General features: G+C 50.7%; 91 protein-coding genes (2 of these 91 cut by a window edge). 39 read left to right on the top strand and 52 right to left on the bottom strand.

Features of this window, described 5'->3' with window-relative positions; translation table 11 throughout:
* The 4 genes from epsF to R2083_RS03610 form a co-directional block, all read right to left on the bottom strand.
* Nucleotides 1-665, bottom strand: the start of a protein-coding gene (epsF, locus tag R2083_RS03625; RefSeq protein WP_317537550.1) for a chain length determinant protein EpsF. 700 nt of this gene lie to the left of the window's left edge; only the first 665 of its 1365 coding nucleotides appear in the window; its start codon is at nt 663-665; its stop codon lies off the left edge, out of view.
* Between the two features lie 79 nt (nt 666-744).
* Nucleotides 745-1548 carry a polysaccharide export protein EpsE gene (epsE, locus tag R2083_RS03620; RefSeq protein ID WP_317530117.1) on the bottom strand — a complete coding sequence of 268 codons (804 nt, stop codon included), beginning with the start codon at nt 1546-1548 and terminating at the stop codon, nt 745-747.
* A gap of 87 nt (nt 1549-1635) precedes the next feature.
* Entirely contained in the window at nt 1636-2565 is a 930-nt protein-coding gene (locus R2083_RS03615; RefSeq protein ID WP_317537549.1) for an EpsD family peptidyl-prolyl cis-trans isomerase, read from the bottom strand.
* 785 nt (nt 2566-3350) lie between these two features.
* On the bottom strand, nt 3351-7151 hold the full coding sequence (locus tag R2083_RS03610) for an EAL domain-containing protein (protein WP_317537548.1): 3801 nt from the start codon (nt 7149-7151) through the stop codon (nt 3351-3353).
* A gap of 399 nt (nt 7152-7550) precedes the next feature.
* Between R2083_RS03610 and R2083_RS03605 the strand changes: the two genes are divergently transcribed.
* Entirely contained in the window at nt 7551-7868 is a 318-nt protein-coding gene (locus R2083_RS03605) for a cupin domain-containing protein (RefSeq protein WP_317530114.1), read from the top strand.
* A gap of 109 nt (nt 7869-7977) precedes the next feature.
* Here the strand turns inward: R2083_RS03605 and rpmE are convergent, their stop codons facing one another.
* The 9 genes from rpmE to R2083_RS03560 form a co-directional block, all read right to left on the bottom strand.
* Entirely contained in the window at nt 7978-8190 is a 213-nt protein-coding gene (rpmE, locus tag R2083_RS03600; RefSeq protein ID WP_317530113.1) for a 50S ribosomal protein L31, read from the bottom strand.
* A gap of 97 nt (nt 8191-8287) precedes the next feature.
* On the bottom strand, nt 8288-9547 hold the full coding sequence (gene rho, locus R2083_RS03595; protein ID WP_090317194.1) for a transcription termination factor Rho: 1260 nt from the start codon (nt 9545-9547) through the stop codon (nt 8288-8290).
* Between the two features lie 148 nt (nt 9548-9695).
* Complete coding sequence (gene trxA / locus R2083_RS03590) at nt 9696-10022, bottom strand: thioredoxin TrxA (protein ID WP_108697359.1); 327 nt, start codon at nt 10020-10022, stop codon at nt 9696-9698.
* Between the two features lie 217 nt (nt 10023-10239).
* Nucleotides 10240-11295, bottom strand: a complete 1056-nt coding sequence (locus tag R2083_RS03585; RefSeq protein ID WP_317537547.1) for an ABC transporter ATP-binding protein — start codon at nt 11293-11295, stop codon at nt 10240-10242.
* 4 nt (nt 11296-11299) lie between these two features.
* Nucleotides 11300-12901 carry an iron ABC transporter permease gene (locus R2083_RS03580; protein ID WP_317537546.1) on the bottom strand — a complete coding sequence of 534 codons (1602 nt, stop codon included), beginning with the start codon at nt 12899-12901 and terminating at the stop codon, nt 11300-11302.
* Between the two features lie 99 nt (nt 12902-13000).
* Complete coding sequence (locus R2083_RS03575) at nt 13001-14014, bottom strand: Fe(3+) ABC transporter substrate-binding protein (RefSeq protein WP_317537545.1); 1014 nt, start codon at nt 14012-14014, stop codon at nt 13001-13003.
* A gap of 115 nt (nt 14015-14129) precedes the next feature.
* Nucleotides 14130-14891: a DUF3750 domain-containing protein gene (locus R2083_RS03570; protein ID WP_317530109.1), complete on the bottom strand. Its 762-nt coding sequence runs from the start codon at nt 14889-14891 to the stop codon at nt 14130-14132.
* Between the two features lie 109 nt (nt 14892-15000).
* Nucleotides 15001-16554: a GTPase family protein gene (locus R2083_RS03565; RefSeq protein ID WP_317530108.1), complete on the bottom strand. Its 1554-nt coding sequence runs from the start codon at nt 16552-16554 to the stop codon at nt 15001-15003.
* A complete protein-coding gene (locus R2083_RS03560) occupies nt 16551-17783 on the bottom strand; it encodes a YcjF family protein (RefSeq protein ID WP_317530107.1) in 1233 nt (410 codons plus the stop codon). Before R2083_RS03560 ends, R2083_RS03565 begins: the two co-directional genes overlap by 4 nt.
* 632 nt (nt 17784-18415) lie before the next feature.
* On the opposite strand from R2083_RS03560, the gene R2083_RS03555 reads away from it, so the two are divergent.
* On the top strand, nt 18416-24679 hold the full coding sequence (locus R2083_RS03555; RefSeq protein WP_317537544.1) for a DUF4214 domain-containing protein: 6264 nt from the start codon (nt 18416-18418) through the stop codon (nt 24677-24679).
* Nucleotides 24680-24692: 13 nt separating this feature from the next.
* Here R2083_RS03555 and R2083_RS03550 read toward each other — a convergent pair whose 3' ends face one another.
* From R2083_RS03550 to R2083_RS03510, 9 genes are all read right to left on the bottom strand, one after another.
* Entirely contained in the window at nt 24693-26171 is a 1479-nt protein-coding gene (locus R2083_RS03550) for a hypothetical protein (RefSeq protein ID WP_317537543.1), read from the bottom strand.
* Nucleotides 26172-26173: 2 nt separating this feature from the next.
* The gene (locus tag R2083_RS03545; RefSeq protein ID WP_317537542.1) at nt 26174-29005 is read right to left on the bottom strand and encodes a hypothetical protein; all 2832 of its coding nucleotides are present in this window, start codon (nt 29003-29005) and stop codon (nt 26174-26176) included.
* 290 nt (nt 29006-29295) lie between these two features.
* Nucleotides 29296-30525: an IS256 family transposase gene (locus R2083_RS03540; protein ID WP_317537414.1), complete on the bottom strand. Its 1230-nt coding sequence runs from the start codon at nt 30523-30525 to the stop codon at nt 29296-29298.
* Between the two features lie 58 nt (nt 30526-30583).
* Nucleotides 30584-31276 carry an abortive infection system antitoxin AbiGi family protein gene (locus R2083_RS03535; protein WP_317537541.1) on the bottom strand — a complete coding sequence of 231 codons (693 nt, stop codon included), beginning with the start codon at nt 31274-31276 and terminating at the stop codon, nt 30584-30586.
* A 106-nt stretch (nt 31277-31382) separates the two neighbouring features.
* Complete coding sequence (locus R2083_RS03530) at nt 31383-31559, bottom strand: type II toxin-antitoxin system HicB family antitoxin (RefSeq protein WP_317537540.1); 177 nt, start codon at nt 31557-31559, stop codon at nt 31383-31385.
* Between the two features lie 35 nt (nt 31560-31594).
* Entirely contained in the window at nt 31595-32878 is a 1284-nt protein-coding gene (locus R2083_RS03525; RefSeq protein ID WP_317537539.1) for a HAMP domain-containing sensor histidine kinase, read from the bottom strand.
* Nucleotides 32865-33548, bottom strand: coding sequence for a response regulator transcription factor (locus tag R2083_RS03520; protein ID WP_317537538.1), 684 nt, complete (start codon nt 33546-33548; stop codon nt 32865-32867). The genes R2083_RS03525 and R2083_RS03520 overlap by 14 nt, the downstream gene beginning before the upstream one ends.
* 137 nt (nt 33549-33685) lie before the next feature.
* The gene (locus R2083_RS03515; protein ID WP_317537537.1) at nt 33686-35026 is read right to left on the bottom strand and encodes a SulP family inorganic anion transporter; all 1341 of its coding nucleotides are present in this window, start codon (nt 35024-35026) and stop codon (nt 33686-33688) included.
* Between the two features lie 422 nt (nt 35027-35448).
* Complete coding sequence (locus tag R2083_RS03510; RefSeq protein WP_317537536.1) at nt 35449-36753, bottom strand: M18 family aminopeptidase; 1305 nt, start codon at nt 36751-36753, stop codon at nt 35449-35451.
* A gap of 247 nt (nt 36754-37000) precedes the next feature.
* Between R2083_RS03510 and R2083_RS03505 the strand changes: the two genes are divergently transcribed.
* Both R2083_RS03505 and R2083_RS03500 read left to right on the top strand, forming a co-directional pair.
* Nucleotides 37001-38638 carry a murein L,D-transpeptidase gene (locus R2083_RS03505; protein ID WP_317537535.1) on the top strand — a complete coding sequence of 546 codons (1638 nt, stop codon included), beginning with the start codon at nt 37001-37003 and terminating at the stop codon, nt 38636-38638.
* A gap of 50 nt (nt 38639-38688) precedes the next feature.
* Nucleotides 38689-39294: a DUF882 domain-containing protein gene (locus R2083_RS03500; protein WP_317530097.1), complete on the top strand. Its 606-nt coding sequence runs from the start codon at nt 38689-38691 to the stop codon at nt 39292-39294.
* 17 nt (nt 39295-39311) lie between these two features.
* On the opposite strand, the gene R2083_RS03495 is transcribed toward R2083_RS03500, so the two are convergent.
* The 3 genes from R2083_RS03495 to R2083_RS03485 all read right to left on the bottom strand — a co-directional run bounded on the left by R2083_RS03495 (nt 39312) and on the right by R2083_RS03485 (nt 43840).
* Nucleotides 39312-42125 (bottom strand): CHASE domain-containing protein, encoded by a 2814-nt coding sequence (locus tag R2083_RS03495; RefSeq protein ID WP_317537534.1) that lies wholly within the window; start codon nt 42123-42125, stop codon nt 39312-39314.
* Between the two features lie 325 nt (nt 42126-42450).
* On the bottom strand, nt 42451-42918 hold the full coding sequence (gene bfr, locus R2083_RS03490) for a bacterioferritin (RefSeq protein WP_317530095.1): 468 nt from the start codon (nt 42916-42918) through the stop codon (nt 42451-42453).
* 187 nt (nt 42919-43105) lie between these two features.
* Nucleotides 43106-43840, bottom strand: a complete 735-nt coding sequence (locus R2083_RS03485) for a hypothetical protein (protein WP_317537533.1) — start codon at nt 43838-43840, stop codon at nt 43106-43108.
* A 261-nt stretch (nt 43841-44101) separates the two neighbouring features.
* Between R2083_RS03485 and R2083_RS03480 the strand changes: the two genes are divergently transcribed.
* On the top strand, nt 44102-44380 hold the full coding sequence (locus R2083_RS03480) for a type II toxin-antitoxin system RelE/ParE family toxin (RefSeq protein ID WP_317537532.1): 279 nt from the start codon (nt 44102-44104) through the stop codon (nt 44378-44380).
* Nucleotides 44380-44682, top strand: a complete 303-nt coding sequence (locus R2083_RS03475) for a HigA family addiction module antitoxin (RefSeq protein ID WP_317537531.1) — start codon at nt 44380-44382, stop codon at nt 44680-44682. The genes R2083_RS03480 and R2083_RS03475 overlap by 1 nt, the downstream gene beginning before the upstream one ends.
* A 191-nt stretch (nt 44683-44873) precedes the next feature.
* On the opposite strand, the gene R2083_RS03470 is transcribed toward R2083_RS03475, so the two are convergent.
* Together R2083_RS03470 and pyrE are read right to left on the bottom strand one after the other, a co-directional pair.
* Nucleotides 44874-45488 (bottom strand): PEP-CTERM sorting domain-containing protein, encoded by a 615-nt coding sequence (locus R2083_RS03470; RefSeq protein ID WP_317537530.1) that lies wholly within the window; start codon nt 45486-45488, stop codon nt 44874-44876.
* A gap of 105 nt (nt 45489-45593) precedes the next feature.
* Entirely contained in the window at nt 45594-46238 is a 645-nt protein-coding gene (gene pyrE / locus R2083_RS03465) for an orotate phosphoribosyltransferase (protein ID WP_317537529.1), read from the bottom strand.
* A gap of 27 nt (nt 46239-46265) precedes the next feature.
* Between pyrE and R2083_RS03460 the strand changes: the two genes are divergently transcribed.
* The 3 genes from R2083_RS03460 to zapE are packed head-to-tail and all read left to right on the top strand — an operon-like array spanning nt 46266 to nt 49641.
* Nucleotides 46266-47039, top strand: coding sequence for an exodeoxyribonuclease III (locus R2083_RS03460; RefSeq protein ID WP_317537528.1), 774 nt, complete (start codon nt 46266-46268; stop codon nt 47037-47039).
* Entirely contained in the window at nt 47036-48412 is a 1377-nt protein-coding gene (locus R2083_RS03455; protein WP_317537527.1) for an AmpG family muropeptide MFS transporter, read from the top strand. Before R2083_RS03460 ends, R2083_RS03455 begins: the two co-directional genes overlap by 4 nt.
* A gap of 17 nt (nt 48413-48429) precedes the next feature.
* On the top strand, nt 48430-49641 hold the full coding sequence (gene zapE, locus R2083_RS03450) for a cell division protein ZapE (RefSeq protein ID WP_317537526.1): 1212 nt from the start codon (nt 48430-48432) through the stop codon (nt 49639-49641).
* On the opposite strand, the gene R2083_RS03445 is transcribed toward zapE, so the two are convergent.
* Both R2083_RS03445 and R2083_RS03440 read right to left on the bottom strand, forming a co-directional pair.
* The gene (locus tag R2083_RS03445) at nt 49638-50429 is read right to left on the bottom strand and encodes an adenosylcobinamide-GDP ribazoletransferase (protein WP_317530087.1); all 792 of its coding nucleotides are present in this window, start codon (nt 50427-50429) and stop codon (nt 49638-49640) included. The genes zapE and R2083_RS03445 overlap by 4 nt on opposite strands.
* A gap of 269 nt (nt 50430-50698) precedes the next feature.
* Nucleotides 50699-52465 (bottom strand): DUF262 domain-containing protein, encoded by a 1767-nt coding sequence (locus R2083_RS03440; RefSeq protein ID WP_317537525.1) that lies wholly within the window; start codon nt 52463-52465, stop codon nt 50699-50701.
* A gap of 404 nt (nt 52466-52869) precedes the next feature.
* Here R2083_RS03440 and R2083_RS03435 point away from each other — a divergent pair, with 404 nt between their 5' ends.
* The 4 genes from R2083_RS03435 to R2083_RS03420 all read left to right on the top strand — a co-directional run bounded on the left by R2083_RS03435 (nt 52870) and on the right by R2083_RS03420 (nt 58335).
* Nucleotides 52870-53778, top strand: a complete 909-nt coding sequence (locus R2083_RS03435) for a TIGR01777 family oxidoreductase (RefSeq protein ID WP_317537524.1) — start codon at nt 52870-52872, stop codon at nt 53776-53778.
* A gap of 26 nt (nt 53779-53804) precedes the next feature.
* Nucleotides 53805-55106: a deoxyribodipyrimidine photo-lyase gene (locus tag R2083_RS03430; RefSeq protein ID WP_317537523.1), complete on the top strand. Its 1302-nt coding sequence runs from the start codon at nt 53805-53807 to the stop codon at nt 55104-55106.
* 364 nt (nt 55107-55470) lie between these two features.
* Nucleotides 55471-55626, top strand: a complete 156-nt coding sequence (locus R2083_RS03425) for a hypothetical protein (protein WP_317530083.1) — start codon at nt 55471-55473, stop codon at nt 55624-55626.
* A gap of 201 nt (nt 55627-55827) precedes the next feature.
* Nucleotides 55828-58335 carry a cation-transporting P-type ATPase gene (locus R2083_RS03420; protein WP_317537522.1) on the top strand — a complete coding sequence of 836 codons (2508 nt, stop codon included), beginning with the start codon at nt 55828-55830 and terminating at the stop codon, nt 58333-58335.
* A gap of 44 nt (nt 58336-58379) precedes the next feature.
* Here R2083_RS03420 and R2083_RS03415 read toward each other — a convergent pair whose 3' ends face one another.
* From R2083_RS03415 to R2083_RS03405, 3 genes are read right to left on the bottom strand one after another with little or no spacing between them, the layout of a single operon-like run.
* On the bottom strand, nt 58380-58799 hold the full coding sequence (locus R2083_RS03415; RefSeq protein WP_132425422.1) for an ExbD/TolR family protein: 420 nt from the start codon (nt 58797-58799) through the stop codon (nt 58380-58382).
* 2 nt (nt 58800-58801) lie between these two features.
* Entirely contained in the window at nt 58802-59563 is a 762-nt protein-coding gene (locus R2083_RS03410) for a MotA/TolQ/ExbB proton channel family protein (protein WP_317530081.1), read from the bottom strand.
* A 3-nt stretch (nt 59564-59566) separates the two neighbouring features.
* The gene (locus R2083_RS03405; RefSeq protein WP_317537521.1) at nt 59567-60274 is read right to left on the bottom strand and encodes an energy transducer TonB; all 708 of its coding nucleotides are present in this window, start codon (nt 60272-60274) and stop codon (nt 59567-59569) included.
* 299 nt (nt 60275-60573) lie between these two features.
* On the opposite strand from R2083_RS03405, the gene R2083_RS03400 reads away from it, so the two are divergent.
* The 7 genes from R2083_RS03400 to R2083_RS03370 all read left to right on the top strand — a co-directional run bounded on the left by R2083_RS03400 (nt 60574) and on the right by R2083_RS03370 (nt 68778).
* The gene (locus tag R2083_RS03400) at nt 60574-61065 is read left to right on the top strand and encodes an RDD family protein (protein ID WP_317537520.1); all 492 of its coding nucleotides are present in this window, start codon (nt 60574-60576) and stop codon (nt 61063-61065) included.
* A gap of 281 nt (nt 61066-61346) precedes the next feature.
* A complete protein-coding gene (locus R2083_RS03395; RefSeq protein WP_317537519.1) occupies nt 61347-62216 on the top strand; it encodes a GGDEF domain-containing protein in 870 nt (289 codons plus the stop codon).
* Nucleotides 62217-62394: 178 nt separating this feature from the next.
* Entirely contained in the window at nt 62395-64692 is a 2298-nt protein-coding gene (locus R2083_RS03390; RefSeq protein WP_317537518.1) for a DNA translocase FtsK, read from the top strand.
* Nucleotides 64693-64745: 53 nt separating this feature from the next.
* Nucleotides 64746-65372, top strand: coding sequence for an outer membrane lipoprotein chaperone LolA (gene lolA, locus R2083_RS03385; RefSeq protein WP_317537517.1), 627 nt, complete (start codon nt 64746-64748; stop codon nt 65370-65372).
* Complete coding sequence (locus R2083_RS03380; protein WP_317537516.1) at nt 65350-66684, top strand: replication-associated recombination protein A; 1335 nt, start codon at nt 65350-65352, stop codon at nt 66682-66684. Before lolA ends, R2083_RS03380 begins: the two co-directional genes overlap by 23 nt.
* Before the next feature lie 36 nt (nt 66685-66720).
* Nucleotides 66721-68037, top strand: a complete 1317-nt coding sequence (serS, locus tag R2083_RS03375) for a serine--tRNA ligase (protein WP_317537515.1) — start codon at nt 66721-66723, stop codon at nt 68035-68037.
* Between the two features lie 42 nt (nt 68038-68079).
* Entirely contained in the window at nt 68080-68778 is a 699-nt protein-coding gene (locus R2083_RS03370) for a DUF6781 family protein (RefSeq protein ID WP_317537514.1), read from the top strand.
* 21 nt (nt 68779-68799) lie between these two features.
* Here R2083_RS03370 and R2083_RS03365 read toward each other — a convergent pair whose 3' ends face one another.
* Complete coding sequence (locus R2083_RS03365) at nt 68800-69690, bottom strand: recombination-associated protein RdgC (RefSeq protein ID WP_317530072.1); 891 nt, start codon at nt 69688-69690, stop codon at nt 68800-68802.
* A 46-nt stretch (nt 69691-69736) separates the two neighbouring features.
* On the opposite strand from R2083_RS03365, the gene R2083_RS03360 reads away from it, so the two are divergent.
* Nucleotides 69737-70069, top strand: coding sequence for a DUF2007 domain-containing protein (locus tag R2083_RS03360; RefSeq protein ID WP_317537513.1), 333 nt, complete (start codon nt 69737-69739; stop codon nt 70067-70069).
* 14 nt (nt 70070-70083) lie between these two features.
* Here R2083_RS03360 and R2083_RS03355 read toward each other — a convergent pair whose 3' ends face one another.
* From R2083_RS03355 to R2083_RS03330, 6 genes are all read right to left on the bottom strand, one after another.
* Nucleotides 70084-71100, bottom strand: coding sequence for a Fic family protein (locus tag R2083_RS03355; RefSeq protein WP_317537512.1), 1017 nt, complete (start codon nt 71098-71100; stop codon nt 70084-70086).
* A 163-nt stretch (nt 71101-71263) separates the two neighbouring features.
* A complete protein-coding gene (locus tag R2083_RS03350) occupies nt 71264-72328 on the bottom strand; it encodes a hypothetical protein (RefSeq protein ID WP_317537511.1) in 1065 nt (354 codons plus the stop codon).
* A 41-nt stretch (nt 72329-72369) separates the two neighbouring features.
* A complete protein-coding gene (locus R2083_RS03345; RefSeq protein ID WP_317537510.1) occupies nt 72370-74160 on the bottom strand; it encodes a restriction system-associated AAA family ATPase in 1791 nt (596 codons plus the stop codon).
* A complete protein-coding gene (locus tag R2083_RS03340; RefSeq protein ID WP_317537509.1) occupies nt 74157-75719 on the bottom strand; it encodes a restriction endonuclease subunit S in 1563 nt (520 codons plus the stop codon). The genes R2083_RS03345 and R2083_RS03340 overlap by 4 nt, the downstream gene beginning before the upstream one ends.
* Nucleotides 75716-77416 carry a class I SAM-dependent DNA methyltransferase gene (locus tag R2083_RS03335; RefSeq protein WP_317537508.1) on the bottom strand — a complete coding sequence of 567 codons (1701 nt, stop codon included), beginning with the start codon at nt 77414-77416 and terminating at the stop codon, nt 75716-75718. Before R2083_RS03335 ends, R2083_RS03340 begins: the two co-directional genes overlap by 4 nt.
* 15 nt (nt 77417-77431) lie before the next feature.
* Nucleotides 77432-80230, bottom strand: a complete 2799-nt coding sequence (locus tag R2083_RS03330; RefSeq protein ID WP_317537507.1) for a DEAD/DEAH box helicase family protein — start codon at nt 80228-80230, stop codon at nt 77432-77434.
* A gap of 172 nt (nt 80231-80402) precedes the next feature.
* Between R2083_RS03330 and R2083_RS03325 the strand changes: the two genes are divergently transcribed.
* Entirely contained in the window at nt 80403-82628 is a 2226-nt protein-coding gene (locus tag R2083_RS03325; RefSeq protein ID WP_317538966.1) for a Tex family protein, read from the top strand.
* Between the two features lie 111 nt (nt 82629-82739).
* Here the strand turns inward: R2083_RS03325 and R2083_RS03320 are convergent, their stop codons facing one another.
* The gene (locus R2083_RS03320; protein WP_317537506.1) at nt 82740-83417 is read right to left on the bottom strand and encodes an FxDxF family PEP-CTERM protein; all 678 of its coding nucleotides are present in this window, start codon (nt 83415-83417) and stop codon (nt 82740-82742) included.
* Nucleotides 83418-83821: 404 nt separating this feature from the next.
* On the opposite strand from R2083_RS03320, the gene R2083_RS03315 reads away from it, so the two are divergent.
* Genes R2083_RS03315 through R2083_RS03305 form a run of 3 tightly spaced genes read left to right on the top strand, consistent with a single transcriptional unit; the run spans nt 83822 to nt 85071 of the window.
* On the top strand, nt 83822-84532 hold the full coding sequence (locus tag R2083_RS03315; protein ID WP_317537505.1) for a TetR/AcrR family transcriptional regulator: 711 nt from the start codon (nt 83822-83824) through the stop codon (nt 84530-84532).
* 3 nt (nt 84533-84535) lie between these two features.
* Complete coding sequence (locus tag R2083_RS03310; protein WP_317537504.1) at nt 84536-84838, top strand: hypothetical protein; 303 nt, start codon at nt 84536-84538, stop codon at nt 84836-84838.
* Entirely contained in the window at nt 84742-85071 is a 330-nt protein-coding gene (locus tag R2083_RS03305) for a hypothetical protein (RefSeq protein WP_317537503.1), read from the top strand. Before R2083_RS03310 ends, R2083_RS03305 begins: the two co-directional genes overlap by 97 nt.
* Before the next feature lie 292 nt (nt 85072-85363).
* On the opposite strand, the gene R2083_RS03300 is transcribed toward R2083_RS03305, so the two are convergent.
* Both R2083_RS03300 and R2083_RS03295 read right to left on the bottom strand, forming a co-directional pair.
* A complete protein-coding gene (locus R2083_RS03300; RefSeq protein ID WP_108697314.1) occupies nt 85364-85624 on the bottom strand; it encodes a DUF5062 family protein in 261 nt (86 codons plus the stop codon).
* Between the two features lie 45 nt (nt 85625-85669).
* Nucleotides 85670-87382 carry a glutamine--tRNA ligase/YqeY domain fusion protein gene (locus R2083_RS03295; RefSeq protein WP_317537502.1) on the bottom strand — a complete coding sequence of 571 codons (1713 nt, stop codon included), beginning with the start codon at nt 87380-87382 and terminating at the stop codon, nt 85670-85672.
* 236 nt (nt 87383-87618) lie between these two features.
* On the opposite strand from R2083_RS03295, the gene rplM reads away from it, so the two are divergent.
* From rplM to erpA, 6 genes are all read left to right on the top strand, one after another.
* A complete protein-coding gene (gene rplM / locus R2083_RS03290) occupies nt 87619-88053 on the top strand; it encodes a 50S ribosomal protein L13 (protein ID WP_292985927.1) in 435 nt (144 codons plus the stop codon).
* A 5-nt stretch (nt 88054-88058) separates the two neighbouring features.
* Nucleotides 88059-88451, top strand: coding sequence for a 30S ribosomal protein S9 (rpsI, locus tag R2083_RS03285; protein ID WP_292983454.1), 393 nt, complete (start codon nt 88059-88061; stop codon nt 88449-88451).
* Nucleotides 88452-88556: 105 nt separating this feature from the next.
* Nucleotides 88557-89585, top strand: coding sequence for an N-acetyl-gamma-glutamyl-phosphate reductase (argC, locus tag R2083_RS03280; protein WP_317537501.1), 1029 nt, complete (start codon nt 88557-88559; stop codon nt 89583-89585).
* Nucleotides 89586-89646: 61 nt separating this feature from the next.
* Entirely contained in the window at nt 89647-90381 is a 735-nt protein-coding gene (locus R2083_RS03275; protein WP_317537500.1) for a DUF6776 family protein, read from the top strand.
* Nucleotides 90382-90393: 12 nt separating this feature from the next.
* Nucleotides 90394-90855: a polymer-forming cytoskeletal protein gene (locus R2083_RS03270; protein WP_317537499.1), complete on the top strand. Its 462-nt coding sequence runs from the start codon at nt 90394-90396 to the stop codon at nt 90853-90855.
* A gap of 54 nt (nt 90856-90909) precedes the next feature.
* On the top strand, nt 90910-91254 hold the full coding sequence (erpA, locus tag R2083_RS03265; RefSeq protein ID WP_090317411.1) for an iron-sulfur cluster insertion protein ErpA: 345 nt from the start codon (nt 90910-90912) through the stop codon (nt 91252-91254).
* Nucleotides 91255-91286: 32 nt separating this feature from the next.
* Here erpA and R2083_RS03260 read toward each other — a convergent pair whose 3' ends face one another.
* Entirely contained in the window at nt 91287-92390 is a 1104-nt protein-coding gene (locus R2083_RS03260; RefSeq protein ID WP_317537498.1) for an anhydro-N-acetylmuramic acid kinase, read from the bottom strand.
* Between the two features lie 77 nt (nt 92391-92467).
* Nucleotides 92468-93697, bottom strand: a complete 1230-nt coding sequence (locus tag R2083_RS03255; protein WP_317537497.1) for a M23 family metallopeptidase — start codon at nt 93695-93697, stop codon at nt 92468-92470.
* Nucleotides 93698-93957: 260 nt separating this feature from the next.
* Between R2083_RS03255 and tyrS the strand changes: the two genes are divergently transcribed.
* The 7 genes from tyrS (at nt 93958) to avs3b (ending at nt 104685) form a co-directional block, all read left to right on the top strand.
* On the top strand, nt 93958-95160 hold the full coding sequence (gene tyrS / locus R2083_RS03250; protein ID WP_121165659.1) for a tyrosine--tRNA ligase: 1203 nt from the start codon (nt 93958-93960) through the stop codon (nt 95158-95160).
* 264 nt (nt 95161-95424) lie between these two features.
* Nucleotides 95425-96798, top strand: coding sequence for a DEAD/DEAH box helicase (locus R2083_RS03245; protein ID WP_317537496.1), 1374 nt, complete (start codon nt 95425-95427; stop codon nt 96796-96798).
* A 122-nt stretch (nt 96799-96920) separates the two neighbouring features.
* On the top strand, nt 96921-97103 hold the full coding sequence (locus R2083_RS03240) for a type II toxin-antitoxin system HicA family toxin (protein ID WP_317537495.1): 183 nt from the start codon (nt 96921-96923) through the stop codon (nt 97101-97103).
* Between the two features lie 10 nt (nt 97104-97113).
* Complete coding sequence (locus R2083_RS03235) at nt 97114-97518, top strand: type II toxin-antitoxin system HicB family antitoxin (protein WP_317537494.1); 405 nt, start codon at nt 97114-97116, stop codon at nt 97516-97518.
* A 218-nt stretch (nt 97519-97736) separates the two neighbouring features.
* Nucleotides 97737-100211, top strand: a complete 2475-nt coding sequence (locus tag R2083_RS03230; protein WP_317537493.1) for an NACHT domain-containing protein — start codon at nt 97737-97739, stop codon at nt 100209-100211.
* A gap of 30 nt (nt 100212-100241) precedes the next feature.
* A complete protein-coding gene (locus R2083_RS03225) occupies nt 100242-104012 on the top strand; it encodes a hypothetical protein (RefSeq protein ID WP_317537492.1) in 3771 nt (1256 codons plus the stop codon).
* Nucleotides 103990-104685, top strand: coding sequence for an AVAST type 3 anti-phage proein Avs3b (avs3b, locus tag R2083_RS03220; RefSeq protein ID WP_317537491.1), 696 nt, complete (start codon nt 103990-103992; stop codon nt 104683-104685). Before R2083_RS03225 ends, avs3b begins: the two co-directional genes overlap by 23 nt.
* Nucleotides 104686-104710: 25 nt before the next feature.
* Here avs3b and R2083_RS03215 read toward each other — a convergent pair whose 3' ends face one another.
* From R2083_RS03215 to rfbA, 4 genes are read right to left on the bottom strand one after another with little or no spacing between them, the layout of a single operon-like run.
* Nucleotides 104711-105490, bottom strand: coding sequence for a ceramidase domain-containing protein (locus R2083_RS03215; protein ID WP_317537490.1), 780 nt, complete (start codon nt 105488-105490; stop codon nt 104711-104713).
* Between the two features lie 32 nt (nt 105491-105522).
* Nucleotides 105523-106872 (bottom strand): DNA repair protein RadA, encoded by a 1350-nt coding sequence (radA, locus tag R2083_RS03210; protein WP_317537489.1) that lies wholly within the window; start codon nt 106870-106872, stop codon nt 105523-105525.
* An 11-nt stretch (nt 106873-106883) separates the two neighbouring features.
* Nucleotides 106884-107429 carry a dTDP-4-dehydrorhamnose 3,5-epimerase gene (rfbC, locus tag R2083_RS03205; protein WP_317537488.1) on the bottom strand — a complete coding sequence of 182 codons (546 nt, stop codon included), beginning with the start codon at nt 107427-107429 and terminating at the stop codon, nt 106884-106886.
* Complete coding sequence (gene rfbA / locus R2083_RS03200) at nt 107429-108346, bottom strand: glucose-1-phosphate thymidylyltransferase RfbA (RefSeq protein WP_317537487.1); 918 nt, start codon at nt 108344-108346, stop codon at nt 107429-107431. Before rfbA ends, rfbC begins: the two co-directional genes overlap by 1 nt.
* A gap of 106 nt (nt 108347-108452) precedes the next feature.
* Between rfbA and R2083_RS03195 the strand changes: the two genes are divergently transcribed.
* Nucleotides 108453-110213 carry an ABC transporter transmembrane domain-containing protein gene (locus R2083_RS03195; RefSeq protein WP_317537486.1) on the top strand — a complete coding sequence of 587 codons (1761 nt, stop codon included), beginning with the start codon at nt 108453-108455 and terminating at the stop codon, nt 110211-110213.
* 69 nt (nt 110214-110282) lie between these two features.
* Here R2083_RS03195 and R2083_RS03190 read toward each other — a convergent pair whose 3' ends face one another.
* The 4 genes from R2083_RS03190 to R2083_RS03175 all read right to left on the bottom strand — a co-directional run.
* Complete coding sequence (locus R2083_RS03190; RefSeq protein ID WP_317537485.1) at nt 110283-112178, bottom strand: nucleoside-diphosphate sugar epimerase/dehydratase; 1896 nt, start codon at nt 112176-112178, stop codon at nt 110283-110285.
* 1 nt (nt 112179) lies between these two features.
* Complete coding sequence (locus R2083_RS03185; RefSeq protein WP_317537484.1) at nt 112180-113154, bottom strand: glycosyltransferase family 4 protein; 975 nt, start codon at nt 113152-113154, stop codon at nt 112180-112182.
* Between the two features lie 130 nt (nt 113155-113284).
* The gene (locus tag R2083_RS03180) at nt 113285-114502 is read right to left on the bottom strand and encodes an alanine--glyoxylate aminotransferase family protein (RefSeq protein ID WP_317537483.1); all 1218 of its coding nucleotides are present in this window, start codon (nt 114500-114502) and stop codon (nt 113285-113287) included.
* A gap of 342 nt (nt 114503-114844) precedes the next feature.
* Nucleotides 114845-115343, bottom strand: the 3' portion of a protein-coding gene (locus tag R2083_RS03175) for a hypothetical protein (RefSeq protein ID WP_317537482.1). 62 nt of this gene lie beyond the right edge of the window; 499 of the gene's 561 nt are visible here — the last part of the coding sequence; its start codon lies off the right edge, out of view — the gene reads right to left on this strand; it ends in the stop codon at nt 114845-114847.

The following is a 115343-nucleotide window of genomic DNA, read 5'->3' as shown; positions in this document are numbered from 1 at the left end:
TGACTAGAGAGATCATTTAAACGTTTTGTCTCAATATCAAGCCGAACGTCGGCATCAATGATTCCTGCTTCTTGTTGATATTCAGTTAGCTTTTTCTGAGCTGTCTCAAGTCTTTCGCGTAATAAATTAAGTTGATCGGTAAAATAAGCTGCCGCTTTCTGCGAAGGCTCCACCGTAAGGCGAATACTTATTTCCTGGTAAGCATTCGCGAATGCATTTGCAATAATTGAAGTAAATGTAGGATCTGCACCTTTATAACTAATACCAATCACGCTGCTATCACGAGAGGTTTCTATATCCAAGTTCTTTAGCAGTAAAGCAGCCAACCACTCACGTAAACCTAAATTACTCCCACTTTCTTCAAATTGCCTCTTTACCACATCGTTCTGATCAAGTCTAAGTTGATCCACCACCATCAGTGCAATTCTAGTGCTCTTAATAACATCTAATTGCGTCGCCAAATAACTAGGATTCAACTGCGCTGCTGAAACCATTCCTGTTACAGGATCAGCCCCTTTGTAAGTAAGGACAAGCGTAGCTGTAGATTTATAGCTTTTGGGCAGAAGGAGGCTCACAACTAAAGTTGTTAATATCGTAACAATCAATGTGAATAAAATCAGTTTTCGCCGAGCCAATATGATAAGAAAAAAACGAGAAAAATCCATGTGTAAGCCCCAGTCTCAACCTAATAGTTACAATATTTGTTTTAAATAAATTTAGTAATAAGAAATTCAAGAGTTAAAGTCAGAACAGACTTTCCTTGATATAGATCACATCATCAGGCTGTACCAAGTCACTGGATCTCGGAGTAAACATCTGTAAATTACCTTCTGTGTCACGACGTTGAATTTTTAATCCTCGTTCCGTCCCACGCTGCGTCAATCCCCCCCCTACTGACAGAGCTTGTATCACCGTCATATTACGTTCAAGCCTATATGCCCCAGCACGTTGTACTTCACCGTAGATATAAAATCTAGGAGCTCGTTCAACATAAATAAAATCATTACTCTGTATAATTAGATCCTGCGATAGATCGCCAGTACGAACCATCTCCTGTATATCTATCACTTCCTTAATAAATTTATTTCCATCGGCACGAATCAGAACAACAAGTTCTCCTCCTTCAGGAACAACACCTCCTGCCATCGCAAGAATCTCTGTTAGACTGCGTTTCCCTTCGATAGGGTAGCGCCCCTGATTTCGAACATTGCCAAGTACAGATACCATCTGACTCTGTAACGAAGCAGTAACGATCATAACCTGCGGTTTACGCAGAATATCCCGACTTTCCAGAAGATTTGCTATCTTTCTTTCTGCAGCTGATGGAGTTAGTCCATCTACTACGACTTCTCCCAGAAGGGGAAATGTTATTTTCCCAGTCTCACTCACTTTCGTTTCGGTAGTCATATCCGGATGGCCGTAAACAAACACTCTTAGCGCATCACCAGGTCCTAATGCACTTTCCCCTGTCTCTGCAGCCACCGTATTCCCAACACAACCGATCCATAACAAAGTAATGACTATTGCTAAAATCTTCATTGTCTTCATAACACTTATCATTTGCCCATAATCCTTAATTCATACCGCACTGAACATTATATTAGGAAAGATAAACTATTTAATATAAACATCAACTTATTTGAGTCCCATAATACCACGCTCGATAGAGCTGCCAGAGGCTGGCTCAGTCAGATTTAAATTATTTGTTGCATTATCAGCATTTGGAGCAGCTTGTGGAACAACCGACTTATCAGCAGTACTGGATTCTGGTGCTTTAGCATTCAAATATTCGATTTTTGCAGCTGTGCGTAAACGCGCGACTTCCGCATCAGTTGCTTCCTTATATTTTTGGTTCAACAAAAATCGTTCAATTTGAGGCGCCGCAGCTGTCAGTGTAATAGGACTGTCCTTTATTGCATTAACCGAAATCAGCAAACTATTCTCTTGCTCATTAACGATAAAAATAGTGTCCTTACTTTTTTCTTGTAGCATTTTAGCCATCTGAGGAGGCAGATCGGTGCTACTACGTGATGCCAAGCTTCTGAGATACTCAACTTTATTTTTCTCAAGCCAAACCACAACCTGATCTACAGACTTTGCTGCATCGATAGTTTTCTTTAATTCACTACTGATATCCTTTGTTGCAACACGAACTGTTATCAAATCAAATTGCTTACGCTGCGAGAAAAACTCAGGATGTTTCTGGAAATATTCATCAATCTCAGGCTGAGTAGGCTTAGCAATTTTACTCACAATACCTTGCATATAAGCTTGCGCTATTACTTGCGCATTTGCACGATCGCGCGCTTGCATTACATCAGGCGTACGATCCAACTTGTTGCGAACAGCTTCATCAAGAATTAATTGACGAACAATCAGAGATTCCAAAAGCTGCTTACTCGCTGCTTCATACTGTTCAGGGCGGACATTGGCACGCTTGATTTCTTCATTTAGCTGAAGCATGGTAACTTCTTTACCATTGACACTAACCAGTGCCTGCCCAGTTTTTTTTTCTTTTGGCTCATTGCTGTCACAAGCTGCGAGAACTAATGCGAAACCAATCATGAATCCTATTAGTGCCGTCCGAGTATTTGCCAATACCATAATATTTCCCTTAATAATTACAAATATAATGAAACAAACTCAAAAAAATCTAACACACATCTTTACATAATGCCTAAACACAGAATGAGAACAATACGTTCCATTGATCATCTCTGAAGCTGGATACGACAATTAAACTATAAACTTTAATACTTAAAGTAATTCTTTATAAAGCACATTAATATACATTGATAATCAACAATATACAAAATATATTCCGATTCAATACTTGAAGCTCACCTTCGATCATGGAATATTCTGGATAACCGATTAATTTATCTAAAAAATATGACAAAGAACTTTGCTAACTTGTTCCTTCAAAATCATCTCTATCATAAGATTATTAGTCAATGATATACCTTGAATCTTGAATATCTCTCTATTTTTGTTACTAAAATTAACAAAAACACGATTAAGTCTTGTGAGCCACTATCTGGCAAAGCTCCAAGAAGATTCAAGCAATACAATTTTCGCGCACTTTTATTGTCATCATGTGACAATCGAAAGCATGTGATAGCCTAAGCTTACCAAATACCACCATAATAATACTTTGAATTGGTACCTTTTACCCGGTATCGCCGTCTGCAATGCCAGTCGCATCCTAACTGGTCATGATAACCATGCTACTGGGCAGTTTGTCTAACCAATCCCAATATTGCATACTAACGATTTATCCTGTGATGTAGGATAAATCTGTATACATATCTACCAGGATTCTTCATTCTTAACAAACACAGATCACAGATTTACGGGTATTGATTGATACCAGAGTTGTTAAATCGCTGCAATTCTCGAAGCGTTTCTAACGTAGAAAGTGGTTTACTAAAATAAAATCCTTGACATTGGCTGCATCCACGCTGTTTGAGAAAATCAATTTGTTCCTTTGATTCAACACCTTCTGCAATTACCTGAATATTCAGGCTGCCAGCCATTGCAATAATCGCCGTAACTATCGCCGCATCATTCTCATCGATCGCGATATCACGCACAAAAGAACGATCAATTTTAAGTGCGTCAATCGTATAGTGCTTCAAATAACTCAAATTAGAATAACCGGTTCCAAAATCATCGATCGATATCTTGAATCCCATTGCACTTAATTGTTGCAGCGTTTCATTCACCTCAACGATATTTTCAGCCAGCATGCTTTCTGTAATCTCCAAAGCCAAGCAACTCGCAGAAACTTTTGCTTGCGTTAGAATATTCGCCACATCTTGCACAAACAGCTTTTTCTGAAATTGTTTGACGGAAAGATTGATAGCAATTCTGGGCACATTCAACTCTTGGTCTTGCCACGCTTTTAGCTGCTCGCACACCGATCCGATAACCCAATCCCCGATCGGCAAAATCAGGCCTGTTTCTTCCGCCAGCTTAATGAACTGAACGGGCGGTATCAATCCCTTTTCAGGATGTTGCCAGCGCAACAACACTTCCAGACTAACCAAATGATTGGTGTCCATATCAATAATCGGCTGATAGTACAATACCAACTCATTATTTCTGATGGCTCTATGCAAATCGTTACCCAGCTCGTGTTTCTCTTGAATCAAACGATCCATCTCAGCCGAATAAAACTGATAATTACTACGCCCCGTAGCTTTAGCATGATACATCGCCAGATCGCTATGCTTTAACAATGCGTCAACATCCTTACCATCCTTGGGATACAGCGCAATTCCGATACTGCTGTCAATATGGAGTATTCGTTCATTAATATGATACGGCAGCGCCAGCAAGTGCAAGATTTTCTTCGCTATCGATTCAACATCCTCCAAATCGGTGATTTCCGTCAATATCACGATAAACTCATCCCCGCCTTGACGCGACGCCGTATCCTCGCTGCGTATGCTGGATAAAAGCCTCACAGCCACTTCTTTTAGCAGCAAATCGCCAAAACCATGACCCAGCGTGTCATTCACAACTTTGAAGTGATCCAGATCTATAAACAACACCGCTGAAAAATCATGATGGCGCTGATTATGCGCCAATGCCTGCGACAAGCGATCCTGCAACAACAATCGATTCGGCAATCCTGTCAGCACGTCATGATTTGCCATAAAACTGATGTGCTGTTCCAATTGCCTGCGCTCCAACCATAGCCTGAAATCGTCTGCGATATAATTAATCAGGTTTTGCTCGTCCGGCAGCATGAATGACTTTTCTTCCCGGTAGAAAACCTGCAATTGACCGCAAAAATGTCCACCCACTTTGATTCTTGCGAAAATCCCATGCGTCAGGTCTTCGTTATAGTGATTTGAAGTATGGCGCTGCTCATAAATACTGATCATGCAGGCCGCATGGTCGGGAAACTGCATTGCTGGAATCAGATGATCGAATATCCGTTCACAAAGCTCACCGACAGAAAGATCTTGTTCCATCTCCCGCCGGATCGCATATAAACACGTTCTTTCCTTTAGCCGTTCATGCAAAATTAATTCTTTCTGTTTGCGCGCGGTGATATCCACGCGAACGGATATATAGCGAACTATCCGGCCGCTACCGTCTTTGAACGGAACGATAGTGGAATCGACCCAGTACAAGCTGCCACTTTTTCTCCGATTACAAATCTCTTTATGCCAAATTTTGCCATTGGTGATGGTTTCCCACATGTCTATAAAAAAATCACTCGAATGCACACCTGAGTTGAGAATCCGATGATCCTGCCCGATAAGTTCGGAGCGACCATACCCGCTAATCTCACAAAAACGGTCATTGGCTTCAATGATCCGGCCAGAGCGGTCACTCACGGAAACCAGTGCAAGCTGCCCAATGGCTTCTAGGTAAGTTGTCAGCTCCGCATTGGTGGTTTGCAATTCCTTGTAAAGTAATTTTAATTTAGACTTGGACGCGACTAATGCTGCATTGGCTGCTTGCAATTCTTTATTTGTCGACAGCAATTCTTCATTGGTCGATTGCAGCTCTTCGTTGCTCGATCTAAGCTCTTCTTGCGAAGTCTGCATTTCCTCATGAGTCGCTTGCATTTCCTCACGCATGAGCTGCAGTTCGGTCATCATCGCTAATACAATATCATCACCTTTTTCGGATGAGTCCGCTGCTTGCTCGATGTGTGAAAGCCGTAGTACCTCTTCCAGACTGATCATTGGATTTTTCTTGGTCATCGCTTGAAGAGAGAAATCCTGAATCAAGTTGCGCCTTTCTTGCGGCAATCCATTATCAAGACGTTTATACACCGCCAAACTGCGCTCCAGAGGGGTAAACATCTCCGGGAAATAATCGATCGATTCCGCAGTTCCCAATAGCAAAATGCCGCCAGGATTCAGTGCATAATAAAACAGCGGGAATAATCTTTTTTGTAATTCACGATCCAGATAAATCAGTAAATTCCGGCACGATAAGATATCCAGTTTGGAAAATGGCACATCGGCAATAAGATTTTGTGGCGCGAATATCACCATCTGGCGTATTTCAGTACAGACCCGGTAGCCATTTTCGTGCTTGATGAAAAACCGGTTTAAGCGTTCCAATGAAATATATTGACTGATCGCCAGGGGATAAAAACCCTGCCGTGCCTTCGTGATGACATCCTGATCCAGATCAGTCGCAAATATTTTCACCAAGTACCGGTCTTGCACGCCCCTTTGCTCCAAAGCTTCCCGGAAAAGAATGGCGAATCCATAAGCCTCTTCCCCTGTCGAGCAAGCAGGTACCCAGATTCGCACTGTTTTTCCTTCAGGATGGGCTGCCAAAATGGGTGGAATAATCTCCGCTTTAACATACTGCCACATGACCGGATCGCGAAAAAAATGCGTCACATTGATTAATAGCTCCTTAAACAACAAATCCAGTTCAACAGGATTCTCGTTTAAGAAGCGCGCATAATCTTCAACCTTACTGATTTGATTCTGTTGCATCCGCCGCTCCACACGACGATATAGCGTGCTTCTCTTATACTGAGAGAAATCATTACCCGTCCGCTTGGACAAGAGTTGCACCACTTCACTCATGGCACCATCAAGGTGAAATCCTTGCGATTTGGATTTCAAATAACTGGTAACAATGCCCGGCAACACATCGAGTGCTACGCGCGTGTCCACTGTGCTTGCCTCAATCGCGCGATCCGGCATATCCCCCGGTTCACTGGACATAGAATCCTGCGTAAGCCCCAATCCTCCTTTTTTCCTTATGGCGCGTAAACCCTGAGTACCATTTGCACCCGAACCGGAAAAAATAACACCAACCGCCGACTCCCTATACTCTTCCGCCAAGCTGTGGAAGAAAAAATCGATTAAGGAATTCGATACATGCCCCGGCTCGGCGTCCAATACACACAAAAAACCATTGGAAATAAAGACATTCTTGCTTGACTGCTCAACAATATAGACACAATCGGACTGCACTTCGATCAGATTTTCCACGCGCACTATCTTCATGCTGGTAACATCTTGCAGTTGCTGAGGAGATAGATTTCCTTGTATCGCATCTGATTGCTGAATAACGACAAAAGCCGCACCACTATCCGCTGGTATCTGGGAAAGAAACTGCCGTAGTGACTTGAGTTCGGTAGCTGAAGCACCAATACCCACCACTGGGAATAATGTCCTTTCAGGATCGACTGGTTGATGAGATGGGATAGATGGGTTTATACGCGATTTTTGTTTTATTGCGGTCAACTTCTTCGGACTTGAATTCGTTTTTCTGATCATCAAAAGAAGCCTCTGATTCTTTGAAGTTAACAGGAAAATTTTGATTGGTGTTTTATAGCATAGTTTTATGAAAATTTTTAGCCTTATGAATACGGAATGGAAATGAATTTGAAGATTTGAAATACACCTACTCCAATTCGACCTTGCGCCACAACATAATAAATACGCAGAAACCATTTTAGGCCGAGAATCACTACTGCATTTACCATACAAATGGTCACTCAAAGGCTTTTACATACCAAATAAGCTAAAGAATTCACATAATCTTGTTTATTTTTTCAGATGAAATCACAAAATATTTTCACCGGAATCCCCAAAAACCTGGATCAGGAATTATTTGAGTTTCTGGCCGGAAACGACACAGTGACGATAGAAAAGATCATCTCGAAAGGACAAAAATCGCCAGAATCCGGCTGGTATGATCAGGAAAAAAACGAGTGGATTATCGTATTGAAGGGCAAGGCGGCACTGTCTTTTGAGGATGAAGCATCAGTACATCTTAATGAGGGAGACTTTATTAATATCCCCGCTCATAAAAAGCACAAAGTCTCATGGTCAGATCCAGACAATGAGACTATCTGGCTCGCTGTACATTATTAAAGAGATTATTTAACTTAGAATCAAGTAGCAGAATCCGGAATAAATTCTGTTACCCGGGTTCACCATCAGAAATCTTGGTAAAAACCTGATATTACTTGATTTCCAGCAATTAATTGCGCACTTGCTTGCTATATTTCTGACGGAATTTCTCAACCCTTCCGGCAGTATCCACAATTTTCTGCTTACCCGTGTAGAACGGATGACACAGTGAACATACCTCAATATTCAATGGCTTGTTCATGGTAGAGCGTGTTTTAAACACATTACCGCAACTGCAAGTTACGGTAATTTCCTGATAGTCTGGATGAATGTCTGCTTTCATTACCTATATCCTTAATTATTCAATCCCCAATGGGAAGATTAAAAAGCCGTGTATTATCCTTTAATGTACGTATTGGCGCAACTGTGAAAATTAAATCCTAAACCCGCCGCATCGAATCAAAAAAGTCGGAATTATTCTTAGTTGCCTTGATTTTATCCAGTAGAAACGCCATCGCATCCATATCGTCCATCGGATGCAGTAACTTGCGTAGTACCCAGATTTTCTGCAGTACATCAGGAGAAATCAGCAATTCTTCCCGGCGAGTTCCTGACCGGTTCACATTAATCGCAGGATATATCCGTTTCTCCGCCATTTTCCGGTCAAGATGAATTTCCATATTACCGGTACCCTTAAATTCTTCATAGATCACATCGTCCATACGCGACCCAGTATCAATCAATGCTGTTGCGATGATCGTCAACGATCCACCCTCTTCAATATTACGCGCCGCGCCGAAGAAACGTTTGGGCCGCTGTAACGCACTGGCGTCCACACCGCCTGTCAGCACTTTACCGGAAGCCGGCACCACCGCATTATAAGCGCGCGCCAGCCTTGTGATCGAATCGAGCAATATCACGACATCTTTCTTGTGTTCGACCAAGCGCTTGGCTTTCTCAATCACCATTTCGGCAACTTGCACGTGCCGCGTAGCTGCTTCATCGAAAGTGGATGAGATGACTTCCCCTCTCACCGAACGGATCATTTCCGTCACTTCTTCCGGACGTTCATCAATCAGCAACACCATTAAAATCACATCCGGATAATTAGCCGCAATGGCGTGCGCGATGTGTTGCAGCATCACGGTTTTACCCGACTTAGGGCTAGCCACTAACAAACCGCGCTGTCCCTTTCCAATCGGAGCAATCAAGTCAATGATACGGCTGGTGATATTTTCTTCGGCTTTGATATCGCGTTCGAGCACGAGCCGCTCATCCGGAAATAATGGTGTCAAATTTTCAAACAGGATTTTCTGTTTGGAATTTTCCGGCGGTTCGTTATTGACCTTATCAACTTTCACCAGCGCAAAATAACGCTCTCCTTCCTTTGGCGGGCGAATCTCGCCATCAATCGAATCTCCGGTATGCAGATTAAAGCGCCGGATCTGACTGGGTGAAATATAAATATCATCGGGCCCCGCCAGATAGGATGTATCCGGAGAACGTAAAAATCCAAAACCATCCTGCAATACTTCCAGCGTCCCATGACCGTAGATATTTTCACCCTTGCGCGCCTGATTTTTAAGCAATGCGAAAATCAGATCCTGTTTCCGCATTCGGTTGGCTCCATCAATTTCGTTCTCGACGGCCATTTTTACTAGTTCAGTGACGTGTAGGTTCTTTAAATCGGATAAGCGCATGAAAAAGCTCGTGAAAAAATAATACTCAGGTAAAAGATAATGATGCTGGAAGGAAAGTTGTTACGGATGGGATTATTTAATATAAGGTGGTGTGGGCTTTACCAATCACCTAGTCCACAAATCTATTATGTTCAGTAGACTAGCGGGTTTAAATATGGCTGTCAATAAAGGCAGTTAATTGTGATTTTGATAAAGCTCCGACTTTGGTAGCCTCGATATTGCCGTTTTTAAACAGCATCAGAGTCGGGATACCGCGAATACCGTATTTCGGCGGTGTTAGCTGATTTTCGTCGATATTCAATTTAGCTACTTTAAGGCGTTCACCATATTCGCTCGCAATTTCGTCGAGTATCGGCGCTATCATTTTACAAGGGCCGCACCATTCCGCCCAGTAATCCACCAGCACGGGAGTTGTCGACTGCAAAACTTCCGCATCAAAATTAGCATCAGTAACGTAATGAATATGCTGACTCATATGATCCTCATTCAATTATTCAGTATTAAGAAGAGTAAACCTAATTATCTCAAAGATTGGTTTACGGGATTGATTGGAATAACGCTGCAAAATAGTGGTATAAAACTAAATTGTTATGCTATAGAAAAAACTGTTAAAAGGGAAGTAGCTTTTTAAAATAGCGCCCGGAAGAAACCCGGGATATTGTCTCACATTCGCAGGAACCGGAACCGGACAATCATCCTTCCAATTGTTGAAATGCCACAATATGGTCGGCTTCGAGTCTGATCCCTATTTTCCCGCCGATCGCATGATCATGGTGGCTGGGGACGAGCGCAAGCACTTTAGCTCCGCCCGCCAGACGCAACGTATACAAAATCTCCGCGCCGCGAAATGCCTTATGAACCACTGTCGCCTGCATCGCGCTGCTATCGTCATGCACAATATCATCCGGACGCAGCAATACATCGACGCTACACCCGGCCTCGCAGTGCTGCGGAATTACTCCGTTTAATACGCCCAATTCAATTTCAACCTGTTGTGCATTGATCACTTTGCCGGGAAGAAATACTCCCTGACCGATAAAGTTAGCCACAAAACGATTAGCCGGACGGTGATACAGATTGAATGCCGTATCCCACTGTTGAATCTCACCGTGATTCATCACGCCGATCTCATCGGCAATCGCAAACGCCTCCGCCTGGTCATGCGTCACCAGAATCGCGGTGGTTCCTTGCTGTTTGATGATCTCGCGGACCTCCATGCTCAGCCGTTCGCGCAAACTCACATCCAGATTGGAAAACGGTTCATCCAGCAACAACAGATCCGGTCCCGGCGCCAGTGCGCGCGCCAGCGCAACGCGCTGCTGCTGCCCGCCCGATAATTCATGCGGATATTTCTTCGCAACGCTGGCCAGATGCACGACATGCAGCAATTCTTCAACCCGCCGCTCACGTTCCACCCGCGTTAACCGGTGCAGACCGAAACCGATATTGGCAGTCACATCCAGGTGCGGAAACAACGCATAATCCTGAAACACCATGCCGATCCGCCGCTGTTCCGGCGGCACGAAGGAATCCGCACTGCTTACACAGGCACCATTGAGCACGATTTCTCCGCCCGCAATCCGCTCAAAACCGGCGATACAGCGCAAGGCAGTGGTCTTGCCGCAGCCACTCGGACCGAGTAAACAGCCGATCTGCCCCTTCTGCAATTGCAAAGATAAGTTACGGATAACGACCTGCTCGCCATACGCTTGCACAACGTGATTCAGTTGCAGCAACCCTGTACTCATCGGTTTACTTCTCAGTTTGTCGCATAAACAAGAAAATCGGAATCAGCCCGGCCAGCACCAGCGTAACCGCCGGCAACGCAGCCTGCTCCCATTGCCCTTCGGAAGTCATTTCATAAATTCGCACCGCCAGTGTATCCCAGCCAAAAGGCCTCGTCATCAGCGTAATCGGCATCTCTTTCATGACATCGACAAACACCAAAGTCGCCGCTGTGAAAATTCCCGGTTTCAATATCGGAATGTGCACCTTCCGGATCATCGCCCAGCCATGCAACCCGAAACTCATCGCCGCTTCGTCGATATTAGGCGTAATCCGTTGCATCGCGCCATCGATCGGGTAATGGCTGACCGCCATAAAGCGGATCAAATAGGCAATCAACATAATCATCAGCGTGCCCTGGATCAATTGCCCTGTCTCGATTTGCAACCAATTCATCATCCATTCGCTGAGCCGCCCATCGAGCCAAACCAGCGGCACATACACGCCAATCGCCAGCACCGTACCGGGCAATGCATAGCCGATCGTGGCAATGCGAATCGCATAGCGCGTCGCTGGACTGGGATAACGCCGTGCCGCATAAACCATGGCGATGACAACCAAGCAGATCAATAAAGCCGCCAGACCGGACAACGATAGCGAGTGCCAGAGAAATTCCAGATAGCGGGCCACGTCATAATCTTGCGTAAACGATCGCATCGCCCACTGGCACAATTGCAACACCGGCAGCAGAAATGCCAGAAACAAGACACTCAGGACAAAACCGGTCACCAGCCAGTTATGCCATCCCATCAACCGGATACGCTGCGCACGTTCGGTTCTTTTGCTTTCCGCATAGCGCATACGCAACCGGAACTGCTGTTCCAGCACGATCACAACAAAAATGATTAGAATCAATAAAGAAGCGAGCTGCGAAGCCGCGGGCAGTGAAAACATGCTGAACCACGCTTTGTAAATTGCGGTCGTGAAGGTGTTGTAATTAAACACCGCCACGGTGCCGAAATCCGCCAACGTTTCCATAAGCACTAGCATCACGCCTCCGGCTATCCAGGGCCGTGCCATCGGCAATACCACTTTGAAAAATCCTTGCTTACGGTTGAGGCCCAGCGATTGCGCCACCTCCAACGAGCGTTTGCCTTGACTCAGAAAAGCATTGCGCGCCAGTAAATAAACATAGGGATAAAAAGCCAGCGTCATCACCACAATCACACCCGCCCTGCCGCGAATATCCGGAAACCAGGACAAATCCGAATCCAGCCAGGCGCGCAATACAGTTTGTACCGGACCGGTAAAATCAAACAGTCCCAAAGCAACAAATGCCGTGACATACGCAGGCATCGCCATCGGCAACAGCAACGCCCAGGAAAAGAACCGCCGCCCGGTGAAGTCATAAACTGCGGTGAGCCACGCCAGACTGATGCCCAATAGCGCAGTCCCACTGACGACACCCAAGGCAAGCCAGAACGTGTTGATCAGCAGTTGAGGAAGGGTCGTTTCAAGCAGATGCTGCCAAACATCACTGGCCGGTGCAAAAAAAGCGGACACGATCACGCCCACGGGCGCCAGTACCAATGCAGCGGCTATGAAAGGAACTGAGCGCCAAATGGCCATGACATGTTTGTGAAGAAACGGAACGAAAAAACTGGCGTAAGAAGCTATTGTTTCCTAGCGCTTCTACGCCGCATTGATCTTTGTAGCGGCCGTACCTTTTTACTGATATCCCGCCCGGTCCATCAGTTTCACGGCGGTGGTCTGCAATTCGCCGGCTTTAACCAGATTCATCGGATTTTGCTTGAAACTGCCCCACGCCGCGACAAACGGATCCGCTGCAATCTTTGGATTGACCGGATATTCCATATTCACATCGGCGAAGAGATTTTGCGCTTTGTCGGATGACAGGAATTCCAGCAATTTAATCGCAGCTTGTGCGTTACGGCCATGGCGCGTGACACCGGCGCCGGAAATATTGACATGCACGCCGCCATCATTCTGATTCGGCCAGAAAATCGCCAAAGGCAAATTCGGGTCTTTTTTCATCAACCGGCCATAGTAATAAGTATTGACCACCGTCACATCGCATTTACCAGCAGCGACGAATTCCAAAGCCCGGGTGTCATCGGATAGCGGATCGGTCGCCAGATTGGCCACCCAGCCTTTGACCATTTTCTCGGTCTCGGCTTCGCCATGTCCGGCAATCATCATCGCCACCAGGGATTGGTTATACACCTTCTTCGATGTGCGAAGACACAGCCGTTTGTTCCATTTCGGATCGGCCAGATCTTCATAAGTTGAAAGCTCTGATGGCTTCACTTTCTTAGTGTTATAAATCAGTGTACGTGCCCGGATCGACAAACCGAACCATTCCTGTTGAGGGTCACGCAAATGCGCCGGGATATTGGCTTCCAGCACGTTCGATTGCACCGGCTTCAGCAAGCCTGCCCGTGCCGCCGCCCAAAGATTACCCACATCGGAAGTAATCAGCAGATCCGCTGGCGTGTTTTTTCCCTCCGCTTCCAGCCGGGCAAGCAATGCGCCTTCATTATCCGTGGTGTATTTGACCTTGATCCCGGTTTCCTTGGTAAACGCGTCAAACATCGGTTTGATAAGTTGCTCAATGCGCGCGGAATACACAACCACTTCCTCGGCATGCGCCAGCGGTGCGATCAGAGAAGAGAAAAGAAAAAAAACGGCAAAATAAAAACGGCTTACATTCGATTTCAACATGAAAAAATTCCAGGCAAAAAGATTCATCAAACGAATTAATTATTGAGGGTTACTATAGTATGAATAAGAATAATTATCAATTAAATACCATGAACTCAAGGTTTAAAGAACGCAATTAATTTTCAACCGCAGGCTCGAACCATGAATTCAGTTCTTTGCGCCCGACCAGTGGCAATTTGAGCGCGAGTGGATCGAGATCGACACCGAACGACAATCCTAGCAGGTTCAACTCGACACCTTCCACCGCGCTGACCAGTACGCCCAGCAAGCCAAAGATGGAAACCTGGAAGCCGCTGCCGCTCGGTGCTTGCGAAACCAGCCGGTACCCCAGGTAATCCTTACCGATCGCGGTGGGCGGCAGATCCAATTGCAATTCCGGGACAGCCCGGGAAATCCAGGCGGTAAAGGTATTGGAATTGGGGCCGGGCCAAATCGTGTAATCCTTTGCATACGGGTAACTGCGTGCCGCCTGGTCAATTTTTCCGATCAGCGCGTCCACGCCGTCACCCCGTTTTTCCAGCAGAAGCTCCGGCATATTGCCATACCAGCGCCGGTCCGGCACATTCTCATGAATCACTACCACCGGGAGCTTACGGCGCTGCAACCAGCCGATCACTTCATAAATGGTGTACGACTGTGCCGCCGAGGGTTTCACCGCAATCCAGGTATGAATCCCGAAGTAGCCGCGCCAGCTGAATGCGCGCGCGCCGTAAACCTGCACAATCGCTTCCGGCGTCGATGTAGGATCGGGCGCCAAACCCACCGGTTCACGGCTCGCGTTCCACCAGTATTGCGCCCGTGCGCGATCCGGAACAACCGTCAGCACGATCAGACCCACAGCAAATAAGAGGAAAACTACGGTTAAAGTGCGCTTCACTGAGTGATTCAACTGATTAGGGATTAAAAATGATGCAATCTTGGAGCATTGAGATGGATCGCAGTATATGCGAAATCCGCTTTACCGATGTATTTCCATGGCCAACTCATTACCGCCCGCTGCGTTTTCCCAATATGTCCGGCAAATCCCGCACAAACCGGCCCGCACCCGCCATCTGCCGCCGCAGCATGACCCAGTCTTCGGCGCGCTTTCTGGCACCCAGGCAGCGCATTAGCCGCACCCGCAACGCTTCGTCCTGATGATTCAGAATCGCGGCCCAAAGGGTATCGTCGACATTATAAACTTTACCCGTCAGCAAACAGACAGGAATCACCTGCTCAACCGCTACCGCCAGATCAGCCGCGATAACCCGCACCGCTGCGGCGATATGGGTTGCCTTGCTGCTCGCCGGATGCGTCAGGTCGTACGGCGGCTGCCATTCGTTGACCGGCCGCAGGCGATCGATAAAACTCGCCACCACCAGTAGCGGCGGCGCACGGCGGTCCGTGCGCGCGGCTTGGGTGGCGCGCAATACGTCCAAACAATCGCGCTCAATCTGCCGGTCGGGCCGGTTGGCCGGACTCAGCCACAAAATCAGATCGGCATTTTCTGCCGCAACCAGCATCCGCTGATGATCAAACAATGCACTGTCACACCCCGGACTATCGAAAATCAGCGCTTGCGTCAAACCTTCGCGCGATAAAGCAAACGGTTTAAGGGCTTGCGTGGTGTCCGGCAGCACATCGGCAGCTGTCGTCAATGTGCCAAATAATGCATTGATCAGGCTCGATTTACCCGAGTTGGACCGCCCCAAAACGAGAATGCGCAACGGCTCAACAGCAGGTTTTGCGGTTTCTTCGACCTGCCCCAGATCGGCTTTGGATTCCGGGGTTGGCGCAGTCATGAATTCTTCATCGCCTAACGGCAAACGGCCGCTATACAGATCAATCGCGTAGTACCCCACTTTGCACACATAGGTACGCAAAAACCAGCGGTGCAATTCATCCTTGGCCTGATCGAAACTGCGCTCGCGCAAATGCCGCCACGCTTCGCTCAGCAAAGCATTGACCGGATTGATGAGCAGGCTGCCGGCGCGATAGATACTAAACAGCCGTTCCACCTTAGCCTTCCAGCGCTGTATCCGGAACAAATCGCCAATGGTCAGGCGATTGCTGAACGGTATTTTTTCCGCCACATCCTGGCGCAGATCGCGGCTCGCCCGCTCGATAATCATCAAGGTATGCGGTATGGTCAGTTCCAGCAACGGTTTTTCGACATCCGGGTGATAACAATGCGCGACCGTTTCCATCGTTTTCTGCCCCAGCACCAGCACCCAGGTACCCTCCTCGATCGGCCAATCCTGCGGATTACAGGTCTCGGCCAACGCTTCAACTTGCTGCCAGACCGCATCCGCGCTCGGCGGCCAATCCGGATTAGGTTCGGTGGCCGAATCCGTTAACAATTGCCGCTCCTGCCGCACCAGCCAATACTGCAAGCCGTACCCCAGGCCGCCGCACACCACCATGGCAATCAGCCAATACTGCAAATAACCGCCCTGCCACAGCCAGAAGAAGCCGAATCCCAACAGCGCCAGCAGCGGCAACAGCATCAGGATGAAAACCAGTAACCGCAGCGGATTAACAGCGGGCAGTGGTGCTTTCATCCGGATTTTCCCCGCAGACGGTCTTTGAGTATCGACGCGCTGCGTTCCAATTCTTCCGCATAAATCTGCCGCAAGGTATCCGCATCCACGTTCAGGCCGTCCTTGCGCCGCGTAAAGAAATAGATCGCCGCCTTGCCCAGCGCGTACGTGGTCGCACCGCTGGAACTGGCGCCCCATAACGCCCCCACGGTCTGTCCCCACACCGGTATGAATTTGGTCGCAGCACGGGTCAATAGCCGTGCCAGGTAACCGGAGGCAATTCCCGCGCCCGCCAAACCGATAAATTCCGTGACGGTGCTTTTATCCCAGCGCTGCCCGTACAGCAACGCCAGACTATGCAACAATTTTGCCTGCACCGCCGACACCGCGACCAAATCCACCACCGGCAAAGCACCCAATCCCGCCGCGGTCAGCGCATAACCTGCGATATGCTGATGCGCGGTGCGCGCGTAGAGATCCTGCACTTCCTGGTCACCGCTCAGCTGATGCTGCAAACCCAAGGATGTCAGCGCTTCGATTGCCTGCCACAACGCTTCCAAGCCATAATCCGGCGGCGCAAATCCATCTTCCGGCAATGTCAAATCGACCGCCACCCAGCGCACCGGGGCAAAACCGGGCAGTGGCTTCAAGGCAGCGCGCTGCGCCAGCAGAGCGCGGCGCAAATCGAGCGGAATGGAATCAGGCAAAGGATCGTTGGCATACGGCCACGGCTGAATGTGCGCAAATTGGCCGGGATACAGTTCATGCAAACCGGTCTGCACGATCAGCAACGGCCATTCCGGATGACGCCGGCGGATCGCTTGCAATACATCGAACACCGCAGCCTGATGCACATCCGCCACTTTCATCACCGCCACCAGCAAATGCGCCTGCGCTTCACAATAATGCATATCGTCGCCGGGATCGTACGCCACTTCACCCAGACCACGCGTATCGAGAAACCGCACCACCGAGGCTTCAGCCGGAAAATCGTAAAACTGCGCACTACGCGTGCACGGTTGAAAACCGTTGCCGATTTCCGCCGCCGGACTGCCCGTCAGTGCGCGGATAATCGATGTCTTGCCGGATTGCGTTTTACCCAGTAGCCACAATACCGGCACCGGCATCTTCGCGCGCGCCTCGCGCAACGATGCCTCCAGCAGGGACTTGTCGACACTGGGCTCCAGCAGCGCGGTACGAAGCTGCTCCCAGTAATTGCGCCAGTCTGTCAAACCGTTCGGTCTCATCATGCCAGCATTTTATCACTACCGCTTAAACAATGATTTCTATCGATTCATTCCAAACACGACTCAACCGGCAACAATGCCATCCATTTAACCGGTGGTGACAATTTCACTCGTAAAGTAAGAAAACTCTGAATCCGTTCGCTTGGTTCTATTAAGCATTATGAATTTCTTGCAGAAATTGCTCTTGAGTACCTAGTTGCCACACATATCCTGCCGTCAGGGCATTTAAGATCGACTAACTTGATGATCCGACTATGTTTAATCCGAGTTCATTATTTCATGTAGGAAAATTACTATATAAAACTATTTTTTTCTTCATTTTTACTTACATCAACCGCTAATAAGAGTGTGCTGGCATATAGGAACCGGTCCCAGTCATTCGGCATGATTCCCTTCAGAATATAAAAAAATCATTATAGTTAATTGATTTTATTTATTAATACTATAAGACTATTAAAAATGATTAAAGCTTCATGGATAGACCTCTGTACCGCAACTCTCCCGACCAACGCCTTTACATACGTTACAGCTGCTGCAAATGTTCCATTGAATGACGGTCAGGTCTTAAAAACAATCAGCGGTAAAACTGCACGCCATGCGCAACCGGGCAGTTTCAACAACGGCGGTTCAATCCAATGACGACGACCATCACTTCGGCCACGTACAACGCCAACAATAACAAGCTGATTGTCACCGGAACCAATATGGCGGCCACCGCCGGGCCGCTCAATGACATTGATGTATCGAAACTGACTCTGACCGGACAAAGTGGCGCAACCTATACCCTCACTTCAGCGAATGTCGAGCTCGATTCCGCCACGCAATTCACCATTACGTTGAATGCGGCCGATCAAATCAACATCGAAGGTTTGCTGAACAAGAACGGCACGTCCTCGGTCGGCGGCACTACCTACAATATCGCCGCGGCGGCTGACTGGAATCCGGCGCAAAGCGGCAACGCCGACACCACGGGTAACGGCGTTACCGTCAGCAATGTGCAAATCCCAACAATTAGCTCCACGACATACGATGCCAGCACCGGCACGTTGACCGTCTCCGGATCGAACTTTGTCAAAGCCAGTGGTGCGGCCAACGACATCGATGCTTCGCTGTTCACTTTTACCGGCGATGGCAGCGCCACGTACACGCTGATCGATACCAGTGATGTCGAAATTACCTCCGCCAGCTCATTCACCATAACACTCAGCAGCACGGATAAAGCCGCGATAAGCCTGATTCTCAACGAAGATGGCGGCTCTTCAAACGATGGTACTTCGTACAACCTGGCCGCAGCGGACGACTGGAATACGGTGATCGGCAATACTAATATTGCCGATACGTCCAACAGCATTACAGTCTCGAATGTTCCTCCACCGGCGATCACCTCGGCTACCTATGATATAAGCAGCCATATCTTAACCGTCACCGGAACCGGCTTAATACGAAAAGGCGGGCCGAACAATGATATCGATGTATCGAAACTCACTCTGACCGGAAAAGGCGGCGCAACCTATACCCTCACCTCCGCGCAAGTCGAGATCGATTCCGCCACGCAATTCAACGTCACGCTCAATGCTACCGATCAAGTCAATGTGGCAGGGTTACTGAACAAGAACGGCACTGCTTCGACGGATGGGGTCACTTACAATATTGCAGCAGCGGATAACTGGAGCCGGGAATTAAGCGGTCACGCCGACACCACGGGTAACGGCATTACCGTCAGCAACGTGCAAATACCTGCGATTACCTCAGCAACGTATAATGCCAGCACCGGCGCACTGACCGTCACCGGCTCGAACCTGGTCAATGCCAACGGCGCGGCCAACGACATCGTCGCATCGAAGTTCACGTTCAGCGGCGAAGGCGGCAGCACTTACACGCTCACGGATTCAGCTAATGTCGAGATCACTTCCGCCACGGCATTCACGATCACGTTGAGCGCCACCGATAAAGCCGCCGTCAACCAGATCGTCAATAAGAATAGCACCAGCTCTACCGGCGGCACGACATACAACCTAGCGGCTGCGGAAGATTGGGCTGCCGGTGCGGATGCTGCCGTTGTCATCGCCGATACCACCGGCAACGGCATCACCGTGTCGAATGTTGCCGCACCGGCGATCACGTCGGCGACGTACGATGCCAGCACAGGCATTTTGGCCGTCACTGGCTCCGGCTTCCTGAAAGCCAGCGGCGCTGCCAACGATATCATCGCATCCAAGTTCACGTTCACCGGCGAAGGCGGAAGCACTTACACCCTGACCGATTCCGCCAATGTAGAGATCACTTCCGGCACGGCATTCACGATCACATTGAGCGCCACCGACAAAGCTGCTGTCAATCAGATCGTCAACAAAAACAGCACCAGCTCAACCGGCGGCACCACGTACAACCTAGCCGCAGCAGAAGATTGGGCGGCGGGTGCCGACAGCGCCATCGTCACCGCCGATACCAGCGGCAACAGCATCACCGTGTCGAACGTTGCAGTACCGGCGATCACATCGGTCACCTACGACGCCAGCAGCGGCGCATTGATCGTTAGCGGTAGCGGATTCCTGAAAGCCAGCGGCGCGGCTAACGACATCATCGCATCCAAGTTCACGTTCAGCGGCGAAGGCGGCAGCACTTACACTCTGACCGACTCCGCCAATGTAGAGATCACTTCGGGCACGGCATTCACGATCACGTTGAGCAGCACCGACAAGGCCACCGTCAACCAAACCATCAACAAAAACGGCACTTCCTCGACAGACGGCACCACGTACAACCTGGCAGCGGCAGAAGATTGGACCGCCGGTGCAGATGCCGCCGCCGTCACCGCCGACACCACCGGCAACGGCATCACTGTCTCAAATGTTGCAGCACCGGCGATCACATCGGCCGCCTATGATTACAGCAGCAATGTGCTGACTATTACCGGCAGCGGTTTTCTTCAGAAAAGCGGCGCCAGCAACGACATCGATTTATCCAAGCTGACCATCACCGGCGCGAGCGGCGCAACTTACACGATCACCAGTGCGGCGAATATAGAGATTACATCCGGGACTTCGTTTTCAGTGACGCTGACGGATGCGGATTTGACCAATGTCGAGGCATTACTCAATAAAAACGGCGCATCCGCAATCGGCAGCACGATCTATAACCTGGCCGCCGCCGAGGATTGGGCGGCCGGTGCGGATAGCGCCGTTGCGGTCGCCGATCTGACGGGTAATGGCATCACGGTCAGCCACTATGCCGTACCGATGATTACTTCCGCAACGTTTGACGCCAGCACCAACGTGCTGACAGTCAGCGGATCCAATTTCGTTTCCAACAGCGGCGCCAGCAACGATGTGACGGTTTCATTGTTCACGTTAACGGGCGAAGGCGGCAGTTACACGCTGACTTCGTCCGCTGTCGACGTGACTTCAGCCACTGCCTTCAGCATCACACTCAATGCCGCCGACCAATTGGCGGTTCACGGATTGTTGAATAAGAATGGCACAGTTTCTTCCAGTGCAACGGCCTACAATATCGCCGCAGCTGAAGACTGGATGGCTGGCAGCGCAGCTTCGCTGACAGTCGCCGATCTGACGGGTAATAGCATCATCGTCAGCAATGTGCAGACACCGGCAATTACATCGGCCGCTTACGATTCCGACACCGGTATTTTGACTGTGACTGGCAGCAATTTCTTCAAAAAGATCGGCACCGATAACGACATTGATATTTCCACGCTCACCTTGACCGGCGGAACTGCGAACACTACCTACACGATCACCAGTTCCTCGGACGTTGAAATCACATCCAGCACATCGTTCAGTGTGACGCTGTCCGGCACGGACAAAATCGCTGTCGATGCCCTGCTGGATCAAACCGGGACTGCATCTTCCGGCGGTTCGACCTATAATCTCGCAGCTGCCGACCACTGGCTGAGCGCCGCCGATAGCGCGACTGTCATCAGTGACACCACCAATGCGATTACAGCAACGGTTTCGCTCAATCCGCGCATCATTTCGGCCACGTACGATGCCGCGTCCGGAACCTTAGCGGTAACCGGCATCAATCTGCAAGCCAACGGCGGGGGAGCCGACATCGATGCTTCCCGGTTCACGTTCAGCGGTGAAGGCGGCAGCACTTATACGCTGACCGATTCCGCCGATGTCGAAATCACCTCGGGTACGGCATTCACACTCACACTGAGCGCCACCGACAAAGCCGCCGTCAACCAGATTATCAACCAGAACGGCACTGCCTCCACCGGCGGCGCTGTCTATAACTTGGCAGCTGCGGACGATTGGGATACCAACGTCACCAGCGGGAACACCGCCGACACCACTGATAACGGGATCACCGTATCGAACGTCGCCGCACCGTCGATCATCTCGGCCAGTTATGACGCCAGCACCGGCACATTGGCAGTCACCGGCAGCGGTTTCTTGCAGTTGAACGGCACAAACAACGATATCGATGCCTCCCAGTTCACTTTCACCGGTGAAAGCGGCGATAGCTATACGTTAACCGGCTCCGCCGATGTCGATATCACGTCCGGCACGGCATTCACCATCACATTGAGCAGCAACGACAGAGCCGCCGTCAATCAGATCGTCAACAAAAATGGCGCTACTTCGACCAACGGCGCGTCGTATAACCTGACCGCCGGAGAAGATTGGGCCGCAGGCGCAAGTGCTGCGGCCACTGTCGCCGATGCGGCCGGTAACACTGTCATGACTTCCAACGTAGCGGCGCCGGTAATTACATCGGCCACTTACAATACCGGCACTGGCGTGCTGATCGTCACGGGATCGGGATTTTTAAAAGCCGGTGGCACAGCCAACGATATTGATGCCTCGAAATTCACATTTACCGGTGAAGGCGGCGCAACCTATGCTCTGAGCGATACCGCCGATGTGGACATTACTTCCGGTTCCACATTTACCTTAACGTTAAGCAGTACCGACAAGACCGCGGTCAATCTGCTGTTGAACAAGGCCGGTACGGCTTCCAATGATGCGACAAGTTACAATCTGGCCGCCGCCGAAGACTGGGCGGCGGGCGCGGATGCCGCCATCACAATCGCCGACACCGGCGGCAACGGCATTACCGTATCGATTCCACTCTCTCCAGGAGGAGGAAGTGGTGGAGGTGGAAGCGGCAATGACGGCACCACGACCACAATCGTCGATGGCACCATCATCACGACAACCACACAATCGGATGACACCGTCGTCATCAACGTCCCGGTTATTCAGCCTTCGCGGCAAGACGATCCCGCTTCGCTATTTTTTACGCACGCGGATATTCCGGTCGCAGCGGATACACAGGGTGACCACCTGCTGATGGTCAGCTTGCCTGCGGGTTCCGGATTAACCACCACTGACTGGACACAAACACTGGATCCGGTGCAAGCCGAAGCAGACATAGCCACCGCACTGGCACATATGAACGGCTTGAGCAGTGACACTGTCAACGACCTGACCGCCAAAGCCAGTGCGTTTTTAGCACAACTGCCGGATGGCAATCCTCTCAATATTCATAGCGTGACACTGCGTGTTGCAGGCGATCAGCCGCCAGCGCTTCCAATTATCATTAGCCACCCTGCTGCAAACACCGCTAGCAGCATGCTGGTAATCGACGCTCGTCAGCTGCCCCTGGGCACCATTATTCAACTGGATAATGTGCGTTTCGCATCGATTGTCGGCGCTGCCAGAGTTACCGGCGGTAATGGTAAAAGTTTTGCCGCGGGTGACAATCGGGATCAATTCATCGTGTCCGGCGGCGAAGACGATATTTTGTCCGGTGGCAGCGGTGATGACACCATCGGCAGTCTGGACGGCAACGATCAAACTTCCGGCGACGCCGGTAACGACACGGTGTACGGCGGCACTGGCAACGATGTCTTAAACGGCGGTAGTGGAAGTGACCGGCTCAATGGCGGCTTTGGTTTCGACAGCGCTATTCAGGCCGGGCAGTTATCCGGTTACTGGGTTGCGGTAGCCGGTAATACGGTCACGCTGACGCAGACGAATGGCGAAGCCGATACGCTGACCGATGTCGAATCAGTCCGGTTTGTCAGCGGCCCGAGTCTGGCGATTGCCTACTCTGAAACTGAAGCGGTTGCGCACCATCTGGCCAGAACCTGGCTGGGGCGTGATTTGACGGTTGCGGAAGGCAGCGCGGTGCAAAACTGGTCCGGTGCGACTGCTGCGGATATTTTAGCGGCCTTCCACAGCTTGCCGGAAGCTGTGCCATTTCTCAACAAAACCGGCAGTGAACTGCTGACCGGCTGGGATACCGATCCGGCGATTATCCGGGTCGATGCAGTGCGTGACGTCACCTTCGGCGGTGAAAACAATCAGGGCTATTTGCCGTCCGGGCTGGCCATCAATGCGGATGGTGGCGCAGGCTATGATGTCTTGCGCATGCCGGGCGGCCGTGACGGCGTGCACCTGGAATTTTCCGGTGATCGCCTGGAACTGACGCAACTCAGCGACGGCGCTATGTTCAGCTTGAGAAACACCGAAATGATCGCATTCGACAACCATGAAACCGTCGTGATCGCGCATAACCAAACCGAAGGTATTCTGGCGCGCCTGGTACACAGCTTCTTTAACCGCGATGCCACCATAGCGGAATGGCAACTCGGATTCGAAACGCTGCAACAGCCTTACGATGCCGATGCGATTCTGGATTGGTTCCAGCAGAACGCCGGTTTGCAGGAGCTATCCGATACCGATTACATCCGGACGGTCTACAACCACACGCTGAACCGTCCGGCGACGGATTCCGAACTCAGTGCGCAACTGGCCCGGCTCGAAAGTAACGCAATCGATCGCAACTGGCTCACCGTTGAAATCGCACAAAGCGATGAAGCTGCAGCGCATTTGGTTGGCAGTGTGATGCTGCACGAAGGCTGGATATAAACGTACCGGCTTCTCAATGCGGCGCCTGAAACGGCACGCCGAGAAAATGCCGCCGGTTGAATTCCGATTCATTCAGCGCTTTATCATAGCGGGCGAATGCCGCCACTTCATCGGACGGAGACGAGGTACTGCCCGAAAACGTAATCAGCCCGGTGCGAAAGCGGCGCAAATCGGCGCAGCGCTCCACCGCCTGGGCAACGGTCATATGCCCGCTTTTCATGCCCAATTCCTTCAGGCTTTCCATTTTGATCCCGAGCTGCACAGTGGACGGATGAATACCGGCGCTGGTGATCGATTTCAGAATTTGCACATGGCGTTTCGTCAAAGAATCCTGCACAGGAGCAGATTTTTCTGTTTTCTTTCCGCCACCGGCCTGAAACCCTTCGTCGTAAGCCATGATCCGCGCAATCACATTGGCGCGCCCCGTGGCCAGACCAAGCGGCTGCACCCGGGTGTGGCCGAAAATATAAACACCATCATCAAACTTGCCGGACTTGGCATCCACAAACGCAGCCGTGGCGTACGACACAAACCGTTTCTTGGTAATCAACAGTTGCGCCAGCGTGTGATACAGAATGCGTATATTATCCGCCGCGGCTTGTTCTTTTTTGGCGGCCGGATCGGTCGATGTGGGTCTCGCAACCACCCAGTCCTTGATCGTTTTACCCTGCTTGAACCAGGCTTTCATGGTATCGCTCTGTTCACTCGGACCGATACCGTTCACCTCAATATCGAAACCGACGCCATCGAAATCCCAGGTATCGAGCACATCGCGGATGCGGTTGGCGTGATCGGTCATATCGGAACTCCGTGACGTAATGAACGACACAAAATTGCCCTGCGTCTGATTGCCGAAATCGTCACGCACTTCATAACCGGCAGTGACTTGAATGCCGAGCGAATGACAAGCACCGATCAAGTTCTTGAGCGCCAGCTCAACAAAATTCCGTTCCTTGCCGGGTTTATTGCCGACCGCGTGGCCGAACACGGCCAGCTCCGGTGAGAGATCGACCGACCCGTCCGGTCTTCTGCTGATCGTGGCGATCAGCGAAATATCATCCAGGCCTGCGCAAAATTTACTCATGAACGATTCATACTGCTGCGCCGATGGAATCTGCCCTTCGATTTTGTGCGCGACCGCCACACGCTTGGTGAAATTGGCCAATCCCGTCCACAGCGACAACCGGGATCGCGCCGAAACGACAACGCGCAATGGCGTACCGGCTTCGACCTTGGGAATCAATGCCGCCTGACCCGCCATGCGCCACGCATACGGCACATTCAACACACGCCGGCGGATATCGGCTACGCTCCACGGATCGGTAGTGCCGCTCGACCACTTGCAGGAACCATTAGCATCGGGCTGCAAAACCTGAGACTCATTAGCGCCGCGAAATACCACCACTTCGTTGTTCTTCCAGCCGAACGCCGCCTCCTGTGCCGACGGCTCAACAAACGATGCATCGGCAAACTGCACTTCAAAATCGGCCATGCCTACAACTGCCGTCCGGTTTTCGGATCGTAAGCCACCGGTACCGGCACCACTTGATCGGTCGGTAGCACTTCCACCCATTGATCGAAGACCTCAAAATCTTCACCGCCCTGCAACGCACGGAAGCCGCCTTGCAGCGGATAAAAACCATGCTCGTAGACCTTGTCGACCGGCGTAGCGGAAACGCGGTTATCGTCGTTGATTTCATCGCCGGGATATCGCCCCACTTTCATCGACTTGGCGTGCTTGTCCGCGACCACATCGCACAAATGATTGATGGCATCGCGGATCGTCACGTTCGGGCCGCTGTGCGGGATTTTGGCCAGCTCATCCGCAGGTGCGACGTAGTTATCGTCCAGCCCTTCGGTGCCCTCCACATGCAAGCGCTGCAACCAGTTCATCGCCGCGCGCTCCTTGCCGGGACGGATCGGAATCACGGCTTTGACCCACGGCGCATTCAGGAACGCATTGCGCATGTTGTCGCCATCGAGTTGCAACAGCCAGCCCAATGATGACCCCAGCTTGGCGGGATCGGATTCTTCGGTAATGTAGTAGTTATCCACCCGGTTATCGTGCACCCCGCCCCAGGTCACGGTATCCATCGACGCAATTCGCGTGTTTTCCGCTACCGCAGCCGCAACGGTGATCAGGTTCTTGGCCGCTTTGCTCTTGATTTGCGTATGAACAGAGCCCCCCGCAGCGGCGGTGCTCACCGGCGCGGGCGTAACGGAAGACGGTTTGCGGATACCGCCCAAGCCTTGATGACTGTGGTGCAAGCGCGGCCGCCACCATTCCGGTGCAACGAAGTACAGCATCTTGTCGATATCGAAAATTGTATTCAGCAGTTCCGACACCACATGCCGCGTGCGGTCGTCCGGCATCGGCAGCCCCTTGGTCAGCATATCCTGGATCAGGCTGCGGTACACCACGATGCGTTCTTCCTCGCGCAAATCCTCGAACTTGCGCGTTTCGATGCGCGACATCTTGTTGATGCGGTCGCGCGCCGCTTCAACAAACGCTTGTTCGTACTCAAACTTGGTTTTCTCGTTGAATTCCTTGATTTTCAGTTCATTCTGCGCGGTGACCTCGTCGTTCAGCTTTTTGCCCGGTTGCCAGGTAATCTTGGCAATCACGCGCAACGGCGACACATTGTGGAAGTTCACATGCTTGACCCTGACGGAAAAACGGATCGCGCCGGGCGTGTCTTCCTGCACTTCGTCCAACTGTAAGCGGATATCGCTGCCGCCATAGTCAAAGCTGATGAAACCGGCTTCACCGTATTCGTAACCCGGCTGATCGCATTGCGCCTTGAAACCGCCAAACTTCCATTGAATCTGCTCCGGTTCGCCTTCATTGTCATCCAGATTCACTTCCTTGCCTTCGCGGTACACTTCGTCCATATCGTCTTCCGGCAGCGTATCCTCGGTTTTCGGCACAAACGGAATATCGATGCTCAAGTCGGTCGTGACCGGCTGCGGCATTGGAATCGCTTCCGGCGGCGGTATCTCGCCCACCTCGGGCCCTTTGGCCAGATGCACCAGCTTGGCGATACCGAGCTGGCGGCTCGGATCGTCGACATACGTCTGCCAGCACAAATACGTGCCGATATCCTGCACCTGCACGCCGACCTGGCGCATTTTGCGGCGCATTTCATAATTGAGCAGATCTTGGGTGGTGTTGTTCAACACGTAGCGCTTGCTCGAGGTATCGGTGGTTTCGGTCACGGTGCGGAAAGTGGATTTATAATTCTTGCGGATCTCAGTGGAAATTTTTTCGGTCTGCTGGCGCATGTGCTTGTGCGAGACTTCGCGTGCCTTCGATTGCGTATTAGCCATATCGATGCTGGCGGACGCGCTGGCGCTGCCGCCGATCCAGCTTTGATTGGCGGTGGCGTTCATGCCGAATTTGGTATCGGATTTGTTATCTTCTTTCACCGCCTGCGACAACTCGTCTTCCTCGGTCAGCGACTTTTCGGTTCTCAGCACCGTTTCCAGCGATGTTTCCAGCGTGCGCTCGACCAACGTCCGACGCGTGCTGACTTCGACCAGTTCCACGCTGCTGCCCGGACTGAGCCACACATGCCCGACCGCCGGACCGAGGAACGTGTCGAATTCAAAGAAATACTGGCGGAACAAATGCACGATACCGATGGGCGACAACCCAGCCCGGTCGAGATCCTTGAACGGATCCATGTAATCGAGCGGGTCCTTGAAACTGAGCAGCTTTTGCAGATTCGCCAGTTGATTGTCCTGCTTGTAGAACAACTGTTTGAGGGTGTCGTACTGCTTGGTTTGCTTCAAGTGCAGCACATAACCCGCCACCGTCGATTCGCGCTGCAACTGCTCCGCCGCCAGTTCGTTGGCAGCCTCCACGCTACGAGGATTCGCCTGCGCATCCTGCGCGGTCTTGTACCATTCCGTCACCTTGGGAATCACTTCCTGGTTCAGCGTCGTCTTGATGCGATCCGCATCGATCAGCTTGTCCCACATGCGCTCATCGTAACGCTCCAGCGGCGGCAACTCGCGCGTGAGATTCTCAATGACAAAACTACCCATTGCACCATGGGCCCCCTTACGCGGCACATCGCTAACGCCCATTTCCAGCCGCGATATTTTCTGCAACACGCCACGCTCGTCCAGCACCATCTCGAAATCGCCGCGGAAACGCTTGAACAGCTGATCGCGCACCTTGCTCAAATCCGCGCTGAACCCCTTGTCCATGCGCTGCTTGATACGCTTGGATTTCCAGCCGATCATGGGCTGATACACTCCGAAGATCTCGCTATCGTAAGGCAGGATATTTTTGTACCGTGAAAAGTCGTTGATTTTCTTCATGACGGATGCTCCTTTCGTAGAATATTGCCAGTAAGGATCGGGAACACATCTAATTACGACTATAGGCAAAAGCGGCGGGGACGTCAAACGGCGAGAGCAGCAAACCTGTTCTTTTTAACCGAGATCGAGCGACTAAGGTGAAAACTGGAAAAACGCAATTATGAAGTGCTTTTAATACTTTTAATTATGGTGGCAATTTGCTCAAGGCCGTCAAACGTACTAGGCAATTTCTCTGGATCTGACAGCACACCACTAAAAAGGGGGGGTCCTAGATTTTGTGTAAACGGTGGTTAATAATGCCGAGGCATTCTTTCGTTAAATTGAATAGTAAACCTGTTTAGTGCCGGTTTCCAATCTCTTAGTGGCATAGACCATTTTTTGGCGATATTGCTGAGAGCCAAATAAAACAATTTGATCACGGCTTCATCGTTGGGAAACGATCCACGGTTTTTGCTGACTTTGCGTAGGCTCATATTGACTGACTCAATCGCATTGGTGGTGTAAATAATGCGCCGTATCTCAGGCGGGTAGTCGAAGAATGGAATGATGCGTTGCCAGTTATTGCGCCAAGATCGGGCGATCGGTGGATAAGCATAGTTCCATTTATCTTCAAAGTCGGCTAACGCGTGTTCAGCCTCATCAATCGTGGCGGCGCTGTAGACCAAACGTAAATCAGCAGCTACTTCCTTGCGTTTATTCCAGCCGACGTAGTTGAGACTATTACGAACCATGTGCACGATACAGAGTTGTACAATGGCATGTGGATAGATGGTTTCAATCGCTTCGGGAAAGCCCTTTAAGCCATCGACACAGGCGATAAAGATATCTTGCACGCCACGATTTTTGAGTTCAGTGACAACGCTGAGCCAGAACTTGGCACCCTCGGTCTGAGCAATCCATAAGCCCAGTATTTCTTTATGGCCCTCCATGTTAATGCCGATCGCCAGGTAAATCGCTTTGGTACGAACGCTACCAGCGTCACGAACTTTGGCATGGATACAATCGAGATAGATCACAGGATACACCGCATCGAGAGGCCGGGATTGCCACTGCTTCACTTCATCCATTACGCCATCAGTGACCGTAGAAATGAGCGTAGGCGATACTTCTGTGCCATACATTTCAGTGAGGTGCTGTTGGATTTCACGCACTGTCATGCCACGGGCATACAGCGAGAGGATCTTGTCATCAAAGCCCGCCCAGCGGGTCTGATGCTTGGAAATGATCAGAGGCTCGAAGCTGCCCTCACGGTCACGGGGGATCTCGATGGGTAACTCACCGAATTCACCTTTCAGGGTCTTACGGCTTTTACCATTTCTGGTATTGCCAGTGGCATTGACTACCGTTTCGTGCTTATCGTGACCAAGATGATCGGCCATTTCTGCTTGCAAGGCACGTTCAACCAACGCTTTGGTGAGTTGCTTGAGAAGACCATGCTCACCGATTAAATCTTCTGGCTTTTTGTAATCGGCCAGCAGGCTATCAATTAAGCCGGCCGGCAGGGGTTTGGGTGTGGTCATTTTTACTCCAAATATATATAAGCAGTTTCCTGCAATATGACCATTTACACAAAATTATTTACACCCCCTCATTTGGAACAACAACCATATTCACATCACTACGATTAAACTTGTAATAAGCTTCATTACTTATCTCATCAACAATACCAAGCTGCAAGTCAACTGCTGACGGAACAAGTCGCCATTCCCGCTCTTTATAGTAAAGATCAATTTCTTTAGTTTCGTCACGAGCAGGACCAAGATCACCCATTTCTTTATCAAAAGAAAAGGCATAGATCGCACTACTCACATATTGATTCAGCATTTCTGTAGTAAACACAACTTCTCCGTCTTTATTCAGAAGCTTAAACTCAGAATCATTCGCTAACTGATTACGTAGCGCCATCACGAACTTAAATTGCTCCCAAAGATTCAAATAGGGAACTCCTCGTCTTTCATTATTATGACTACCTGTAGCGTAATCAACAAAGTATCTTGCTGGATTACCACCAGCATTTTTCACAAATGACTTCTTAAATCCGATGCCAAATTTACCGTAAATAGACGTATGATCATCACATTCCTTCAGAGGAATATCTGTAAAGCAAATAACTTGATTAAAAACAAATGAACCATCCGGGAACTTAACCTGCATTACAGAAGTACGCAGTCCTTGTTCAAATATTTGCGTACATACCTCAAGTTGTCTTAAGGGATTATCTTTAGTAGAACGAGCAAGAAAATGTATAAGATTGTCGGAAATTATAGACATGGCGCGTATAGTTTATTCTGATGAATAGTTTATTTGAAGTACTTCGCTTGCTTCCATTCCTAAAACAACCTGCAATTTAAATATGCCCAGGGAATCTGGAAGGTTGTTAGCAATGCACGAGATGGATATTCACCGGAAATTCTTCAAGGTAAAGTCCGGTTGCTTCGACTAAGTTGGCCAATGCTTCTCCAACGGTTTCACTTTGCGTGGTCGTGCCGATTTCTGAGCTAAAAACAACATAACCGCCTTCCGGTGCCGGTGTCAATACTGCGGATAGTTCCATGATTTTATTCACTGTCAGTTTTGTTAGGATTATATCTAACCTCTTTCTCTTCCGAAGCCCTTAACCGTAAACCGGCTACCTCGCCCCTTTGTGCTTTCAACCGAAATGGTCCAGTTGTAATGCTCGCAGATGCGCTGAACGATAGACAAACCCAGTCTGACTCTATCCGAGTTGTTGGGATTGTATACCGCATAACCTTTGAATATTTGCGCTTGCATCACGGGATCGATACCCACACCGGTATCGGTAACGGTTAATTGATCGGGTTCCAGCGTCACCACGACACTTCCCCGTTCGGTATAACGGAATGCATTGCGCACCAGATTGGCGACTAAAACGCTTAGGATTCCGGAAGGCGCGGATACGGCTAGCCGGCCATTCTCCTCGACAACAACTTCAACCGGCTTATTGCCCAGCCACACCCGTTGCTGCTCGATCACTTTGCGGACGATAGGCCCCATTTCGTGCGTGCCAATATCCGTCGGTTCGTTATGAATCTGCGCCAATATCAAGAAAGTTTCGATCAGCTCGGACATCTCTCCGGCGGCGCGTTGAATGCGCTGAATCCGCTCATGTTCCGCCGCGGACAAATCCTTTTTAGTCGCCAATACCTCTGCCGCCATGCTGATGCTGGTAACGGGTGTTCGTAACTCATGACTGACGTTGCTGGCAAACTCTTTCTCGCGGCTCAGCAGTTGCTGTAATTGCTGATGATAATGCTGTAGTTTGTGCGCCAGAACGCCTATCTCGTCATTGCCAAATTCGGATAAATCAAGAACCTCGCCGGGTTGATTCTTAAACGCCATGACTTGATAGGCCAGCCGTCTGATGGGGCTGATCACATAATGCGCCATTCCCCAGCCAAAGATAAACGCGATCAGCAAGGTAATGAATGCACACAATCCAACGAGACGGATGAATTCAAGTTCACGCTTATGGATGCTGGTGTCGTCAAATTTGATGGCATAACGCGCATCACCGATATCTTCGACCAGCACGCGATAGTCCCGGCCATTGTATGTGACATCGTGAATGCCGCGAGGAAGGTTACGCAGGTATTCTGGAATAGTATCCGTTTCGTCCGGCAGTGCGGAATAAATGACGATGGTTGAGCGCGAATGCGAGAATCCGGATTTCTGTGCGTCATTGCCTTGCTGCTGGAACCGTTTAAGCTCGGCATGCAGTATTTCATCGAGTATGTTGATTTCAATCGTTTTCAATGCAACGACCAGACTCAAACCGAGTAACAGTGTGATCACGGTACCCAGTAATAGAAACGACAGGATAATGCTGCGGCTCAGCCGTTTAGTCTTCTGCATTCCTGTCCGTAATCTTGAACCCGAAACCGCGTACCGTATGCAAAAGCGGCTGATCAAACGGCCGGTCAACGAGCTGCCGGAGATTAAAAAGATAGGTTCGCAAAACATCGCTGTCTGGCGGATGACCCTGCCAAACGGCACGCTCCAATTCTTCCCTGGTAATGACGCGGTGTGGATTCTGCATCAGATACATGAGTAACCGGAATAATGACGAGCTGAGTTCTATCCGTTTGCCCGCGCGATAGACTTCGTGCGTGCTCGCATCGAGCGTGAGATCGCCGATCTGCAATCGTGCATCCGGCACACGGGCAATGCGTTCGGATAATACTTTGATCCGGGCTGCGAGTTCTTTCAAGGAAAAAGGCTTGACCAAATAATCATCCGCACCTGATTCAAAACCTTCTAATTTATTCTCCAGTAAACTTCTTGCGGTTAACATGAGCACCGGAATTGTGCGGCGTGCGTCATGGCGAATACGGTAGCAAATATCAATGCCATCGATATCCGGTAACCCGAGATCCAGAATGATCACGCAATAATCTTTCGTAATCGCCAGATTCAATCCGGTCATACCGTCGCTGGCTATGTCGACTGAGTAGTTTAAGTTCTCCAGATAATCGCGAATACTGGCAGCGATATCTTGGTTATCTTCTATGACAAGCACTTTCATGACGCATCCTTACCCAATAAAATCCAGAAGAATTAATCAGGTTTCCGCCAAGCAGCTTCGCATCGCCCAGCCAACGAAGGGCGGATTTGCTAGTCCGCCCCCTGTACGCTGATTCCTAAGAAAATAACAACGAAATGTTACTGCAGATTGCTGCTATCTTTCCTTAGATTATCAAAGTACCGCTTAACGACCGTTTTGCCTGACAAGTTGTCGTGTTTGGTAAACACCATAAAATGAATGATACCGTGTAATACCATTGCAATCAGCAAACCTTCAAAAATACCCACTTTATAAACCAGCCCAGCGGTTAAAAAAGAAAGTACCACCGCATAAGGACCATAGTGCGTCACATGCACCAATCCGGCAATCATTTTGTACCCGGTAAACATCATGATCGCCGCCAGTGAGAACTTGGGCAAATAGTTAAGATAATGGGTATTGAAGGTAAAGAAGCAAACCACTGATCCTATGATCAACACGGAAAACTTGGTCATTGCTCCGGCGAGCTTATTCGTCGTGCTTTTAGCCAAACCGTCCAGATTGGTCATGCCATGAAAGAAGCTGGACCCCAGATTGGCAATCCAGATAGCCAGCAAACTATTATTGCTATTGGTTTTGCGCTGTAATGGATCGATTTTCTCGATCGCCGCATTACTCATGACCTGTTCGATGACGTCAACAATCGCCAGCATGGCACAAAACAGCACCATATAGGCCAGCATCAAGAAAGATACGTCTGCTTGCGGCAATGGCAAGCGCAAATGAAGATCGACATCTTGCACGGAAATCATCGGCACGTTGACAAACCGGGCCAAGATGACACCGCCGACAATGAGCACGAAATAGGGAATGGCAGGTTGCGTATTCTTAAATTTGGAGAATAGCAATAAAAATACCGCAAGACCCGCACCTGAGATCGCTACCATTTGAATACGCGCACTATTCCAGAATTCCTCGGTAACCTGCGTATCTGAAATTTCATAAGTAAATTCCGAAAACTTCAGCAATATTTTTAATCCCACACCGGCCAGCAATCCTTCCACCAGATAAACCGGAACGGCGACCAGCAGGTACCGCTGCCAATTGAATTTCCAGATAATGGCTTGCATGACCGCCGTCAGAAAAATACAAAACGCCATATTTTCCCAGCCAAAAGTAGCAACGCCCATTGCCAGCACCGGCGCCAAACCCGCGGCGATACCCGGTGAACCGATGTAGTTACCTGGCTTGAACCAGGCATTAATCCAGCCAATGAAGGAAGCAAAAGCGACCGTTGCCAGCCCCACTTTGATTGGGTAATCGGACATGATCGCAATACCGACCGTTAGCGGAATCGCCATTGCACCGGTAATGAAGCCTGCGGCAGTATCGCGTAACAGGTATTGCGATTGAAAAGCGGCGGAACCGGCTTTCTTCGCTACAGGAGCTGTAGCTGTTTGTTCGCCAGGCAACAATTTCTCTATTGTTTGCGATTTCATAAACTGTTCCCCCCAATAAAATTAAATGACAATGGACAACAAGAGATTTAATATTCGAGGCCCCATTGCGTAATTCTCCTCTAACTTATTGCCGGTAATACACTCTATTGCTTTGACAGTTTACTTATATCTTAATTGATGTAAAATTTTCGTAAAATCTCTGTTAAGGCTTTGTTAAAAAAACACCAAAATAGCTTGATATTCCTTATCACCCGCGGATATTCACGCTTTCCTAAGGACAAAGATACTTAAAAGAAAGTCAGACTACGGCCACAACAGACGAATCAATCCATTGTTGCGGTACTTGCACTGGGGTTGTGAACGATGCGCAGCGCTGAAACTGGCACGATATGATGGTGGAATTCGCTACAACAACTGTAAGCGCCTTAAAAGCGCTTACACTCTTGAAATAATTGCCGTGCCTAATCGCTAAAAAACCGCTTCAACACTTGAATCATATATTCATGATCCTGCACACCGGCGCTTTCCCGGACGCTGTGCATGGCCCACATCGGGCAGCCGATATCGACGCTGCGGATGCCGAGTTTCGCCGAGGCGATCGGGCCGATGGTGCTGCCGCACGGCAGGTCGCTGCGATGCGAGTAGCGTTGATGGGGAACACCGGCTTCCTCGCACCAGCGGATGAAATGCGCAATCGACACGCTTTCGGAGCTGTAGCGGCGGTTGGCGTTGGATTTGATCACCGGGCCTTTGTTGACGAAAACGCGATGGTCGGCGTCGTACGCCGAAGGAAAGTTGGGGTGATAAGCATGCGCCATGTCCGCGCTGATCAAGAAACTCTGTGCCAGCGCCCGTGCCGTGTCTTCGCGCTCGGATGAAGCTGCGATGCTGATACGCTGCAACACATCGGACAAGAAGCTGCCACCGGCGCCAATATGGCTTTCGCTGCCGATTTCCTCGTGATCGAAAAACGCGCACACCAAAGTACTTTCCGCATGGTTCAGCACGCTATCGTCCAGCATGGCTTGCAGCGCGGCGTGACAGGAAGCCAGGTTGTCGATCTGGCTGTCGGCGTAAAATTCCTCGTTCGCACCCCAGAACGCACCCTTCTGCGTATCGTACACCGCCAGATCCCACGACAACAGTTGCTTGGCGCCGATGCCCGTTGCTTGTTCCAGCAGTTGCAAAAAGTAAGGTTTCGGTAACTGGCCGCCGGTCAATTGCGCGAACAGCAGCGGCAATTCATTCTGCTTGTGAAACTTCAAACCATCCTCATTGACACCCCGGTTCATGTGAATCGCCAGATTCGGCAAACGCAGCAACGGCCGGTCGAAGCGCACCCGTTTATATGCGAGATTTCCTTTCTCGTCGAGGTAGCTGATCCGCCCGGCCAAACTCAAATCGCGATCGGCAAAGGTCGCAAGGATCGGTCCGCCGTAAATTTCGACGCCTAGCCGGGCAAGGCCGTCGCTCGCGGTCGCGGCGTTCGGCCGGATGCGGAATCCGGGCGAATCGGTATGCGCGCCCACTATCTTGAAGCCCGACTCAGCCGGGGCTTTATTTCCCAACACGAACAGCACAATCGACGAATCGTCGCGCACGACATAGTATCGCCCGCCTGCTTGCAATGACCATTTGGCGGTTTCGTCGAGGCGGACAAATTGCGCTGCCTGGATCGCCGCTTCGACCGTAGCCACCGCATGCCAGGGGCTCGGGCTTTGGTCGATGAAATCCAGCAAATGCTGCACGTGTTGTTGGGCTGTCATGATTGGTATTTTTTCTCAATGATTTATACAGGGAAACGGGAAACCGTTTTTGTTGCGGGAAAAATATACGGAAAGGCGGGGATACAGTCAAATGCGCTGCTGTCAGAAAATGTTTGGAGCCAATGATCGCAAAAATTTAGAAATGAGCGGTGATTGCACCTTTCAGGCCGGTACGTGGCAACACGGCATTGATGATAAAATCCCGGCAACTACATTTAATAACACTGTCCAGCAAAGGAACCGCTGCGTGCCCCGCTTTCAAAATAAACTTTTCTTACCGCATTTTCAGTTTTTCTGTTGTTTGTTTCTTCTGTTCAATCCATCGATCACCCTCGCGCTGATCGCGGATGCAAAAGAAATCGAACGGCAACTCGCAAAACCTTCGGCGCTTTCGCTAAACAAAAACGGGCTTGCCGACTTGCAACGATTCTATGCCGCGCGGAATTCCCAGCCGGTATGGGTCACGGCAAACCCGGCATCGGCTTTGCTCGACACGGCGTTAACGTTTATCGCCAGCGCGGAAACCGAAGGGCTGGATAGCGAAGATTATCAACTACAACATTTACAGCAATTGCAGCATCACGCCGGACGATCTTCATCCGCAGCAGTCGAGCTGGAAGTGCTGACAACGCATGCCGTGCTGATGCTGGCGCGGGATTTAGCGCGCGGTCATTTGACAGCCGCCGCGGCTGACAAGGATTGGCACATCCCACAGCGTACCTTCGATGCCGTCGCATTCTTGCAGGAAGCGCTCAAGAAAAACCGCTTGCACCAAGCGTTCGATGAACTATCCCCGAAGCATCCCGGTTATCAGTCGCTCAAGCAAACATTGGCACACTACCGCCAGCTCGCCGGTAATCACACCGAGTGGGTGCATATTCCCAGTTCACCCTCGATACGGCCGGGCGACACACACCCGCACATTCCCTTGATCCGTCAGCGCATGCTGCAAGCGTATGCGGCCGACGGTGTTGCCGAATATCACATCGCCGCCAGCGGAAATCAGCACTACGATCCCGAGCTGGTGACGGCGGTCAAGGCCTTTCAAGCGCAGCATGGTTTGAACAGCGATGGCGTGATCGGCAAAAACACCCTGCGCGCCATGAACCGGCCGCTGACCTGGAAAATCCGCCAGCTGCGCATCAACATGGAGCGCTTGCGCTGGCTGCCGGAAAATTTGGGGGCGCGCTATTTGCTGGTGAATACCGCCGGTTTCAAGCTTTCCGCGTTTGAAAACGACGAGCAAGTGCTGGATATGCGCATCATCGTCGGGCGCGATTACCGCAGCACGCCCAGTTTCAACGGCGCGTTGTCGCACATGGTGATCAATCCCTATTGGAACGTTCCGGTGAGTATCGCCACCAAGGACTTGCTGCCAAAGCAGCAAAGCGACCCGATGTTCTTCACGAATGGCGGTTTCAAGATTTATCCCGGCAATAACCGCAACGGCGAACCCATCGACCCGGACACCATCGACTGGCATAGCCTCAAGCGAGGATTCCCTTATGTTCTGCGCCAGGATCCCGGCAAACACAACGCACTGGGCCGGCTCAAGTTCATGTTCGCCAATTCTTTCGATATCTATCTGCACGATACGCCATCCAAATCGCTGTTCCAGAGAGATATCCGCACATTCAGCTCCGGCTGCATCCGGCTGGAAAAACCGCTGGAATTGGCGGCTTTCGCTTTGAACAAAGAAAGTTTATGGGAAAAATTCACGGAAAACATGGAAGGCGACAAAACCATCACCACGCATTTACCTAAACCGCTGCCGATTTACTTAGTGTATATTACGGCCTGGACTAATGGGCCAGACAAATTAGTACATTTTTACCCCGATATTTATGACCGGGATTCAAGCACTTTGCGTTATGCTCGCTGGTAGCAATTGATTATTCGCACACATTCGCAAGATTTTCAGGGAGAAAACAGCCGATGATACGAAGTTTATTCAATCAAGCAAACTCATCAAAATCAGAATCAGAACAAACACCAGAATTAAGCCGCCGCCGTTTTTTACGTGCAGGATTAGGCGCATGCGCCGCACTGGCGCTACCCATGACGGCATCGACCGTGCATGCAGCAATCAGAAGACCATTTGAAAAGAAACTCAGTTTCCTTAACTTACATACCGGCGAGCGCACACAAGCCGTGTTTTGGGCCAATGGCCGCTATATTCCCGAAGGCATGCGCGCGATCAACCACGTATTGCGCGATCACCGCACCGGCGACCGGCGTTCCATCGATCCCGACCTGTTCGACTTACTCTATTTATTGCAACACCGCTTAGGCACCCGGCAAGAATTCCATGTCATCTCCGCCTACCGTTCACCTGCCACCAATGCCAAACTGGCCGAACAAAGCGGCGGCGTCGCCAAAAACAGCATGCATACGCACGGCAAAGCCATCGACATCCGCCTGCCAGGCCGCAAACTCTCCGATATCCGTTCTGCTGCGATGTCACTGCAAGCCGGTGGCGTCGGTTATTATCCTTCTTCCAACTTTGTTCACTTGGATACGGGCAATTTCCGTTACTGGTAACGGATTGAATAATCTTTCTAGCGATTGGAGCCGGTGTGCCGGTTGATCCACTTGTTCAGCGTCACCACCAGCAGATTCATATTGACGGGTTTGGTCAGAAAATCATCCATGCCTGCGGCAAAACAGCGCTGACGGTTATCCTCGAAGGCATTCGCAGTCAAGGCGATAATGGGTAGATGCGTGTTTCCGGTTTCCCGTTCCCATTGCCGGATTTTCTCTGTCGCTTGATACCCGTTCATCACCGGCATTTCGCAATCCATCAGCACAAGCGCCGGTTGCAATCCCTGTATCACTGCATTCACCGCTTCCTGTCCATTTTCAACAACTTTGCAGCGGAATCCTTGTTTCTCCAGTAAAGCAACGATGACCGTGCGGCCGATCGCATTATCTTCAGCCACTAAAATCACCCCGGTTTGCGGAGCAGCTGTTCTTACCGGCACTTCGCCGGTGATACGGGTATCGCTTGCGGCAAGATTGTCTGCATCGCCGCCACTGGCCGGGTTAGCACGGACCCGGAACCATATTCTCGTGCCCTTGCCTTCCTGGCTTTCGACGCCAACGCTGCCTCCCAGCAATTTGGCCAAATGATGCACGATGGATAATCCAAGACCGGTACCGCCGTATTGACGGGTGGTCGAGGCATCCACTTGGGAGAATGGTTTAAACAATTTATCGTACTTGTCCGCGGGAATGCCAATGCCGCTATCGGTCACCACAAATTCCAGCAAGGTTTCCGCGGATGCACTTCTGAGTTCGCGTGCTTCGATACGCACGAAACCTTGCGGCGTAAACTTGATGGCATTGTTGACCAGATTGGCCAGCATCTGGCTTATTCTGAACGAATCCGAGCAGTAGCGCATGTGCGGCTCTCCGTGCCATGACACATCCAGTGCCAGTCCTTTCGTATTCGCACTCTCGGCAAATAACGCCGCCGTTTCCAGCAGCAGTTGCCCGGGATCAAAAACATGACTTTCCAATTTGATCTGTCCGGCCTCGATTTTGGACAAATCAAGGATATCGTTGAGTATGACCAGCAAGTTATTGCCGGAAGTGATGATCACCCGGGCATAATCCAATCGCTCGTTATCGTTGATGTCCGGCATTTGAAGCAGGTAGGCCATGCCCAGAATGCCATTCAGCGGCGTGCGGATTTCATGCGACATGGTGGCCAGAAACTGGCTCTTGGCCAAATTGGCCGATTCCGCCGCGACCATAGCTTGCCGGAGCGCTTCGCTGTTCGCGCGCAATTGCGCCGTCTGCTCATCGACGGTTTCCTGAATCAGCAGAGTCCGGCCTGTAGTGACCAGCATCAGCATTTGCAGCATGCTGGCCACGAGCAACCCGGCGAAGCACAGCGCCCACGCCTGCCATGGCCGGTGCGCACTCAGCCATTTCGCATCCGGAAAAATGACCAATTCCCAGCTGCGATCGGCCATCATCAATGTTGTCCGCCAATCGAAATAAGGATCTGCTGCAACTCCCGGCGCAGAACTGAACAACAGTTGACTGTCGCGTTGCCCGGCAGAATCCCGTAGTTGAAAAACAATACCGGGTGCTGCAACGTTACCAACAGCGGAGTTGACCATATCGGGAATTTTCAATGCACCCACCACAAAACCGATAAATTCCGGCGAATGTTCCTTGCCATTTTGATCAAAATTCTGGCGGTGGGTAGGGTGCAGTACCAATATGCCGGCCTTATTGTGCTGATCCTGTACCAGATTGATCAGACCGGTCGCTGCTGGCCGTCCGGAATGCCGGGCGCGGTCAATGGCTTCTGCTCGAATAGGATTGGAATAAATATCGTAACCGATCGCTTTTTGATTGCTTCCAAGCGGCGTGATATAGGTCACGACAATATACTCCGGCCGCTTGCTTGCTACGGTTAATTCGCCCTGCGCATCCATTTCGGTTATCCGGAAAGGTTCCCCGGGAACACCTCCTGATTGAGCCCGTTCAAAGTGTTTCCGGTCCCGGTCACGCACAAAATAATTGTAGCTTAATCCTGCAATACCTTGAGATTCCTGTAGTATTTCTTGGGTAAAGTAATCGAATTGCTGGAAGCTCATAGCCGGATTCAGCTCGGCCAAGCGCCGCAATGCCGATAGCGTTTCGTTGTAGGCATTGAAACGTTCCTGTAACTGGAAAGCGATGTTTTGTCCTATGCCTTGAATTTCCGCTTGCTGTTGCCTGTTTTCGAGTTTCGATGTGTTAACGAACCCGGTCACGATCAACACCACCAGAATCAGCGTAATGGGTGCAATGACGGTCTTCCGCGTTTTCCAGTAGGATTGCTTGCCGAAAAAAGCCAGCGACAATGGTGCGAAGACAAGCACCCCGAAAGTATCACCGGCCCACCAGTTCCACCACGACCAGGAGATATCGTCCGCATGGATAGCGCCAGAAAAAAACAGCGTCAGATGCGCGGCACTGGCTGAAATCACGCAAGACAACGGGCCACCCAGCAGAAAAAAAGCGAAGATCTCTTGTTCCCGCATCAACGTTTGCCAGCGGTCCTTGATATACCGTCGCACGAGCCAAGCCCCTATCGCGGCTTGCAGCATCGCGCCCACGCCTAAAAACGCAGCGATCAGGATACTATCCTGCGTGAAAACGTTATGATTCCATGCAACCCAGATATTGAGTCCCATCGAACCGATCCAGATGCCCGGTAACACGCGATAACCCGACACCAGCGTCAGCGCCAGCGCCAAACCAGCGGCGGGAAACACCGGACTCGCATAACCCGGCGGAATCGCAAGCAACAACCCCAGGAAGCCTAACAAGGCATAACCGGTAGCCGCAAAAGCATTGTGCCGTATGATCTTCAAAGACACTCCAGTTGATGTTCGGGTCTGATCCAGCATGCAAATAAAATTGGTTATAGAAGAGGATTGATCCGGCCAATAGCGGATTAAGCTGCACTAACGTTGTGATTATATGCGGAATCGTACCCCGGAATGCGTTTTTCTGATTCCGCAAGCAATGACAAATTTCAGAGGGTATTCGTTGCAACAACCGGTAGCCGGTTGAGGATCTATTGTTCAGGCTACCAGGTGAATCCTGACCGGTCGTGATTTCGTGAATACGAAACCAGTTTGAAGCGATCGCTCATGACGCAGTCCATTCCTTGCAGCATGAGCGATACATCCACAATCACATCTGCGATTGCAAATAATTCTGTAGCCCTACCCGGTTGATCAATCCTAATTGCTGTTCCAGCCAATGCGCATGGTCTTCCTCGGTTTCGGCCAACAAGTTCTCGAGAATTTCCCGCGTTTGATAATCGCGTTCCTGTTCGCAAATCGCGATAGCGTCGCGTAACGCGACAATCACCGAACGTTCCAGCGCCAGATCATTCTGCAACATCTCCGGCACGTCCCGGCCAATCCGCAACGCGCTGCGGTTGCCGATCACCGGCACGCCTTCGAGCAGCAGAATCCGTTTAACCAGCTGATCGGCATGTTGCTTTTCATCGTCCATTTCGTGATCAATGCGTTCATACAGCTTGCTGAATCCCCAATCTTCATACATGCGCGAATGGGCGAAATATTGATCTATGGCCGTCAATTCCTCAGCCAGCAATTTATTCAGCAAATCGATAATTTTGGAATTGCCTTTCATGATGTTGCTCCTTAACGCGATTGGATGACACAAGCAGCTCTTGGCAGATTTCTCAGCGCACAAGAGCCGTGAAATATTTTGCAGACACTCGGCATTATACGAGCCGGAATCTACAAAAACAACAACAAATTATTGATTAAAAACGATAATAATTCTTGATACCGTTATCATTAGGTTTAGTTGATTATTAGCGGCAATACTCGGCCGTCTCCACGACCCGCTCGATTTGATACGGTGAGCCCGGGCTGAGAATATATTCACTCGCACCGGCACGGCTTGCCGGATTACCCCAATCGTAGGTGTAACCCAGCCCAGTCCACGGCACGCCGGGGCGATAACGGAAATCATTGAAATAGAGATTCTTGTAGAAAGCCGGATAATCGGCGATATTCTTCACCGTTGGAACTTTGTCTTCGGCAAATTTGAGCTGACAACTGGCGTCGTCAATCTCCGGATCGACACAAGGCCGGAACACATCCGCCGGATCGACCCACAGCTCGATAAACACCTCGTAATGCCAATCCGGATTGAGCCCCAAATATTGCTTCAACCGCTGATTGAGATCCCCATGCGGATTATTTTTGACGAAATCCCGGCAAAACGCCTGCAACTGGGGCGCCGCCGTCACCCAAGTCACATACTTCTCCTGCGGCGCGGTATGCGTCTGGCTCTTATAGTTCGATTCAAAAGAAGACTTGCTCTTCCAGCTTACCACCAGCACCTTGCCGTCCTTCCATTGCAACGCTTGATTCGCTGAATTGATGGCGAAAAGCCGATCGTAGATCTCAGTCTGCTCTGCTACTGCGGCGTCATCGACTGCGCGGTTATAGGCAGCGGTAGTATCGTGTTGAATGCTACTTTGCTGCGTCGCACAACTGGACAGGAGTACGATGGAGATATAGATACAAACCTGTTTCAGCATGCTCAGACTCCTTGATTGTTTTTGTGATGTCGAAATGAATAAATATTCTCATAAAAATCAATCGAACAAAGCTCGCTTGGCATCGGCCAACTCTTCATCACGACGATGGTAGCCACAAGTATCGATCAGTTTTTCCGCTGCTTCCAAATCCGCTTCAGGTGACTATCCTGGATATTTCTAACCGCAAGCCTTGAATCAATGACTGCCAAGTTACATTCCATATTGCAGAACAATGAATTATCTTATAATGTGCATACCCATATGATCAAAAGTTTCAAGCATAAAGGACTGGAAAAATTCTTTACCACCGGTAGCATGGCAGGTATTCAAATCGCGCATGCTGAAAAAATCCGTGATCGACTGGCGTTTCTGCATGCGGCCGTGACTATCGACGATATGAATATCCCGGGTTACCGGCTTCATCAACTGAAAGGCGAACTGGAAGGCCATTGGGCCATTGATGTGAATAAAAACTGGCGCATCGTTTTCCGCTTTGAAGACGGCGATGCTTATGTGGTGAATTACGAGGATTATCACTAATGACAATTCAGCAATTTAACCCGCCGCACCCCGGCGAATTGATTAAAAGAACGTACATCGATCCGTTCAGCGATATTTCCGCTAATCAAATCGCTAAGCGTTTGGGTGTGGCTGTAAGCACTTTTAACCGGTTAATCAATGGCGTTTCCGATATTTCACCGGAAATGGCGATCCGGCTTTCCAAGGTATTGGGTAGATCGCCTGAAAGCTGGTTGTTGCTGCAAAATCATTATGATTTGTGGAAAGCCCGCCAGACAATCAATACCGATGATTTGCAACCAATCAAATTTGAAATCGCTTAAATAGATTTTTTCTTTTTTATTTTTTATCAAAAATTTACCCTAACATACGTACCGCCTGCAACACTTAAACACAACACAATCTTGATATAAAAACGGCTGTTATGAGGAATGATCCTGTAAGGTTTTACTTTACGAGTGGAGCCCTATCCCGTCATAACAGCCTCTGACTCCACTCGATTCAAAAATAAAACCTATCCGCGAGTTCTGGCCACACGGAATCCCAACAAGCCCAATCCAGCGAGCAACATCGCCCATGCGCCAGGTTCCGGGACTGGGTTGATATAGAAATCGTCGATGAAGTAGCGGTCACGGCCGCCGGTGGAGGGAAAAATGTAATTGAGTCCGACAAAGCCATCAATCGGGTCCGTCGATACGATGCCGACAAATCCCGAGGTTGTGCTGCCAACCGGAACGATTGTCGATCCGTTCAATTCGATGGAACCCATACCGCCGCTGATGTAGTTAAAAGCAAAAGCGTGCACCGGATTGGTGAAGTGGCCGCCAACTGCCGCGACAAAATTCGGTGCAGCGACGCCGCCGGTATCAGTGATGCCGTCGCTGTTATGAAACACGCTGGAACTGCAACTTGCCAGTCCGAGGTCGCAGGTTCCGAACGTGACCGCCGGGCTGAAGCTGCCGCCGTTGACGGTCAGCGCCGGAGATCCGGCAAAGTCGATGTAGGTGGTTGTTGCTCCGACCGCCGCCAAATAATCGGCTTGCGAGGTATACAGCGTTACTGTGGCATGCGCCGAGGTACCACCGATTAAACACAACATCAAGGATGCACTGACGAGTGATTTTTTCATTGAAACGCTCCTTATGGAAAGTTTTTTAAAAATAAACACTTTGTTGCGAGAAGTTAATGTAGCGAAAGAAGAATGCAGAGTCAAACCTGGTAGCGAAAAATGCAATTAATAATTCGCGCCGTACTGATCCCGGTAGCGTTGCACCGCCTGCAAGTGCTGCGCCAGTTCCAGATGGTGATGCAAATAAGCGACCAGATCGTCCAGATCGATGATCGGTGTGACCGTCAGACCGTGCTTCTGCTGCACTTCCTGCACCGCAGAAAGCTCGCCGGTACCGCGCTCCATGCGGTCGAGCGCGATCACGACGCCGCCGGGTGTTGCGTTGGCAGTTTTGATCAGTTCGACCGATTCGCGCACCGAGGTACCGGCGGAAATCACATCGTCTACGATCAGCACACGGCCTTGCATCGGGGCGCCGACCAGTACGCCGCCTTCGCCATGATCCTTGGCTTCCTTGCGATTGAAACAGAATGGATAGTTCTTGCCCATTTCCGCCAGCGCGATAGCGATGGTGCTGACCAACGGGATACCTTTATAAGCGGGACCGAACAGGGTATCGAACGGAAGCTCGGCATCGGCGATCGCTTTGGCGTAAAATTGCCCGAGTTTGCGTAAGGCTTCGCCATCGTTGAAGAGCCCTGCGTTAAAAAAATACGGCGACATGCGCCCCGCTTTGGTTTTAAATTCGCCAAAACACAGCACGTTGCGCTCGATGGCGAATTGAATGAAAGCTTGCCGGAAATCGGACATACACTTAACCATCCCGAAATAAAAAAGATGCAAATTATAACGCTTAACCTCAATGGCATCCGCGCGGCGGCGAAAAAAGGCTTTTTCCCCTGGCTGGCCCAACAAACCGCGGATGTGGTGTGCGTGCAGGAATTGAAAGCGCAGTTACCCGATCTTTCCGCCGAGATGCAAGCGCCGGACGATTATCGCGGTTATTTTCATTGCGCCGAGCAGAAAGGCTATAGCGGTGTGGGCATTTATACGCGCAAAAAACCGGATCGCATCGTCGAAGGCATCGGCGTTGCAGATATCGACGCCGAAGGCCGTTTTTTACAAGCGGATTTCGGCAATCTGAGCATCGTGTCGCTTTATCTGCCGTCCGGCTCCAGCGGTGAGCATCGGCAAACGGCAAAGTTCTATTTCTTGGAGCAATTTCTTCCGGTGTTGCAAAGCCTGATGGCCAGCGGACGGGAAATCATTTTGTGCGGTGACTGGAATATCGCGCACAAGGAAATCGATTTGAAAAACTGGCGTTCGAATCAGAAAAACTCCGGATTCCTGCCGGAAGAACGAGCCTGGCTGACGAATGTGTTCGATGAAATCGGTTTTGTCGATGTATTCCGCCGCTTGAACACCGAACCCGATCAGTACACCTGGTGGTCGAATCGTGGCCAATCTTGGGCGAAAAACGTCGGGTGGCGTATCGATTATCAGATCGCCACACCCGCCATCGCGCAAACAGCCCGTAGCACCTCGATTTTCAAAGACGAACGCTTCTCCGATCATGCGCCGTTGATCGTCGATTACGACCACCTGTTATGACTTCTCAGGCACCGTCCAGCTGGTTGCAGGCGCTGCGGGTTTACACGCACCCGCGCGTGCTTGGCATGCTGTCGCTGGGATTTTCCGCCGGGCTGCCGCTGCTGCTGATCATGGGCACGTTGTCGTTCTGGCTGCGCGAAGCAGGCATCGACCGCGCAACCATCGGCTATTTGAGCTGGATCGGCCTGGCGTACAGCTTTAAATGGCTATGGTCGCCGCTGGTCGACCGCATGTCGCTGCCGCTGCTGACACGCTGGCTGGGCCGCCGCCGTGCCTGGCTGTTGCTGTCACAAATCATCATTACCTGCGCGCTGATGGGCATGGCCGTGACCGACCCGGCCACCAATCTGACACATTTAGTTTTCTTCGCGCTCGCGGTGGCGTTTGCTTCGGCGACTCAGGACATCGCGTTGGATGCCTACCGCATCGAAGCCGTCGCAGTGGAATTACAAGGCGCGATGGCAGCGACTTATCAAGCCGGTTACCGTATCGCGATGATTCTGGCTTCCGCCGGTGTGCTGTGGATCGCCGCTGCGATTGATACAACGGCCGATACTTACGACCACGCGCCGTGGCGCTTCGCTTATTTGGTGATGGCGGTCAGCATGGCGGTCGGGATGATTACGACGCTGATCATCCGCGAACCGGATGTGCCGTACAGCCGGTTGCTTTCCGACAATGAGAAAATCGCCCGCCAAGCCATTGCGAAGTGGCAATTGCCTGCACGCATCGGCAATCTGCTGGTGTGGCTGTACGGCGCACTGATCGCGCCATTCCGCGATTTTATCGTGCGGCATGGACGGCAGGCTTTGTTGATTTTGGGATTGATCGCCATCTACCGCATTTCCGATGTCGTCATGGGCGTGATGAGCAATCCGTTTTACGTCGATATGGGGTACAGCAAGGACGAAGTCGCCACGATCTCCAAAGTGTACGGCGTGATCATGACGATCGCCGGAGCCGCGATCGGCGGCGTGCTGACGGCAAAAATCGGCATCATGCGCACACTGTTTCTCGGTGCCGTGTTATCCGCCGCGACCAATTTGCTGTTTGTCTGGCTAGCCGGGCGCGGCCACGATGTCAGCGGGCTGGTGTTTACCATCTCGGCCGATAATCTTTCCGCCGGTATCGCCTCCAGTGCTTTTATCGCTTACTTGTCCGGCTTGACCAACTCAGCGTATTCGGCGACTCAATATGCGATATTCAGCTCGGTGATGCTGCTGTTGCCGAAGTTCATCGCCGGTTTCAGCGGTCAATTCGTCGACGCTTACGGTTACGAAAGCTTCTTCATCGCCACTGCGCTATTGGGCCTGCCGGTATTAATCCTGGTTTGGCTGGCTGGACAAGCAACATTTGCCCATTCCAGCGAATAAACCACCATCATTCATCCATGTCACAAGCATCACAAAAAAACGGCCCCGAAACGGAATACCATGCCCTGATCGAAGCGGGCGAGCTGAAGCCGGATGCCGGTCAAGCCAATGCGGTAGCCGCACTCGAACGTCTGTACCGGGAATTGATCGATCTCCCGGCCGGACACACGCGCGGCGAGCGCTCCAGATCGCGTTTATCGACGGTATTGTTCGGCTGGCTAAACAACAGCAAACCGGCGCCGAAAGGGATTTATCTCTACGGCGGTGTCGGGCGCGGCAAATCGATGCTGATGGATCTGTTTTATGCGGTGGCGCCGGTCACAGCCAAGCGGCGCGTGCATTTCCACGAATTCATGCTGGATATTCACGCACGGCTCAAAGCCTGGCACGAGCTTTCCGCACGCGAAAAGATCCAGCAAGGCGGACGCGCCAACGATGACGATCCCATGCCGTTTATTGCGCGGAAAATCATCCAGGAAGCACAACTTTTGTGCTTTGACGAATTGCAAGTCACCGATATCGCCGATGCCATGGTGTTGACGCGGCTGTTCAAGGAATTGTTCGCCCAGGGCGTGGTGGTGGTCGCAACATCCAACCGCCTACCCGATGACCTGTACAAGAATGGTTTGAACCGCCAGCGCTTTCTGCCTTTTATCGAGCAGATCAAGGAGAGGCTGGATATTATTCCGCTCGAAGGACCGGTCGATTATCGCTACAACCGCTTGCAAGGCGCGGAAACCTATTATTTCCCCATCAATGCGGCAACCACTGCGCAGTTATCGGCGGCATTCTTCCGCCTCACCGACCGCCGCGTGGAGGACCGCGCCAAGGTGCCGAGCGAAGAACTGATCGTGCAGGGACGCCGCTTGTTTGTATCGAAAGCGGCGCGCGGCGTGGCCGTTTTCTCGTTTAAACGCTTGTGCGCAAATCCGCTCGGCAGCGCCGATTATCTCGCCATCGCCCGCGCCTATCACACCGTCATCATGGTCGCGATCCCGCAATTCACCAAGGAAAACAGCGATGAAGCCCGGCGCTTCATTCATTTTATCGATGCATTGTACGAACATGGCGTCAAATTCCTCTGTTCCGCCGCCGTGCCGCTGCCTTCGCTGTACAGCGATGGCGATGCCGGTTTTGAGTTTGAGCGCACGGTCTCACGCTTGACGGAAATGCAATCGGAAGATTATCTGACCAGAGGTCACGGCAAAATCATTGATGCAACACGTTAAATAGCCGTACAGGCCAACACGCCCAGATAAAAAGCGATTTCAGTGAGCTGCTGCATCGCGCCCAAACAATCGCCAGTATAGCCGCCGATGCGCTTTTTTATCACGAGGCTAAACCATACCCAGACAGCCACTACCGGCACTAAGCCCAAATACCAGGAGTAATCCAACCAAAACAGCGGCAATAAACCGAATAAAGCGGCAATACACAGATGGGTAGGCGGCATTACGGTCGCAAGCGGTTTGGATTTGCCAGCGTATTTCACATAGCGTTGCGTCGCCATCACCAACACCGCACAAAAACGGCTCACACCATGGCCTGCAATCAGCACAGCCGGTATCAGCAGCGGCGAAAAATGCGTCAGCGCGGTAAATTTTAACAACAGCGCCATGACAATACTCACCGCACCATAGCTGCCAATCCGGGAATCTTGCATGATATGCAACACTTGTTCCTTTTCCCAGCCACCCCCCAGACCATCGATTGCATCCGTCAAGCCATCTTCGTGGAAAGCGCCGGTGAGCAGTAAAGTGGCAACCATGCTGAGCAGCACGGCAATGTCCTGCGGCAACACTGTACTGGCAAGCATGTACACCAGGGCGGCAAAAGCCCCCACCATGATGCCCACCAGAGGAAAATACTTGGCCGCCAGATTCAGCTCTTGTTCTTGAAAATCCGGCAAATCGGGGACTGGAATGCGCGTAAAGAAACCGATCGCGAGTAAAAAGCTGCGCCATTCCTGCTGGAGAAAAGGGCGATTCGGAGAAGGAGTGTGCGACGGGATCGTCATGGGAGTTGAGTGTAGCGGCAACCGGTTTTTTTCGCTAGTGACTGCATCAGGGAACAGAATCCAAGCCACACCACATTATATCAAGTCATTTTTTCTGACAAACCTGCATGTTAATAAAGTAACAGAGGAGGTCCGGTTACTTTAGTTTTGGGCAGCATGAGGCAGGGCGCGAATTGAGTATGTATTTTTTAATCTTGTGATCTCGTAGAGTGCTCATTACTTTTAGCGGATTCGCAATTCTATAGCTGCCTTCTTTTTGCTCGTAATGATTATTTCAGTGAATCAAAACCACATCGAATAATCGCAGCCATGAGTTTCCGCCGTTGTTGAAGGAAATCCTGATACGACAAAGTCTCCCAATCCTTCGGTAGTGCATGATACTCGTGCATCGACTTCCATGCTTCATCAGTGAAACGGGATCGAATTTTCGGTACATACTCTGCTGGAGCTGTATCGCTTATGTCTATATTGTCCGGCCATTCAATGAGGGCGAAATTAGCCTGCTGATTGATAATTTTCAGATCATCGATACCTTGCCCTGCAAGCCAAGCTTTCGGAAAAAGATGATGACGCTCTAATGGCTTTTTATTTGACTTTAACGATGGATCAAGCAACTCCGGCACTTTTTTATGCGAGAAAAGAACAGGTGCAGACAGTTTGTTTTGAGCAGCGATATAGGCAAACAATTCAGGGTTCCTAGCTGATGAACTTTCCAAATTAGCGGGCAGCGTTATTCCCCAGAAATCATTTGTCAGCTCCGAAGCCATAATATCTTCCAGCATCTTGGTGAAAAGATCACCATTCGTCACTACAAGCACACGGTTCAAGTCACCATCCATTACTGTTTCTGGCGAACTACTATATCGCCCGGTCAGAGCGCTGAAGAAAAACCAGCGACCAATTAGACGTTGCAATACATGTTCGACAACATTAAAACGATTTCTACCTATCAAGTAAAAAGCATAAGCGTAGAGCAGCGCACTTTGCGAAGAGATCATTTCTCCGCCACGAAAACCGGCACCCACAAGACTGCTGAGAAACTGATGCCAGCTCGTTACATTCAATACTTCCGTTTGCGCCGCTTGTAACACTTTGAACTGAGATTCGCGTCTTTCGGCTGAAAACTCGCCGGTATCCATGTTCTTACCACGTAACACCTGATAAACACTCTTTAGCCGCCCACGCCCGAAGCCAAGAGCGACAGATACCCTGAGCAATTGATCTGGGTCTGGCTGTATAAAATAGTTGAACGGCGAAGCTCCGCTACCCTGACTTGGCACTTTGCGAGATTGGCGACAAAAATCTTCAAGTGCCTTGCGTCCTTCATCCCAGAAAACAGATAACAATGTCAGAATAAAGTCTGCCTGTTTTAGCTTCACACCTTCACTATTGATGCGCACAAAAATATCTGCGACTTGCTCTTCATCCACAGATGGAGCTATTTCCAAAGCTGTAAAAGGAAACTTTTGCAAATCAAACAAGCGGTCAAGATTATGTGATATTGCCTCTTCTTCGTCTTCGGTCAGGGGGGTTTTTTTGGATAGCCGATGAATAAAATCATTGATCAGCTTCCTGCTCGATTTTCCTGATGACCAGATTTCAGAAATATTTGCAATCCACTCTGGATCGCGACGAATGGCGGCATCAGCAACATCAAATTTACTATCACGCGGACGGAAAGCTACTTCAATCCGCCGTTCCTGGTAATCTTCATCGAGTACCGTTTTGCCACGAAATACCGCATAAAGCGAGGTAAGACGTTGCTGGCCATCCACAATAAGCAATGACGGTACATGGTGCGCTTTATCACCCGTGCCAATCTGCTTAACACCTTGCACTGCTTGGTTTGCCCAAAACAGCAAATAGCCAACTGGAAAACCTCTATACATCGAGTCAAATAAATCACGGACTTTAGCATTGGACCATACAAAAGGACGCTGGATGTCTGGCAAACCGATGTCGCCTATGTCTATGTAATGCAATAAACCTGCAAGGTCATAATCAACGCGTTTAAAACATGTTTTGAGTTCGCTCATATATTTTCCGGGTTTTAGACTACCAGCATTAATAATATCTGATGAGTTGCGATGGTTCACTATCAATTTCACCCGATTGTTTTTTTCAACATCACAGCCTCTTTTAAATGCAGTTGAAAGTTAACTGACACACTTCTAAGCCTTGCAAACCCGTCTAATCACGCCAATCATCACTATAAAAATTACTTGCAATTGATATCATGCCAAACAATATCTCTTGTAAAACCAATGAACTATGGTCATACATCATCTCCGCATACCTTGCCATCTCACTCAGATACTCCAGACAAAAGTTGTTTTAATTGTAAGAACCTTCCACCAGTTTCAATGCACCGGCGGACTGAAAAAACCCCGGAATGAGTGTATCCTGAGCTCATCTTTAATCTGCCCATGAGCATGGCACAATGAACATATTGATCACCGGCGCAACCGGGTTTATCGGCCGCCATTTGGTACAGCGTTTACAGCAGGATCAACACACCATAACGGTACTGAGCCGCAACTGCAGCAAGGCAAGCGAACTGCTGAATGTGCCCGCATTTGAGTGGGATTATGCGACGCAAGATGTACCCGCCGAAGCGCTGCACGATTGCCAGATCATCATCAATCTGATGGGCGAGAATCTGGGTGAAGGCCGTTGGACAAAAGCACGCAAACATGAGATTTATGCCTCGCGCATCCTCAGCACGAGAAAATTGGTCGCGGCTGCGCCGGATAGTTTGCAGGCCTTTGTCTGCGGCTCCGCCATCGGCATTTATCCGGGTGTTGGCGATGATCTCTATGATGAATCGTATACCGTTCCTGAGCAGCTCAGTTTTATGCAGACCATTTGCCACGATTGGGAACAGGAAGCGGCAAGAATCGAAAGCAGGGGCGTACGCCGGGTCAGCATTCGCACCGGCGTGGTACTCGGTCACGGCGGCATGCTGAAAAAATTGCTGCCGGTTTTCAAATTGGGCTTGGGCGGACCGGTTGGCAACGGCCAGCAGTGGCTGCCATGGATACATCTCGAGGACATTGTTTCGATCTACTGCAATGCTGCACTGGATACCCGCTACCGGGGCCCGGTCAATGCCGTGTCACCGCATCCGGTGCGCTACCGTGAGTTTGCAACGGCGTTTGGAGACGTATTGCACCGGCCCGCATTCTTCCCTACCCCGGCATTTATCCTGAAACTGGCATTAGGCGAAGCTGCCGCGCTGGCTTTGAACAGTTATCACATCGCGCCCAAAAGATTGCTGGGAGAATACGGCTTTCAATTCAAATTCGATCATTTACCGGCGGCATTGGCGGATTTATTTAACCATCACTGAATTTTCCGGTCCGGCAGAACAATACCATGACAACCCCGCTTGCAGTTTTTTGGTTCCGGCGCGATTTGCGTCTGGACGATAACGCCGGACTTTCGCATGCTCTGGCATCGGGACGCCCGGTTTTACCCATTTTCATTTTCGACCCGGCCATTCTGGCCGGATTACCGCAGGACGATGCCCGCGTCACGTTCATTCACGACACTTTGCAAGCTTTGCGTACCGAGCTTGAAGTAAAGCATGCCAGTTCGCTCGCGCTCTATCACGGCAAACCACTGGAAGTTTTCGCGCAAATTCTGCGTTCATATCCGGTTGCCGCGGTTTACACCAACCATGACTACGAGCCGTACGCCCGTGAACGGGACGAGGCTGTGCGCCAATGGCTGGAAGCACAGCGGGTAGCGTTTCGCACCTACAAAGACCATGTGCTGTTTGAAAAAGACGAGATCAGCAAGGATGGCGGCGGCGCGTATACGGTATACACCCCGTACATGCGCAAATGGAGAAAGGTGCACAGCCAGACGATGTTGACACCTTACGCGACCACGGCCAAATTGGTCAATTTGATCAAACATGTAGCACTGCCGGACGTGTCATTAGCGGATATCGGCTTTACCCGCTCGGCCATGGCCATCCCTGCTTACCGGTTGGAGCACGACATGTTGCAGCACTACGCGCGCGACCGCGATTTTCCGGCGCTAGCTGCCACATCGTTGCTGGGGCCGCACCTGCGCTTCGGCACGGTCAGCATCCGGCAAATATTCCAGCATGCATTCAGCCGTAGCGATATTTTCTGCAATGAATTGATCTGGCGTGAGTTTTTCAGTCAGATTCTGTGGCATTTTCCGCATACGCCACAACGCAGCTTCAAGCCGCAGTACGATCGTATTCAATGGCGCAACGATGCGGCGGAATTCCAGCGCTGGTGCGAAGGAACCACCGGTTATCCGCTAGTCGATGCCGGTATGCGCGAACTCAATGCAACCGGCACCATGCACAATCGCGTGAGAATGATTACCGCCAGTTTCTTATGCAAACACCTGCTCATCGACTGGCGCTGGGGCGAGGCGTATTTCGCGCAAAAATTGCTGGACTATGAAATGGCGAGCAATGTCGGCAACTGGCAGTGGGTAGCAGGTTGCGGGGTTGATGCCGCGCCCTACTTCAGGATTTTTAATCCGAGCGCGCAAACGGAAAAATTCGACAAACAGTTCGCGTATATTCAAACTTGGGTGAGCGATTGGCATACCTTAAATTATCCTGCACCGATCGTTGATCACACGTTCGCGCGCGAACGCTGCTTGCAAGCGTACCAACGAGCCGTAGGGTAGCTGAACGGCATAACTTTCCGGTTTTGTTCCTGAATTATTGCTTTTGGCTGCAAACCGACTTACTGATTCGTTATGCCCACGGTTGATTTTCCAGGCTGGCAGAGTTGGTAATATATTCCATACTTTTTTTTTTAGTGTTATCCTTACTAGGAATAAGTAATTTTCTTATTCGTGATGAAACCATATCTTGTTTAGAAGATTCTTAGGTTGCACAATCATTTGATCTTCTAAAAAGGTCTTTTTCTGCGAAAGATAGTTTAATGCTGAATTAGATTCCGGATATGACTTGTAGCTGATTAAGTTCCAACGTGACATTAAATTTGTTGATAAACAATTTTTGATTTTAATAACAAAGGAGATTTTCATGAAATACTCACTCTTAGCTATCGTCTTTTTCGCATTTACAGCCACAGCCATACTTGCTGGATGTGGCGAGCCAAAACCCTATAACAAACCGCCAAGCTTATATAAAGATCCTGAGTCAGGCGAAAGACTGGGTGCCGACGCCGGTAAAAAATAATCGGTTGAGCGATTATCAAACGGCTCCTAGCAGTTATGAGGAGCCGTTTTTTATTGCGGATTATGCAGAGAAGCAATTCTCATCACCACAGCTCCAATCTTTTCGCAACAGTCACATCAGTCAGCGCGGTTATCGTTCACAATAATTGCTTTGATGTAGCTTACCCATACTGTTTCAGGCCAACCCGAATCAACATTTAAGATGCTGCGCTACGCGCCCCCGGATCGTCTGAATATTCCCGGCTCATTGCAAGATGGGCTTGATTCCGCACAAATAAAAATTCGCCAGCAGCAATATGGCGATAATCGCATCGTTGAAATGCCGCCAACGGGCTGGCGGGATATTCTTCGCAATACCTTGCGAGATCCGATGCTATGGTTCCTGCTCGGCACCAGCGCGTTGTTTTTGATCGTTGGAGAATTAACCGAAGCCGCAATTCTGCTCGTGGCGCTGATTCCTTTTCTCGGTATGGATGCTTATCTGCACCGGCGCACACAAGCATCCATTGCCAGCCTGAGCGATTGTTTGACAGCACAAACTACCGTGATACGCGATAGTCAACAGCAGCGGATCGCTGCGGCAGAACTGGTTCCCGGCGATTTGGTGTTGCTCGGCTCGGGCGAATCATGCCCTGCCGATGGACTGATCGAATATGCCGACGATGTATTATGCGATGAATCGTTGCTGACGGGAGAAGCCTTCCCAGTACGTAAAATCGCCGTAGCCGCTTTGCCACATCAGGAACACGCCGCGCACATCGCCAGTGAATCCTGGCTATTTGCCGGTACGCGCCTGTTAAAGGGAAACGTCCGCTTGCGCATTATTTTCACCGGCGTAAAAACCCTCTATGGTGAAATCGTGCATTCGGCGATGCTCGGCACGCATGCCCGCACACCGCTGCAAAGTGCCGTCAGCAACCTCGTCGCAATACTGCTGGCTGCAGCCGCTGTCATCTGTTTGGGCTTAGCGTGGGTGCGCTGGGAGCAAGGGCACGGTTTAGTGGATGCGCTACTGAGTGCGGTAACGCTTGCAGTGGCTGCATTGCCGGAAGAATTTCCGGTTGTTCTGACCTTTTTCCTCGGCGTTGGTGTCTACCGCTTAGCCAAGCGGCAAGCCCTGGTACGGCGCGCTGTCGTAGTCGAAAACATTGGCCGCGTATCCTGTATCTGCTCCGATAAAACCGGCACACTGACAGAAGGCCGCTTACTGTTATCGCACCGTTATCCGGCACAAGGTTTCAGCGAAGCGCGCTTGCTGGAAATTGCCGCGCTGGCCTCGCGCCACGAAACCAGCGATCCGGTCGATCTGGCCATTCTCAATTCGCTGGCAACACCATTGCATGCCGCAGTGGTTGACAGTTTTCCATTTACCGAAGACCGCAAATGCGAAGCCGCCATCATTCGCTCCAACGATGCGCTGCTCGCCGTAGTCAAGGGTGCTCCGGAAATTGTGCTGGCGCGCTGCAAGCTTGATGAAACGGCACTTACCGGCTGGCAACAACGCGTCGATGAGCTGGCCGGCAGCGGCCACAAAGTAATCGCCTGCGCCTGGCAGACAATCGATGGCGCGAGCTGGCATGGCGGCGAACCGGACCGCGATTTCATTTTCGCCGGTGTACTGGCATTCGAGGATCCGGTACGCGAAGGCGTGTCCGAAGCAGTACGCTTATGCAGCGATGCACAGATCCGCATCATCATGATAACCGGGGATCATCCCGCCACTGCGCGCGCAATCGCCAGAGAAATCGGTTTAGGTGGAGCCACACCGCAGGTGGTAACCGCGGATGAAATCCAAACCCAGTTGGCGCGCGGTGAATCGGATGTTCTGCGCAACATCGATGTGATCGCACGCGCCGTGCCCGCACAAAAATTGCTACTGGTGCAAACGCTGCAAAACAGCGGAGAAATCGTCGCCGTCACGGGCGATGGCATTAACGATGTACCTGCCCTGCAAGCGGCCGACATCGGTATCGCGATGGGACAACGCGGCACCCGCAGCGCACGCGAAGTCGCCGCGATCGTGTTACTTGACGACAATTTCCACAGTATCGTGCAAGCCATCGCCGAAGGGCGGCAATTATTCACCAACCTGCAGCTGAGCTTCCAATATCTGCTGATGATTCATTTACCGCTCGTGCTCACCGCCGCGCTCATTCCGCTGGCTGGATACCCGATGCTATATTTGCCCATTCATATCGTCTGGCTGGAACTCATCATTCATCCCACTGCAATGCTGGTATTTCAGGAGATAGCCGGCAACAAAAAATTGGTGTACCAGCCGCCCTCAAAGCAATTGCGCTTTTTCAGCAGTTGGCAGTGGTTCGTGATGGGATTGGCGGGATTAACCATAACTGTGATCGTGACGCTGGCTTACATCCGCAGCCTGGGGGCTGGATACGATGTCGATCATGCCCGTGCGATGGCATTGGTGACCTTGATCGCTGCCAGCATTGGAATCACTACCGTGTTGAGCCGCATGCATTCACGTGCTGCGTGGTACATCGTCAGCCTCACCATTGGATTGTCATACGTGCTGGTGCAGATCCCTGCGCTGGCCGGATTTCTGCACCTCGCACCGCTGCATGTTGACGATTGGTTATTGGTTATTGCCAGCGGAATGATCGCTGCGGCATTGACTTTGCTCGGCCGCGCCGATGGATTGAGTATCTTTCAAAAGCAAAAAATACCCTCCCAACAACGTAGCGATTAACTTAACCGGTGATGCAGATCTGCATCATCGGCCTTGAACTGCTTTTACTGCTCGGACGGATCGGTAATAAAACCGATTTTTGTCAAACCAGACTTGGCGGCAATACTCATGAGCCGGGCGACATGTTCGTAATGCGCCAGCTTATCGGCGCGAATGTGCAATTCGGTATTGGGTGCTTGTGCTACTTTTGCGGCAAAGCGCGGTGCCAGCTGTTCCTGCAACACCGGCTCACCGTTCCAGAAAAGACTGCCATCCGCGCGAATCGCCAGCTCGACATGTTCAGGCTGGGTAATATTGGGATTGCTTTCCGCTTTCGGCAGATCGATTTTGACGGAATGCGTCAGCAGCGGAGCCGTGATGATGAAAATGATCAATAGCACCAGCATGACATCCACCAGCGGCACCACATTGATTTCCGACATGGGCGCCTGGCGCCCGCTATCCTGCATGCTTCCGAACGCCATTCTTATTGCCCCCTTTCAATCGCGATATCGGCAGTTCCGGGAACTGCAGCCGTAACTGCCGATTGCGATGCGGCTTCCGGCGGTTCATTGTTATCGCCGACGGTGATCAGTATGAACAGATCATGCGCAAAAGCTTCCAAGCGCGCGAGCCAGATACGGTTACGGCGGACAAAAGCGTTATAAGCCAGCACCGCCGGGATGGCCACTGCCAGCCCCAGCGCGGTCATGATCAACGCTTCGCCGACCGGACCGGCCACTTTGTCCAAGGTGCCTTGACCGGAAAGTCCGATCTGAATCAACGCGTGATAAATACCCCAGACGGTTCCAAACAAACCGATATAAGGCGCGGCCGAACCGGCTGTTGCGATTAACGTGAGGCCGTTTTCAACCCGCGTCGCTTCCTGATCGATACCGTTACGTAAGGTCCGTGTCAGAAACTCGCTGGTTCCACCCGCGGCAGCCAATTTGTGCGAACTGTGGATTTTGGAATCAGCCGCCGCGTCAATGCCCAGTTTGGCAAGCTCCGCAAAGGCGTTATCCGGCGCGGCATTTCTGAATTCGACATGCACCGCCTCCAACGAATCGAAACTCCAGAAGTGTTTTAAAAATGCCTCGGCACGGCGTTTTGCCATCAAATTGGCGATACTTTTGGTGATGATCAGATACCAGCTCGCCACCGAGAGCGACAGCAGCAACACCAGCACGCTCATGCCTACGCCGTCAATCTGATCGAGAAAATGAGAAAAACCAAGCCCTTGTTCCATGAATTAATTTCCTTGCAGTACAAAATTAAAGGGTTGTAAGGCAACAGCCCGGACCGGCTGGCCGTCACGCAACGATGGATTGCATTGCCAGCTCTTCACCGCGCTCAGCGCGGCAGCGTCAAGCCGTTCATAGCCGCTGCTGTTAAGCACTTTGGCATTATCGATATGCCCGTTTTCATCCAATTCCACACGCAACACCAGCTTCCCTTCTTCCCCCATGCGCCGGGAAATGGCAGGATATTCGGGTGGCGTTAATTTGGGACAGGATACCGACAACTCCGAAGACAGAGCCACTGGTGCTGTTGGCATTTGCTTGGGTGGCGCTTCAACCACGGGCGGCGCTGCTGTCACCTGCTCGGTCACCGGCTCTTGCACCGGTTTCGGCGCCGGTTCTGCTTGTTTCTTTTCGGAGACTTTCGGGGATTTCGCTACCAGCTGTTCCTGTTTTGGTTTGACCACCGGCTTCTTTACCGGCTGGAGCTTAACCGGCGCCGGTTCGGGCGATGCTTTAGGCGGCGTAACCGGCGCGGGTGGTGTGATCAATTCGGCAAACAATGTCAGTGCCTGTTCCGGGTTTGGAATCAAACGCTGATGCCATAAAAAATAAAATAGCGCGGCATGGACAACGAGTACAAACAACAGCCCAGGTAATGAAATAAAGTGCTGCTGCTGCCCTAAATAGTCAATATTTTTCCGGGATAGTGAATGCATTACAGAATAGACAAATCAGACAAACTTCTTATTTACTTGATCTAAAATACGCCGGATACCGCTGATTTTGATTTTTGACTCACCGGCAACAATCCCTGAGAACTACGCTACACTGCAATTAAACGCGCATTGATTCAGATTAAGCCAGTCAAATAAACATTTTAACGAAAACGATAATAATTATCAATAACCAAAGCTTATATTAAATTCCATTTCAACATACAATGTGATCGATTCTGGACGATTCATTTGCAGTCATCGCGCGGATGGTTTCATCACTTTCATTTACAACAATTAACATGACCTATTCCACACCTAGTTTCTGGCGCCGCATCGTCTGCCTGATTTATGATTTTCTTTTGATATTGGCTGTTTTATTTATCGCCAGTTTCATTTTTCATTTTATTTTCGCCGACACGCAAGCTGCTTACTTCAAGCCGCTTTTTCAATGCTATCTGTTTGCCATCATGGGCTACTACTTTACCTGGTTCTGGACCCATGGCGGACAAACGCTCGCGATGCAAACCTGGAAGATGCGGCTTGTCACCGCGGATGGCCGCGGCCTGACAAAAAAACAGGCCATTACCCGTTACTTATTTTCTTTAATGGGTATATTCATCTTTGTCGTTATCGATTGGGTCTTTCCCATTCATTTTATTTCTTACTATCAACTCGTACTCATCAGCATTCTTATTTTTGGCTCCGGATTCATTTGGGCATTATTCGATCGCGATCGCCAGTATCTTCATGACCGGTTAGCCGGAACACGTATTATCCGATTGGAGCAGTGATCGCCGGACCCAATCACTACTGGCAAGGCAATGACAAATTCTCATTTATTGGCATAAATTTATATGCGAAATTTACAATCTAATTTTTAAAAGAATGTATAATAAATTGATTGTTATCAATTTAGTTATGCATTTATTCGTTATAAAGTTTAATTCCCTGAAACCGTAAAATAAGCAACCCGACTTTTTTACAAATTAAAACACAAACCATGCGTAGCCAAATTATCTCAGCAGCAGCCGCTTTGAAAGTCCTATTCAGAGAATGTGCAATTCAGGCAAACATGTTTATTGTCATAGCTTTAATGCTGTGCATTTTTGTCATTGACTTAAATACGCCGTTGGGAGTCGCCGCTGCGGTACCGTATGTGCTGGTGGTATTCGCCAGCCTCTGGGTGAGCGGAATCGGGTTTACCTATTGCATTGCCGCAATGACGTTTATTCTTACCATCGTTGGCTTTTATCAATCTCCCGGTATTTTGATGCCGATGAATGTCGTATTGTTTAATCGCGGGCTGACTTTGTTATTGATTGTTTGCTCCGCATTGATGGTCATCAAGATCAAAAAAACGAATATCGACATGTCCACTTTGCTGACCCAGGTGCTGATTGACCCAATCACCGGATATAAAAACAGACAAGCTTTTGAGTCGGAACTGGATACCGAAATCTTACGTTCAAGACGGTATCACCGGAGCTTCTCCATCGCCATCATCGATCTCGATCTGCTTAAGCTATTCAGCGATAACTACGATTACAAAAACAAGAATGATTCGATAAAACAAATTTCTCACGAGATCAAAACCAATATCAGAATCACCGATCTGTTCTATCGCATTGATATCAATGTATTTGCTATTTTATTTCCGGAAACGGATCTCTGCGAGGCGAAAAAAGTATGCGAATCGGTGCGCAAAAAAGTTTCCGCCAAAATGGACAAAAACACTGAAAACAAAATCATGGTCAGCATCGGCATTGCCATGCTGGATGAAACCGATAACAAGTTAAAATTGTGTAAACGTGCCGAAGATGCGCTATTTGCCGCAAAGCGGAATGGCGGAAACCAGGTTTCCACGCTGCCGCAGATCGTCAATAAAGATAAATCGACGGTTCCTGCCATTTTATCGCGCTCAAGATCGACAGACACCGTTTAAGCTTTTTAGCGTGTGCTTTTTGCACGTTCGAGCTCGCCAAGCGCGGCGTACCACACATCAATACCCGCTGTTAATACAGTAATAAATGCATTTACTGCTGCATTAAAGAAATTACTGCACATTCTCTTATATAATCCAGCGTATCCGTCAGACACAATGATTCATTTCTGAGATACCCATGAGTTTAATAAACAAGCCGATGGCCAAAAAATCAAGCGGCCATTCCTTCTCACCCAGAGTAGCCCGGTTATTGCGGGAATCCGGTTTGCTGATGCTGATGGGCGCGGCGCTTTATCTGGTGCTGATATTTTTCAGTTACGACCGCGGCGATGCGGGTTGGTCGCATAGCGGCGATTTCAATCAAATCCAGAACGCCGGGGGACACGCCGGCGCTTGGCTGGCCGATTTGCTGCTGTATTTATTCGGCGCATCGGCATGGTGGTGGGTGGCATTCTTTCTGTCCGCAATTGCCTGGAGCTACCGCCGCATCGATAGCGCCGGCATTTTTGACCGTCATTCCCTGTTTCTGACCTTGGGCGGTTTTTTCTTACTGCTGGCCGCCAGCAGCGGGCTGGAGTCACTGCGGTTTTATTCCATCAATATTGCCCTGCCGCTGATGCCGGGCGGCATGCTGGGTAACACCATCAGTCATTATCTGTCGCAAATTCTCGGCTTTACCGGCGCGACACTGACCTTGCTGATCCTCATCGCCGTCGGCTTCAGCCAGTTCACCGGGTTGTCCTGGGTACGCTTCGTCGAGAAAATCGGTGAAAGCGTCGAAAATTCGCTGCTGTGGCTGATAAACACTTGGGAAACGCGGCAGGATAAACTCGCCGGTATCATTGCCGCACGGACGCGCGATAAAATCGTCGAAAGCGAAAAAAAACGCGTAGAGAGCACGCCATTACTGCATATCGAACCGCCCACGACGGTAATTATCAAATCGCAGCGCATCATCAAAGAAAAACAACCTTCGCTGTTTTCCGACCTGCCCGATTCGCCGCTGCCGCCTTTGCATCTGCTGGACGAGCCGGATAAAGATTTTGAGGTGCTGCCCAAAGAAACACTCGAGTTCACCTCCCGTTTGATCGAACGCAAACTCAAGGAATTCGGCGTCGATGTCAAAGTGGTCGCCGCTTTCCCCGGACCGGTGATCACCCGCTATGAAATCGAGCCCGCCGTGGGCGTCAAAGGCAATCAAGTCATCAACTTGATTAAGGATCTGGCGCGCGCTTTGTCCGTCGCCAGTATCCGCGTGGTGGAAACCATTCCGGGAAAAACCAGCATGGGGTTGGAAATCCCGAATCCGAAACGGCAAATCGTGCGCTTGCAGGAAATCCTCAGCTCACAGGTCTACGCCGACTCCCCTTCTCCGCTCACCATCGCGCTGGGTAAGGATATCAGCGGCCGTCCGATCGTATCCGATCTGGCCAAAATGCCGCACGCCTTGGTCGCCGGAACCACCGGATCGGGCAAATCGGTCGCGATCAACGCAGTCATTCTCAGCTTGATTTATAAAACCACGCCGGAACAAACCCGCCTGATCCTGATCGACCCGAAAATGCTGGAATTGTCGGTGTACGAAGGCATCCCGCATCTGCTGACACCGGTTGTCACCGACATGCGCGAAGCCGCCAGCGCGCTGCGCTGGTGCGTGGGCGAAATGGAACGGCGTTACAAGCTGATGTCGGCATTGGGTGTGCGTAATCTCAGCGGCTACAATCAGAAAATACGCGATGCGGCTAAAAGCGAAGAACCCGTCGTTAACCCACTGTTGCCGCCGGGAGAAGAGCCGGAATATCTGGATGAGCTGCCGCTCATCGTCGTGGTGATCGACGAATTGGCCGATTTGATGATGGTCGCCGGTAAGAAAGTCGAACATTTAATCGCCCGGCTGGCGCAAAAAGCGCGCGCATCCGGCATCCATCTGCTGCTGGCGACACAACGCCCGTCGGTCGATGTGATTACCGGTCTGATCAAAGCCAACATTCCGACCCGCATTGCCTTTCAAGTATCGAGCAAAATCGATTCGCGCACCATTCTCGATCAAATGGGCGCGGAAGCTCTGCTCGGTCAAGGCGATATGCTGTATTTACCGCCCGGCAGCGGCTACCCGCAACGCATACACGGCGCTTTTGTCGCCGATCACGAAGTCCACAAAGTGGTTGAGTATCTGAAAGAACATGGCGAACCCAATTACATTGAGGAAATTCTGCAAGCCGGGGATGAAGAAAACGATAGCGGTGATTCGCCCGAACTGAAAAAACCGCAAGGCGAAGCCGATCCGCTTTACGATGAAGCCGTGGCCATCGTCGTCAAAACCCGCCGCGCATCGATTTCCCTGGTACAAAGGAATTTACGCATCGGCTATAATCGCGCCGCCCGTCTTATCGAAGACATGGAACGCGCCGGTCTGGTCTCATCCATGCAAAGCAATGGCAACCGGGAAGTATTGGCTCCGGCACGCAACGAATGAACAATTTCCCTGCCGTCATGTGCTTCATACACTCATTTCATTTTAGGAATACTATGGCCCGCTCAAGCTGTTTCGTTTTTCTCCTGCTCGTTAGCAGTCTGATATCGCACTGGGCTGAAGCAGCCGCCATCAACAGCCTGAAAAGCTTCATCCAGCAAACGCGCACGGTACGCGCTAATTTCTCTCAGACGCTGTACGACAAAAGCGCCCGCACGGTGCAGGAATCGCAAGGCACGATGCAATTTGAACGTCCGGAAAAATTCCGCTGGACGTATGACAAACCTTACGAGCAATTGATCGTTGGCGATGGCAGCAAGGTATGGTTTTATGATCGCGATCTGAATCAAGTCACCGAACGGCCCTTCAATATCGCCATCGGCAGCAGCCCGGCTGCGCTGTTGGCAGGCAGCAGCGCTATCGAAGACAATTTTGAGCTGGTTGAGCTGGGCGTGCAAAACGAGATGGAATGGCTCGAAGCCATTCCCAAAAGCAAGGAAAGCGCATTCGAGTTCATCCAGATGGGTTTTTCTCCAGATGGCGTGCTCAAGATCATGGCATTACGCGATAATTTCGGCCAGACCACCATTCTGTCATTCTCCGATTTGGACAAAAATCCAACGCTACCCGCCGATTTATTCCAATTCACACCGCCTGGAAATGCCGACGTCATCCGTGAATGAAGCCGGTCTGTTCGCACCGAATCAACCTCAAGTACCGCTGGCGGAACAATTACGCCCCAAGCATCTGAACGATATCATCGGGCAAAGCCATCTGCTCGGCGCCGGAAAACCGTTACGGCTGGCGTTTGAATCGGGCAAACCGCATTCGATGATTTTGTGGGGTCCGCCGGGAACCGGCAAAACCACGCTGGCGCGCATCATGTCGACCGAATTCAACAGCGAATTTATCGCGCTATCCGCCGTGCTATCCGGCATCAAGGACATCCGCGCCGCCATCGAGCAAGCCGAATTGACGTTGCAGCAAAGCGGACGGCATACCATCCTGTTTGTCGACGAAGTGCATCGTTTCAACAAATCGCAGCAAGATGCTTTTCTGCCGTATGTCGAACAAGGATTGATCACCTTTGTCGGCGCCACCACGGAAAACCCATCGTTTGAAGTCAATAACGCGTTACTGTCGCGCGCCCAGGTTTATGTGCTGACTGCCTTGTCGGAAGCAGAGTTATCCCAACTCCTGGAGCGTGCGCAAAAACTGGCGCTGGGTGATCTGCAATTCACTGATGACGCACACCTCTTGCTGATCGAATTTGCTGATGGCGACGCCCGGCGTTTGTTGAATCTGCTCGAGCAAGTCCATACTGCGGCGGAAACCGGAGCCATCACGCATATCGATAAGGATACGATCGTTAATACCTTGTCACGCAATAATCGCAACTTCGATAAAGGCGGCGATGCGTTTTACGATCAGATATCCGCATTGCACAAATCGGTACGCGGATCCTCGCCGGATGCGGCGCTGTACTGGTTGTGCCGCATGCTGGATGGCGGCGCCGATGCGTTGTATATCGGGCGGCGGTTGATCCGTATGGCCACCGAAGATATCGGCTTGGCCGATCCGCGTGCTCTGCGCTTGACGCTCGATGCGTGCGAGACCTACGAGCGGCTGGGCAGCCCGGAAGGCGAACTGGCGCTGGCGCAAGCGGCCTTGTATCTGGCGTGCGCGCCGAAAAGCAACGCCGCTTATCTGGCTTACAACAAGGCCCGCTCGTTTGTCGCTCACGATAAATCGCGTCGCGTGCCGGTGCATCTGCGCAATGCGCCGACCAAACTGATGAAGGATATCGGCTACGGCGATTCCTACCGCTACGCGCACGATTGCCCGGAAGCTTATGCTGCGGGAGAGAATTATTTTCCAGAAGATATGCCCGAAGTCAGTTTTTATCAGCCGACCGCTTACGGCCTGGAGCAGAAAATCCGGGAAAAACTGGCTTATTTGCGCAACCTGGATGAGAAAGCCAAGCATAAAATATAGCCATCTGTTTCTATCGATTATTTTTGGAGTCTTTGCATGTTAGAAATTCAACAATTACGCACCGATCTGGACACTGTCACCCGGCAGTTGGCCAAACGAGGTTACGCCTTTCCCGTGGAAGCGTTCAATGCCCTGGAAGCGGAACGGAAAAAAGTCCAGACTGAAACCCAGGAATTGCAAGCGCAGCGTAATTCGGCGTCGAAAAAAATTGGCCATGCCAAAAGCAAAGGGGAAGATGTCTCCGCCATCATGGCCGAAGTCGCCCATCTGGGCGAAGCGTTAAAAAAAGCGGAAGATCACTTGGAGCAGATTCAACAGCAGCTGCAAAAAATCTTGCTGGAAGTCCCCAATCTGCCGCATGACAGTGTACCGGAAGGCAAAGACGAAACCGGCAACGTGCAAATCCGCCGCTGGGGCGCGCCGCGTTCATTTGACTTTGCCATCCAGGATCACGTCAGTGTCGGTGAGGGTTTGGGATTGCTGGATTTTGAAACCGCCGCGAAACTCAGCGGCGCGCGCTTCAGTTTGATGAAAGGCGGACTGGCGCGCCTGCACCGGGCTTTGGCGCAATTCATGCTGGATACGCACACGCAGGAACACGGCTACACCGAAACCTATGTGCCCTATCTGGTCAACCGCGATAGCTTGCGCGGCACCGGACAGTTGCCCAAATTCGAGGAAGATTTGTTTTCCGTACATGCCGGTGGCGCAAATGCTCCCGGTGAAGCGCCCGCCGCCGGTTTCCATCTCATTCCCACCGCCGAAGTCCCGATCACCAACATGGTGCGCGATGACATCGTGCCGCTGCAAGCGCTGCCGTTGAAATTCGTGGCGCATACGCCCTGCTTCCGCTCCGAAGCGGGCAGTTACGGGCGCGACACGCGTGGGCTGATCCGTCAGCATCAGTTCGATAAGGTCGAGCTGGTGCATATCGTCCACCCCGATCAATCGTACGAAGCGTTGGAGCAACTGGTCGGCCACGCGGAAAAAATTCTGCAAAAGCTGGCGCTGCCGTACCGGGTCATGGCCTTGTGTACCGGCGATATGGGCTTCTCTGCGGCCAAAACCTACGACATCGAAGTCTGGCTGCCCGCGCAGAATACCTACCGCGAAATCTCTTCGTGCAGCAATTGCGAAGCATTCCAGGCGCGGCGCATGCAAGCACGTTTCCGCAACGAGAACGGCAAACCGGCGCTGCTGCACACGTTGAATGGCTCCGGCCTGGCCGTCGGGCGCACGCTGGTGGCGGTGCTGGAAAACTATCAGAACGCCGACGGCAGCGTGACTATCCCGGAAGTTTTGCGCCCTTACATGAATGGCCTTGACCAACTCGCAAGTAGCAGAGGACAATGAAAACGGACCTCATCTTTTCACCTTCTTATAGGACACGTCATCATGCACAATGAAAATACCCATGAGCCTAATAACACCCCGGGCAGCGACAACGATATCAAAACACTGGAAGCCGAAGTGCGTGAAGCCATCGCCAGCGGTTCGCATATTCAGGAAACGGTGCACCGCTTAACGCTAAAAGCCATGAATGCGAAAAACGTCGATCCGGAATCGTTGCGGCGCATCATCACGGCCGTGATGCAAGGGATACACGATGGCGCGGCACAGCAATTGCAGCAAGCAGCCAATCAAACCCAGGCGGCCAAATCACAAATTACCGATGCCGTGGCCGGACTGGATTCAGCGTTGGCAAGATTTGCCGAAGCTTCCAAACTGGCCGTCGAAGAAGCGGCAGGTCAAGCGAAAAAATTCTCCGATACCGAATTGGCGCGCACCCGTTCCGAACTGGAAAGCCTCGAAAGCTTGTTCGTGGAGACGCTGCATCACACCGCCACCGCAGCGCAAGGACTGATTGCCGATGTGCTGCTCGATCTGAGCCACCATGCCAGAAATACCGGCACTAACGTAGGCTCGCAACTGAAGGAAACCTTAGCCACTTTTGCGCAGCAGATCGCGTCGGTTGGCAATGCGCAAGTGGAAACCGGCGCCAGTCTGGCGCAAAAGACAGCTGATATTGTCAGCAAAGCCGCCAGCGGTGTACTGTCGGGAATCAAGGATCAAACCAAAACCGGCAAACACTAACAACAAGCCAGCTGAGCTGCGTTAGCTGTGATCTTCACCACCGAGCGCATCGATAACATCCGTGATCAGCTGGCTCAGCTCGCCGGTCATGATGGTAAAATCGCTGACGAATAATTCCTCTGCGCTCTCGGTGGATTCCTTCAGAATATCCTGCGGTGCAATGCGCCGCAGTTGCAAGTTGTCCTGCAGCACAAACGAGATTTTGCTATCCCATGTCATGGCGAGTTTGATCGCCTTTTTCCCGGCGCGGATGTGCCGCGCGGTTTCTTCTGCTTCCAAAATATGATGGGAGTACTTGATAGTTTCCTTCTCATCACTCATCCCTTGCAGCTCGCAATCGCGGTCGACGGTAAAAATCGACGGCAAATCGCCATCGACCGTCAGCCAGCGCGTCATCGCCGATGACGGCGAGATCTTCGTTTCCAGCGGCGCCAGCGTAATTCCGGGCACCGTTTTCACCAGCACTTCGATGAATTCCTCGGCTTTATGGCTGCTGGACGTATCCAGAATCAACCGGTTATTCAGCGCATCGATCCAAGCGTAGGTTTTATGGCGCTGCGCAAAAGCACGCGGCAGCAACTCGACGATGGTCGCTTCCTTGATATCGCGCACCTGTTTCTTACCCGCCTTGTAACCTTGCATCTGCTCGATCTGCACGATACGGTTTTTCGCATGCTGGTTGATCACCCCAGCGGGCAATAGCTTTTTCTCCACCCCGAAAGCAATCAACCAATGCTGGCCATAGGCATGCACAAAATTCGGCTGCTCGTCACGCGGCGTCAGCCAGCCGCGGCTTTGCAATTCCATTTGCATGCAGGGCTGCAACGCGTGCTGGGAAAGCGCCTCTTCCAGGCTATCCGGGGTTATATTTCCACTGGTAATACGATAAGCTTGTATATTTCTGAACCACATAGTTTTTGTCAGTTAATCGATTGATCTGTTGAGTACTCATCACGGCATGAAAAAAATTTATTCCGCCAATAATCTGATGGAAGCGCAGATAGTACTTGATCTGCTCGCGCACGCCTACATTCCCGCGCAAATTTTCAACCAGTACGCGCAAGGCATGGCCGGAGAGATACCGGTCCACCACGCCTGCCCGGAAGTATGGATCAAGCGCGACGAAGATTATGAACGTGGCAAACATGTGATTGAAACCTACGAAAATACCCCGGTAACGATTGGCAACGTGCAATGCCCGTCCTGCGGCGAGGAAAATCCGGCGAATTTTCAGTTGTGCTGGAAATGCGGAGGCGGGCTGGAAACGGCTGGAAACCGTCAGCTTACTTGATCGTTAAATCCGGTTCATTGATCGGCATGCCACTGCAACCAGTTCCTTCCCTTAGCGGTCAATCGATAACGCTGTTTGGGACTGCGCGGTGAATCCGGTTCTGTGCGCTCGATCCAATCGCCTGCCAATGCCGGATTCAAATAATTTTCCCGGAAAGTCGGGCGATGCGTCAGCCCTAGCGTCTGCATCAAATCACTGCTGCTTAATTCACCATTGCCAATTCCCCGAATCAGCGCTGCAACTTGATCGGTTACTTGGTCGGTTACTTGGTCGGTAGCTGTTGCCTGGCGAATGGCAACCAGTAGCTCGCTCAGCATGAACGCGATGAAAGGTGTCGCATCGGCTTGTTCATCGGCTGCCGCCAGTGCTTGGTAATAACTTTCTTGATGCTCCCGGATCACCGTTTCCACCGGCAAATAAGCCAGCAAAGGCTTCCAATCGCGCAAGATCAAGGTCTGCCATAAACGTCCCATGCGGCCGTTGCCATCAGCAAAGGGGTGAATGAATTCAATCTCGTAATGAAAGACACAACCGGCGATCAACGGATGTTCGGTAGTCATCGCCAGCCATCCCAGTAAATCGGCCATCAGTTCCGGCACCCGGTTGGCAGGCGGCGCCATGTGCACCAACTGTCTACCTTGAAAAATACCGACACCTCCGGAACGATAACATCCGGCTTCATCCACCAGGCCGCGCATCAGCAACTCGTGCGCCGACAGCAAATCCCGCTCGGAACCAGCGCGCCACCCTTCCAAAGCCTCGTAGGCGGCAAAAGCATTCCGCACCTCCTGAATCTCACGCGGATGCCCCAATACCTGTTTACCTTCGATCACCGCAGTCACCTGCTCCAGCGTCAACGTATTGTTCTCGATAGCCAGCGAAGCATGAATGGTACGAATGCGATTCTCCCGGCGAAGACGCGGCGTCAGACTCTGCTCGGCCAGCACGGTGTAACGGCCGATGGTTTCGCTGATCGCAGCAACCAGATTCAGGATTTTTGGAGTGATGGTGTAAGGCGGTTGGTATTTCATAGTGCATTTTTAGCCATTTGAAATGATTTGAGCCACTGAGATAATTAACATCAAGATATCATCAAACCTAAATCACATTGATACCGAATCAACTGTTTCTGTTTGAAGCAGGTAAATGCTACTGACATCTGTAAATTTTCAAAAACCAATATCTTAAAGAAAGTCATGGAGTGCTTCCTTTTTCAGTATCGGTATCAAACAAACCTATTCGTTGGCAGGCATCGAGGAACGGTTTTCTAAGGAAATTGCAGTCGGCATATGGTCGGCTTTGTGCCTGCTGGGCACGCATCGCCAGGATGTCGGCGGGCTGCTTGTCATACGTTTGGCATTCGTCCAGCACCTGCGTCAGCCAGTACTTACCGTCATTCTCCCCGCAGAGTTTGGCTTTGTAGCGCTCTTCAATGCTGTAGACATCCTTCCAGGTGTCGAGTTTTTCAACTAGCACAGCGGGGCCAAATTGCAGGGTGATATCGGCTGGGGTTAGCTTGGCAATGTCCGAGTGCTGGAACACAATTTGTATCTCGATGGAATGCGCTGCCGTTTTGTAAGGGTAGAAAACGGTACGACGATGAACTGCTCTGGCGGGGTCTTTGGGTGTGTAGGCTGGATCCTTGCTGGTCTTATAGCTGCTATTGCAGTGGTGACAGGCTAGGACAAGGTTGCGGAAGTTGATGGAGTTGAACGGGTACAGCGCCTTGGGCAAGTAGTGGTCATAGGCCTCGCGCTTGCTGTGGTATTCGCCCAGTAGGTCATTGATGCCACAAAACGGGCATTTCCCTGCTTTGTTGGTGGACACGAAGGAGTGATAGTGATCGTTGATGTCACCGATCTTGGCGCGCAGTTCGGCGAGATCCAGAAGCGACTGCGAATACAAACCCTTGAAGAACGTTCCGAGCTGGGCGGCAAGGCCTTTGTGATTGACGGCGATGTCGGCGTAACGAGCGAGTTGTGTTGCCGGATCATTGGCACACACTTTCTCCAGATCGTTATTGCCTTGATACCACTGCTGAAACTGGTTGATCTGCACGTCGGTTAGCACAGAAAAAAAACCGTAGACTCGCTCCACATGGCCATAAAAGAAATCGGCACCTTGCGCGTCGGAGTAATAGAAGGCTTCCATCACCTCGCGTAACTCCACATTGGCGTCGAACAGGTTCAGACCAAAAGGGCCACTGGCCGGTGCCTTGCACCACACCTCATGAAATATGAAGTCGATGAACTCTTGCATCTTCTCCATCTGGTGCGGAGCGTACGTGTATGGAAATAGCATCAGCCCTGTTCCTCCCCATTATCTTGAGGATCGCTATCGAGAATGGCCTTGATTAAAAGAAGTTTCTCCACCGAGTCGCCGAGTTGCTGGTGGATCTCAGTGATCAGCGACTCTTTATCTTCGTTACCTTGTTCAAAGCGAGCTCGCAACGCCTCCAACAAGACCTGCGCATGGCCGCCGATGGTCTCGCGCTTATCGAAGGTGTTCATGGTGATTTTGTTGATCGACGCGCCCAACGTGTTGTAGTCCGGATGACTGATGCTGACCGCGCCAGAATCTTTGTCTTTTGCGAACACCAACACCTTCTCCGGCTTGCTGTCGGAAATCAGGAAAGGCGTGTGGGTGGTGATCAGCATTTCCTGTTCGTTATCCCCTGTATCAGACAGGCACTGTCGCAGGCGGGTAATGAAATTGGCGCGCCAATCCGGATTGAAATGGGTTTCCGGCTCGTCGAGCAGGAACAGGCTGTTGGTGTTGCGAAATAGCAAGCACAGCCCCAGGCTATGCAGCAACTGGTGCTCGCCATCCGACAATTCTTTCAACATCATTGGCTGCGCCACACCTTGCTTGCTGAAACGCACAAATTTGAAACGCATGATGCGCTGGTCGGACGCCAGCGTCGGCACGGTCTCACTGACGTAGTGACTGGTGGATCGGTACAGATCGGCTTTAAGCGCATCGCTCACCGAGTACAGGTTCAACGTCAGCAACACCTGGAACGCCTGGAACAGCGTCAGCGGCGAACCATCAAAGTTCTCACGAAATGCTTCTTTGGTCGCATCATTTACCCAATAGTCAAGGATCAGGCTATCTGTCACGTCGTCCTCGTAGATCAAGGTGGCACAACGTTTCAATGCGTTCACCATCAATGAGGACTTTTCATCCCCTTCCAGTAATTTCAGAAGGTTCAGCCGGTAGCGTGCTATACCCAATTCATCAATTTCTTCCCGAAGTGCAGAGTTACTCCTCACGATATCGTCCAGCGATTGATGCTGGTTCTGGTCCTCGCTGGCGAAGGCGGCCAGTTGCTCCGGCGCAAGCGGAATACTGCGCTGGATGATGATACGAAACTCCCGCAACGCCTCAATACCGACATCCTCGCGGAAGGGCTTTAGCGTGGCCTCGTCTTGAAACAGCAGGTTGCACAGCAGGATGGCCTGGCTGAAACCGCTATCCAGATAGGCCAGTCGTGTTTCTGGATGGCCAGGATAAGATAACTGACGGGTCAGTGCATTCCAGTACTCATCAAACTGCACGAAACGCAGTTTGAAAAAAGGCAGGCTGAGAATTTCATTCTCGCCAGACGAGTAACCCAGCACATATTGCGGTGCCAATAAATCAACGAGATGAATACTCTGATCACTATAAATATCAGTGTTGAAATCGGGCCAGTCTTCCCAATAAAAAGTAATTTTCCCGCCAGCCTGTTTTGTAAGACAGACTTTGGACCAAACTGGACTGTCAGGGCGAATGTATTCGAGCGGTAGCCGGATCAAGTAATCCAGCTCAAACGCCACCGGCGAAAAATCCTGATCGGTATTCTGCAACACGTCGGGTAGAAAGCTGCGGCGCACTCGCAGGATTTCCAGCTGAAAGAAGATCGCCGCCAACGCTTCGAGTAGATTGGATTTGCCGCTACCGTTAGGCCCGGCGCAGACGAAAGGCGCAAAGCCTTCGGGATAGGCCAGTTCGTCTTGCAAGCTCCACTCGGTGCGGAAGAGATGCTCAAAGCCACAAGGCAGGCTGCGAAAGCCGTCCGGGTCAGTGATCTTAAGGCGCAGCAGTTTCATAGCTGCACGGCTTTGAGATGAATGCGATTGTTTGTATCATCAAACGTCTGAACCAGTTTGCCAGCGGCCAGCGCCTCGAACACCCAGGCCTTGATGTGCTCGTAGTCATTAGTGCCTAGCACGAAGTCGTTGTCCGGGTACCGTTCCGCCAGCCGGGTCTGCACCGCTGCCATGAAATGCTGCACTGAAAACGGCGTGCTGCCCAGTTGGCCGCGATAGGACTCCAGCCAAAATCTCAAAATATCTTGCTGACGTACTGGCCCCTGCACTGCGTCGAGGAGCACGCAGATGTCGGGAAGATGGATGACCAGGCCGTGTTCGGCGGGTGTGTTGTGCAGAGGTTCTACTGCCGCGACTTTCTCTTCTTCAGGTTGCGTACTCGGTAAGGGCACACGCGAAAGATCCAGTTCGCCCTTGAAGGCCTGCTGGCTCAACGTACCATAGAGAGCTTCGAGATCGATGAGGCTTTGCTGGTAGCGAGATTTGGTGAACTCGATCTTGTCAGCAATCAACACGAACTTGTCTTGCATCTCCAGCGGAGGAACTGGAATGAGCAGTTTCACCATCACATCGGAGTCAAACTTTTTCGTACCGTGACCTGCTGTTGTTATGAGCTTAAGAATCTGCCTCTTTAGAGAAGTTAAGCAGTAAAAAACATAAGCAGTTCTTAGGCTGTTTTTCAGCTTGATCGCCTTCATGTCCTGATTGATCGCAACATCGACCATGTTTATTGCGACTGGAAACGAGTGCGCAAGAATCATTCCTCGAACGACAATCAGCAAATGTCCTGGCGCGATGCGCTTGAGGGATGTTTCATCAAAAACCTTCTCAGAAATATGATCTTCTGAATCGAATATTTTGGGCACCTTCATATCTTTTGGACTGACCCACGGATATTTACCAACCCAAAAATCGTCTCGGCTCTTGCTCGGAGTGCCACCGCTCGTAAACTTTCCAACTTGACTAAATGGCAAGATGTCCCACCCCTTCTCATTCCGCACTGGGTCGCCAAACATTTCCAGAAAAGCGCTCTTGAGCAGGTCATCGAGTTGTTGCAGATGTTGTTTGCGCTGGGCGATCAGTCCTTCCACTTTGCCGAGCAGATGGGCAATGCGGATTTGGTCGTCGAGGAGTGGGAGAGGGATTTCGATCTCTGCAACCTGTGCCGGACTTGCTCTAAGAAGTGATCCGCCCACACCCTTCACAGTTTTCATGAATTGGTTATGAAAACGGTTTGATATCAAGAACAGCCGCAGGTATTCCGGAAAAAAGTCATTGCCCCGAAATTGAATCCATTCGCCGGAGGCGATTTGCCGTTTATCACTGCGATCTGGAACGATCCAGCAGCGCCGGATATGAGGGACAATTTTTGATAGCAAGACATCGCGAGGTTCGACCATCTTCTTGGACGACCCAATTTTTTCCCCTTCGACAACTTCTGGAATCCCTTGATCGAATGCGGGAATGCTTAAAAGCTCAAATGTCTCATCTTTGAATTTAGAAGGGTCGACGGAGCCGCCTCTTTTCACCATAAATTCATCGAGTTTGCAGAGCCTCATCTAACCATCCCCTTTAACGCCAGCAATTCCCGCACGATCCCGCTTTGCACCTTAGCCAGATCAGCTTCACTCACCTCGCCCACCTCGGCTTGAATCAGCCGGTCCAGAATCACGCCGGGCGGGTCGTAATGCACTTCCTCGAACACATCCTGTTTGTAACGCGATAGCGACAGGTCGTAATCTTCCGCCTCGATGTCGGCACGCGGCACCATGAAACATTGGGCGGTGCGATCGGTATCGGTTTCGGAGTTGCGGGCATGGTAGCGGGTCACGATGTCCTGCAAATCACCATAGCCTTCCTGCTTGCTGCGTCTGTCGTCCAGGCTGTAACCGTCCGCTCGCATGTCATAGAACCAGACGTATCCGGTCGCCGGTTGCGTGATCTTATCCAGCGACTCCCACACTTTGGTGAACAGCAAAATGGCGGTACTAACCCCGGCATAGGGTTTGAATACGCCACTCGGCATGGCGATGACCGCCTTGAGTTCGCAGCGCTCGATCAGGATTTTGCGCAGCATTTTGAACGCGCTACCGGAGCCGAACAGTACGCCTTGCGGCACGATGACGCAGGCGGTGCCGCCCTTTTTCAGCAGACGGTAGATGTTTTCGACGAACAGCAGTTCGGTTTTGGTGGTGGGAAGACTCAGGGCCTCGTTGATGTCGCCCTTGTCGATGCTGCCGGTAAACGGAGGGTTGGCCATCACAATGTCGTATTCGGCTTCCTCGGTGTAGCTCTTGCTGAGGGTATCCTTGTAGTCGATGTGCGGCTCATCGATACCGTGCATCATCAGGTTCATCAGTCCCAGGCGCACCATGGTGGCGTCGATGTCGTAACCCCACAGCGAGCTGGCCAGAATGGCCTGGGCTTTTTCAGTAAGGGTGGCGGCGACCGAAGTGCGCACGAAGCCGTCTTCGTCCGGTAGGAGATTCGTTGTACCGGCCTTGATGGCCAGTTGCGTGACGATGTATTGATACGCGCCGAGCAGGAAGCCGCTGGAACCACAAGCCGGATCGGCAATTTTGTGTCCGAGCTGCGGCTGCACCAGTTCGGTCATCAATTTGATGATGTGGCGCGGCGTGCGGAACTGGCCGTTCTTACCCGCAGTGGCGATCTCGGACAGCAGCATCTCATAGACATCGCCTTGGATGTCCTGAAAAGCCTGACCTTTTTCGCGCGAGTCACGCTCCATTACCTCGAAAATGTCATCGATGGTCTTCACCGCTTCCACCAGCAGGGCTGGCTTGGGGATGATGAACACGGCGCTTTTCATGTGGTGGGTGAAGTTGGACGCCGTGCCATTGAGATCCTTGAGGAAGGGAAACACCTTACCCTGCACGTGCTGCAGCATTTCTTCGGCCTGCATGCGCTTGAACTCGCTCCAGCGTAGCGTGCGCTTGTCGATTTCGTACATTTTGCCGTCGGCGAGTTTTTTGTCCGTCTCACTTTGGGTATCACCATCTCTTGGCTTGGCTCGATATTCCGGCGGTATCCATTTGCCCTCGAATTTGGAGATGTATTTTTCGCCGGTCCATTCGGCATCGGATTGACGCTTGAGGTCCAGTTCGTCCAGCCGTTTCATGAACAGTAGGTAGGTGATCTGCTCGATGGCGGTGAGCGGATTGCTGATGCCACCAGCCCAGAATTTGTTCCAGAGTTGATCGATCTTGGCTTTAAGTTCGGGGTTATTTTGTAGCATGGGATTACCTGTTTTTTAGGCAGCCAACTGTGCGGTCAGCTGCAGGATTTCGTCGATTTCGGCCGGGCTGAACACGCCGCGGATGCCTTGCGGGTGGATGATCGTGAACGGTGCATTGATCAGGTCTTTCTTCTCCACTTTTTCGCGTTCGATAATGAATTTCTTCAGCAAATTGAGGAATTCCATCTGCTGGCTGCTGAGCATCGTGTGAGCGCGGATGAATTGATCGAAGGCGGCGCTGACTTCATCCGGAAAGCTCTTGAGTGTTTCAATGCCCAAGATGTGCCGGATGAACTGGATAAAACGCGCCTTGCGATTCCTATACACTTGGCGCAGCAAGCCTTCGGTGATGTGCGGATGCTCCTCGTGCAGCAGTTCGGCCAGCGCCTTGGCTTCTCCCTCATTCACGGTTTCACCATTTTTGATTTTCAGCAGCACCGGGTTATGTTCGGTCAGATCGGCAATCAAGGCCTCGACCATTTCCCGGTAGCGGGTGATGCTCACGGCTTCGTGCTGCGGGCCGAATTCCACCCATTCCTTTTTGTGCAGTTCGTCGATCAGATCGAGGTGGGTTTGCTCCTGACCGGCGCTTAATTCACGAAATTTCATCAACGGCCCAAGCTTGGCGACCATTTCGTCAAGCGCATCTTCGCCAGCTTTGGCCCAGAAGTGGCTGGCTTGCGCAGCGCGGATCAGGGTTTCTTCCTGCTTTACAAAACTGACCGAGAGCGGTAGTTCGCTGATCTGTTCGACGATGCCATCCTTGAGGGTTTCGGCTCGTTCCTTGTCTTCGTTCAACAAGGCCAGTGAATATTCCAGCAGGTCGCGCTCGAAACGCATGGCCTTGAAATCGGCCTCGGAGACAGTGCGGAACAGAGGTTTGATTTCGGCACGCAGAAATTCCAGCCGGTCGTGGTTGAGGCTGATCCAGAAGTTTTCGTCTTCCAGCCGCGCCAGCACAGCGGCGGCTTCCTTGATCACCACCGATTCTTTGGGTAGCGCAGCAATTTGCTGGCGCAGCTTGGCAACTTCGCGCACAGCGATATCGGCATGACCGCTGTCATTGGCCTTTTCGATCTTATCGAGCCGCAGTCCCACCAGCCGCACCGGCAGCGGCAACTGGGCTTTCAGTTCCTTGCCTTTGGGATTGAGCTTGAAATACTCGAAATTGTCCCAGCAGTCGAGGATCAGAAACACATCTTTTTCCAGGCACCAGGGCTTGGGTTTGCTGGTTTCCAGCAAGCGCGTGCCGCGCCCGACCATTTGCCAGAACTTGGTGTACGAGTACACCGGCTTGGCGAACACAAGATTGACGATCTCGCGCACATCGATGCCGGTATCGAGCATATCCACACTGATGGCGATGCGCGGCATATCGTTGTGGATGAACTGATCGAGCAGACCACCTTTTCCATAAACACGCGGATCGTCCGACACCAGCACTTTGGCCAGTTCACCGTGGTATTGCGGGTAGAGCTTGTCGAAGATTTCCTCCATGCGCCGTGCGTGGGCCTTGGTGGCGCAGAAGAAGATGGTTTTACCCGGAAGTACGCCGCTGGCGTCCTTGATGGCTTCTTCCATGAATTCGCGGACTATCAGGGTGTTTGTGCCTTTATTGATCACCTGTTTTTCGAGCTGTGAGCCGTCGAAGTTGATTTCTTCAACTTCTTTGCCCTGCAGGATCAGCTTTTTCTGGTCTTCCAGCGTAATCGTGCGCTTGCTGATACCCTCCATCTGGAACTTGGTCTGAATCTTCATGACCTGAAAGTTGCAGAGGTATGGCGGCACATTGTTCACGGCTTCTTCAAACGTGTAGGCAAAAGTCGGCAAACCGTCTTCACAATGAAAAAGCTGGAAGGTGTTGTGGTCGATGATGTCGGTCGGCGTGGCCGTTAGACCCAGCGTGATGGTTTTGAAATAGTCGAGCACTTCGCCAAACGTGTTGTATATGGAACGATGGCTCTCATCGACGACAATGAAATCGAAAAAGTGCGGAGACAGGTGTTGCGACTCGTCCCGAATGATGTTGAGCATGGTGGGATAAGTAGCGACATACACGCGACGGTCTGTGGCGAACAGCTTTTCACCTACATTGGGCCAGCGTGGCTCGTTGGGCATGTGTTCCTTGAAAGCAGCCAGCGCCTGATCGCGCAGTGCAATGCGGTCGACCAAAAACAACACTTTCTCGGCATGCCCCGCACGCATCAGTGCATCGATCATGGCAATACAGGTGCGGGTTTTGCCAGTCCCGGTAGCCATCACCAGCAGAAAATCGCGCTTTTTTTGTTCGATACCTTCAAGCACCGAGCGAATCGCACGGATCTGGTAATCACGGCCAGCAATGGAAGTATTGATGAATTCCTGTGTCGGTGGCTTGCGATTGCGGCGGATGTAGGCGAATCGCTCCAGATCGTCGCGCGTGGGAAAACCGACGATCTTTCGGGGCGGGGTGTTTTCCAAATCCCAGAAATAGAGATCATGGCCATTGGTATAGAAACAGAACGGCAACTCACCGCCTAGCTGCTTCTGAATGTTGTAGCAGTATTGCTTGGCCTGCTCACGGCCCAGGGCAGCATCCCGAGCGGTCTTCTTCGCCTCGATCACCGCGAGCGGTTTCCGGTCCTTGCCAAGCAAAACATAATCGCTGAACTGATGTCCCTCATAACGAGTGCGCGGCTCGGCAACACCTTCCGGAAGCGGAGTCACAATGTCGAATTCTTCAATGACCTGCGTTGGATCTTTGACATTCCAGCCCGATTGCGCCAGCAACCTATCAATTAACTCCGAACGGGTTTGCGCTTCAGTTTTGGTCATGCAGCCACTTTCCCTGTTTTATACGCAAGATGAATGAATAAGTTCTCAAAATAATTTGAAAATATCTGAATATGACCTGTTGAGTCAATTTTACTTGGCTGGTGCAACCCATTGCGACCCCACCTCCTCTTGGTTTACCATCCTCTCCCTGTCTTTATTGAAACACAACCCCATGCTGCCTTCCATCGAACAACGCCTCGCCACCGAGCTCGCGGTTAAATTCTCGCAAGTCCAGGCCACCATCCAATTGCTCGACGACGGCGCAACGGTGCCGTTTATCGCGCGTTACCGCAAGGAGGCGACCGGCGGGTTGGACGATGCGCAGTTGCGCTTGCTGGCGGAGCGGTTGCATGCTTTGCGCGAGCTGGAGAAGCGGCGCGCGGCGATCATCGGGGCGATTGAGAAGCTTGGCAAGATGACGCCGCCGTTGCTCGATGCGCTGACGTACGCGACGGACAAAGCGCATCTGGAGGATTTGTACCTGCCGTACCGCAAGAAACGCCGCACCAAGGCGCAGATTGCGCTGGAGGCGGGGTTGCAGCCGCTGGCGGATACGCTGCTGAACGATCCGCGGCTCGATCCGCTTGTGGAGGCCGCCAAGTACTTGAAAGCGCCGTTCACCAGCGAGGAAGGCGACAATCCCGGCGTTGCCGATGCGGCCGCCGCGCTGGAAGGCGCGCAGCATATTTTGATCGAGCGTTTTGCCGAACATGCGCCGCTGTTGCAAACCTTGCGCGATTATTTGCGCATGCACGGCGTGCTGACCGCGAAAGCGGCCAAGGACAAAAAGGACGGTGATACCAAATACACCGATTACCACGATTACAGTGAAGCCATCACGAAAATCCCGTCGCATCGGGCGTTGGCGTTGCTGCGCGGGGAGCGTGAGGGGGTGTTGAAAATCAAGCTGCTGCTCGATTCCGAATTGGAGGAAAAAGCCCGCAACTTGACGCTCAACCCCTGCGAACAACAGATCGCGCGGCAATTCAATATCCGCGACCAGAACCGTGCGGCGGACGGCTGGCTGATCGACACGGCGCGTGCCGCTTGGCGCACAAAAATTTTCTCGCACCTGGAAACCGAATTGATGGGCAATTTGCAGGAGCATGCGGAAACCGAAGCGATCCGGGTGTTTGCGCAAAATCTCAAAGCGCTGCTGCTCGCTCCTCCCGCCGGGGCACGCGTGACCATCGGGCTCGATCCCGGTTTGCGCACCGGCGTGAAAGTAGCGGTGGTCGACGCCACCGGCAAAGTGCTCGATACCGCGACGATTTATCCGCATGCGCCAAAGAACGATTGGGATGGCGCAATTCAAACCCTAAAACAACTGGCCGAGCGCCACCAGGCCACACTGATCGCCATCGGCAACGGCACCGCATCGCGCGAAACCGATCAATTAGCGAAGGAGCTGATCAAGCGTTATCCGCAGCTCAAGCTGACGTCGATCATGGTGTCGGAAGCCGGAGCTTCGGTGTATTCCGCGTCCGAACTCGCGTCCGAGGAATTGCCGGATCTGGATGTGTCGCTGCGCGGCGCGGTGTCGATTGCGCGCCGGTTGCAAGACCCGCTGGCCGAATTGGTCAAGATCGACCCGAAATCGATCGGTGTCGGGCAGTACCAGCATGACGTCAATCAAAGTCAGCTGGCGCAATCGCTCGACGCGGTGGTGGAGGATAGCGTCAACGCCGTCGGTGTCGATGTCAACACTGCTTCCCCGGCGTTGTTGCGCTACGTGGCCGGGCTGAGCGGCAAAATCGCGCACAATATCGTCGCTTACCGCGACGGCAAAGGCCGGTTTGCCAAGCGCGCCGAATTGCTGAAAGTACCGGGATTGGGCGAGAAAACTTTCGAGCAGGCCGCCGGATTCCTGCGCATCCCGAATGGCGCCAACCCGCTCGACGCCTCGGCCGTGCACCCGGAATCGTACCCATTGGTCGAGCAAATTCTGAATGACATTAAACTCAATGTCACGGCCTTGATCGGTAATTCGTCCGCGTTACAATCGATCCGCCCGGAAAAGTACGTCACCGCCCAATTCGGTCTGCCGACCGTGAAAGACATCCTGCATGAACTGGAAAAACCCGGCCGCGACCCGCGTTCATCGTTCAAAACCGCCACGTTCAAGGAAGGCGTCGAATCGATCAAGGACTTGCACCCCGGCATGGTGCTCGAAGGCGTGGTCACCAACGTCGCGGCGTTCGGCGCGTTCGTCGACATCGGCGTGCATCAAGACGGCCTGGTGCACATCTCGGCACTGGCGGACAAGTTCGTCAAAGACCCGCATACGGTAGTGAAAGTGGGTCAAGTGGTCACCGTCAGAGTGGTGGAAGTGGATGAGAAGCGCAAAAGGATTGCGCTGACGATGCGATCTGACCGGGCTTCCGGCAGTCATGCTTGAAACACCCACTTCTCTTACGCCATAGAATTTTCTTCTTGATAAAACCAGTTCTGGCACAAAAACAAACCCCGCCACTCGGACGGGGTTGTCCTCAAATATTGTTAGACTAACTTAAACGCTTTGCTTTCTGCGCCGCGCCATGAAACCGATCAATCCCAATCCAACCAGCAGCATTGCATAGGTTTCGGGCTCGGGTACGGCGGTCACTTGATCGAAATTGATATTGTCGATACCCACATTCCAATCGTTATAACCGAAGCGGATCGATATAGGGCCATTATGCGTCAGCCCGGGTGTGAAAGTACTATGTGTTCCGCCCGACCCTAAGATTGTTACGGGTGAATAATCAACCAATATCGTATTACTGGTGCCATCCAGAATCCGCACTTGAGAATTAGGGTGATCGGTAACAGGGTAACCGGCCATATCAAAGCTGTTCAAGCGAATCGCCCAACCGGGTTCGGGCACCAGGGTGATTTCCGCGAAATGATCGCTACTGGTCACGCTAAAAGCTACTTTCGATAAGTCGCCGTAACTATCATGCCAAAAATCCAGATTATTGTAGGCCACCGTATCCGTGCTGATTTGCCATGTGCGGTATTCGGTCGTCACATTAGGCGTATAGCCGTTACCCATCAAATACGTTCCAACCGCGTCGCTTGCGGCGCTCACGTTATCGCCGTAGCTTCCGGGAATATCACCATAGTTCGGTATATCCGGGTCTAAATCGAAAGTCAGCACTGTAGCGTGAGCCGATGCGGCCAGTATTATTGTTGTGCCGAGGTGCACGCAATCTAACGATCACTCGTCTCATCATTAAAAAATAAAAAAGTTTTTTGCAAGATGCTCAGTATCAAATTTCACGGCAATAATGCGAAATAAATTATATATTCATCAAGTTACAAGCATATAGGAAAAATTAACGCTGGTTTACCGGATGAACCACCATAAAAATAAGTGCCTTTCTATAATAAGTGTTAGAACAACAAGATAGCCATAGTTGATACTGCTTTTTTACCAGGATATTTGTCATTATTATGGGTACCCCCTACTTTCCGCCAATCCGTTGATCCCACCCGGCGTTCAGCGATCTCTGAATATTTGTGACCGCATCACATCGCTTTTTTGAGTGTGTTATAGTGAAAACGGCATCGCATCACGCCACTCCTGTTAACGCTATGTGGAGGATCGAGATGAAGAAAAGTAAGCTTGATTTACGTGAAGCAATTGTTGATACGGCAATCGCCATCGCGGAACGTTCTAACTGGGAAGCAGTACGGTTATTTGATGTAGCGGCGGAACTCGATATTACGCTGGATGAAATCCGGGTTCATTTCCGCGAAAAGGAGGATCTGGTCGATGCCTGGTTCGACCGGGCCGACAGCCAGATGCTACGGGCGGCGGAAACGGTTGAATTCATGTCGCTGCCGCCACGCGAACGCTTGCAGTTGCTCACGATGGCTTGGCTGGATGCCTTGACCGCACACCGTAAGGTTACGCGGCAGATGATCGGCGCCAAGCTGGAGCCTGGTCACCTGCATATCCAAATTCCCGCCATCATGCGCGTCAGCCGCACCGTGCAATGGCTGCGCGAAGCCGCACAACGCGATGCCACCTCGGTGCGCCGCGCGCTGGAGGAAACCGCGCTGACGACGATCTATCTCGCGACTTTCGTCTACTGGATGCAGGATGACTCGGAAAATTCGCAGAATACACGCGACTTTCTAGCGCACAAACTGAAGTATGCGGAATCCTTGGATCATCTGGTCTACAGGACATCGCATGAAGAAACCGTAGCCGACGCCGCCACAGAAACACAATCCCCCCATGAAATCCCGGAATCGCTTGAATCCTCACCGTTGACCGAACCGGTAGTACATGAAAGGCATGCGAAATCCGGTTAAACCGTGGATCCCATCACGCATGCATTAAGTGGCGCCCTCCTGGCACGGGCTGCGGCGCCAGCCATGGCGCAACGGCAGCGCGAAGAAAGCGCTTTGCCGCAACCGCTATCGCCGTTCCACTGGAAAATCATCATCCGGCACGATGACAACTATCACCTCGCTAATGTGAGCTTATTACCATTCAGTCATCCGCAACACAATCAAACCACTTGGCTGCTCACCCGGATGGCTGCCGCTTATATCGCCCGGTTGCGGAAAATAACTGGCAGCTCCAGCAGCAATTCGGCGGCGATCCGGCAGAAATAAAGCTCGCCCGCGAAGCCTGGCTGCACCCCGCTTTTGCGCCCTTCCGGGCATTTGCCCAATTCCCGGCGCTGGAACGCATCGATATTTCGGAGCAAAACCAGTGCGCTTGGTTCTATGATCTGCGCTTCAAATTCCCGGAATTACCGCCCTCTTTCCGCTACGGCGCATGCCGCCAGAACGGCCACACCGATTGGAAAATGGTCCGGCAACGGGGATTGTTCTATATCGACTGATAGCGCAGCCACAAAGCACACACGCACGATAGCATGCACGAGGCAACACAAGCACTGTCATTCAGTTTATGATGTAACAACCATTACACAAGGAAGCGATCATGGCTAAAGGACAGCAACGCAAAAACAAGGAAGCGAAAAAACCTAAAAAGGAAGCACCGAAGTAATCAAGAAACAAAGATCGTGAATTAGAAAATTTTTGCTTCTTCGTTCTTGATTCGCGATCTGATCGTTGCAACAAGTTATCCATCCAATACAATGTTCTTCGCCTTTGATACGTCTCTATTAGGTATCACTTCAACAACGGATGATCTTTTGGCAGCTGTTTGGCATACCACAGGGTAAGCTTATGTCGCATGGTTTTCTCGGCGACTTGATCTTCCGGTAAGGGCTGCATAACTTTATCGTGTACCAGCAAGCGATAAATGTAGAGCAATTTCTCACTCGCCGAATCGGTCGCTTCAAATTGCACCACGCCCCGTCCTTCCGCATACTTCACGCCCGCAAGCATGGCTTCCTTGAATAAAGCAGCCTCATTTTTCAGTTTTTTCATGGCGACCCTCGTTAATGCCCGGTTATCCGGTTCTGTTTTGTCTCCTTACACACTTGAAGCCACAGCCTTCCCCCACGAATCGCGCAACGTCACCGCGCGATTGAACACCGGCTTACCGGGTTTCATATCGAGCCGGTCGGCGACAAAATAGCCGTTACGCTCGAACTGGAAGCTTTGTTCCGGTTGCGCATCGCACAGCGATTGTTCCACATACGCGGTGATGATTTGTTTCGATCCGGGATTCAACGCGGTCTTGTAGTCCTTGTCACCGCTATCTGGATGGGGATCGGTAAACAAGCGGTCGTACAAGCGCACTTCCGCTACTTGCGCATGCTTGACCGAGAGCCAATGGATATTGCCTTTGACTTTGCGGCTATCCGCGCCGGGCGTTCCGCTTTTGGTATCGGGATCATAAGTGCAGTGAATCACTTCGATGTCACCTTGCGCATTTTTATCGATGCTGACGCATTTGACCAGATAGGCATAACGCAAACGCACTTCCGCGCCCGGCGACAAACGAAAATAGCCTTTGACCGGCGTTTCCATGAAATCGTCGCGCTCGATGTACAGCACTTTGGAAAACGGGATCGTGCGTTTGCCCCATTCCGGTTTTTGCGGGTGATTCGGCGCAAAGCAGTCTTCTTGCTGATCTTCCGGGTAGTTATCGATGATCAGTTTGAGCGGCTTCAGAACGGCAACACGGCGCGGCGCATGTTCGTTTAAGTCCTCGCGCAAACAATCTTCCAATATGCTCATGTCGATCCAGGAATCCGCCTTGCTGATGCCAATGCGTTCGGCAAACAGGCGAATCGCACGCGGCGTAAAACCACGGCGGCGCACACCGGCCAGGGTACTCAAACGCGGGTCGTCCCAGCCATCGACCAATTTCTTCTCCACCAATTCGATCAGTTTGCGCTTGCTCATCACGGTATAGGTCAGATTGAGCCGGGCAAATTCGATTTGCTGCGGATGGCACGGCACTTTATCCGCCAATTGATCCAGCACCCAATCGTACAACGGACGGTGATCTTCAAATTCCAAAGTGCACAGGGAGTGCGTGATGCGTTCCAATGCGTCGGAAATACAATGCGTGTAATCGTACATCGGATAAATGCACCATTGATCGCCGGTGCGCTGGTGATGCACATGACGGATGCGGTAAATCACCGGGTCGCGCATGTTGATGTTGGGTGACGCCATGTCGATCTTGGCGCGCAGCACGTATTGACCGTCGGCAAACTCACCGGCCTTCATACGGCGGAATAAATCCAGGCTTTCAGCGGCCGGGCGGTCACGATAGGGACTGTTCTTGCCGGGATGAATGAGTGTGCCGCGGTATTCGCGGATCTCATCGGCGGAAAGACTCTCGACGTAGGCTTTATCCTGAGTGATCAGGTATTCGGCGAATTCGTACAGTTGATCGAAGTAATCGGACGAATAATACAGGTGTTTGCCCCAATCAAACCCCAGCCATGACACGCTGTCGCAAATCGAGTCGACATATTCCTGCGCTTCCTTTTCCGGATTGGTATCGTCGAAACGCAAATGACACAAGCCACCGTAATCATGTGCGATACCGAAATTCAGGCAAATGCTCTTGGCGTGGCCGATGTGCAAATAGCCATTGGGCTCGGGCGGGAAGCGCGTTTCCACACGTCCGTTCCATTTTCCGGAACGATTATCTTCGTCGATAATATTGCGGATAAAATTGGCCGGTGTTGCCTCAACAGATGAATTGGTTTCTGGTTTTTCTTTCAAAGCGGGTCTCTCGGTATGTGATTGATACGTTAAGGTGGAATGCTTGTCATCCCTTATAGGATGAGATTATAGCGGCGATTGGTTTAAAATCCATCATTCTTCGGTAAGCCGTGCTGGCTTCCGGTTTACTGCAAAAATACGCCAACCCGGCATAAAATAACGCATTCTATATTTGACTTTTGTTGATCCCTGACTTAAAATTCGCGGCTCTTTTTGAATACGCAGGACAGGTTTTTGTGAAAACATTTTCAGCCAAACCACACGAAGTAAATCATGACTGGTTTGTCATTGACGCGACCGGTAAAGTTTTAGGCCGCCTTGCTTCGCAGATTGCTTACCGTTTACGCGGCAAACACAAACCCATTTATACACCGCACGTTGATACCGGCGACTATATCGTTGTAGTCAATGCCGACAAATTGCGCGTTACAGGCAATAAAGCGGAAGATAAAATTTATTATCGCCATAGCGGCTATCCAGGCGGGATCTACGCAACCAATTTCAAGAAAATGCACGCGCGTTTTCCAACCCGTCCGCTTGAGAAGGCTGTCAAAGGCATGTTACCTAAAGGACCACTGGGTTATGCGATGCTAAAGAAATTGAAAATATATGCTGGCGATACGCATCCACATGCCGCTCAACAACCAAAACCACTTGAAATTAGAGCATAATATCTATGGCTACTCAATATAATTATGGTACTGGCCGGCGTAAAAGCGCTGTTGCCCGTGTTTTTATTAAACCGGGAAAAGGCGCGATTATCATCAACGATAAACCGATTGATGTTTACTTCTCTCGCGAAACAGGCCGCATGATCGCAAGACAACCGCTAGAACTTACAAATAATGCCAATACTTTTGATATTATGGTAAACATTCATGGCGGCGGCGAATCCGGTCAGGCTGGTGCAGTACGTCATGGCATTACGCGTGCACTGATTGACTATGATTCAGCTTTAAAATCTGTACTCAGTAAAGCAGGACTGGTTACCCGCGATGCACGTGAAGTAGAAAGGAAAAAAGTAGGCTTGCGGAAAGCCCGGCGACGCAAACAATTCTCTAAACGATAATTTTTTATCGCAGGAATTATCAAAAAGCCGCCTCTTTCCGGGCGGCTTTTTTATTGGATAGCAAATAAGTAAAACCTATAGCGAAGAAATATCACAGGAGTTACGATGATCAATGTCGGCATTGTCGGTGGAACCGGTTACACAGGCGTAGAGTTATTGCGCTTACTGGCGCAACATCCCAAAGTGAAAATAAAAGCGATTACATCGCGCAGCGAAGCGGGCATGAATGTGGCGGAATTATTCACTAATCTGCGCGGACATATCGACCTCAAATTCAGCGATCCTGTTAATGCCAAACTCACCAAGTGCGATGTGGTTTTTTTTGCCACACCGAATGGCATTGCCATGCAGCAAGCGGAATCCCTGTTGAAAGCGGATGTAAAAGTCATCGATCTGGCGGCTGATTTTCGTATCAAGGATGTCGCAGAATGGGAAAAATGGTATGGCATGCAGCATGCTTGTCCTAATCTGGTTGCCGAGGCTGTATACGGCTTACCGGAAATTAATCGCGAGCAAGTCAAGAATGCCCGTCTGATCGCCAATCCGGGTTGTTATCCAACCGCCGTGCAACTGGGCTTCCTGCCGCTGATCGAGGCTGGTGTGATCGATATCAAACATCTGATCGCCGATGTCAAATCCGGCGTTTCCGGCGCCGGACGAAAAGCCGAGGTACATACCCTGCACGCCGAAGCATCGGATAATTTCAAAGCTTACGGTGTTCCAGGGCACCGGCATCTGCCGGAGATTAAACAAGGTCTTTCCAATATAGCCAAGAAACCGGTCGGTTTGACGTTTGTTCCGCATCTGGTGCCGATGATTCGCGGCATTCATGCAACGCTCTACGCCAAGCTGACCAAACAGGTGGATTTGCAAACGCTGTACGAGAAACGTTACCAGAATGAAGCTTTTGTCGATGTGCTGCCCGCCGGTAAACATCCGGAAACCCGCTCCGTACGAGGCTCTAACCTTTGCCGCATCGCCGTGCATCAACCGCAAAACAGCGATACCGTCGTAATCCTGTCGGTAACCGATAATCTGGTCAAAGGTGCGGCAGGGCAAGCAATACAAAATATGAACATCCTATTCGGCTTACCCGAAACACTCGGCATCAATCAGGTTCCGCTCCTGCCTTGACAATGCCCAATACGCCGGTGTTCGCGCATAAATCGAATTTGCATCAGCGGAGCGCTTAACGGTGTTCAAACTTTTCCAGAAAAAACCGCAAATTCTCTCCCAGCGCGTTGTCGTACGCCCGCACCGTTCATGGCAATTCTACTTAGCCGCAGCCGCAATAGTCTGCCCCTTACTGGCTGCGCTTTCCTGGGGCATGTACGAAGCAGGCCGGCACTCTGTGGATGAGCTGGACGATAGGATCGAGGAGAAACCGTCGTATTTATTTGATCCAGGCAGTTGCCGGCAAACCAAGAAGCAACAATTGTGCACGCAGATTGGTGATTTGATTCAACAAGTGCAAATCAGCAATACCGCCAACCAGAATCTCGCCGAAGAGGTGAAGTCGCTCGCTGCCGAAAATGATCATCTCAAGGAAAAACTGGAGTTTTTCCACAATCTTGTCGCCAACAATACAAAAAGCGGGATTTCCATTTATCAATTCAGTCTGAAAGAAACACAAACACCGGGCCAGTACCGCTACGCGCTCACACTCATCCAGGGTGGAGAAAGACCGAATGATTTCAAGGGGAACTTAAGATTCAAAGTAAAATTGCTGCAGAAGGACAAAAGTAAAGTAATACCGCTGATCAATAAGAATTCTAAACAGGATTTTCCTATCAGCTTCAAGTTCATCCATCGGCTGGAAGAGCATTTCCAAGTATCTCCAGACACCATCGTGGAGAACATTCAAGTGCAAATTTACAAAAATGGCGACAAAAAACCTATCGCTACTGAAACTGTCCAACCGGCATCGTGAAGGAGAAAGAATATGTTCGGTAGAAAAAAGAAAAACCAGCTTCATCACCATATCGATACCTTGATCGGCGCTAATACAAATATCTCAGGCGATATTCATTTCACTGGCGGCCTACGGATTGACGGACATATTACCGGCAATGTCATTGCAACCGATGAAGAGAACAGCACATTGGTTCTCAGTACCGAAGGCCGCATCGAAGGAAAAATAAAGGCTGTTAATGTTGTCATCAACGGTACGGTAACCGGCCCTATCGATGCATCAGGCTATTTGGAATTACAGGAAAAAGCGAAAGTACATGGCGATGTGCAGTACGGTTCGATAGAGATCCAGCTCGGCGCTTCCGTTGACGGAAAAATGCTGCATCACAACAAACCGGAATCCGGAAATGCGCAGCAGCCCGAGAAAATGATAACATTATTGCCACCCTCGGCCGATCAGGCGCATATAGCGGTAGAAAAGGAAGCATCATAGCCAGCAAGCTGCCGGATGTTTGCTATACTGAAAAAATTATGAGGATCAACAAACATGAGCACTGAAAATCACACCCCGCTTTTATTTACTGAAAATGCGGCTTTTAAAGTCAAACAATTGATTGACGAAGAAGGCAACAATAATCTCAAACTCAGGGTCTTTGTCAGCGGCGGCGGCTGCTCGGGCTTTCAGTATGGATTTACTTTTGATGAAACCATCAACGAAGATGACACTATCATGGAGAAAAACGGCGTCAAACTGCTGGTCGATCCGATGAGTTTTCAGTACCTGATCGGTGCTGAAATTGATTACCAGGAAAATATAAAAGGTGCTCAGTTCGTTATCAAAAACCCTGGTGCTAGCAGCACATGCGGTTGCGGCTCGTCGTTCTCGGTATGAATTTCACGCGGCAGTGTTAATCGAGCCGCCCTTTAGGCGGGATAGATCGCGCCTAAAATCCTATTTCCTTTAGCGCCGGTCACTTCCGCCAAACTACCCGCTTTCCGTACAATAGTCTGATGCGCCAGCCAGGCAAATGCAAAGGCTTCCACCCAATCGGCCGCGACACCCAGCTGATCGGTCAACGCCACAATTTTTCCCGGCATGCTGGCGGTTAGGCGATCAACCAGCGCCGTATTATGCGCCCCGCCACCGCATAGATAGATTTCCTCAGCCGCCGGGCAATGTTCTTGTATCGACCACGCAATCGTCGTTGCTGTCAGTTGCAACAAGGTGGCCTGCACATCGTGCGGCGCTTCGTCACCGCATAGCTTTTGTTCCAGCCAATGCAGATTAAACAGATCTCTGCCGGTGCTTTTGGGCGGTTTTCGAGTAAAGAAATCCTCGGACAAGAAGCGTTCCAGCAACGCGGGAATGATGCGGCCGCTTGCCGCCCATTGCCCGTCTTTGTCATACACATTTCCGGTATGACGCGAACACCAGGCATCCATTAATAAATTCCCAGGGCCACAATCGAAACCACTGACAGGCTGGCAGGGATCAAGGCGAGTGATATTCGCAATGCCGCCGATATTGACGATGATGCGATGATAATCAACATGTTTAAAAATAGCATGGTGAAACGCCGGAACCAATGGCGCACCCTGCCCGCCCGCTGCAATATCGCGGCTTCTGAAATCCGCAACAACGGTAATTTGTGTGAGTTCCGCCAGCAAAGCGGCGTTGATCAGTTGGATGGTGTAATTTTTACCGGCTTCGGGACAATGCCGGATCGTTTGGCCATGGCATCCGATAGCTGTAATTTGCCGCGCTGCGATACCGGTATTTTCCAATACTCCCGCAGTGGCTTGTGCATACAGGGAAGACAGTTGGTTACTGAGAATAGCCGCGCGATTCAGTTCGTCATGACCGGGTTGATGCAGCGCCAATAGCTGCTCGCGCAATTCGCCACCGTACGGACAAAAGAAAGTTTGCCGCAGCACGGGCGCTGCCGCGCTGAAATCCACCAGAACGGCATCCACACCGTCCAGACTGGTGCCAGACATGATGCCGATATAGTAATAAGCGGATTCCAACGATTTTTCGATGCTTAAAGCAGAGTTGATGACGGCGGTGTTACGTCAAAACCGCCGTCCGTGATGACCAGCCAGAATTATTCCAATACAGCGAGATGAATATTACGCATGATGTTCAAACGTGCAACCAGCGCATGGGTTTCCTTCTGGAAAGTATTCAAATCCCGTTTTGCAATCGGCGGGGCCGATGGCAGCACCACGTTGGTTGGATCGCGCTGCACACCGTCGATGCGCAATTCGTAGTGCAAGTGCGGGCCGGTCGCCATGCCGGTCGAACCGACGTAACCGATCACGTCTCCCTGGCTGATACGCTTACCTTTACTCATCCCACTGGCAAATCGTGATAAATGGCCATACGCGGTTTCGTATTTACCGTTATGTTTCAGCACAACCAAATTGCCGTATCCTTTTTGCGAACCAGAAAACGCCACGATCCCGCTGGCTGTCGCTTTAACCGGCGTACCGGTCGGCGCGGCATAATCTATGCCTCTATGGGCGCGCCATTCTTTCAGAATGGGATGAAAACGCGCATTGGTAAAACCGGAACTGACGCGCGAAAAAGTAAGCGGCGAAAGCAGGAATGCTTTACGTAAACTTTCCCCTGCCGGAGTGTAATATCCGTCCGCGCCATTGGATGCTTTAAAGTATATCGCTTGATGCGATTTGCCTTTATTGACAAACTCAGCCGCTAAAACACGGCCGGTTTTGGCGCGCTTGCCATTGTCATTGGCGAATGTTTCATAGACGACGGTAAAACGGTCGCCTTGGCGTAAATCACGGTAAAAATCGATTTCCGATGCAAAAATTTCAGTCAATTGCATCGCGATGTTATTGGGTATGCCTGCATTATCGGTTGCCGCAAACAGTGAGCTGTTAATTTCGCCGGACTTCATATGAACCCGCGTATCCAGCTCGACCGATTGTTCGGTCATTTTGAATGCATCATCTGTTTTTTCCATCAAAAACAGCTCTTCGTTACCGAAGAAATAGCGCAACGTTAACAACTCGCCGTCTGCCGTCGTTTGCGCATAAACGGTTTGTCCCGGTTTCAATTGACGCATCGCGCGGCTTCCACGCGCAGCCTGCAGAAAATCCGTTGAATCCTGATTACTCACGTCCAAGCGGTTCAATATCGCTGCAATCGTATCACCCCGGCGGATATTTTCCTGGCGCCAGAAGGTTTGATTCGCTTGAGTCTCAGCAATAGCCTCTGGAATGGATATATCCAGAACGACTTCTTCGACTTGAATCTCTTCAAATGAGGGGGAATTAGGTGCAATACCGAATGCAGTGACTATACCGAACAATGGTATGCTGGATAAAGCTACCAGCCAGCGAATTGATTTTTTTGTTAGTTTTGATGATTTTTGAGCTAGAATCCCTTGTTTATTGCTAATAGGCGTATATAGCATCTATGAAGTACCTCCAGTCATTTGTATCATTTTTGCAAACAGGCGCGAGTCTAACACGAAAATAGTTAATTTGTACTAGAAAACAACTAATATTGTACTAATAAACTCTTTCTAATTACAGAAATTTTAATAAAAATCATAAATTTAGCAATATCGTGAAAAAATCAATATTATCTGATCTTGAAATTATAAAACGCGGCAGTCACGAACTATTAGTGGAAACAGAGCTGGAAAGTAAGCTTATTTCCGGAAATCCGCTCCGGGTTAAAGCAGGATTCGACCCGACAGCCCCGGATTTGCACCTCGGACACACGGTTTTACTGAATAAATTGCGTCAGTTACAGGATATGGGACATCATATTCTGTTCCTGATCGGCGATTTCACCGGCATGATCGGCGATCCCAGCGGAAAGAACAGCACCCGCCCGCCGCTGACACGGGAACAAGTCGCGGAAAATGCACAGTCCTATACCACACAGGTTTTCAAAATATTGAAACAGGAACAAACCGAGGTCGTTTTCAACTCCACCTGGATGGATAAGCTGAACGCCGCCGATCTGATCAAACTCGCCGCAACGCATACCGTCGCACGCATGCTGGAACGGGATGATTTCGATAAACGCTACCGCAACAACCAGCCCATCGCCATTCATGAATTTCTCTACCCTTTGATACAAGGATACGATTCCGTCGCACTGAAAGCGGATCTGGAGTTAGGCGGCACCGATCAAAAATTCAACCTGCTGATGGGGCGGGAATTACAAAGGCATTTCGGCCAGCCACAGCAATGTATTCTCATGATGCCGCTGCTGGAAGGACTCGATGGCGTCAATAAAATGTCCAAGTCGCTGAATAATTATGTCGGTATCACAGAGAGTCCGAAAGAAATCTTCGGTAAGCTGATGTCGGTATCGGATCAATTGATGTGGCGCTATCTGGAGCTGCTTTCTTTTGAATCGCTGCAAACTATCCGGACATGGCGCGAAGAAGTCGAAAATGGCCGCAATCCCCGCGACATCAAGGTCAAGCTCGCACAGGAAATCGTCGCACGCTTTCATAGCCAGCAAGCTGCCGAAGAAGCACTGGCCGATTTTGAAGCACGCTTTCGACACGGCGCGTTGCCCGACGAAATACCGGAAAAAATCATCCCAACCACGGATGGAGAAATTCCCCTGGTGCAATTATTAAAACAAGCCGGATTGACTGCCAGCACCAGCGAAGCGCTGCGCATGATCGAGCAAGGCGCAGTCAAATTGGATGGTGAAAAAGTGGAAGATAAATCCACCAAAATTAAACGGGGAGAATCCGTCGTTATTCAGGTCGGCAAACGAAAATTCGCCAAAGCCATCATTCAGTAACTCACCGGCTGCGAATAATTTGCATGCTCGGGAAGAACCCGCTATACTGCGCGGCCTAAGTTGATCGGAATCTCTGATTCGATCAACTTTCCTGGTCTCATCGTTCCTGGCCTCTCCTAAATTTTTCAAGTTTTTCCGGAAAATGTGCAACAACTTTGGTTAGCGGCGATGCTTTATTAATGCGCTTGCAAGGTTATGCACCATCACCATTTTGGCAATGTTTTCTTGCCCGCGCGTTCTATTTCACTTTTTTAGGAAATCAACGTGTCTTTTGAAGATTTAAATCTACACTCTGCTATTATCAAAGCCATTAGCGAAGCGGGATATACCGCTCCGACCCCGATTCAGAAACAAGCGATTCCAGAATTAATCGCCGGTCATGATGTGATGGCCAGCGCACAAACCGGAACCGGTAAAACCGCCGCCTTCATGTTACCGGCATTGCATCTGCTGGCAACACCATCGGAAGCGCGCAGCCGCGGACCGCGCATTTTGGTATTGACACCAACCCGCGAACTGGCATTGCAAGTTTCAGAAGCAGCCAAAAAATATGGCAAATATCTGCCGCGTATCAACGTGGTCAGCATTCTGGGTGGTATGCCGTATCCTTTGCAAAACAAACTTTTGTCACAACCCGTTGATATTCTGGTTGCAACACCCGGCCGGTTGATCGATCACATCCAACGTGGCCGTATCGATTTCAAACGCTTGCAAATGCTCGTGCTCGACGAAGCCGACCGCATGCTGGATATGGGTTTCATCGACGATGTCGAAACCATTGCAGCCGCAACACCGGACACACGCCAGACCTTGCTGTTCTCCGCCACACTCGACAATGCCATCGACAAAGTTGCGACAAAACTATTGAAAACGCCAAAACGTATTCAAGTAGCCTCGCAAAAAGCCAAACTCGATAACATCGAGCAACGCTTACATTATGCCGATGATATGTCACACAAGAACCGCCTGCTGGATCATGTGCTGCGCGACGAGAAAGTGAAACAAGCCATCGTTTTCACAGCGACCAAACGCGATGCGGATACCTTGGCCGATAACTTATATGCGCAAGGCTTTTCAGCAGCGGCATTACACGGCGATATGAATCAACGCGAACGTACCCGCACATTGACCCGGTTGCGTAACGGCGGCTTGCAAGTGCTCGTGGCAACCGATGTCGCTGCGCGCGGTATCGACGTGGCTGACATCACGCACGTGATTAATTTCGATCTCCCAAAATTCGCCGAAGATTATGTGCACCGCATTGGCCGTACAGGCCGCGCAGGTGCAGCCGGCATTGCCGTTTCGTTCGCGTCCAATAAGGATAGCGCACACTTATCGAAAATCGAACGCTACACCGGCCAGCGCATCGCGTCGCACATCATTCCCGGCCTGGAACCGCGCATCAAACCACGTTTCCAAAGTAACGGACCAAAAAGCAGCGCGCCCAGCGTGACACAAAAACGCAAGCGCTCACCCTTCGCAGGCAACGACAACCGCCCCGGCTTCGGCGCGGCCAACGAACCCGGCAGAGCCCGCAGCGGGCAACGCGGCCGCTCGTTCGATCAGGACAACCGTGGCAATTCTTTCCGCAGTAATAGCGGCAACAAAGCCGGTTTTCAGTTCGCACGCACGAAGTAATTATCAATAAACCATTTGCCTCGGGCGTACCGGGGCAAATGATTCATCCGCATTACATCCTTTCAGCAGTGCTGTTTATTCGTTAACATCACTTTCCATCTATAGTGTGTATACTACACATTATGAATAGCGCAGCGATTATCAAGCAACTTGAGAAAGCAGGATGGGTGCTTCGAGGGATTAAAGGCTCTCACCATATCTATACACATCCCCAAAAGAGCGGTCACATTACCGTTCCTCATCCCAAGAAAGATCTGGGTACCGGTCTAGCTCATAAACTACTGAAACAAGCTGGTCTGAAATAAAGGAGTAAAAATGAGATTTCCCATTGTGATTGAACCAGGTGATGAGCAGCATGCATTCGGCGTAGTTGTTCCTGACTTGCCGGGTTGTTTTTCAGCGGGCGATACCTTGGATGACGCCATCGACAACGCCAAAGAAGCCATTGAGCTATGGCTGGAGGAAACAATCGATAGCGGAGGCGCCATACCTGAACCACGCTCCATCGCTGAACATCAATCCAATCCTGAATATTCAGGCTGGATATGGGCGATTGTTGCAATTGACCTATCCGAATTATCGGATAAAGTGGAGAGAGTCAACATTACGCTACCTGCCCGCGTACTGCGCCGTATCGATGCGGCAGCGAAAGCAGCGGGAGAATCGCGTTCAGGGTTTATTGCTCGCCGGACGCTGCAGGAAGATTTGCATTTGGGATGATCGAGGCGTTTCATTCAAGACATTCAGAAGAATTTCTTCTTGTACCAGAAAAATATAACCAATACTGCATCATGAAGACTTAACGTAGTTACGTGATACTTTTTTGAAAAGTAGCATTAAAGCCTCATACCACAAAAACCTAATAGGTGGATTTCCTCAGTTTTGCAACCCACTAGTTGGTTACAATAAAGCCATCTGATTCGGCATCTGATTTCAATATGAGCAACAACAGTGAATTAGTTCGCTTTAGTAGAGACGGCGACCAATTCCACTATTTGTGGGCTGCAAGGCGCTGTTTGCCATTACTCTCACGAATTTCTGGATTGGTAGCAATTTCAATCGAAGGTGCATCTGTCTCTGAAAGTAATGGAAGCTCTACCATCGAAGCAGGCGAAGAGCTTATCGACATTGCTGAATATTATGGAAGTGAGAATTTTGAGCAGGCTGACTCTGTCAGATATTATCAACTCAAACATTCGACCCAGACTCCAAATAAACCGTGGACAGCAAGTGGTCTGAAAAAAACACTTAAAGGATTTGCTAAACGATATAGCGCTTTTTGTCAGCAATTTGGCTCCGAGCAATGCGAACAGAAATTGCGATTCTTTTTTATTTCCAATCGTCCTATAAGTTCTAACATTCTGGAAACTTTAACTGATGCTGCCTCTGAAACCAATCCACGCCACCCAAAAGAATTAGCCAAGCTAGGGAAACATACCGGATTAAAGGACGACGAGTTGTCTCGTTTTTGCAGATTGTTGCATCTTGAAGGGCAGCATGAGGGCTACTGGGATCAACGTAACATCTTGGTGCAAGATATCAATGATTATCTCCCCGATGCTGATATGGACGCACCGAAACAGCTCACAGTACTGGTAAGTCAAAAAGCGCTTTCTGAAAACTCGGATAATCCGGTCATCACAAAAATCGATGTGCTTCGGGCACTCAAGTCCGATGAGAGCAAAATTTTCCCAGCCCCCTGCCTTATCTCGGATACAAATAATATTGTGCTTCGAGAACAATATGCAGCAATTATTGCCGACATTATTGCCACTGACTCCGGTCCCGTCATTATTCACGCAGATGGCGGCGTCGGTAAATCCGTTTTCTCGACACAGATAAAGTTCGGCCCTCCTCAGGGTTCTGTATGCATTTTGTATGATTGCTTTGGCAATGGACAATATCGCAGCAGAAGCGCATTTCGACATCGACACAAAGATGCTCTGGTGCAAATTGCCAACGAACTTGCCAGCATGGGCCTCTGTCATCCACTCATTCCGACACCGCATGCAGATGCAACAGCATACCTGAAAGCATTCAAGCACCGGCTTAGCCAAAGCATCAATTCAATACGGGCGACACACCTGGAAGCATTGCTGTGCATCATTATAGACGCCGCCGATAACGCACAAATGGCGGCGGAAGAAATAGGCGAATCGCGCTCTTTCGCTCGTGATTTGTTGCGTGAAAACTTGCCGGAAGGCGTGCGATTGGTTGTGACATGCAGAACCCATCGACGTAAGCTGCTCGATCCTCCATTGACCGCTCTTCAACGTGAATTGCAAACGTTCAGCCGATCAGAAACAGCAACATTGCTTCGACAGAAGTTTCCTGCGGCAACGGAACACGATATTAACGAATTCCACCGGCTAAGTTCGCAAAATCCCCGCGTGCAAGCAACTGCGCTCTCACGTACAGCCCCTTTACACGAAATTCTTCGGACTCTTGGTCCGTACCCAACTACCATCGAGGATACGATTTCAAATCTGCTCGAACACGCAATCAACCAGCTTCGAGATCGTGATGGAGAAACCGAACGTGAGCAGATTGATCTTATCTGTACAGGGCTAGCTACTCTTCGGCCACTCATCCCAATCAAAGTTCTCGCATTGATTTCAGGAGTGGAAAAAGCAGCCATTAGAAGCTTTGCGATTGATCTTGGTCGCCCCCTTTTGATGACTGGTGAGACAATCCAGTTTTTCGACGAGCCAGCGGAAACCTGGTTTAGAGAGCGATTCAAACCAAAAGCAACTAAGCTTGCAGAATTCATCGGAATTTTAAAACCTCTCGCTTCAAGAAGTGCGTATGCGGCAGCAGCGCTTCCACAGTTGATGCTGGAAGCAGGTCAATTCTCCGAATTGATGGATTTGGCTTTATCGTCCGAGGGACTTCCAGACGGTAGCCCCCTTGAGAAACGTGATGTGCAACTGCAACGGCTTCAATTCGCTCTTAAGGCCAGTCTTCGTGCAAAACGCTACTCGGATGCAGCAAAGCTCGCCTTAAAAGCCGGAGGCGAAACAGCTGGTGAAAATCGTCAAAACAATCTTATCCAAGAAAACACGGATTTGGCTGCCGTGTTTATGGATGCAAATCTTGTCCAAGAACTGGTATCGCGACGAACATTCGGGGGCGGTTGGCTTGGTTGTCATCATGCCTATGAAGCAGGATTACTTTCTGCACGACCTGATTTACACGGTGATGCACGCAGCCGTCTACGAATGGCTCATGAATGGCTCAGAAACTGGTCAAAACTCAACCAAGACGAGCGACATAACGAAAAGCCTGAGGATACTGACATCGCCGAAATGGCAATGGTCCACCTAAATGTTCACGGTGCGGCTGATGCTGCAAATTATCTTCGCAGCTGGAAACCACGTGATATTTCTTTTAGGGCGGGGACAATCATTTCCTGAAGACTTATCGATCATAAGCGATATTCTGACTTGAACGATCTCGCTGTCGCCGCAGGAAATGATCTGGGTCTTATTCTTGCGATCGCCGTAGAATTACGACGCATTCACAAGAGCCCACCCAGGCAAGTAGTAGAACGGGCATTGCGTTTGCTGTGTAACTCGAGAGTGAAGTTATCGTCAGGCGAACGATTTGATCACGAAGAAAATCTACTCGGAGCCGTGACTGCACTCGTGGAGGCGGGATGTCAACTTTCGTTACGCACTGCAAATGAACTCGCAGTACTTCTCAATCGCTATCTTCCCGATAACCCGCCGCGTAGTCTTACATCTCACTTTGGCGGTTCAAGGTTTCATCTTCTTCGCGCTTACTCACTTAAAGCAGCGTTGGATGATAAAACTCTAGAAATGAACGACCTAGCGCATCTAGAATTACGGAAAGAGCTGGAGAAACAAAACGCACATTACGATTCACAAGATGCACGAGAATTCAAAGAAAATGTAGGAGCGCTTTTACCCTGGCACCAACTCTGGATTCGTATTTTTCTCGGTAAATTGCCAAAAGACCGATTAGGCGCTGCCATAACAGACACTCGCACCGCTTCCTCTAAAGCAGCCAAAATCAGCTATCGTGAAGAATCGAATACGTCTAATGAGATCGTACAGCTTTGGTTCGATATCTTGGTAATGGCTGGTGGGTCGCAAGTAATTAGGTTGAATGAATTCGATGCTTGGATTGCTTCGCTCAAACATCCGCTCTTTACAACGACGCTCAATAACATCACTCGTATCGCAGCGCGTCATGAACCAACTCAGACTAGATCATTCAATTATGCTAGACAATCACTTGAATTGACAAACAATGTCAGAGAAGACGCCAACTCGAAAGTTACTTCATATATTGATATAGCACGTGCAGTACTAGCAGTCAGTAAATCCGAAGCCAGTGCATATTTTGATCATGCCGTGGAAGTTGCCAGCAACATTGGTGACGAGAATCTGGATCGCTGGTCATCCATCCTCTATCTGGCTGCTCGCGCTGCCGATCCCGGCAAACCTATTCCAGAAGTCGCCTATAAACTCTCGAGGTGCGCAGAGCTTACCTATGACTATATTGATCGGAAGTATTTTGACTGGGAAACAACTGTCAGAGCGATTGCCGCCTTGTGTCCCTCTTCCTGCATGACAATTCTGAGCCGCTGGCGAGACAGGCAATTCGGTCGATCAGAACGGTTATTGCCGGAAGCTATCAAATTTCTCGTAGAGAATCGAAGTCTTGATCCGTTAGCGCCATTGTCACTCATAGGCTTTCGCGCCGAATGGGATGAAGCACAGTTGTTGAGTTCGGCACTCGAAGCCTGCGAATCCAAGTTACAGAAAAGTACTGTATCGAATTACTTTTACCGCTACATGCGATTGGATGAACACAGTGTGTCTACTTGGCGAAAAGTGAATATCATCGCTACATCGCACGGCCTAGCGCTTGATGGCATTGATGAGGTAATTGCATTTAGTGAGCGGAAAAAGCATTCCCGCCAATCAAACGATCATAACTTCGGCAACAGCGTATCACCACGTGAAGCGCAACGAGATTGGAATGCAACATTTTCCGGTCTCGACCTGAATTCTCCAAATGGAATTTCAGACGCTTATCGCCGATTCAAATCCTCTGAGCCTCCTTGGTATGCTGATCATTTTTTTCGTGAAGCGTGTAAACGGATCGAGGTTGGGCAGGAAGACAAGTTCATCAGAGCACTAGCGGAAGTTCCTCAGTTTGAATTGTACGAACTCCGGAAATTTCTCGAACAATTCCCTAATGATTGGAAACAGCGACTAGTCATAAAATCGGCACTTCGCGATACGTTGAAAGTCTACTGTCGACGCTATTGTATGGAAATCACTAAAAGTCGCTATTATGAAGTTTTACCCATTAGTACCGCACGTGAATTTTGCGACCTTTCGGAAAGCGATATTGCGAACATCATACTCGACGCGATTTCCGAAACGACAGAAGAGTTAACATCCGGTCGACTGTTCACACTTACCGGGCTTTTAGCTCTTCGGATTAATCAGGACGAGGCACTGGACACACTCAGATTCGGACTTGATCTGTTCAATGAATTTCTAAAAGAGGATGACGGTGACGGCGAATGGTCCATCGAGCTTGCTCCACCCGCAAACATCAATGGTGCCGTAGCAGGCTACATCTGGACCGGTCTAGCCGCTCCCAACAGTTCGCTTCGCTGGCAAGCGGCTCACGCTGTCCGAGGGCTGTGCGTTCTGGATCGCGGTGACATTCTGAAAGAGCTGATAAGTCTCGCTGAAACCGGGAAAGCAGGACCATTCGCCGACCGTACGTTGCATTTCTACGAACTGCACGCTCTTCAATGGCTCCTTATCGCACTGGCGCGAGCAGCAATGGAAAGCCCGAATGCCATCAAGCCCTTTTCAGCTTTTCTTATGAATATCGCCTTGAATAATCAACATGTGCTGATTCGAGATTTTGCGGCAAACGCGATACTAGCTCTCACCAATTCCCAGCACTTGAGTGTAGACGACAAAACTACCAATAAGCTTATTTCCATAAATACTCCGAGTCTTCCAGTGGAGTTTCCTAAAAATTGGGATCGAGTTGACAAGCAGAGAGGAAGAGAATCAACAACTTCGCAAGACTGGGAATATTATTTTGGCCTCGATATCGGGCCTTATTGGCTTTCAAGTCTGGGGCAATTGTTCGCACTAACTCAAGCAGATATTTCGATAGAAGTCGCTAATGTCATTGAATGCAAATGGGGATTCGGTTCTCGTGAAATTTGGAGAAACGATCAAAGGCGATACAAACACCTTTTTTCAGAAGGTGAAACATCTCATTCGCATGGATCTACTCCAGAAACAGACGATCTCGAATTTTATTTGGCCTATCATGGAATGATGGTTGTAGCAGGAAAGTTACTGCTTAACAGGCCGCTGCATCAAAGCTCAGAAGATCCCGAGAATGAGTTTCAGCAATGGTTGGATAGTCACAAATTATCTCGAGAAGACGGAAATTGGCTCGCTGATCGACGCGATCCACAACCTTTTGAGTGGCCAGATTGGAAGAATCAAAAAGAAGACACCGATGAATGGCCATGGTCTATTCATGTTTCTGATTTCGATAGATTATTGGGGATCACTGACAAACGAATAAATACCTGGGGCCATTGGACTACTAAATTTGGAAAGCGGAAAGAATCTGTTCGCATTAGTAGCGCTTTCGTATCCTGTGAAAGATCGAATGCCCTCTTGCGGGCGTTGCAAACAACCACCAACTCCATACATTATGGCATCCCTGATGCGGATAGCGATCTTCAGATCAATCAGGGAGAATATCAACTTAAAGGCTGGCTTGTTGATCGAACTCGAGGCGGCGGGCTTGATGAATTTGATCCCTGGTCGGGCGATATAAGGTTTCCATCCATCCGGCCAGGAAGTGAGGTTTTGGAAGTACTGCCAATCGTTTCAGATGTCGAAGGTAGAGCTTGGAAACGAGAAGATAGTAACCAGAATGTTCTTTGGTGCGAAATTTGGGGCCGACACCAAAACAAAGATGATGATAATGCTGTCGAGCAGGGTAGAAGACTTATTGCAGATTTTGGTTACTTGACAGATTTGCTTAATCGTACTAACAAAGACTTGATCATAGAAGTTCAGATCGAAAGAGACATTCTCCATTATCGCTATGAAAGAAAAAATGACTTTGGATACATCCCACCCTATACAAAAATCTATCTACTCAAATCTGATGGCAGATTCTACACAGTTTGATAATGTTCTAAAACTGGGCAAGCAGCTTGTTGCAGAACTTGGTTTCGATCAGTCTGCCGACACGCTTAGCCGGTGGATGGCGCACTATATCGCAGAGTTAATTCATAATGCAGAGATAGCAAATGAAGAAAATCGAGACGAGCAGCGCTCGAAATGCGCGGGTGCAATTCTCGAGCTTTGGAGTCATTACACAGCAATACCGAATGGCAAACGACCTTTCCAAGACTATGATCCTATCCTGAGAACACTTGAGAGCCTCGATCCTAACAGCAATATCCCGAGATACTTCCGGCCTGTCCACGAAGCAGCAGTAAAGCAACAGAAAAATACGGAAAGCGCTACCTGGCTGGAAAGTGCTGAAAAAGTAGATTACACAGCCAGACTTCTGATCCGCTTTTGTTTGACTTGCGCTGCTCGAGATGCAATTGAAAAATCCAAGGAGTGGGTCACTCTTGCCGAGGCAGCGGGGGCAGTAGATGATAATTATTTTTCAGTCATACGATTTGTCTCAAATGAAGCCGAACTAAGTGGCGAAGAAACTGCGACCAATGAAGAGCGAAAGGAAATTGAAAGTCGAATCAAACGATTGGAAGATTTCATCAATTTGGCAAAAATGCTGTCTGATCATCTACAAGAAAAACTCGACACAATTAATAATCAGAACAAAATCTAAAAAATTCCGGTGCAATACGCTTCTCTTATTGATACCTTACAAATTTCCGCTCCCGCAATATCCTCACAATCCCATATGCCGCAAACGCAGCAATCAGATGTTTGATCGTATGGCCGCTGATCCAGCCGTTTGTCCAGGCAAAAATTTGCGCATCCAGCATTTCAAATACTTTTGCGGCCGCGTAGAGCGCAATGATCTGATAGATGCTGTTGCCATGCGTGTAACGCGATGGAAAGCGCAGACTGATCCAAACGATCAGCAGGATCGAGTAAAACTGCATGACGATATAGAAATTCAGGTTGCCCGCGCCTTGCTGCTCCGTCCAGTACCAATACAACACGCTCAGCACGGCCAGCACAACGAGCAGCGGTAAAGCCCAAAGACCGGCGTCCCGGCTTATGCGCTCAACCAGTGTGGCCGATAACAGGGCGGTTATGGCGATGACGATGGGCAGGCGATCCCATAGCAAGTGATCGATATCCGGTGTCCAGTGGTAGTAAATGGACCCGAAAGCGACGGAGGCGATAGCTGAAAACAGCACCCAATACGGCAAACTTTCCCTGCGATCTTGAAACGTGGTTTGCGCGGGATCTTGATGCACGCGCCACAGAAATATCAAACCGGCGGTGCCACTGAACAGAAAAGCCAGATTGGAGGCTACATCATTGAAATTCGGAATGCCGAGAAAATCGCGTTGATCGGCGAAATGATGATAACCGGCAGGCTGGGCAAACGGCGGCAGCAACAGAGCGGCCACGATGATCAGAATCGAAATTCCCGTCAGTATCCAGATGTGCCGGTTCATGGGTTTATGCGCACGGAAATTTTCAACGGCGGCTAATGCATGTGCGCAACCGCGTCCCTGATACGCGCCACCGGAATGATGTTCATACCGGCAATCGCTTGTTTGGGCTTGTTGGCTACCGGAATAATCGCCTGTTTAAAACCCAGTTTCGCCGCTTCTTTCAATCGTTCCTGGCCGCGCTGCACGGGGCGGATTTCACCGGCCAGGCCGACTTCGCCGATGACGATCATTTTTTCCGTCAGCGGTTTGTTTTTCAGCGACGACACTACCGCCAGCAAAATCGCCAGATCGGCACCCGGTTCGGTGATTTTGACACCGCCCACGGCATTGACGAACACATCCTGGTCATAGCACGGAATTCCGGCATGGCGATGCAACACCGCCAGCAGCATTGCCAAGCGGTTTTGTTCCAATCCGACGCATAATCGCCGCGGACTGGGCGAACGTGCTTCATCGACCAGGGCCTGAATTTCCACCAGCAGCGGGCGCGTGCCCTCTTGCGTGACCATGATGCACGATCCCGGCACTTGCGTGTCATGATGCGAAAGGAATAACGCGGAAGGATTTTTCACTTCGCGCAAGCCTTTCTCGCTCATCGAGAACACACCCAATTCATTGACCGCGCCAAAACGATTCTTGAACGCGCGGATCATGCGGAAACTGGAGTGCATATCGCCCTCGAAATACAGCACGGTATCGACCATATGTTCCAGCACGCGCGGACCGGCCAGCGCGCCTTCCTTGGTGACATGACCGACCAGAATGATGCAGGTGCCGCTCGATTTCGCCAGACGCGTCAATTGCGCCGCGCATTCGCGCACCTGCGCGACCGATCCCGGCGCGGATTGCAGCGCTTCGGAATAAACCGTTTGGATCGAATCGATCACCGCCACCGACGGTTTACGTTCAGCCAGCACCGCTTGGATTTTTTCCAGTTGAATCTCGGCATACAAATTGACTGACCGCACATCGAGCGCCAGACGTTTGGCTCGCAATGCGACTTGCTGCGCCGATTCTTCGCCGCTGACATACAACACGGAATGCTGCGCCGACATGAATGACAGCGCTTGCAGCAGCAACGTCGATTTACCGATGCCCGGATCGCCGCCCAGCAACACCACCCCGCCCTGCACCATGCCGCCGCCGAGCACCCGGTCCAATTCCTCGATGCCGGTCGGATAACGCGGTTCTTCGCGCGCTTCGATGGTGCTTAAATTCTGCACCTGCCCGGTTTCGGATACCGGACTAAAGCGCGACACGGATTTTTCCGCGATGGTTTCGACCAATGTATTCCAGGCCTGACAATGCGGGCACTGGCCTTGCCATTTCAACGTTTGGCCGCCACATTCGGTGCAGGAATAAATGGTTTTTGATTTGGCCATTTAAAAGCCTGCTAATCGTAGACTTCGGCGATAGTAAACTGCGCACCGCGCGCGTCTTTTTCGGATAGCACCGGAGATCCCGAGATCGGCCAGTTTATCGCCAAGATTTCATCGTTCCACACGATGCAACGCTCGAACTCCGGTGCCCAATAGTCGGTAGTGTTATAGAGAAACTCGGCACTATCGGATAACACCACGAAGCCGTGCGCGAAACCAGCGGGAATCCACAATTGTTTTTTGTTTTCCGCGCTCAAGATCTCTCCCACCCATTGCCCGAAAGTCGGCGAAGAACGGCGAATATCGACCGCAACGTCGTACACCTCCCCCGCCACGACGCGCACCAGTTTTCCTTGCGCGTGCTGGATCTGGTAGTGCAAGCCGCGTAACACGTTATGCGCGGAGCGCGAATGATTGCTTTGCACAAAACAGACGGGCTTACCAATGGCGGATTCGAATGCACGCTGATTAAAGCTTTCATAGAAGAACCCCCGATCGTCGCCGAAAACACGCGGTTCCAGCAGAAAAACATCGGGGATACGCAAGGGTGTCGCCTTCATCAAAACTCCCGTTTCAGAACTTGCTGCAGGTATTGACCGTAACCGTTTTTGGCCAGTGGCAGCGCCAGCGCTTCGAGTTGCGCGGCATCGATCCAGCCTTGCCGGAAGGCAATCTCTTCCGGGCAGGCGATTTTCAAGCCTTGGCGGTGCTCGATGGTAGCAACGAACTGACTCGCATCGAGCAACGATTCATGCGTGCCGGTATCCAGCCAGGCATAGCCGCGCCCCATGATTTCGACACTGAGCGCGTCATGTTCCAAATAAATGCGATTCAGATCGGTGATTTCCAGTTCGTTGCGCACCGATGGTTTCAAGCTTTTGGCGTAATCCACCACATGGGCATCGTAAAAATACAAACCGGTCACGGCATAATGCGATTTCGGCTGTTCGGGCTTTTCTTCCAAGTTCACGACCTTGCCACCGGCATCGAATTCAACCACACCATAGCGCTCCGGATCGTGCACGTGATACGCGAAAACACTTGCGCCTTGCACGCGCTGCATCGCATTTGTCAGCAGATGATGGAAATCGTGCCCGTAAAAAATATTGTCGCCCAGAACCAGCGCCGAGTTATCGTTACCGATAAACGATTCGCCGATCAGAAAAGCTTGCGCCAAGCCATCGGGAGACGGTTGTTCGGCGTATGAAATATTCAATCCCCATTGGCTTCCGTCACGTAATAATTCCTGAAAATTGCCCACATCGCGCGGGGTTGAAATCACCAGAATATCCCGGATCCCAGCAAGCATCAGTGTGCTGAGCGGATAATAAATCATCGGCTTGTCGAATACCGGCAGCAATTGTTTCGAGATCGTTTGCGTCACGGGATAAAGCCGCGTTCCGGAACCGCCGGCCAGCACGATGCCTTTTCTCCGTGGAAGCGTAGATAGAGTTTTGGAAGTATTGAATATTGGCATAAATAAAAACCCGGATTTTAAAAATACATTAATGCATCGTTGTCATCCGGATCCATTCATTAAAAGAATGGGCGATTGTACTATATCCGCCTCACGCTCCGGATAATTGCCGCCGCAAATCGCCATTGTCCGCATCAAGCAACCAGCGAATCCGCAGCCGGTTCATGTAAAATGGTGCGTTATGATCGACTTGCAACATTACCATCGCTTAGTCAGAAAACTGGCGCCTTACTGGAAGTTACTCTTGCTGGCATTATCCGCCATGCTGATGGTAGCGCTATTGCTGGCGTTTCTGCCCCTGCTCGTTAAGCACATGCTGGCAGGCGCATTTGTCCTGCAAGACCCATCGCTGATACAAACCACGTCACTGACGATGGTTGCGGTATTTGCCGCGCGCGGATTGGCGGGTTATATCAGCCTTTACGCCACTGGTAAAGCCGGTGGCAAGCTCGGCGCCGATTTGCGCATGGAATTCTTTAACAAGCTGTTGACGCTGCCCATCCATTGCTACGCGCATTTCAATTCTCATCAAACCAGCGCACTGATAGCGCATATCAACACGATTGCGCAAACCACTGCCGGACACCTCGCCCGGTTAACGCAAGATTGTCTGACAATCATCGCATTAATGATTTGCACGTTGCGTCTCAATCAAGAGTTTGCCATCCTGCTCCTGCTGGCGATACCGCTCATCCTGCTGATCCATCAAATGACGCAAAGCCGTTTCAATAAACCCGAGTATCAACACTCACCAGCGGTTGGCGATCTGATTGAACACTTAGCGCAATCCGTCGCGCACTACAGAAAAATCAGACTGGACGGCGGACAACATCATGAAAGCCAACGTCTTGGCAAAATTTCCGCAGCGATCTATCAAGCCGACATGCAACAAACGCAAATCAAGGCCATGGCGATTCCCGCAGGTCAGCTCATCATGATGTTGATTATGCTCGCCGTAGCCTACATTATCGCGTTGCAAGCAATCAATGGCGCACTCGATCTGCCCGAAACCGGCGCGCTGATCACCATCGTATTGCTGTTTATCCTGCCGCTACAACGCATCGCCAATCTACCCAAACAACTGGAGCATGATCAAACGACTTTGGAAGCCATTTTTGCATTCCTCGATCAGCCATCCGAACAGGATAGCGGCACTCTTGGCACTCCGCAGGGTTGCGCCAAGCTGGTATTTGACCAAGTACGTTACGAAGACGACACAGGCGCCAAACCGACTCTCAATCACATGCATTTCACCGTACGGCCGGGCGAGGTCGTGGTATTTACCAGCTATACCCTGGAAGAAAAAAATGCATTGATCGATTTGATACTGTGCTTGCGTCGACCGGCCAGCGGGAAAATCTTACTCAATGATCAGCCGCTGCCGGATATCCAATTAAACCGTTTGTACGCGAACATCGCTTTGGTTGCCACAGATACCTTTCTACTCGACGATAAAATTGCCGGAAACATTGCCTATGGCGCGATGCGTTGCAGCAATGAAGCAAAAATCACCGCAGCCGTGCAGGCATCACACGCCATCGAATTTGTCCGGCACATGCCCGAAGGCTTGCAGACAGATATCAGTGCCAAAGGCACGGCAATCACCCGGCACCAACTACAGCAGCTCGCCATTGCGCGCGCATTCGTGAAAGACCCTCGCATCCTAATCCTGGATGAATTATTCACTCCCCAGGAACCCGATCCGGGAAATCTGCTGCCCGTGTTGGAAAAATTGATGCAAAACCGCACCACGCTGATTTTCAATCCATCGATCCCGCAATTGCAAAAGATCGACCGAATCTTTGTGCTGGAAAATGGGTGTATTGCCGAAAGCTTAAGAGCAGCAGACAGTCCTCAGCACACTTAACCCCATTCAAATTCGCCCCGCTGCCGTTTCTTCCGTCGATGCAAGGACGCGCTGATATTCAGGTGCGCACTACTTGCCGTTCCATTCCTTACTATTATATTCCGGCACCCAGTTCACCAGTTGATCCCGGACTTCTTGATCGCTTAATACCGAAATTTTGTTCAACCACGCCGTCATATCGGACAGCCATTGCTCATCCACTTGGCGTGCTTGGGCAATACGCAATTTTTGATGCGGTGTCGGCAATGTGCTTTCGCTGGCGGACAACAACTCTTCATGCAGCTTTTCTCCTGGCCGCAATCCGCTGAAAACGATACGGATATCATCTTCTCCCAATCCGGATAAATGGATCAAGTCATTGGCGAGATCGACAATTTTGACCGGATCGCCCATATCCAGCACGAAAATTTCCCCGCCGCCATTGGTTCCGCCCATCAATGCCGCTTGCAATACCAATTGCGCCGCTTCGGGGATGGACATGAAGTAACGCGTCATTTCCGGATGGGTGATGGTAATCGGGCCGCCTTTGGCAATTTGCTCGCGAAATTTCGGAATAACGCTGCCGGTGCTGCCCAGCACATTGCCGAAACGTACCATCACAAAACAAGTCGGGCGCGATTGGTTATTCCGGTCCAGTTGATTTTGCTTAGCCGCAATGGATTGTTGTAAGGCCTGGCATACCATTTCCGCCAGGCGTTTGCTGGCGCCCATGACGCTGACCGGATTGACCGCTTTGTCGGTCGAGATCAGAACAAATTTTTCCACCGCGAAACTGATCGCGACCTGCGCCAGCACGTATGTCCCCAACACATTGTTCAGCAGTGCCTGGTAAGCATTCTCTTCTTCCATCAGTGGCACGTGCTTGTAAGCGGCGGCGTGAAAAACCACAGCGGGATGGAACTGCTCGAACAATTGCATCATGCGCGCGCGATCCTTGATATCGCCAATCACAAACGACATTTTCATCGCGGGAAAGCGCGGCAAAAATTCTTCCTGAATGCTGTAGAGCGCAAATTCGTTCAGTTCCAGGAAAACGATACGATCCGGTCCAAATGCGGCCAGCTGGCGGCACAGCTCGGAACCGATCGAACCGCCCGCTCCCGTCACCAGAATGACTTTTCCGGTCAACAAACCGTGCAGACCGTCATCGTCCAAAACCACCGGCGCTCTACCGAGCAAGTCGTCCAGCTGGATTTCACGGATATTCGTCACCATGGACTTACCGCTGATCAAATCCGCGTACGACGGCACCGTCATCGCTTTCACATCGATTTCCGAGCACATTTCCAGAGCCTTGCGGTGAATCTGACGGGATACCGACGGTGTGGCGATAATCACATGCTCGACATTCAGGGTGTGCACCCAGTGCGGCAACTCGTCGATCCTGCCCAGCACCCGGATCCCTTGCAAGCGTGTGCCCAATTTGCGTGGATCATCGTCCAGCATACCGACCACATGCCATTCGCGGCTTCCCGTCAAAGCCTTGACCAGATTTACCGCAGTGCTGCCTGCACCAATGATCAAAACCAGTTTGGCTTCATTGCTCTCCAGGCCATACAACCGGCGTTCTTTCCAGGCACGATAGATCAAACGGCTGCCGCCCATGATCAGCATCAACAGCAATGGCGCCAGCACGATCACCGCTCCTGGAATTTTAGCCAGCAGACCAAACAACCATAGGAGCAGCAGCTCGGTTAACGAACCGGACATCACTGCCACAAAAATCCGCTTCAAATCGGGCAGACTGGCATACCGCCACAGCCCTCGGTACAATCCGAGCCACAGAAAGAAGCCACCTTGCGCCAACACCAGCCAAGGCAGCATTTCCAGCAGCAATTGAACCGAATCAGCCGGAATCTCAAAATTGAAACGGAATAAATAAGCCAGCCACCACGCCACCCCGATCGCAATGAAATCATGGGTGAAAGCAATGAATGTGCGAATTCCGTATTTTTTGAGAAGCATGCTATCCCCGGTTGGAATAATATTTCCGGTGGCAATCAGAAAGAAACATGAGCAGCAAATAAATGCTTCCCCAGGCCATGGCGACCCTGCTTTGCACCGTTAGATCCTGTCCGCCAGCCCAGACTGCACAGCCGCCGGCAGCCAGCATCAGCGCATAACTTAAAAGCGCAGTATTGCGATGACCTAAGCCGCTTTGCACCATGCGTTGATAATAGTGTTCACGATGCGCCTGCCAGATTTTCTCGCCGCGCATCAGGCGCTTGGTTATCGTTGCCGTCGCATCCGCGATGAACGGTGAAAATATCAGCACTGGCACCCATAACGACCATAGTTGATCGAGCCATCCCAATAATCCCAGCGCCGCTGCCAGAAACCCAAGCGGAACGGCACCCGCGTCGCCCATGAAAATACGCGCGGGATGAAAGTTGTAGCACAAAAAAGCCAGGGCCGCCGCCGCTATCGAAAAATTGATCACGGCAAAATCGTTATCCCCGGCCAAGTACGCAAACAAACCATAGTATCCAAACCCGATCACCGTCATTCCACCGGCCAGCCCATCCGAACCATCCATAAAATTATACAAATTGGACATCCAGATCACCGCAGCTGTAACACACAGCACAGTCAATCCACTCGTGACATCCAGTAAAAAAACCGTAGTAAATGCGGCAGCAACGATAGTATGGGCCAGTAACCGGCACCACACCGGCACATGCCGGATATCGTCAAGCAGTGATATTACCATCAGTAAGCCGACACCGGCCCAAACGGTTAGCGGAATCGCTACGGAAAAACACAACCATGTGATGATTACACCCGATAACAAACCCAATCCGCCGGTACGCGGTACGGGCACAGTATGAAGCGAACGCGCATTAGGATGATCCAGCCCCCAACGCGCCTTTCTTTTAATCAACCATAAAATGAAGAAGAATGATAAAACAAACGATAACAGCGGCGCTGTGATAATTGTCACGGGAAAATCCAACACCTACTTTAGTGACCGGATTATCCGGGGTGAATCAATAAAAAAATAATCCACTTTCTCATCGTGCATGACAAGAAAGTGGCATCGGAAGAACCAACTCAGCTAGCCTGAAACAACCTTAGAACATAGGCTTAGCCGCATAGCTCTTGTGAGCGGCTGCAGCTGCGGCACCGCGTTCCACTTTCATACCCAAGTCAGATAGTATGGTTTCCAGCGCATTCAAGCAGAAAATCACATTTTCTACGCGGCAAGAGGTACCCATCAAGCCGAAACGCCATACTTTTCCGGCAAAATCTCCCAACCCTGCACCAATCTCGAGATTGTACTCATCCAACAGGCGGCGGCGCACTTCTTTCTCATCGACACCGGCAGGAACAAAAACCGAATTCAGTTGCGGCAAACGATATTCCTCTTTCACCACATAATTCATACCCAATGTAGCGAAACCGGCTTTCAGCGCTTCGTAGTTATAGCGATGGCGCGCCCAGGAATGCTCCAGTCCTTCTTCGTATATCATCAACAGTGACTCATGCAGGCCATACAATGCGTTGGTCGGCGCGGTATGGTGATAAGTCCGGGCGGACGATCCCCAGTAATTCAACAGCAGGCTGATATCCATAAACCAGCTATGCACCTTGCTTTTACGATTTTTAACCAGCTCGGTCACGCGGTCGGAGAAACTCACGGGTGACAAACCCGGCGGACAAGACAAACATTTCTGACTGCCGGAATAGATCGCATCGATGCCCCATTCATCCACTCTGATCGGCGTTCCGCCCAGTGAAGTCACGGTATCGACGATGGTCAGGCAATTGTATTTGCGCGCGATTTCGCACAATGTTTTGGCATCGGACTGTGCACCTGTTGAAGTTTCGGCGTGAACAAACGCAACAATTTTGGCATCGGGATTCTTTTTCAGCGCATCTTCCACTTTCTGCGGATCAACCGGCTCACCCCATTTATCATCGACCACCACGGCAACGCCGCCATGACGTTCAACGTTTTCGATCATACGACCGCCAAACACGCCATTACGGCACACGATGACTTTATCGCCCGGTTCGATCATATTGACGAAACACATTTCCATACCCACCGAGCCAGGCCCGGAAACCGGGAAGGTCATGCGGTTCTTGGTTTGGAATGCATAGCGCATCAAGCCTTTGATTTCTTCCATCATCTCAGTGAAAACGGGATCCAAGTGACCCAAGGTCGGACGCGCCATGGCGTTCAGCACGCGCGCATGCGTATCCGACGGACCAGGTCCCATCAAAACACGTTGCGGCGGATAAAAAACTTTGACTTCTTTTTCGGGGCGAAAATCTTCGGTATTCATGAACAATCCTAAGTTAATAATAGAGTCTGATTTATTTTTGAAAAACGGTGATTCTAACAATTGAAAGCAGAGTTTACTATAAGCGAAGATATACTTAATAAATTATCCTTATGGATAGACTAAGCGATTTTCATAACCCACTGAATTTATCGATGCAGAATGAATATCGACTCGCCAAAAAAATATGCGAAGTCACCCTGCGGTATTAGTTTTTCCTGGGTGGAATATTGAGGTTGCTGCATAGCAAAGTGTGATGTTGGGGTTCCTATCGTCACCCCAACCTACCTCGCTACCTCGCTGTCCAGTGAAGCACGAAGCGCTGAACGGGTTTGAGCGACTTTGTTAGGCGGCACGATATATTTTCCAAAGTTTTTTTCTTACCTGCTTAGAAACATTGACATTTATTAATTTTCCAACAGAGGTAGACAACTTAACTTTGAAGAAATTTATTCTAAGCCATGCGACAAGTGTATTTTCGTGAAATAGGAATTTATGTGGTTCGTCTAGCACAGAAGAAAAGAAATCTTCTGGATAAAATATATAGCCTGTTTTTCCATCGGTAAGCTCAATTGGAAATTTTGAACAAAAGTGAGATACCCTACTGTCTAAATTCGGCATTAGAAATGACTTACTTTTTCTGAAAGGCAAGTACCAGTAATGTGATGATATTGTTACAGGACGGTGCCCAATATTTGTAAATTCTAAAATGTAAACGCGTCTATTTACTACTAAAGGACCATCTCCCGGTATGGATCCGAGGGATAAATTTGCGCTGACATTAATTCTTCTATCTTGTACAGAAAGCCACAGAGCAATTCCTGAAATTAATATAGTGCCAAAA

It is taken from the genome of Nitrosomonas sp. Is35, from assembly GCF_033063295.1.
Lineage (GTDB): Bacteria > Pseudomonadota > Gammaproteobacteria > Burkholderiales > Nitrosomonadaceae > Nitrosomonas.
This window is presented reverse-complemented; position numbering and strand designations above follow the sequence as displayed.

Bases quoted from the DNA above. Each gene is read 5' to 3' on its own strand.
- epsE (WP_317530117.1), bottom strand. From the start codon at position 1,548: ATGAAGACAATGAAGATTTTAGCAATAGTCATTACTTTGTTATGGATC.
- R2083_RS03615 (WP_317537549.1), bottom strand. From the start codon at position 2,565: ATGATTGGTTTCGCATTAGTTCTCGCAGCTTGTGACAGCAATGAGCCA.
- R2083_RS03605 (WP_317530114.1), top strand. From the start codon at position 7,551: ATGAAATCACAAAATATTTTCACCGGAATCCCCAAAAACCTGGATCAG.
- rpmE (WP_317530113.1), bottom strand. From the start codon at position 8,190: ATGAAAGCAGACATTCATCCAGACTATCAGGAAATTACCGTAACTTGC.
- rho (WP_090317194.1), bottom strand. From the start codon at position 9,547: ATGCGCTTATCCGATTTAAAGAACCTACACGTCACTGAACTAGTAAAA.
- trxA (WP_108697359.1), bottom strand. From the start codon at position 10,022: ATGAGTCAGCATATTCATTACGTTACTGATGCTAATTTTGATGCGGAA.
- R2083_RS03585 (WP_317537547.1), bottom strand. From the start codon at position 11,295: ATGAGTACAGGGTTGCTGCAACTGAATCACGTTGTGCAAGCGTATGGC.
- R2083_RS03580 (WP_317537546.1), bottom strand. From the start codon at position 12,901: ATGGCCATTTGGCGCTCAGTTCCTTTCATAGCCGCTGCATTGGTACTG.
- R2083_RS03575 (WP_317537545.1), bottom strand. From the start codon at position 14,014: ATGTTGAAATCGAATGTAAGCCGTTTTTATTTTGCCGTTTTTTTTCTT.
- R2083_RS03565 (WP_317530108.1), bottom strand. From the start codon at position 16,554: ATGAAAGCACCACTGCCCGCTGTTAATCCGCTGCGGTTACTGGTTTTC.
- R2083_RS03560 (WP_317530107.1), bottom strand. From the start codon at position 17,783: ATGATGAGACCGAACGGTTTGACAGACTGGCGCAATTACTGGGAGCAG.
- R2083_RS03555 (WP_317537544.1), top strand. From the start codon at position 18,416: ATGACGACGACCATCACTTCGGCCACGTACAACGCCAACAATAACAAG.
- R2083_RS03550 (WP_317537543.1), bottom strand. From the start codon at position 26,171: ATGGCCGATTTTGAAGTGCAGTTTGCCGATGCATCGTTTGTTGAGCCG.
- R2083_RS03545 (WP_317537542.1), bottom strand. From the start codon at position 29,005: ATGAAGAAAATCAACGACTTTTCACGGTACAAAAATATCCTGCCTTAC.
- R2083_RS03540 (WP_317537414.1), bottom strand. From the start codon at position 30,525: ATGACCACACCCAAACCCCTGCCGGCCGGCTTAATTGATAGCCTGCTG.
- R2083_RS03535 (WP_317537541.1), bottom strand. From the start codon at position 31,276: ATGTCTATAATTTCCGACAATCTTATACATTTTCTTGCTCGTTCTACT.
- R2083_RS03530 (WP_317537540.1), bottom strand. From the start codon at position 31,559: ATGGAACTATCCGCAGTATTGACACCGGCACCGGAAGGCGGTTATGTT.
- R2083_RS03525 (WP_317537539.1), bottom strand. From the start codon at position 32,878: ATGCAGAAGACTAAACGGCTGAGCCGCAGCATTATCCTGTCGTTTCTA.
- R2083_RS03520 (WP_317537538.1), bottom strand. From the start codon at position 33,548: ATGAAAGTGCTTGTCATAGAAGATAACCAAGATATCGCTGCCAGTATT.
- R2083_RS03515 (WP_317537537.1), bottom strand. From the start codon at position 35,026: ATGAAATCGCAAACAATAGAGAAATTGTTGCCTGGCGAACAAACAGCT.
- R2083_RS03510 (WP_317537536.1), bottom strand. From the start codon at position 36,753: ATGACAGCCCAACAACACGTGCAGCATTTGCTGGATTTCATCGACCAA.
- R2083_RS03500 (WP_317530097.1), top strand. From the start codon at position 38,689: ATGATACGAAGTTTATTCAATCAAGCAAACTCATCAAAATCAGAATCA.
- bfr (WP_317530095.1), bottom strand. From the start codon at position 42,918: ATGAAAGGCAATTCCAAAATTATCGATTTGCTGAATAAATTGCTGGCT.
- R2083_RS03485 (WP_317537533.1), bottom strand. From the start codon at position 43,840: ATGCTGAAACAGGTTTGTATCTATATCTCCATCGTACTCCTGTCCAGT.
- R2083_RS03480 (WP_317537532.1), top strand. From the start codon at position 44,102: ATGATCAAAAGTTTCAAGCATAAAGGACTGGAAAAATTCTTTACCACC.
- R2083_RS03475 (WP_317537531.1), top strand. From the start codon at position 44,380: ATGACAATTCAGCAATTTAACCCGCCGCACCCCGGCGAATTGATTAAA.
- R2083_RS03470 (WP_317537530.1), bottom strand. From the start codon at position 45,488: ATGAAAAAATCACTCGTCAGTGCATCCTTGATGTTGTGTTTAATCGGT.
- pyrE (WP_317537529.1), bottom strand. From the start codon at position 46,238: ATGTCCGATTTCCGGCAAGCTTTCATTCAATTCGCCATCGAGCGCAAC.
- R2083_RS03460 (WP_317537528.1), top strand. From the start codon at position 46,266: ATGCAAATTATAACGCTTAACCTCAATGGCATCCGCGCGGCGGCGAAA.
- R2083_RS03455 (WP_317537527.1), top strand. From the start codon at position 47,036: ATGACTTCTCAGGCACCGTCCAGCTGGTTGCAGGCGCTGCGGGTTTAC.
- zapE (WP_317537526.1), top strand. From the start codon at position 48,430: ATGTCACAAGCATCACAAAAAAACGGCCCCGAAACGGAATACCATGCC.
- R2083_RS03445 (WP_317530087.1), bottom strand. From the start codon at position 50,429: ATGACGATCCCGTCGCACACTCCTTCTCCGAATCGCCCTTTTCTCCAG.
- R2083_RS03440 (WP_317537525.1), bottom strand. From the start codon at position 52,465: ATGAGCGAACTCAAAACATGTTTTAAACGCGTTGATTATGACCTTGCA.
- R2083_RS03435 (WP_317537524.1), top strand. From the start codon at position 52,870: ATGAACATATTGATCACCGGCGCAACCGGGTTTATCGGCCGCCATTTG.
- R2083_RS03430 (WP_317537523.1), top strand. From the start codon at position 53,805: ATGACAACCCCGCTTGCAGTTTTTTGGTTCCGGCGCGATTTGCGTCTG.
- R2083_RS03425 (WP_317530083.1), top strand. From the start codon at position 55,471: ATGAAATACTCACTCTTAGCTATCGTCTTTTTCGCATTTACAGCCACA.
- R2083_RS03420 (WP_317537522.1), top strand. From the start codon at position 55,828: ATGCTGCGCTACGCGCCCCCGGATCGTCTGAATATTCCCGGCTCATTG.
- R2083_RS03415 (WP_132425422.1), bottom strand. From the start codon at position 58,799: ATGGCGTTCGGAAGCATGCAGGATAGCGGGCGCCAGGCGCCCATGTCG.
- R2083_RS03410 (WP_317530081.1), bottom strand. From the start codon at position 59,563: ATGGAACAAGGGCTTGGTTTTTCTCATTTTCTCGATCAGATTGACGGC.
- R2083_RS03405 (WP_317537521.1), bottom strand. From the start codon at position 60,274: ATGCATTCACTATCCCGGAAAAATATTGACTATTTAGGGCAGCAGCAG.
- R2083_RS03400 (WP_317537520.1), top strand. From the start codon at position 60,574: ATGACCTATTCCACACCTAGTTTCTGGCGCCGCATCGTCTGCCTGATT.
- R2083_RS03395 (WP_317537519.1), top strand. From the start codon at position 61,347: ATGTTTATTGTCATAGCTTTAATGCTGTGCATTTTTGTCATTGACTTA.
- R2083_RS03390 (WP_317537518.1), top strand. From the start codon at position 62,395: ATGAGTTTAATAAACAAGCCGATGGCCAAAAAATCAAGCGGCCATTCC.
- lolA (WP_317537517.1), top strand. From the start codon at position 64,746: ATGGCCCGCTCAAGCTGTTTCGTTTTTCTCCTGCTCGTTAGCAGTCTG.
- R2083_RS03380 (WP_317537516.1), top strand. From the start codon at position 65,350: ATGCCGACGTCATCCGTGAATGAAGCCGGTCTGTTCGCACCGAATCAA.
- serS (WP_317537515.1), top strand. From the start codon at position 66,721: ATGTTAGAAATTCAACAATTACGCACCGATCTGGACACTGTCACCCGG.
- R2083_RS03370 (WP_317537514.1), top strand. From the start codon at position 68,080: ATGCACAATGAAAATACCCATGAGCCTAATAACACCCCGGGCAGCGAC.
- R2083_RS03365 (WP_317530072.1), bottom strand. From the start codon at position 69,690: ATGTGGTTCAGAAATATACAAGCTTATCGTATTACCAGTGGAAATATA.
- R2083_RS03360 (WP_317537513.1), top strand. From the start codon at position 69,737: ATGAAAAAAATTTATTCCGCCAATAATCTGATGGAAGCGCAGATAGTA.
- R2083_RS03355 (WP_317537512.1), bottom strand. From the start codon at position 71,100: ATGAAATACCAACCGCCTTACACCATCACTCCAAAAATCCTGAATCTG.
- R2083_RS03350 (WP_317537511.1), bottom strand. From the start codon at position 72,328: ATGCAAGAGTTCATCGACTTCATATTTCATGAGGTGTGGTGCAAGGCA.
- R2083_RS03345 (WP_317537510.1), bottom strand. From the start codon at position 74,160: ATGAAACTGCTGCGCCTTAAGATCACTGACCCGGACGGCTTTCGCAGC.
- R2083_RS03340 (WP_317537509.1), bottom strand. From the start codon at position 75,719: ATGAGGCTCTGCAAACTCGATGAATTTATGGTGAAAAGAGGCGGCTCC.
- R2083_RS03335 (WP_317537508.1), bottom strand. From the start codon at position 77,416: ATGCTACAAAATAACCCCGAACTTAAAGCCAAGATCGATCAACTCTGG.
- R2083_RS03330 (WP_317537507.1), bottom strand. From the start codon at position 80,230: ATGACCAAAACTGAAGCGCAAACCCGTTCGGAGTTAATTGATAGGTTG.
- R2083_RS03325 (WP_317538966.1), top strand. From the start codon at position 80,403: ATGCTGCCTTCCATCGAACAACGCCTCGCCACCGAGCTCGCGGTTAAA.
- R2083_RS03315 (WP_317537505.1), top strand. From the start codon at position 83,822: ATGAAGAAAAGTAAGCTTGATTTACGTGAAGCAATTGTTGATACGGCA.
- R2083_RS03300 (WP_108697314.1), bottom strand. From the start codon at position 85,624: ATGAAAAAACTGAAAAATGAGGCTGCTTTATTCAAGGAAGCCATGCTT.
- rpsI (WP_292983454.1), top strand. From the start codon at position 88,059: ATGGCTACTCAATATAATTATGGTACTGGCCGGCGTAAAAGCGCTGTT.
- argC (WP_317537501.1), top strand. From the start codon at position 88,557: ATGATCAATGTCGGCATTGTCGGTGGAACCGGTTACACAGGCGTAGAG.
- R2083_RS03270 (WP_317537499.1), top strand. From the start codon at position 90,394: ATGTTCGGTAGAAAAAAGAAAAACCAGCTTCATCACCATATCGATACC.
- erpA (WP_090317411.1), top strand. From the start codon at position 90,910: ATGAGCACTGAAAATCACACCCCGCTTTTATTTACTGAAAATGCGGCT.
- R2083_RS03240 (WP_317537495.1), top strand. From the start codon at position 96,921: ATGAATAGCGCAGCGATTATCAAGCAACTTGAGAAAGCAGGATGGGTG.
- R2083_RS03235 (WP_317537494.1), top strand. From the start codon at position 97,114: ATGAGATTTCCCATTGTGATTGAACCAGGTGATGAGCAGCATGCATTC.
- R2083_RS03230 (WP_317537493.1), top strand. From the start codon at position 97,737: ATGAGCAACAACAGTGAATTAGTTCGCTTTAGTAGAGACGGCGACCAA.
- avs3b (WP_317537491.1), top strand. From the start codon at position 103,990: ATGGCAGATTCTACACAGTTTGATAATGTTCTAAAACTGGGCAAGCAG.
- R2083_RS03215 (WP_317537490.1), bottom strand. From the start codon at position 105,490: ATGAACCGGCACATCTGGATACTGACGGGAATTTCGATTCTGATCATC.
- radA (WP_317537489.1), bottom strand. From the start codon at position 106,872: ATGGCCAAATCAAAAACCATTTATTCCTGCACCGAATGTGGCGGCCAA.
- rfbC (WP_317537488.1), bottom strand. From the start codon at position 107,429: ATGAAGGCGACACCCTTGCGTATCCCCGATGTTTTTCTGCTGGAACCG.
- rfbA (WP_317537487.1), bottom strand. From the start codon at position 108,346: ATGCCAATATTCAATACTTCCAAAACTCTATCTACGCTTCCACGGAGA.
- R2083_RS03190 (WP_317537485.1), bottom strand. From the start codon at position 112,178: ATGCTTCTCAAAAAATACGGAATTCGCACATTCATTGCTTTCACCCAT.
- R2083_RS03180 (WP_317537483.1), bottom strand. From the start codon at position 114,502: ATGAATACCGAAGATTTTCGCCCCGAAAAAGAAGTCAAAGTTTTTTAT.